The sequence below is a fragment of the Mycolicibacterium hippocampi genome (genome assembly GCF_010723735.1).
Taxonomy (GTDB): Bacteria; Actinomycetota; Actinomycetes; order Mycobacteriales; family Mycobacteriaceae; genus Mycobacterium; species Mycobacterium hippocampi.
Window position 1 is genome coordinate 1,477,393 of the sequence record NZ_BLLB01000002.1, and the last position, 110,626, is coordinate 1,588,018.

Annotated in this window: 127 protein-coding genes and 2 riboswitches (1 of these 129 cut by a window edge); of the genes, 82 read left to right on the forward strand and 45 right to left on the reverse strand. The window is 68.8% G+C overall.

Going from position 1 to position 110,626, the window contains the following annotated elements:
- The first annotated feature begins 1 nt into the window (after nt 1).
- Nucleotides 2–616, forward strand: a complete 615-nt coding sequence (locus G6N53_RS08170) for a TetR/AcrR family transcriptional regulator (protein WP_163888018.1) — start codon at nt 2–4, stop codon at nt 614–616.
- Nucleotides 613–1,461 (forward strand): enoyl-CoA hydratase/isomerase family protein, encoded by an 849-nt coding sequence (locus G6N53_RS08175; protein ID WP_163888019.1) that lies wholly within the window; start codon nt 613–615, stop codon nt 1,459–1,461. The genes G6N53_RS08170 and G6N53_RS08175 overlap by 4 nt, the downstream gene beginning before the upstream one ends.
- On the opposite strand, the gene G6N53_RS08180 is transcribed toward G6N53_RS08175, so the two are convergent.
- From G6N53_RS08180 to G6N53_RS08205, 6 genes are all read right to left on the reverse strand, one after another.
- The gene (locus G6N53_RS08180; RefSeq protein ID WP_163895637.1) at nt 1,445–1,669 is read right to left on the reverse strand and encodes an anti-sigma factor family protein; all 225 of its coding nucleotides are present in this window, start codon (nt 1,667–1,669) and stop codon (nt 1,445–1,447) included. The genes G6N53_RS08175 and G6N53_RS08180 overlap by 17 nt on opposite strands.
- An 11-nt stretch (nt 1,670–1,680) precedes the next feature.
- Nucleotides 1,681–2,313: an RNA polymerase sigma factor gene (locus tag G6N53_RS08185; RefSeq protein WP_163888020.1), complete on the reverse strand. Its 633-nt coding sequence runs from the start codon at nt 2,311–2,313 to the stop codon at nt 1,681–1,683.
- A gap of 22 nt (nt 2,314–2,335) precedes the next feature.
- On the reverse strand, nt 2,336–2,836 hold the full coding sequence (locus G6N53_RS08190) for a YkgB family protein (RefSeq protein WP_163888021.1): 501 nt from the start codon (nt 2,834–2,836) through the stop codon (nt 2,336–2,338).
- Nucleotides 2,837–2,914: 78 nt separating this feature from the next.
- Nucleotides 2,915–3,226 carry a hypothetical protein gene (locus G6N53_RS08195; protein ID WP_237166459.1) on the reverse strand — a complete coding sequence of 104 codons (312 nt, stop codon included), beginning with the start codon at nt 3,224–3,226 and terminating at the stop codon, nt 2,915–2,917.
- Between the two features lie 5 nt (nt 3,227–3,231).
- Nucleotides 3,232–3,921 carry an LpqN/LpqT family lipoprotein gene (locus G6N53_RS08200; protein ID WP_163888023.1) on the reverse strand — a complete coding sequence of 230 codons (690 nt, stop codon included), beginning with the start codon at nt 3,919–3,921 and terminating at the stop codon, nt 3,232–3,234.
- A complete protein-coding gene (locus tag G6N53_RS08205; RefSeq protein WP_163888024.1) occupies nt 3,921–5,966 on the reverse strand; it encodes a prolyl oligopeptidase family serine peptidase in 2,046 nt (681 codons plus the stop codon). Before G6N53_RS08205 ends, G6N53_RS08200 begins: the two co-directional genes overlap by 1 nt.
- A 163-nt stretch (nt 5,967–6,129) precedes the next feature.
- On the opposite strand from G6N53_RS08205, the gene G6N53_RS30135 reads away from it, so the two are divergent.
- On the forward strand, nt 6,130–6,228 hold the full coding sequence (locus G6N53_RS30135) for a ribosomal protein L7/L12 (RefSeq protein ID WP_237166460.1): 99 nt from the start codon (nt 6,130–6,132) through the stop codon (nt 6,226–6,228).
- Between the two features lie 93 nt (nt 6,229–6,321).
- On the opposite strand, the gene G6N53_RS08215 is transcribed toward G6N53_RS30135, so the two are convergent.
- Nucleotides 6,322–8,166: a flavin-containing monooxygenase gene (locus tag G6N53_RS08215; RefSeq protein WP_163888025.1), complete on the reverse strand. Its 1,845-nt coding sequence runs from the start codon at nt 8,164–8,166 to the stop codon at nt 6,322–6,324.
- A gap of 118 nt (nt 8,167–8,284) precedes the next feature.
- Here G6N53_RS08215 and G6N53_RS08220 point away from each other — a divergent pair, with 118 nt between their 5' ends.
- From G6N53_RS08220 to G6N53_RS08285, 14 genes are all read left to right on the forward strand, one after another.
- On the forward strand, nt 8,285–9,364 hold the full coding sequence (locus G6N53_RS08220) for a 2,3-butanediol dehydrogenase (RefSeq protein WP_163888026.1): 1,080 nt from the start codon (nt 8,285–8,287) through the stop codon (nt 9,362–9,364).
- Entirely contained in the window at nt 9,361–10,155 is a 795-nt protein-coding gene (locus G6N53_RS08225) for an acetoin reductase (RefSeq protein WP_163888027.1), read from the forward strand. Before G6N53_RS08220 ends, G6N53_RS08225 begins: the two co-directional genes overlap by 4 nt.
- Nucleotides 10,156–10,178: 23 nt before the next feature.
- Nucleotides 10,179–11,510: a GAF domain-containing protein gene (locus G6N53_RS08230; RefSeq protein WP_163888028.1), complete on the forward strand. Its 1,332-nt coding sequence runs from the start codon at nt 10,179–10,181 to the stop codon at nt 11,508–11,510.
- 1 nt (nt 11,511) lies between these two features.
- Complete coding sequence (locus G6N53_RS08235) at nt 11,512–11,991, forward strand: DUF779 domain-containing protein (protein ID WP_163888029.1); 480 nt, start codon at nt 11,512–11,514, stop codon at nt 11,989–11,991.
- 126 nt (nt 11,992–12,117) lie between these two features.
- Nucleotides 12,118–12,396 (forward strand): putative holin, encoded by a 279-nt coding sequence (locus tag G6N53_RS08240; RefSeq protein ID WP_205390329.1) that lies wholly within the window; start codon nt 12,118–12,120, stop codon nt 12,394–12,396.
- Entirely contained in the window at nt 12,389–12,853 is a 465-nt protein-coding gene (locus tag G6N53_RS08245) for a hypothetical protein (protein WP_163888030.1), read from the forward strand. The genes G6N53_RS08240 and G6N53_RS08245 overlap by 8 nt, the downstream gene beginning before the upstream one ends.
- 85 nt (nt 12,854–12,938) lie before the next feature.
- Nucleotides 12,939–14,537 (forward strand): ABC transporter substrate-binding protein, encoded by a 1,599-nt coding sequence (locus G6N53_RS08250; protein WP_163888031.1) that lies wholly within the window; start codon nt 12,939–12,941, stop codon nt 14,535–14,537.
- Nucleotides 14,525–15,568: an ABC transporter permease gene (locus G6N53_RS08255; protein ID WP_163888032.1), complete on the forward strand. Its 1,044-nt coding sequence runs from the start codon at nt 14,525–14,527 to the stop codon at nt 15,566–15,568. The genes G6N53_RS08250 and G6N53_RS08255 overlap by 13 nt, the downstream gene beginning before the upstream one ends.
- Nucleotides 15,565–16,404, forward strand: a complete 840-nt coding sequence (locus tag G6N53_RS08260; protein ID WP_163888033.1) for an ABC transporter permease — start codon at nt 15,565–15,567, stop codon at nt 16,402–16,404. The genes G6N53_RS08255 and G6N53_RS08260 overlap by 4 nt, the downstream gene beginning before the upstream one ends.
- Nucleotides 16,398–17,171 (forward strand): ATP-binding cassette domain-containing protein, encoded by a 774-nt coding sequence (locus G6N53_RS08265; RefSeq protein ID WP_163888034.1) that lies wholly within the window; start codon nt 16,398–16,400, stop codon nt 17,169–17,171. The genes G6N53_RS08260 and G6N53_RS08265 overlap by 7 nt, the downstream gene beginning before the upstream one ends.
- Nucleotides 17,168–17,791: an ABC transporter ATP-binding protein gene (locus tag G6N53_RS08270; protein ID WP_163888035.1), complete on the forward strand. Its 624-nt coding sequence runs from the start codon at nt 17,168–17,170 to the stop codon at nt 17,789–17,791. Before G6N53_RS08265 ends, G6N53_RS08270 begins: the two co-directional genes overlap by 4 nt.
- 6 nt (nt 17,792–17,797) lie before the next feature.
- Nucleotides 17,798–19,192, forward strand: coding sequence for a dihydrolipoyl dehydrogenase (lpdA, locus tag G6N53_RS08275; protein WP_163888036.1), 1,395 nt, complete (start codon nt 17,798–17,800; stop codon nt 19,190–19,192).
- The gene (locus tag G6N53_RS08280) at nt 19,193–19,471 is read left to right on the forward strand and encodes a hypothetical protein (RefSeq protein WP_205390330.1); all 279 of its coding nucleotides are present in this window, start codon (nt 19,193–19,195) and stop codon (nt 19,469–19,471) included. It begins immediately after the preceding gene.
- Nucleotides 19,472–19,546: 75 nt separating this feature from the next.
- Entirely contained in the window at nt 19,547–20,641 is a 1,095-nt protein-coding gene (locus G6N53_RS08285; RefSeq protein WP_163888037.1) for a GGDEF domain-containing protein, read from the forward strand.
- On the opposite strand, the gene G6N53_RS08290 is transcribed toward G6N53_RS08285, so the two are convergent.
- The 3 genes from G6N53_RS08290 to ramB form a co-directional block, all read right to left on the reverse strand.
- Entirely contained in the window at nt 20,543–21,580 is a 1,038-nt protein-coding gene (locus G6N53_RS08290) for an alpha/beta fold hydrolase (protein ID WP_163895645.1), read from the reverse strand. The genes G6N53_RS08285 and G6N53_RS08290 overlap by 99 nt on opposite strands.
- 74 nt (nt 21,581–21,654) lie before the next feature.
- Nucleotides 21,655–22,197: a carboxymuconolactone decarboxylase family protein gene (locus tag G6N53_RS08295; protein ID WP_163888038.1), complete on the reverse strand. Its 543-nt coding sequence runs from the start codon at nt 22,195–22,197 to the stop codon at nt 21,655–21,657.
- Nucleotides 22,194–23,636 carry an acetate metabolism transcriptional regulator RamB gene (ramB, locus tag G6N53_RS08300; protein WP_163888039.1) on the reverse strand — a complete coding sequence of 481 codons (1,443 nt, stop codon included), beginning with the start codon at nt 23,634–23,636 and terminating at the stop codon, nt 22,194–22,196. Before ramB ends, G6N53_RS08295 begins: the two co-directional genes overlap by 4 nt.
- A 133-nt stretch (nt 23,637–23,769) precedes the next feature.
- Here ramB and G6N53_RS08305 point away from each other — a divergent pair, with 133 nt between their 5' ends.
- From G6N53_RS08305 to G6N53_RS08320, 4 genes are all read left to right on the forward strand, one after another.
- Nucleotides 23,770–24,546: an acyl-[acyl-carrier-protein] thioesterase gene (locus G6N53_RS08305; protein ID WP_205390531.1), complete on the forward strand. Its 777-nt coding sequence runs from the start codon at nt 23,770–23,772 to the stop codon at nt 24,544–24,546.
- Nucleotides 24,547–24,810: 264 nt separating this feature from the next.
- Entirely contained in the window at nt 24,811–26,097 is a 1,287-nt protein-coding gene (gene aceA / locus G6N53_RS08310; protein WP_159230135.1) for an isocitrate lyase, read from the forward strand.
- A 76-nt stretch (nt 26,098–26,173) separates the two neighbouring features.
- Nucleotides 26,174–27,028, forward strand: coding sequence for a 3-hydroxybutyryl-CoA dehydrogenase (locus G6N53_RS08315; protein ID WP_163888041.1), 855 nt, complete (start codon nt 26,174–26,176; stop codon nt 27,026–27,028).
- Nucleotides 27,029–27,128: 100 nt separating this feature from the next.
- Complete coding sequence (locus tag G6N53_RS08320; protein ID WP_163888042.1) at nt 27,129–28,019, forward strand: endonuclease domain-containing protein; 891 nt, start codon at nt 27,129–27,131, stop codon at nt 28,017–28,019.
- Between the two features lie 51 nt (nt 28,020–28,070).
- Here the strand turns inward: G6N53_RS08320 and G6N53_RS08325 are convergent, their stop codons facing one another.
- The gene (locus tag G6N53_RS08325) at nt 28,071–28,880 is read right to left on the reverse strand and encodes a polyphosphate kinase 2 family protein (RefSeq protein WP_276000155.1); all 810 of its coding nucleotides are present in this window, start codon (nt 28,878–28,880) and stop codon (nt 28,071–28,073) included.
- Nucleotides 28,881–28,941: 61 nt separating this feature from the next.
- Entirely contained in the window at nt 28,942–29,646 is a 705-nt protein-coding gene (locus G6N53_RS08330) for a TetR/AcrR family transcriptional regulator (RefSeq protein WP_163888044.1), read from the reverse strand.
- Nucleotides 29,647–29,774: 128 nt separating this feature from the next.
- Here G6N53_RS08330 and G6N53_RS08335 point away from each other — a divergent pair, with 128 nt between their 5' ends.
- The 6 genes from G6N53_RS08335 to deoC all read left to right on the forward strand — a co-directional run bounded on the left by G6N53_RS08335 (nt 29,775) and on the right by deoC (nt 33,783).
- On the forward strand, nt 29,775–31,085 hold the full coding sequence (locus tag G6N53_RS08335; RefSeq protein WP_237166461.1) for a DUF445 domain-containing protein: 1,311 nt from the start codon (nt 29,775–29,777) through the stop codon (nt 31,083–31,085).
- 90 nt (nt 31,086–31,175) lie between these two features.
- Nucleotides 31,176–31,688 (forward strand): helix-turn-helix domain-containing protein, encoded by a 513-nt coding sequence (locus G6N53_RS08340; RefSeq protein ID WP_163888046.1) that lies wholly within the window; start codon nt 31,176–31,178, stop codon nt 31,686–31,688.
- Between the two features lie 17 nt (nt 31,689–31,705).
- Complete coding sequence (locus tag G6N53_RS08345; protein ID WP_163888047.1) at nt 31,706–32,329, forward strand: heparin-binding hemagglutinin; 624 nt, start codon at nt 31,706–31,708, stop codon at nt 32,327–32,329.
- A gap of 82 nt (nt 32,330–32,411) precedes the next feature.
- Nucleotides 32,412–32,693 (forward strand): DUF2516 family protein, encoded by a 282-nt coding sequence (locus G6N53_RS08350; RefSeq protein WP_159230143.1) that lies wholly within the window; start codon nt 32,412–32,414, stop codon nt 32,691–32,693.
- A complete protein-coding gene (locus G6N53_RS08355; RefSeq protein ID WP_163888048.1) occupies nt 32,693–33,103 on the forward strand; it encodes a DUF2599 domain-containing protein in 411 nt (136 codons plus the stop codon). Before G6N53_RS08350 ends, G6N53_RS08355 begins: the two co-directional genes overlap by 1 nt.
- Nucleotides 33,100–33,783, forward strand: coding sequence for a deoxyribose-phosphate aldolase (gene deoC / locus G6N53_RS08360; RefSeq protein WP_237166714.1), 684 nt, complete (start codon nt 33,100–33,102; stop codon nt 33,781–33,783). Before G6N53_RS08355 ends, deoC begins: the two co-directional genes overlap by 4 nt.
- 3 nt (nt 33,784–33,786) lie before the next feature.
- Here deoC and G6N53_RS08365 read toward each other — a convergent pair whose 3' ends face one another.
- Genes G6N53_RS08365 through G6N53_RS08375 form a run of 3 tightly spaced genes read right to left on the reverse strand, consistent with a single transcriptional unit; the run spans nt 33,787 to nt 36,718 of the window.
- Nucleotides 33,787–34,692, reverse strand: coding sequence for an LmeA family phospholipid-binding protein (locus tag G6N53_RS08365; protein WP_163888050.1), 906 nt, complete (start codon nt 34,690–34,692; stop codon nt 33,787–33,789).
- The gene (locus G6N53_RS08370) at nt 34,689–35,537 is read right to left on the reverse strand and encodes a carbon-nitrogen hydrolase family protein (protein WP_205390532.1); all 849 of its coding nucleotides are present in this window, start codon (nt 35,535–35,537) and stop codon (nt 34,689–34,691) included. The genes G6N53_RS08365 and G6N53_RS08370 overlap by 4 nt, the downstream gene beginning before the upstream one ends.
- A gap of 26 nt (nt 35,538–35,563) precedes the next feature.
- The gene (locus G6N53_RS08375; RefSeq protein WP_163888052.1) at nt 35,564–36,718 is read right to left on the reverse strand and encodes an agmatinase family protein; all 1,155 of its coding nucleotides are present in this window, start codon (nt 36,716–36,718) and stop codon (nt 35,564–35,566) included.
- Nucleotides 36,719–36,729: 11 nt separating this feature from the next.
- Nucleotides 36,730–36,797, reverse strand: a riboswitch (guanidine-III (ykkC-III) riboswitch).
- Nucleotides 36,798–36,926: 129 nt separating this feature from the next.
- Nucleotides 36,927–37,033: riboswitch (guanidine-I (ykkC/yxkD leader) on the forward strand.
- Nucleotides 37,034–37,087: 54 nt separating this feature from the next.
- Here G6N53_RS08375 and G6N53_RS08380 point away from each other — a divergent pair.
- Nucleotides 37,088–38,629 (forward strand): high affinity choline transporter 1, encoded by a 1,542-nt coding sequence (locus tag G6N53_RS08380; RefSeq protein WP_163888053.1) that lies wholly within the window; start codon nt 37,088–37,090, stop codon nt 38,627–38,629.
- Between the two features lie 91 nt (nt 38,630–38,720).
- Here the strand turns inward: G6N53_RS08380 and G6N53_RS08385 are convergent, their stop codons facing one another.
- Together G6N53_RS08385 and G6N53_RS08390 are read right to left on the reverse strand one after the other, a co-directional pair.
- Nucleotides 38,721–39,518 carry a class I SAM-dependent methyltransferase gene (locus G6N53_RS08385; protein WP_163888054.1) on the reverse strand — a complete coding sequence of 266 codons (798 nt, stop codon included), beginning with the start codon at nt 39,516–39,518 and terminating at the stop codon, nt 38,721–38,723.
- A 21-nt stretch (nt 39,519–39,539) separates the two neighbouring features.
- Nucleotides 39,540–40,052 carry a DUF2505 domain-containing protein gene (locus G6N53_RS08390; protein WP_163888055.1) on the reverse strand — a complete coding sequence of 171 codons (513 nt, stop codon included), beginning with the start codon at nt 40,050–40,052 and terminating at the stop codon, nt 39,540–39,542.
- A gap of 26 nt (nt 40,053–40,078) precedes the next feature.
- Here G6N53_RS08390 and G6N53_RS08395 point away from each other — a divergent pair, with 26 nt between their 5' ends.
- Together G6N53_RS08395 and G6N53_RS08400 are read left to right on the forward strand one after the other, a co-directional pair.
- A complete protein-coding gene (locus G6N53_RS08395) occupies nt 40,079–41,128 on the forward strand; it encodes a UDP-N-acetylmuramate dehydrogenase (protein ID WP_163888056.1) in 1,050 nt (349 codons plus the stop codon).
- A gap of 15 nt (nt 41,129–41,143) precedes the next feature.
- Nucleotides 41,144–42,436 carry a L,D-transpeptidase gene (locus G6N53_RS08400; protein WP_163888057.1) on the forward strand — a complete coding sequence of 431 codons (1,293 nt, stop codon included), beginning with the start codon at nt 41,144–41,146 and terminating at the stop codon, nt 42,434–42,436.
- Nucleotides 42,437–42,508: 72 nt separating this feature from the next.
- Here G6N53_RS08400 and G6N53_RS08405 read toward each other — a convergent pair whose 3' ends face one another.
- A complete protein-coding gene (locus tag G6N53_RS08405; RefSeq protein ID WP_163888058.1) occupies nt 42,509–43,270 on the reverse strand; it encodes an SDR family oxidoreductase in 762 nt (253 codons plus the stop codon).
- Nucleotides 43,271–43,347: 77 nt separating this feature from the next.
- Between G6N53_RS08405 and mshA the strand changes: the two genes are divergently transcribed.
- The 5 genes from mshA to regX all read left to right on the forward strand — a co-directional run bounded on the left by mshA (nt 43,348) and on the right by regX (nt 48,045).
- The gene (mshA, locus tag G6N53_RS08410) at nt 43,348–44,685 is read left to right on the forward strand and encodes a D-inositol-3-phosphate glycosyltransferase (RefSeq protein WP_163888059.1); all 1,338 of its coding nucleotides are present in this window, start codon (nt 43,348–43,350) and stop codon (nt 44,683–44,685) included.
- Nucleotides 44,682–45,203 (forward strand): type III secretion system chaperone family protein, encoded by a 522-nt coding sequence (locus tag G6N53_RS08415; protein WP_163888060.1) that lies wholly within the window; start codon nt 44,682–44,684, stop codon nt 45,201–45,203. Before mshA ends, G6N53_RS08415 begins: the two co-directional genes overlap by 4 nt.
- Before the next feature lie 37 nt (nt 45,204–45,240).
- Complete coding sequence (locus G6N53_RS08420) at nt 45,241–45,990, forward strand: phosphoglyceromutase (protein WP_163888061.1); 750 nt, start codon at nt 45,241–45,243, stop codon at nt 45,988–45,990.
- A gap of 149 nt (nt 45,991–46,139) precedes the next feature.
- On the forward strand, nt 46,140–47,351 hold the full coding sequence (locus G6N53_RS08425; RefSeq protein ID WP_163888062.1) for a sensor histidine kinase: 1,212 nt from the start codon (nt 46,140–46,142) through the stop codon (nt 47,349–47,351).
- Between the two features lie 7 nt (nt 47,352–47,358).
- Nucleotides 47,359–48,045 (forward strand): two-component sensory transduction protein RegX, encoded by a 687-nt coding sequence (gene regX, locus G6N53_RS08430; protein WP_163888063.1) that lies wholly within the window; start codon nt 47,359–47,361, stop codon nt 48,043–48,045.
- A 12-nt stretch (nt 48,046–48,057) separates the two neighbouring features.
- Here the strand turns inward: regX and G6N53_RS08435 are convergent, their stop codons facing one another.
- A complete protein-coding gene (locus tag G6N53_RS08435) occupies nt 48,058–48,855 on the reverse strand; it encodes a DUF3109 family protein (RefSeq protein ID WP_205390331.1) in 798 nt (265 codons plus the stop codon).
- A 12-nt stretch (nt 48,856–48,867) separates the two neighbouring features.
- Between G6N53_RS08435 and G6N53_RS08440 the strand changes: the two genes are divergently transcribed.
- From G6N53_RS08440 to G6N53_RS08480, 9 genes are all read left to right on the forward strand, one after another.
- Nucleotides 48,868–49,866, forward strand: a complete 999-nt coding sequence (locus G6N53_RS08440; protein ID WP_163888065.1) for a Ppx/GppA family phosphatase — start codon at nt 48,868–48,870, stop codon at nt 49,864–49,866.
- 27 nt (nt 49,867–49,893) lie between these two features.
- Nucleotides 49,894–51,024: an Rv0497 family membrane protein gene (locus G6N53_RS08445; protein ID WP_163888066.1), complete on the forward strand. Its 1,131-nt coding sequence runs from the start codon at nt 49,894–49,896 to the stop codon at nt 51,022–51,024.
- 39 nt (nt 51,025–51,063) lie between these two features.
- Nucleotides 51,064–51,909 (forward strand): sugar phosphate isomerase/epimerase family protein, encoded by an 846-nt coding sequence (locus G6N53_RS08450; RefSeq protein WP_163888067.1) that lies wholly within the window; start codon nt 51,064–51,066, stop codon nt 51,907–51,909.
- A gap of 17 nt (nt 51,910–51,926) precedes the next feature.
- Complete coding sequence (locus tag G6N53_RS08455) at nt 51,927–52,748, forward strand: thioesterase family protein (protein ID WP_163888068.1); 822 nt, start codon at nt 51,927–51,929, stop codon at nt 52,746–52,748.
- Between the two features lie 43 nt (nt 52,749–52,791).
- Nucleotides 52,792–53,664 carry a pyrroline-5-carboxylate reductase gene (proC, locus tag G6N53_RS08460; RefSeq protein ID WP_205390332.1) on the forward strand — a complete coding sequence of 291 codons (873 nt, stop codon included), beginning with the start codon at nt 52,792–52,794 and terminating at the stop codon, nt 53,662–53,664.
- A gap of 139 nt (nt 53,665–53,803) precedes the next feature.
- The gene (locus tag G6N53_RS08465; RefSeq protein ID WP_159230163.1) at nt 53,804–54,067 is read left to right on the forward strand and encodes a helix-turn-helix domain-containing protein; all 264 of its coding nucleotides are present in this window, start codon (nt 53,804–53,806) and stop codon (nt 54,065–54,067) included.
- Nucleotides 54,068–54,245: 178 nt separating this feature from the next.
- Nucleotides 54,246–54,347, forward strand: a complete 102-nt coding sequence (locus G6N53_RS08470; protein ID WP_003402602.1) for a 30S ribosomal protein bS22 — start codon at nt 54,246–54,248, stop codon at nt 54,345–54,347.
- Between the two features lie 29 nt (nt 54,348–54,376).
- On the forward strand, nt 54,377–55,477 hold the full coding sequence (locus G6N53_RS08475) for an SDR family oxidoreductase (protein WP_163888070.1): 1,101 nt from the start codon (nt 54,377–54,379) through the stop codon (nt 55,475–55,477).
- 39 nt (nt 55,478–55,516) lie between these two features.
- Nucleotides 55,517–56,587: a lysophospholipid acyltransferase family protein gene (locus G6N53_RS08480; RefSeq protein WP_163888071.1), complete on the forward strand. Its 1,071-nt coding sequence runs from the start codon at nt 55,517–55,519 to the stop codon at nt 56,585–56,587.
- 6 nt (nt 56,588–56,593) lie between these two features.
- On the opposite strand, the gene G6N53_RS08485 is transcribed toward G6N53_RS08480, so the two are convergent.
- Together G6N53_RS08485 and G6N53_RS08490 are read right to left on the reverse strand one after the other, a co-directional pair.
- Nucleotides 56,594–57,121: an FAS1-like dehydratase domain-containing protein gene (locus G6N53_RS08485; RefSeq protein ID WP_163888072.1), complete on the reverse strand. Its 528-nt coding sequence runs from the start codon at nt 57,119–57,121 to the stop codon at nt 56,594–56,596.
- 103 nt (nt 57,122–57,224) lie between these two features.
- Entirely contained in the window at nt 57,225–58,127 is a 903-nt protein-coding gene (locus tag G6N53_RS08490; RefSeq protein ID WP_163888073.1) for an HAD family hydrolase, read from the reverse strand.
- Nucleotides 58,128–58,166: 39 nt separating this feature from the next.
- On the opposite strand from G6N53_RS08490, the gene G6N53_RS08495 reads away from it, so the two are divergent.
- The 14 genes from G6N53_RS08495 to G6N53_RS08560 all read left to right on the forward strand — a co-directional run bounded on the left by G6N53_RS08495 (nt 58,167) and on the right by G6N53_RS08560 (nt 68,982).
- Entirely contained in the window at nt 58,167–58,421 is a 255-nt protein-coding gene (locus G6N53_RS08495) for a glutaredoxin family protein (RefSeq protein ID WP_163888074.1), read from the forward strand.
- A gap of 80 nt (nt 58,422–58,501) precedes the next feature.
- Nucleotides 58,502–59,899 (forward strand): glutamyl-tRNA reductase, encoded by a 1,398-nt coding sequence (locus tag G6N53_RS08500; RefSeq protein ID WP_163888075.1) that lies wholly within the window; start codon nt 58,502–58,504, stop codon nt 59,897–59,899.
- A 26-nt stretch (nt 59,900–59,925) separates the two neighbouring features.
- Nucleotides 59,926–60,861, forward strand: a complete 936-nt coding sequence (gene hemC / locus G6N53_RS08505; protein ID WP_163888076.1) for a hydroxymethylbilane synthase — start codon at nt 59,926–59,928, stop codon at nt 60,859–60,861.
- Nucleotides 60,858–62,576: a bifunctional uroporphyrinogen-III C-methyltransferase/uroporphyrinogen-III synthase gene (locus G6N53_RS08510; protein ID WP_163888077.1), complete on the forward strand. Its 1,719-nt coding sequence runs from the start codon at nt 60,858–60,860 to the stop codon at nt 62,574–62,576. Before hemC ends, G6N53_RS08510 begins: the two co-directional genes overlap by 4 nt.
- A 20-nt stretch (nt 62,577–62,596) precedes the next feature.
- Nucleotides 62,597–63,577 (forward strand): porphobilinogen synthase, encoded by a 981-nt coding sequence (gene hemB / locus G6N53_RS08515; protein WP_163888078.1) that lies wholly within the window; start codon nt 62,597–62,599, stop codon nt 63,575–63,577.
- A complete protein-coding gene (locus tag G6N53_RS08520) occupies nt 63,574–63,981 on the forward strand; it encodes a hypothetical protein (RefSeq protein ID WP_163888079.1) in 408 nt (135 codons plus the stop codon). The genes hemB and G6N53_RS08520 overlap by 4 nt, the downstream gene beginning before the upstream one ends.
- Before the next feature lie 20 nt (nt 63,982–64,001).
- Entirely contained in the window at nt 64,002–64,454 is a 453-nt protein-coding gene (locus G6N53_RS08525) for a hypothetical protein (protein ID WP_163888080.1), read from the forward strand.
- Nucleotides 64,451–64,954: a transport-regulating membrane protein Mce1N gene (gene mce1N / locus G6N53_RS08530; protein WP_163888081.1), complete on the forward strand. Its 504-nt coding sequence runs from the start codon at nt 64,451–64,453 to the stop codon at nt 64,952–64,954. The genes G6N53_RS08525 and mce1N overlap by 4 nt, the downstream gene beginning before the upstream one ends.
- Entirely contained in the window at nt 64,951–65,238 is a 288-nt protein-coding gene (locus G6N53_RS08535; RefSeq protein ID WP_163888082.1) for a hypothetical protein, read from the forward strand. The genes mce1N and G6N53_RS08535 overlap by 4 nt, the downstream gene beginning before the upstream one ends.
- 80 nt (nt 65,239–65,318) lie before the next feature.
- Entirely contained in the window at nt 65,319–66,203 is an 885-nt protein-coding gene (locus G6N53_RS08540; RefSeq protein ID WP_163888083.1) for an oxygenase MpaB family protein, read from the forward strand.
- A complete protein-coding gene (locus tag G6N53_RS08545) occupies nt 66,190–66,783 on the forward strand; it encodes a TetR/AcrR family transcriptional regulator (protein WP_163888084.1) in 594 nt (197 codons plus the stop codon). The genes G6N53_RS08540 and G6N53_RS08545 overlap by 14 nt, the downstream gene beginning before the upstream one ends.
- Before the next feature lie 40 nt (nt 66,784–66,823).
- On the forward strand, nt 66,824–67,093 hold the full coding sequence (locus G6N53_RS08550; protein WP_163888085.1) for a hypothetical protein: 270 nt from the start codon (nt 66,824–66,826) through the stop codon (nt 67,091–67,093).
- 84 nt (nt 67,094–67,177) lie between these two features.
- A complete protein-coding gene (locus tag G6N53_RS08555; protein WP_276000178.1) occupies nt 67,178–67,624 on the forward strand; it encodes a pyridoxamine 5'-phosphate oxidase family protein in 447 nt (148 codons plus the stop codon).
- Nucleotides 67,621–68,982 (forward strand): cytochrome P450, encoded by a 1,362-nt coding sequence (locus tag G6N53_RS08560; RefSeq protein WP_163888087.1) that lies wholly within the window; start codon nt 67,621–67,623, stop codon nt 68,980–68,982. Before G6N53_RS08555 ends, G6N53_RS08560 begins: the two co-directional genes overlap by 4 nt.
- A gap of 8 nt (nt 68,983–68,990) precedes the next feature.
- Here the strand turns inward: G6N53_RS08560 and G6N53_RS08565 are convergent, their stop codons facing one another.
- Nucleotides 68,991–70,946, reverse strand: coding sequence for a DUF1254 domain-containing protein (locus G6N53_RS08565; RefSeq protein ID WP_205390333.1), 1,956 nt, complete (start codon nt 70,944–70,946; stop codon nt 68,991–68,993).
- A gap of 141 nt (nt 70,947–71,087) precedes the next feature.
- On the opposite strand from G6N53_RS08565, the gene G6N53_RS29850 reads away from it, so the two are divergent.
- Nucleotides 71,088–71,267, forward strand: a complete 180-nt coding sequence (locus G6N53_RS29850) for a hypothetical protein (protein ID WP_205390334.1) — start codon at nt 71,088–71,090, stop codon at nt 71,265–71,267.
- A gap of 461 nt (nt 71,268–71,728) precedes the next feature.
- On the forward strand, nt 71,729–72,397 hold the full coding sequence (locus G6N53_RS08575; protein WP_163888090.1) for a TetR/AcrR family transcriptional regulator: 669 nt from the start codon (nt 71,729–71,731) through the stop codon (nt 72,395–72,397).
- A 49-nt stretch (nt 72,398–72,446) separates the two neighbouring features.
- Here G6N53_RS08575 and G6N53_RS08580 read toward each other — a convergent pair whose 3' ends face one another.
- Nucleotides 72,447–72,584, reverse strand: coding sequence for a hypothetical protein (locus G6N53_RS08580; RefSeq protein WP_163888091.1), 138 nt, complete (start codon nt 72,582–72,584; stop codon nt 72,447–72,449).
- Complete coding sequence (locus G6N53_RS08585) at nt 72,581–72,964, reverse strand: nitroreductase family deazaflavin-dependent oxidoreductase (RefSeq protein WP_163888092.1); 384 nt, start codon at nt 72,962–72,964, stop codon at nt 72,581–72,583. The genes G6N53_RS08580 and G6N53_RS08585 overlap by 4 nt, the downstream gene beginning before the upstream one ends.
- A gap of 23 nt (nt 72,965–72,987) precedes the next feature.
- On the opposite strand from G6N53_RS08585, the gene G6N53_RS08590 reads away from it, so the two are divergent.
- Genes G6N53_RS08590 through G6N53_RS08625 form a run of 8 tightly spaced genes read left to right on the forward strand, consistent with a single transcriptional unit; the run spans nt 72,988 to nt 80,575 of the window.
- Complete coding sequence (locus tag G6N53_RS08590; RefSeq protein ID WP_163888093.1) at nt 72,988–73,374, forward strand: nitroreductase/quinone reductase family protein; 387 nt, start codon at nt 72,988–72,990, stop codon at nt 73,372–73,374.
- Nucleotides 73,375–73,426: 52 nt separating this feature from the next.
- Nucleotides 73,427–74,731 (forward strand): glutamate-1-semialdehyde 2,1-aminomutase, encoded by a 1,305-nt coding sequence (hemL, locus tag G6N53_RS08595; RefSeq protein ID WP_163888094.1) that lies wholly within the window; start codon nt 73,427–73,429, stop codon nt 74,729–74,731.
- The gene (locus tag G6N53_RS08600; RefSeq protein WP_163888095.1) at nt 74,728–75,339 is read left to right on the forward strand and encodes a histidine phosphatase family protein; all 612 of its coding nucleotides are present in this window, start codon (nt 74,728–74,730) and stop codon (nt 75,337–75,339) included. The genes hemL and G6N53_RS08600 overlap by 4 nt, the downstream gene beginning before the upstream one ends.
- 38 nt (nt 75,340–75,377) lie before the next feature.
- Nucleotides 75,378–75,953, forward strand: a complete 576-nt coding sequence (locus G6N53_RS08605; RefSeq protein WP_163895647.1) for a TlpA disulfide reductase family protein — start codon at nt 75,378–75,380, stop codon at nt 75,951–75,953.
- Complete coding sequence (locus G6N53_RS08610) at nt 75,950–76,747, forward strand: cytochrome c biogenesis CcdA family protein (protein WP_163888096.1); 798 nt, start codon at nt 75,950–75,952, stop codon at nt 76,745–76,747. The genes G6N53_RS08605 and G6N53_RS08610 overlap by 4 nt, the downstream gene beginning before the upstream one ends.
- Nucleotides 76,747–78,426, forward strand: a complete 1,680-nt coding sequence (locus G6N53_RS08615) for a cytochrome c biogenesis protein ResB (RefSeq protein ID WP_163888097.1) — start codon at nt 76,747–76,749, stop codon at nt 78,424–78,426. The genes G6N53_RS08610 and G6N53_RS08615 overlap by 1 nt, the downstream gene beginning before the upstream one ends.
- Nucleotides 78,423–79,409, forward strand: a complete 987-nt coding sequence (gene ccsB, locus G6N53_RS08620) for a c-type cytochrome biogenesis protein CcsB (protein ID WP_163888098.1) — start codon at nt 78,423–78,425, stop codon at nt 79,407–79,409. Before G6N53_RS08615 ends, ccsB begins: the two co-directional genes overlap by 4 nt.
- On the forward strand, nt 79,313–80,575 hold the full coding sequence (locus G6N53_RS08625) for a MinD/ParA family ATP-binding protein (protein WP_371870809.1): 1,263 nt from the start codon (nt 79,313–79,315) through the stop codon (nt 80,573–80,575). Before ccsB ends, G6N53_RS08625 begins: the two co-directional genes overlap by 97 nt.
- Before the next feature lie 15 nt (nt 80,576–80,590).
- Here the strand turns inward: G6N53_RS08625 and G6N53_RS29855 are convergent, their stop codons facing one another.
- Nucleotides 80,591–80,755 carry a hypothetical protein gene (locus G6N53_RS29855; RefSeq protein WP_159230191.1) on the reverse strand — a complete coding sequence of 55 codons (165 nt, stop codon included), beginning with the start codon at nt 80,753–80,755 and terminating at the stop codon, nt 80,591–80,593.
- 48 nt (nt 80,756–80,803) lie between these two features.
- On the opposite strand from G6N53_RS29855, the gene G6N53_RS08630 reads away from it, so the two are divergent.
- Together G6N53_RS08630 and G6N53_RS08635 are read left to right on the forward strand one after the other, a co-directional pair.
- Nucleotides 80,804–81,136 (forward strand): DUF4229 domain-containing protein, encoded by a 333-nt coding sequence (locus tag G6N53_RS08630; RefSeq protein WP_163888100.1) that lies wholly within the window; start codon nt 80,804–80,806, stop codon nt 81,134–81,136.
- A gap of 96 nt (nt 81,137–81,232) precedes the next feature.
- Nucleotides 81,233–81,649 (forward strand): ester cyclase, encoded by a 417-nt coding sequence (locus tag G6N53_RS08635; RefSeq protein WP_163888101.1) that lies wholly within the window; start codon nt 81,233–81,235, stop codon nt 81,647–81,649.
- Here the strand turns inward: G6N53_RS08635 and G6N53_RS08640 are convergent.
- The 7 genes from G6N53_RS08640 to G6N53_RS08670 all read right to left on the reverse strand — a co-directional run bounded on the left by G6N53_RS08640 (nt 81,646) and on the right by G6N53_RS08670 (nt 87,613).
- The gene (locus tag G6N53_RS08640) at nt 81,646–82,398 is read right to left on the reverse strand and encodes a hypothetical protein (protein WP_163888102.1); all 753 of its coding nucleotides are present in this window, start codon (nt 82,396–82,398) and stop codon (nt 81,646–81,648) included. The genes G6N53_RS08635 and G6N53_RS08640 overlap by 4 nt on opposite strands.
- Nucleotides 82,395–83,315: a vWA domain-containing protein gene (locus tag G6N53_RS08645; protein WP_163888103.1), complete on the reverse strand. Its 921-nt coding sequence runs from the start codon at nt 83,313–83,315 to the stop codon at nt 82,395–82,397. The genes G6N53_RS08640 and G6N53_RS08645 overlap by 4 nt, the downstream gene beginning before the upstream one ends.
- Entirely contained in the window at nt 83,312–84,319 is a 1,008-nt protein-coding gene (locus G6N53_RS08650; protein WP_237166716.1) for a hypothetical protein, read from the reverse strand. Before G6N53_RS08650 ends, G6N53_RS08645 begins: the two co-directional genes overlap by 4 nt.
- A complete protein-coding gene (locus G6N53_RS08655) occupies nt 84,319–84,792 on the reverse strand; it encodes a hypothetical protein (RefSeq protein WP_163888105.1) in 474 nt (157 codons plus the stop codon). The genes G6N53_RS08650 and G6N53_RS08655 overlap by 1 nt, the downstream gene beginning before the upstream one ends.
- Nucleotides 84,782–85,654 (reverse strand): DUF58 domain-containing protein, encoded by an 873-nt coding sequence (locus tag G6N53_RS08660; RefSeq protein WP_163888106.1) that lies wholly within the window; start codon nt 85,652–85,654, stop codon nt 84,782–84,784. The genes G6N53_RS08655 and G6N53_RS08660 overlap by 11 nt, the downstream gene beginning before the upstream one ends.
- A 12-nt stretch (nt 85,655–85,666) precedes the next feature.
- Entirely contained in the window at nt 85,667–86,665 is a 999-nt protein-coding gene (locus G6N53_RS08665; protein WP_163888107.1) for an AAA family ATPase, read from the reverse strand.
- 78 nt (nt 86,666–86,743) lie between these two features.
- Nucleotides 86,744–87,613: a 1,4-dihydroxy-2-naphthoate polyprenyltransferase gene (locus tag G6N53_RS08670; RefSeq protein WP_163888108.1), complete on the reverse strand. Its 870-nt coding sequence runs from the start codon at nt 87,611–87,613 to the stop codon at nt 86,744–86,746.
- A gap of 71 nt (nt 87,614–87,684) precedes the next feature.
- Between G6N53_RS08670 and G6N53_RS08675 the strand changes: the two genes are divergently transcribed.
- Nucleotides 87,685–87,903, forward strand: coding sequence for a hypothetical protein (locus G6N53_RS08675; protein ID WP_159230201.1), 219 nt, complete (start codon nt 87,685–87,687; stop codon nt 87,901–87,903).
- 8 nt (nt 87,904–87,911) lie between these two features.
- On the opposite strand, the gene G6N53_RS08680 is transcribed toward G6N53_RS08675, so the two are convergent.
- Entirely contained in the window at nt 87,912–90,899 is a 2,988-nt protein-coding gene (locus G6N53_RS08680) for an arabinosyltransferase domain-containing protein (RefSeq protein ID WP_163888109.1), read from the reverse strand.
- A 110-nt stretch (nt 90,900–91,009) separates the two neighbouring features.
- Between G6N53_RS08680 and G6N53_RS08685 the strand changes: the two genes are divergently transcribed.
- From G6N53_RS08685 to G6N53_RS08700, 4 genes are read left to right on the forward strand one after another with little or no spacing between them, the layout of a single operon-like run.
- Nucleotides 91,010–91,786 (forward strand): S-methyl-5'-thioadenosine phosphorylase, encoded by a 777-nt coding sequence (locus G6N53_RS08685; RefSeq protein WP_163888110.1) that lies wholly within the window; start codon nt 91,010–91,012, stop codon nt 91,784–91,786.
- Nucleotides 91,783–92,814 carry an NAD-dependent epimerase/dehydratase family protein gene (locus tag G6N53_RS08690; protein WP_163888111.1) on the forward strand — a complete coding sequence of 344 codons (1,032 nt, stop codon included), beginning with the start codon at nt 91,783–91,785 and terminating at the stop codon, nt 92,812–92,814. The genes G6N53_RS08685 and G6N53_RS08690 overlap by 4 nt, the downstream gene beginning before the upstream one ends.
- Nucleotides 92,815–92,820: 6 nt before the next feature.
- Nucleotides 92,821–93,660, forward strand: a complete 840-nt coding sequence (locus tag G6N53_RS08695) for an alpha/beta hydrolase (protein WP_163888112.1) — start codon at nt 92,821–92,823, stop codon at nt 93,658–93,660.
- Between the two features lie 14 nt (nt 93,661–93,674).
- Complete coding sequence (locus tag G6N53_RS08700) at nt 93,675–94,802, forward strand: NAD(P)H-dependent flavin oxidoreductase (protein ID WP_163888113.1); 1,128 nt, start codon at nt 93,675–93,677, stop codon at nt 94,800–94,802.
- 78 nt (nt 94,803–94,880) lie between these two features.
- On the opposite strand, the gene G6N53_RS08705 is transcribed toward G6N53_RS08700, so the two are convergent.
- Together G6N53_RS08705 and G6N53_RS08710 are read right to left on the reverse strand one after the other, a co-directional pair.
- The gene (locus tag G6N53_RS08705; protein WP_163888114.1) at nt 94,881–95,906 is read right to left on the reverse strand and encodes a sensor histidine kinase; all 1,026 of its coding nucleotides are present in this window, start codon (nt 95,904–95,906) and stop codon (nt 94,881–94,883) included.
- Complete coding sequence (locus G6N53_RS08710; protein WP_163888115.1) at nt 95,893–96,600, reverse strand: response regulator transcription factor; 708 nt, start codon at nt 96,598–96,600, stop codon at nt 95,893–95,895. The genes G6N53_RS08705 and G6N53_RS08710 overlap by 14 nt, the downstream gene beginning before the upstream one ends.
- A 103-nt stretch (nt 96,601–96,703) precedes the next feature.
- Between G6N53_RS08710 and G6N53_RS08715 the strand changes: the two genes are divergently transcribed.
- The 5 genes from G6N53_RS08715 to G6N53_RS08735 are packed head-to-tail and all read left to right on the forward strand — an operon-like array spanning nt 96,704 to nt 100,215.
- Nucleotides 96,704–97,360 (forward strand): glycosyltransferase family 2 protein, encoded by a 657-nt coding sequence (locus G6N53_RS08715; RefSeq protein ID WP_163888116.1) that lies wholly within the window; start codon nt 96,704–96,706, stop codon nt 97,358–97,360.
- Nucleotides 97,357–98,022: a TIGR04282 family arsenosugar biosynthesis glycosyltransferase gene (locus G6N53_RS08720; RefSeq protein ID WP_163888117.1), complete on the forward strand. Its 666-nt coding sequence runs from the start codon at nt 97,357–97,359 to the stop codon at nt 98,020–98,022. The genes G6N53_RS08715 and G6N53_RS08720 overlap by 4 nt, the downstream gene beginning before the upstream one ends.
- The gene (locus G6N53_RS08725) at nt 98,022–98,651 is read left to right on the forward strand and encodes a methyltransferase domain-containing protein (protein WP_163888118.1); all 630 of its coding nucleotides are present in this window, start codon (nt 98,022–98,024) and stop codon (nt 98,649–98,651) included. Before G6N53_RS08720 ends, G6N53_RS08725 begins: the two co-directional genes overlap by 1 nt.
- Entirely contained in the window at nt 98,648–99,748 is a 1,101-nt protein-coding gene (locus G6N53_RS08730) for a molybdopterin-dependent oxidoreductase (protein ID WP_163888119.1), read from the forward strand. Before G6N53_RS08725 ends, G6N53_RS08730 begins: the two co-directional genes overlap by 4 nt.
- Complete coding sequence (locus G6N53_RS08735; protein WP_237166463.1) at nt 99,721–100,215, forward strand: hypothetical protein; 495 nt, start codon at nt 99,721–99,723, stop codon at nt 100,213–100,215. Before G6N53_RS08730 ends, G6N53_RS08735 begins: the two co-directional genes overlap by 28 nt.
- Here the strand turns inward: G6N53_RS08735 and G6N53_RS08740 are convergent.
- From G6N53_RS08740 to menE, 3 genes are all read right to left on the reverse strand, one after another.
- A complete protein-coding gene (locus tag G6N53_RS08740; protein WP_163888120.1) occupies nt 100,141–101,496 on the reverse strand; it encodes a hypothetical protein in 1,356 nt (451 codons plus the stop codon). The genes G6N53_RS08735 and G6N53_RS08740 overlap by 75 nt on opposite strands.
- Before the next feature lie 69 nt (nt 101,497–101,565).
- Nucleotides 101,566–102,180: a pyridoxamine 5'-phosphate oxidase family protein gene (locus G6N53_RS08745; protein ID WP_163888121.1), complete on the reverse strand. Its 615-nt coding sequence runs from the start codon at nt 102,178–102,180 to the stop codon at nt 101,566–101,568.
- 37 nt (nt 102,181–102,217) lie between these two features.
- Nucleotides 102,218–103,327 (reverse strand): o-succinylbenzoate--CoA ligase, encoded by a 1,110-nt coding sequence (gene menE / locus G6N53_RS08750; RefSeq protein WP_264063919.1) that lies wholly within the window; start codon nt 103,325–103,327, stop codon nt 102,218–102,220.
- Nucleotides 103,328–103,536: 209 nt separating this feature from the next.
- Between menE and G6N53_RS08755 the strand changes: the two genes are divergently transcribed.
- Nucleotides 103,537–103,836 carry a DUF3349 domain-containing protein gene (locus G6N53_RS08755; protein ID WP_163888122.1) on the forward strand — a complete coding sequence of 100 codons (300 nt, stop codon included), beginning with the start codon at nt 103,537–103,539 and terminating at the stop codon, nt 103,834–103,836.
- 16 nt (nt 103,837–103,852) lie between these two features.
- On the opposite strand, the gene G6N53_RS08760 is transcribed toward G6N53_RS08755, so the two are convergent.
- From G6N53_RS08760 to G6N53_RS08775, 4 genes are read right to left on the reverse strand one after another with little or no spacing between them, the layout of a single operon-like run.
- Nucleotides 103,853–104,239 carry a VOC family protein gene (locus G6N53_RS08760; protein ID WP_163888123.1) on the reverse strand — a complete coding sequence of 129 codons (387 nt, stop codon included), beginning with the start codon at nt 104,237–104,239 and terminating at the stop codon, nt 103,853–103,855.
- Nucleotides 104,240–104,269: 30 nt separating this feature from the next.
- Nucleotides 104,270–105,817 carry a long-chain-fatty-acid--CoA ligase gene (locus G6N53_RS08765; RefSeq protein ID WP_163888124.1) on the reverse strand — a complete coding sequence of 516 codons (1,548 nt, stop codon included), beginning with the start codon at nt 105,815–105,817 and terminating at the stop codon, nt 104,270–104,272.
- Complete coding sequence (locus G6N53_RS08770; RefSeq protein ID WP_163888125.1) at nt 105,814–106,704, reverse strand: SDR family oxidoreductase; 891 nt, start codon at nt 106,702–106,704, stop codon at nt 105,814–105,816. Before G6N53_RS08770 ends, G6N53_RS08765 begins: the two co-directional genes overlap by 4 nt.
- A gap of 29 nt (nt 106,705–106,733) precedes the next feature.
- Nucleotides 106,734–107,726: an SDR family NAD(P)-dependent oxidoreductase gene (locus G6N53_RS08775; protein ID WP_163888126.1), complete on the reverse strand. Its 993-nt coding sequence runs from the start codon at nt 107,724–107,726 to the stop codon at nt 106,734–106,736.
- 73 nt (nt 107,727–107,799) lie between these two features.
- On the opposite strand from G6N53_RS08775, the gene G6N53_RS08780 reads away from it, so the two are divergent.
- The gene (locus G6N53_RS08780; protein ID WP_163888127.1) at nt 107,800–108,723 is read left to right on the forward strand and encodes an AraC family transcriptional regulator; all 924 of its coding nucleotides are present in this window, start codon (nt 107,800–107,802) and stop codon (nt 108,721–108,723) included.
- Between the two features lie 49 nt (nt 108,724–108,772).
- On the opposite strand, the gene G6N53_RS08785 is transcribed toward G6N53_RS08780, so the two are convergent.
- The 3 genes in view from G6N53_RS08785 to G6N53_RS08795 are tightly spaced (at most 15 nt apart) and all read right to left on the reverse strand, a layout consistent with a single transcriptional unit that may run on beyond the window.
- Nucleotides 108,773–109,696, reverse strand: a complete 924-nt coding sequence (locus G6N53_RS08785; protein WP_163888128.1) for a 1,4-dihydroxy-2-naphthoyl-CoA synthase — start codon at nt 109,694–109,696, stop codon at nt 108,773–108,775.
- A 4-nt stretch (nt 109,697–109,700) separates the two neighbouring features.
- A complete protein-coding gene (locus tag G6N53_RS08790) occupies nt 109,701–110,141 on the reverse strand; it encodes a nitroreductase family deazaflavin-dependent oxidoreductase (RefSeq protein ID WP_163888129.1) in 441 nt (146 codons plus the stop codon).
- A 15-nt stretch (nt 110,142–110,156) separates the two neighbouring features.
- Nucleotides 110,157–110,626: the 3' portion of an HAD family hydrolase gene (locus tag G6N53_RS08795; RefSeq protein ID WP_163888130.1), read on the reverse strand. Its footprint extends 220 nt past the window's final position; the window shows 470 of its 690 coding nt (coding positions 221–690); the start codon falls outside the window, past its right edge; it ends in the stop codon at nt 110,157–110,159.

Sequence of the window (110,626 nt, forward strand, 5' to 3'; positions counted from 1 at the left end):
CATGGGGCGAACGGCGAGGCCCGACGACGCACGGCGGCGCGAGATCCTCGACGCCGCGCTGCAGGTGTTCCTCGAGGCGGGTGTCGAGGGCGCATCGGTCGAGGACGTCCGCCGCCGCTCGGGTGCGAGCGTGGGATCCCTGTACCACCGGTTCGGCAGCAAGGAAGGCCTCGCCGCCGCGGTGTACGTGGACGCCCTCGGCGACTATCAGCGCGAGTTCACCGCCGCGCTGGACCGGGCGCGTGCCCCGGCAGAGGGGGTACGGTCCGCGGTCCGCACCCACCTGCGCTGGGTTCGGGATCACCCCGACCGCGCCGAGTTCCTGTTCAACGTGGCCGGCTCCGGTGTGCGTCGGGCCGCTGGCTCGGACCTGCGCGAGCTCAACGCCGGGTTCTTCGGCCACGTCCAGGAATGGTTCCGCCGGGGGGCGGCGGCGGGACAGTTGCGGGCGCTGTCCATCGACGTGGTCTACGCGCTGTGGCTCGGTCCCAGCCAGGAACTGGCGCGGCTCTGGCTGGCGCGCGGCCGACGCGGGGCGTTGCGCACCGAATCGGCCGTGCTGGCCGACGCTGCGTGGCGGGCGTTGCGCCACGATCCGAACGAGGAGGACACATGAGCATCTACCAGGAGCTGCTCCGGCAGGGAAACGAGGCGACGGACAGCTTCGTCCGAGTCGTGCGCCGCGACCGATCCGCGGTCGTGACCCTCGACGAACCGGCACGGCTCAACGTGCTCAGCGCGCCGCTGGTCATCCAGACCAAGGCTGCGCTGGCCGAACTCGTCGCCGATCCCGAGATCCGCACGATCGTGCTCACCGGAGCCGGAAGGGGGTTCAGCGCGGGTGGCGACCTCGAAATGATGCGTCTCGCCGAGGAACGCCTCGGTGACGCGGAGGGCTCCACCGACATCTGGCGGTGGATCCGGTACGAGTTCGGTGGCGTGGCAAGGCTGATCGCCCGCAGCGACACCGCATTCGTGGCGGCGATGAACGGGCCTGCGGCCGGAGTCGGACTCGCGTGGGCGTTGACGTGCGACGTCGTGATCGCGTCCGAGGACGCCCAGATCGTCCCGGCCTTCGGTCGGTTGGGACTCATACCCGAGGTCGGCACCTCGTGGGCGCTGACCCGGCGTCTCGGCTACCAGGGTGCGTTCGCGTTCTTCGCCGGCGGCCTTCCGCTCGACGCACACCGCGCGCGAGAGCTGGGACTGGTGCAGGAGGTCGTCGCCCCGGATGATCTGATGGCAGCGGCCGACCGGTGGTGCGACCGGATCGCCGCGCTGCCGCCGCACGCACTGGCGATGGCCAAACCCCTGTTGCGGCAGGCCGCGGACGCGACCTGGGACTCCACGATCACGATGGAGGAGTTCGCGGAGCCGAACTGCTTCACCACCGAGGCGTTCCAGCAGACGGTCCGGACGATGGTCGCGGCCAGGCCCGGTTCGACTAGTGCCAGTTCTTGAAAGCGTCGAGCAGCTTCCGGCGGAACCCCGGCTCGATCTCTTCGTCGCCGACCGCGCCGAGCGTCGCCACGGTCGACCGGAACTGCTGCAGGTAGCTCGCGCAGCCGTCACATTCGAGAAGGTGCTCGTCGAACCGGACCCGGGTGTCCGGATCCAGAGACCCGTCGAGATAGGCGGTGACCAGCTCGACGAGTTCGTCGCAGGCCATGTCTTCGTGGCTCACATCGCGTCCTTCAGATAGTCCTCGAGAACTTGTCTCACCGCAGCCCGACCGCGGTGCAGCAGCACGCGTTGGTTGGCGACGCTGATGTCGAGCAGCTTGCGCACGTCATCGGAGTCCATGTCGAGGACGTCGCGCAGGGTCACCACGACGCGCTGACGGTCGGGCAGTCCGTCCAGCGCGCGGCGGGTGACCTCCATCAACTCACCGCCAAGCGCTGAACCCTCGGGTGTTTCGGGGAACGGTGAGGGCATCTCCTCGGACTTCCAGTGGCCCGGCCACTGGTCGCCGGAGTCGCGGAAGCGGGACGGGTCGACGGTGCCGCCGGTGAACGCGGCGACCTGGGCGTCGAATTCCCTGCGGTCCCGCATGCCACGCTTCTTCGCGATGTTGATCATCACGGTGAACAACCAGGTGCGCAGCGACGACCGACCCTCGAAGGTGTCGATGCCCTTCAGCAGCGCGATCCAGGCCTCCTGCACCACTTCCTCGGCGATCTCGCGGCTGGCTACGTACCCGCGTGCCACCCGCAACATCGCGGGGGTGTGCAGGTCGACGAGCTTCGCGAAGGCCGACTCGTCGCGCGCCCGCAGCGCGGCGATCAGGTCGACCTCGTCAACAGATGTGGTCATCTACGCGAGAGGGTAGTGCCGGTCAGCGCCGGGAACTGCGCAATGCGTCGGTCAGCGTCCATACCGCGACGCCCAGCAGTGCGACGTCCTTGATCAGGAACTGGCCCGTCGACGACAGAACGGGGAAGCCGCCCGCTGATGCCTCGAACACCCCGGGTGTGGTGAACAGGAAACTCAGCGTCGCGACGAACAGGCCGACGGCGACGACGCTGCCCGCCGTCGAGACCCTCGGCCACCACGGTTTGACGGCGATCAGCGCTGCGGCGCCCAGTTCCAGCACACCGAGCAACATCGAGAAGGTGCCGACGGAGAACACGTCGTACACCCAACTCATGAACGGGCTGTTGGAGACGAGCGGTGCGATGCCGTTGGCCTCGAACTCGGTGAACTTCAGCGCACCGATCCACGCGATGACGACGACGAGCCCGTAGCGGGCCAGCCCCCCACCGAGACGCTCCAGGGCTGGAGGACTGACTCGGTCGGTGGTGGGGTGGTGGGTGACATCTTTCGTGACGCCGGCCATGACACTCCTCTCGGACGCGGGCCCCGCTCTCAGACAGCGCGACCATCACCGGCGTAGTGTCCGCATTGACGGCGGGCGTTACATGCCCGGTGGTGGGTCGGGCTCCCGGTAGGGGGCGTAGGCCGACCGGATCTGCCCGCCGATCTTGATGTGCGGTGTGCGGAAGTACGCCCAGCCCGTCATCAGGATCACCGTCGCGGCGACGAACGCGACGGAACTCTGGATGTCGGGCAGGCCGCCGAGGAACAGCAGCAGTCCGCCGACGGCCGAGCCCGTCCAGTAGATCCGTCGTTTCACGGCGCGCTTGGGCAGCTGCGGTGTGGCCCGTCCCGGGACAACGGCGGCGAGCAGCAACGCCAGCGCGCCGGCGATCAACAACACCTCAGACATCAGGGTCACTCATCACGCAGCAGCAGCTGGAACCCGTCGACGATCTCCTGCGCGTCGTCGCGGTACTCCGGGTTGTCGTCGGTGGCGGCCTGGATCGTCAGTGTCGCCAGGTACGTCGTGGTCCCGTTGCTGGCGACGACGGCATGCATGATGATCGGGCGTTCCGGGGCCGGGCCCATCGCCGGGGCGATGTAATCGGTGGTCTCCGAGGGGAATCCGCAGGTGGTGTTGCTCTCGGTGTTGAGGTTGGACGCGCCCATCAGCTGGACCAGGTTGGACCGGTTCTCTTCGAACACGATCTCGGCGGGCTGGATGCCGCGCACCGATTCGAGGGTGACGACGGCGTTGGGGGCGAATCTGCCGGACGCCAGCCCCTTCGCGACGATGGCGTAGCGGATGACCTGGCTGTCCATCAGGTCGTTGCGCTCCCAGCCGGACGGGATGGGGATGCGCAGTCGCGGTTCCCGGGTTCCCTTGGTCGGGATGTCGGCAAGGGGGGCGGAGACCTCCGCGCACTCACCGCCGTCGCCCGTCGCCGCCCGTCCGGAGCCGGCGGTCGTCACCGCGGTGCCCTGGATCTGCTGGGTGCAGCCGGTCAGCAGCAGCACCGCGGCCACGATCAGAGCGCATGCGCCGGAACGGTATTCCAGCAGGCCCCATCTCGGCGACTTGCTGCGTGGCTGCAATCTCGGCATCATGACGGCTCCTCACACAGCGTCCGAAGCAGGAATTCGTAGACGAGCGCCGCCCGGAACGCGGTCTGTGCGTTGTCCGCCGCGCCCGCGTGGCCGCCCTCGATGTTCTCGTAGTAGCGAACCGGCTGGCCCGCCGCCTCCAGCGCCGCTGTCATCTTCCGTGCGTGCCCGGGGTGGACCCGGTCGTCGCGGGTCGAGGTGGTGATCAGCACCGGAGGGTACCGGCGGCTTCCCGAGACATGTTGGTAGGGAGAGTATTTCGAGATGAACTCCCAGTCGTCTGGGTCGTCGGGATTTCCGTACTCGGCGACCCACGAGGCCCCGGCGAGAAGCAGATGGAAGCGGCGCATGTCCAGAAGCGGGACACTGCACACCAGTGCGCCGAACAACTCCGGGTACTGCGTGAGCATGATGCCCATCAACAGACCGCCGTTGCTGCCGCCCTGCGCCCCCAGCTGCCCCACCGTCGTGATGTCACGGGTCACCAGATCCTTTGCCACCGAGGCGAAGTCCTCGGCGACCAGATGGCGGCCCGCGCGCATGGCCTGGGTGTGCCAGCCGGGCCCGTACTCGCCACCCCCGCGGATGTTGGCAAGCACGTAGGTTCCTCCGCGGGACAACCACAGCCTTCCCAGCACTCCGTCGTAACCGGGGGTGCGGGCCACCTCGAAACCGCCGTACCCGCCGAGCAGTGTCGGACCCGGGCTCCGGCGGTGGCGGTGACCGACGACGAAGTACGGGATCGCGGTGCCGTCGTCGGACGTGGCGAAATGCTGGCTCACCTCCAGGTCGGCGGCATCGAAGAACGACGGGGCGCGTTTGATCACCGGGAGCGCCCCGGAACCGAGAGCGTCGCTGACGGCGCCGTGGCGAAGGCGCGACGGGGTGTCGAAACCCGAAGAGTCGAGGAACATCTCGTCACCCAGATCGTCTGTGGCGACGATGACGGTGTTGGTGTTGTCCGGTAGTCCCGCCACCGGCTCACTGGTCCAGGGCCCCGGGGTGAACACCTCGACGCGGCTGGCCACGTCGGCCAACATGACGACGACCAGGTAGTCGCGGGTCCAAGCATAGTGGTGCAGGCACGTGTGCTCGTCGGGTGTGAACACCACCTGCAGTTCGGCTGTGCCGGCGAGGAATTCGTCGTAGTGGGCCGCCAGCAGTGATCCCGCTACGTACTGGTCGACACCGTGGTACCAGTCGGTGCGCAGCTCGATCAGCAGCCAGTCGCGATGCACCGAGATGCTCGAATCGGTCGGGACGTCGATCCGGATCAGCTCGCCGGCACGTAACTCGTAGACCTCTTCGTTGAAGAAGTCCAGCGCCCGGCTCACCATCGTCCGCTCGAAGCCGACGGTGCGATCGACGGACGCCGCGACGACCACATCCGTCGGCGCCCCACTGAACACGGTCTCGGCGTCGGCGAGCGGCTGGCCCCGCCGCCACCGCTTGACCACCCGCGGATAACCGGACTCGGTCAGCGAGCCCTCCCCGAAATCGGTACCGACCAGGACGGTGTCCTCGTCCTCCCAGCTGATCTGCGACTTGGCCTCGGGCAGCGCGAAGCCCCCGTCGACGAACTCGCGGGTGCGCATGTCGAACTCGCGCACCACCGCGGCGTCCGAGCCGCCGGGCGACAGGCTGATCAGTGCCAGCGTGTGGTCGGGGTCGATGACGTCGGCGCCGGCCCACACCCACTTGACGTCGTCTTCGGCGGCCAGCTGATCCACGTCGATGACGACGTCCCAGTCGGTCTTCTCGCTGCGGTAGCTCTCCAGCGTGGTGCGCCGCCACAACCCGCGCGGGTTGGTCGCGTCCCGCCAGAAGTTGTAGAGGAACTCGCCGCGGCGACGCACGTAGGGGATCCGGGTGTCGGTGTCGAGCACCTCCAACGCCTCGGACCGCATCTGCTCGAAGCGGTCACCACCCAACTCGGCGACCGTGGGTTCGTTGTGCTTGCGGACCCACGCCAGCGCGTCGTCGCCGGTGACCTCCTCGAGCCAGAGGTACGGGTCGCTGTCGGTCTGCGCGGGAGCGTCGGTCACCCCCCCATTCTGCGCAATGCGACATACTGCCCGGCATGGGCATCTTCGGTAGCTCCGACGACGGCGTCGACGACGGTGGTTTGCGACGCCGGGTTGAAGAGCTGGAACGCCGGCCTACGACGGCCCCGGGGGCACAGTCAGCGCCGAGGTCCGGCAGCTGGCCTTGAACGGTCAGAAGATCCAGGCCATCAAGATGCTGCGTGAACAGTCCGGACTGGGACTCAAGGAGTCCAAGGACATCGTCGACCAATTGGCGCCCTAGGGGCGAGATCGACCCCAGGGCTGTGATGCGTGCGGGGTTCCCGCGGTATCACGACCCTGGGGTCGATCTCGCCCCTAGGGACGCGGACCTGGATCAGCTCAGGTGGTGCACGTCCTGCAGCCCGTAGACCGGGGTGGCCATGCCGGCGTGACGGGCCTTGAGCTGCAACGCCAGATACAGCGAGTAGTGCCTCGACTGGTGCAGATTGCCGCCGTGGAACCACAGATTGGGCTGCTGGGTGGGCTTCCACATGTTGCGTTGCTCGCCTTCCCACGGCCCCGGATCCTTGGGGGTGTCGCTGCCCAGGCCCCACACCTTGCCCACCTTGTCGGCAACGTCCTGGCCGATCAGGTCGGCGGCCCAGCCGTTCATCGAGCCGTACCCGGTGGCGTAGACGACGACGTCGGCGGGCAGTTCGGTGCCGTCGGTGAGTACCACCGAGTCCTCGGTCAGGTGCTCGACCTGGCCGTGGGCCAGCTTGATCCTGCCGTCGGCAACCATCTCGCATGCGCCGACGTCGATGTAGTAACCCGACCCGCGGCGCAGGTACTTCATGAACAGCCCGGAACCGTCGGCGCCCCAGTCCAGCTCGAATCCGGCTGCCTCGAGCCGGTCGTAGAAGTCCTTGTCGCGTTCGCGCATCTGGTCATACAGCGGGATCTGGAACTCGTGCATGATCCGGTACGGCAGCGACGCGAACGTCAGGTCCGCCTTCTCGGTGGTCATGCCGGACTCGACCGCCTGCTCCGAGTACAGCGCGCCGAGGCCGATCTCCATCAGGCTGTCGGAGCGGACGATGTGGGTCGAGGACCGCTGCACCATCGTCACGTCGACGCCGTTCTCGTAGAGCGCCTTGCAGATGTCGTGGGCGGAGTTGTTCGAGCCGATCACCACCGCCTTCTTGCCGACGTAGGCGTCGGGCCCGGGATGTGCGCTGGAGTGGTGCTGGTCGCCACGGAACAACTCCTGGCCCGGCAACGTCGGGACGTTCGGCTTGCCGGACATCCCGGTGGCCAGCACCAGCTGCGTGGGATACAGCGTGAGCCGCTCCCCGTCGCGGTCCACCTCGACCGTCCACCGCTGCTCGGCCTCGTCGTAGGTCGCCGACAGACACGTCGTCTTCGACCAGTACGGCACCTCCATCACCCGGGTGTAGAACTCCAGCCAGTCGCCGATCTTGTCCTTCGGCGCGAACACCGGCCAGTTCGCCGGGAACGGCATGTACGGCAGGTGGTCGTACCAGACCGGGTCGTGCAGGCACAGCGACTTGTACCGCTTTCGCCACTGGTCACCGGGGCGCTCGTGACGGTCGACGACGATGGCAGGCACGTCGAGCTGACGCAGCCGGGCACCGAGGGCGATACCACCCTGTCCGCCGCCGATCACCAACACGTACGGCTGGATGGCGCGGCCCAGCTCGGCGTCCTCGGCCTCGCGCTTCTCGGCCCACGACCGCGGATCCGGGTCGTCGCCGTGCACCGCACCCAGGACGCGCTTGGGGCCTTTGGGCTCCTCGTGGCCCTTGAGTTCCTGAAGCGCGGTCAACAGCGTCCAGGCTTTGTCCGTTCCGGCATCACTGCGGAGCCGCAGGTGGCCGACGCCCCGGCCGGCACCGGTCTCGAACTCGATGAACGCCGAGATGACGGCGTCCTCCCCGGAGCCGTCCTGCGTCGGTTCCTCCCGTGTGCGGAAGCCCGACGGGTCGGTGCCGACCAACCGCGCGCCGAGCATGTCGGCGATCTGGTCGCGGCCCTCCAGGGTCTTGAGGTTCCAGGTGAACGACACCAGGTCGCGCCAGAAGCTGTCGACGGCGAACATCGCGGTGACCCGCTCGATGTCGCGGACGGCCAGTGCGGCCTCGAAGTCGGCCAGCCAGGCGTCGACACGTTGTTGCGGGGTCAGATCGGGAGTCGTCCGGGATTCGAGAGTGGAAGTCATGTGAGCCAGGACACACCCCACTGGGCCCGGGTGACAAGAGTTGCGAAAGGTTGCAACTGGCCCTGCAACCCTCTGCAACTCTTTCGCGCTGTGGTCGCCGTCACATAGAACTGCCGGTATGAGAGCAGCTGTGTACTACGGACCGAACAAGGTCGAGATCGACGACGTCGCCGAACCGGGCGTCACGCCGGGCACCGTCAAGCTCAAGGTCGGGTTCAACGGGATCTGCGGCACCGACCTGCACGAGTACTACGCCGGCCCGATCTTCGTCCCGACCCAGCCGCACCCGCTGACCGGGCAGGAGCTGCCGCTGACCCTCGGCCACGAGTTCTCCGGCACCATCACCGCCGTCGGGGACGGCGTCAGCGGCTGGAACGAGGGCGACCGGGTCGCCGTCGAGCCGATCTACAAATGCGGTCACTGCGGCCCGTGCCGGGCCGGCAACTACAACGTCTGCCGGCAGATCGGCTTCCACGGTCTGATGTCCGACGGCGGCATGGCCGAATACACCGTCGTCCCGACGAGCATGCTGCACAAGCTGCCCGACAATGTGTCGCTGGAACTCGGCGCGCTGGTCGAGCCGATGTCGGTGGCCTATCACGCCGCGACGCTCGGTGAGGTACACCCTGGTGACACCGCGATGGTCTTCGGCGCCGGCCCGATCGGCATCGGCCTGTGGTTCGCACTGCGGGGCAAAGGACTCGAGAACGTGTTCGTCGTCGAACCCTCGGCCACCCGTCGGGCCGCCATCGAGGCGCTCGGCGCCACCACCCTGGACCCGGCGAGCGTCGATGTGCCTGCGTTCGTCGCCGACCACACCGCAGGCGTCGGGGCCGACGCGGTGTTCGACGCGGCCGGTGTGGCGCCGGCCGTCGCCACCGCGTTGGCCTGTGTGGGTTCACGCAAACCGATGGTCAGCGTTGCGATCTACGAAAAGCCCTTGGAGACACCGCTTCTGAACCTCGTGATGAACGAGTCCCGGATCCAGGGATCGCTGTGCTACACCGGCGCCGACTTCGAGGCGGTGATCGGATTGATGGCCGAGGGCGCCTACGACACCACCGGATGGGTGACCCGGATCCCGATCGACGACGTGATCGACGAGGGGTTCGAGGCGCTGCACGCCGGCAAGAAGATGAAGGTGCTGGTCGCCCCGACCGATTCAGCCGTAGTCGATCCGAACGGAGAACGGGCATGACGCTGAAGGGCAAGGTCGCGCTCGTCACCGGAGCCGGGCGCGGGATCGGTCGTGGGATAGCGCTGCGGCTGGCCCGCGACGGCGCCGACGTCGCTCTGCTCGACGTGCATCCGGACGGCATCGGGAGCGTCGCCGCTGAGATGGCCGAGATAGGCTGCAAGGCAACGACAGTCGTTGCCGATGTGAGTGATCGTGACCAGATCTTCGCGGCCGTCGACTTCGCCGCGTCCGCACTGGGCGGTCTGGACATCATGGTCAACAACGCTGGCATCGCACTGGTCGGCCCGATCGCCGACGTCACCGCCGAGGAAGCGGGCCGGGTGTGGGCGATCAACGTCAACGGGGTGCTGTGGGGCACCCAGGCCGCCGTCGCGAAGTTCAAGGAGCTGGGTAACCGGGACGCGGGAAAGATCAGCAAGATCATCAATGCCTCGTCGATCGCCGGTCACGACGGCTTCGCGATGCTGGGGGTGTACAGCGCCTCGAAGTTCGCGGTTCGGGCGCTCACCCAGGCCGCCGCAAAGGAGCACGCCGCCGACGGCATCACCGTCAACGCCTACTGCCCCGGGGTGGTCGGCACCGACATGTGGGTGGAGATCGACAAGCGCTTCGCCGAACTGACCGGTGCCGCCGAGGGGGAGACGTACGACAAGTTCGTCGGCGGCATCGCGTTGGGCCGCGCCGAGACCCCCGACGACGTCGCCGGCTTCGTGTCCTATCTGGCAGGCCCGGACGCCGATTACATGACCGGCCAGTCCGGCCTGATCGACGGCGGTCTGGTCTACCGCTGAGATGGGGAGCACACTGGGGTTCGATGCCCAGCAATATCGGCAGTTCGCCGGTGCCTGAACCGGCAGTGGCCGTCGGCGAGGACCCGCGCAGGTATGCGCGGTTGATGTCGGCTGTGTACGACGCGACGATGGCCGGCAACCGGGCCCCCGCCCGGCCCCGCGAGGTCATCGGCGACTCGTGGCGGCGGATGCTGGCCCGCGGGATCGATCCCGGTGTCGGGACCGACCCGGTGGTGGACACCGGCGCCCTGGAGATGTTGCGGCGCTCGTCGGGACTGATCGACGTGCTCGACGAGATCTCCCATGGTCTGGAGTCGCTGGTGGCAGAGGGGGCGAACATCCTCGTCGTCGCCGACGCACGCGGCCGGGTGCTGTGGCGCTCGGGTTCGCCGCAGGTGCTGGTCAACGCCGACCGACTCGGCTTCGTCGAGGGCGCGAACTGGGGTGAGGGCGCCGTCGGCACCAACGCGATCGGCACGGCGCTGGTGTCCCAGCGCGCCGTCCAGGTGTTCTCGGCCGAGCACTTCCTGCGCAGTCACCACCCGTGGACGTGCGCCGGGGCCCCGATCCGGGATCCGCGAACCGGACACGTCATCGGTGTCGTCGACGTCTCAGGCCCGGCGCCGACCGTGCACCCTACGACCATCGCGCTGGTGGATGCGGTGGCGCGGCTGGCCGAGTCGCAACTGCGCCAGGAGCACGACCACACCCTCAACCGGCTGCGGGCGTTCGCCGCCCCGATCCTCGCGCGGATGGGCAGCCCGGCCCTGGCCGTCGACACCGAAGGCTGGGTCGCGGCGGTCGACGCGATGCCGATGCACAACCGGATCCTGCTTCCCGACCAGCTGGCCCCCGGTCGGGTGTGGCTGGCGACGCTGGGGTGGTGCGCTGTTGAGCCCCTTCCCGGTGGCTGGCTGGTGCGGCCCGCGGCCGGGGACGACCAGGGGGAGGTGCAGCAGCCGACACGGGTGACGCTGGACCTCGGCAACCCGGACCGGCCGTCGCTGCGGATGGCGGGCGAATTCGGTTGCTGGGCCCATGATCTCTCGCTCCGACACGCGGAGATCCTTTTTGCCCTGACTCTTTCACCGCAGGGGCGGACGGCGCCGCAGCTCGCCGAGGATCTGTACGGCGACCGGTCACGGGTGGTCACGGTGCGTGCGGAGATGTCCCGGCTGCGCAAACAGTTCGCCGGACTGCTCGCCGCCCAGCCGTACCGCTTCGCCGGTTCGGTCGATCTGGACATCCGCTACCCCGACGATCGGCGCCTGCTGTTGCCGCCGTCGACGGCGCCAGCGATCCGGGCCGCCCGCACGGTCGGTGCGCCGGCAGAACCGCGAGAGCACAATGGTTGATGTGGACACACCGAACCGAGCCCTGGTCACCGAGGCGGCCGCCGAGCTGTTGCGAAGCCTGCAGCAGCGACACGGTGCGTTGATGTTCCACCAGTCGGGTGGCTGCTGCGACGGGTCGTCGCCGATGTGTTACCCCGACGGCGACTTCATCGTCGGTGACCGCGACATCCTGCTGGCGGTGCTCGACGTCGGCGACGGAGGTGTTCCGGTCTGGATCTCCGGTCCCCAGTTCGACGCGTGGAAGCACACCCAGCTGGTCATCGACGTGGTGCCAGGCCGCGGTGGCGGGTTCAGCCTGGAGGCTCCCGAGGGCATGCGTTTCCTGTCCCGGGGCCGGGCGTTCACCGAGGACGAGAACCGCGCGCTGAGCGTGGCGCCCCCGGTCACAGGCGCTGACTTCGAGCGTGGGGTGCGGCCTCCGTCGAACGGAACCCACATCGTGGCAGAGGGTGTCGACGCCTGCGCGATGCCTCTGAAGTAAGCGCGGGTCCGCGCACGAAATATCATTCCGGGCTGCGAAATTGGGCTGAGTAACGACCCGGAATGATATTTCGCGGAGCGGCGCGCCGACCGGGTTTTCGGGCAGCGCGGCGTTATCGTCGAAAGCGTGATTCCGCTGCCGCGTGCGTCGGTGTTGGCCGGCGTGATGATCGTCGGCGTCGCCGTCGGCATGATGGCAGCCCTCGCCGCAGCCATCGAGGTCACCGCGACCGTCCGACCGGACGTCGTGATCGCGCTCGTCGTCGGAGTCCCCGGCGTGATCGGCCTGCTCACGATCCTGATGTCGGGCCGACGGTGGGTCACCGCGGTGGGTGCCATGATCCTGGCCATCGGGCCGGGCTGGTTCGGCGCGCTGGCCGCGATCCAGGTGGCCTCCGGTGCCTGACAACGACCGGGACGCACTCCCCGGCGACCACACCGAGCCGTTCCGGCCCGAGTTCACCGGATCCTTCACCGCACAGGGACTCATCGACGCTCCCACCCCGGCCGAACCCGTGGAGATCACCTCGCATCCGGCGCAGCCCGCCGTCGTTCCCGGCGTCGCCCAGTACCTCAGCCGCTGGACGTTCGTGTTCGTTGTTGCCGGCGTCTGGCTCATCGCGGCGGCTGCCGGTCTCGGCCTGTACTACTGGTGGTTCCATTCACCGGACAAGACCCTGCCGGTGTTCGTGGTGCTGGTCTACCTGGTGGCGTGCATCGTCGGTAGCCTGCTCACCGCGATGATCCAGGGCAAGCCGGTGTTCTCGGCTGTGGCCATCGCGCTGATGGCGTCCCCGCTGGCGTCGACGTCGGCGGCGGCGGTTCTGTACGGCGGTTACGTGTTCGGGTGGATCAGCCGCTAGTTCGCGCTGTCTGGCAGTCGAACCACGTACGAGTGGTGGGGAACCCGGGGTCGCCTCCACAGTGTTCATATGTTCAGATAGACACATGGAGTTCCCCGCCCGCCCCCTCCGCTGCCTGCGCGCGGTCGCCGCCGGCGTCACGACGACCGCGCTGCTGGTGGGTTGCACCGCTCCCGCCGGGAACGCGGAGTCCGACCAGATCGTGTTGGGTGAGGGCTACGAGTTGGGTGGCTACAACCCGGTCTCCGGCTACGCCGAGACGGGGGTGTCACCGCTCTACGACGGGCTCTACCGGCCCAACGCGACCACAGACTCGGTGGTGCCCGACATGGTCCCGGCGCTGGCGCAGGATGAGCCACAGCCCGCGGGGCCGAACCGCTGGCGGGTGCCGTTGCGCGACGGCGTGGTGTTCTCCGATGGCAGTGCGCTGGATTCCGCGGACGTCGTCGCGACGTACACCGCGGTGCGGGATCCGGCTGTGGCATCGGAGATCTCGACCTCGATCGCGCCGATCGTCTCGGTGACCGCTGACGGCCCCGATGCCATCGTCGTCGAGTTGAACACCGGGGCGGACCCGAAACCCCTTCTGCTGCTGGGGATCCTGCCTTCCGAACTGATCGAGTCGGCACCCGCCGCCGACTGGGCCGTCAACACCGAGCCCGTCGGCACCGGTCCGTACCGGCTCGAGAGCCTGCGCCCCGACCAGGCGGTCATGGTCGCCCGCGACGACTACTGGGGCGAGCCGGTACAGGTCAGGCGACTGGTGTACACCTACGCGCCGGAGGACAACACCCGCGCCCAGAGCATGGTCTCCGGCACGGTCGACGGGGTGAACCTGCCTCCCCGGCTGATGGACTCCGTCGACAGCGACGACATCCGCACCGTGGCTGTGCGATCCGCGGACTGGCGCGCGATCGCGTTGCCTGCGGGCAATGCGTTCACCGCGGATCCGCAGGCGCGCCTCGCGATGAACCTCGCGGTGGACCGCGAAGCGTTGGTGCGCGATGTGCTGGTCGGATACGGACGCCAAGCCAGCACCCCGGTAGCGGCGGTCTACGCCGACGCCTACAACGCCGACGCACAGTTCGCGTTCGACGCCGGGCGGGCCGGCGACCTTCTCGACGAGGCGGGCTGGCTCCGGGGCGCCGACCAGGTTCGGGAGAAGGATGGTGTCCGCGCCTCGTTCGAGCTCCTGTACAACGCCCAGGACACCGTGCGGCGGGATCTGGCGGTGGCGTTCTCCGCCGCGATGGCACCCCTCGGGGTTGACGTGCGGCCCCGCGGCACCAGTTGGGACGAGATCGACACGCGGTTCGGGGACTCCGCCGTGGTGCTCGCCGGCGGCTCCACGCCCTACAGCATCGACTCGCAGGTCTACGACACCCTGCACACCCGGCAGCCGGACTCGTCGCCGTACTCCAACCCCGGCAACTTCACCGCTCCGGGCCTCGACGAATTGCTCGAGCAGGCCGGCCAGTTGGCATCCGGTCCGGAAAAAGACGACCTCTACCGCCAGATCCAGGCCACCTATGCCGCCGAGCCGTCGCACGTCTTCCTGGCGTTCCTGGATCACACCTACGCCTACCGCGACCGCGGCTGGAAGCAGAGCGCGCCGATCCTGGAACCGCACTCGCACGGGGTGTCCTGGGGTCCGTGGTGGGATCTCGGCGCATGGCGACGCTGACTGAACCGGGCGTCGCCGAGTCCACCGAGCAGGCCCCGGTGCGGCGCCCGGTTCCGCGTTGGCGGGCCGCAGGCCGACTGCTGGCCGTGCGGGCCGCGATCGCGGTACCGCTGACCGCGGCGATTTCGGCGGCGATGTTCTTCGTGGCGTCGCTGTCGCCGTTCGACCCGCTGGCTGCCTACCTGGGCGGCAGCTACCAGTTCGCCACCGAGTCTCAGCGCGAGGCGATGCGCGCGGCCTACGACACCGAGCAGCCCTGGTGGCAGGCGTGGTGGCACTGGGCCGGCGGTCTGGTGCAAGGCGATCTGGGGTTCTCCTCGACGCAGTCCCAACCGGTCACGACCGTGCTGGCCGAGCGGATGCCGTTCACGCTGATGCTCTCGGGTGCGGCACTGCTGACCGCGGCCGTGGTGGCGATTCTGCTGGGCTGCGTGGCGGGGATGCGGCGTGGCGGGGCGCTGGACCGGTGCTGCACGGTGTTCTCGGTGACCTTCGCCGCGGTACCGCCGTTTGTGGTGTCGCTCGCACTGGTGATGGTGGTAGCGGTCAGCCTGCGGTGGCTTCCGGCGTCCGGCGCGGTCGCCCCCGGCGCCGACTACACGGTGTCCGGGGTGTTGCGGCACGCGATCCTGCCGTGGATCGCGCTGACGGTCTCCCAGATTCCGTGGCTGCTGTTGACCACCCGCACCGCCGTCGCAGCGGCCTGCGATTCGGACGCGGTGCGCGGCGCACGGTCGCGCGGGGTGCACGGCTGGACGCTGCTGCGCGGTCACGTCGCACCGGTGTCGGTGCTGCCCACCCTGGCGTTGCTGGGCACCCGGCTACCGGAATTGATCGCCGGCGCCGCAATCGTCGAAACTGTCTTCGGCTGGCCCGGAATGGCAGCGGTTTTGGTGGATTCTGCTGCAGCGCTGGACTTTCCGTTGCTCGCCGCCTTGACCGTCGGGGCTGCGGTCGCGGTGTTGGCGGGCTCGGCGCTCTCGGATTCCGCCGCTGTGGCGATCGACCCCCGGATCAGGATGACCGCATGAGCGTCGAACCGGAGACCGCTCGGGTCATCGGATTCCACCGGCCGGCCCTGCCGTGGCTGGTGCTCGCGTTCATCGCCGCCGCGGCCATCGGGGTCCCGCTGCTGGCCGGTCAGCAGGTCGCCGACTTCTCCGCCGCGCTGCACCCGCCCGGCCCCGAACACCTTGCGGGCACTGACCATTCGGGGTACGACCTGCTGGTACGCACGGCCGAAGGCCTGCGGGTGTCGTTGCTGATCGCGGTGGTCTGTGCGGTGGCGACGGCGGTGCTGGGGGTGGCGATCGGCGTCGGCGCGGCGCTGGTCGGTGGCTGGGTCGACGCGGTGGTGATGCGGTTGGTCGACGGGTTCAACGCGCTGCCGCACCTGGTGGTGGGCATCGTGATCGCAGCGATGTGGCGTGGTGCACCGCTGGCGATCATCGCCTCGATCGCTCTGACCCACTGGCCGGCGGTCGCCCGGGTGGTGCGCGCGGAACTTCTCGCGGTGGCCGAAGCAGGCTGGGTGCACACCTCCCGACTCGCCGGTGCCTCGCGGTGGTTCGTCGCGCGCCGACATCTACTACCGGCGGTGACCGGCCAGGCGCTGATCGCGATGATCATGCTGTTGCCGCACGCCGTGTGGCATGAATCCACGTTGTCGTTCCTCGGCGTGGGGCTCTCACCCGACCAGGCCAGCCTCGGCACGCTACTCAGTCAGGCTCGTGGTGATGTGCTCACCGGCGCCTGGTGGACGTTGGTGTTCCCGGCCGCGGCCCTCATCGCGACCGCTCTGGCGTTCTCGGCGGCAGGCGCAGCGGTCAGGCGTCGTCATCAACCTCCGACGGGACGGGTGTGGTGAGCGTGGCCGCAGCCGAGATCGGTGACCTCTCGGTGCGGATCGCGGTACACCACGGGCGCAGGTCGGCCGCCGTCGATGTCCTCGACAGCGTCGTCCTGCACGTGCCGCCCGGGCAGGTCACCGCGTTGGTGGGTGAATCCGGTTGCGGGAAGTCGCTTGTCGCAGCTGCTCTTTCCGGTTTGATGCCGCCGGGGTCGCAGGTGCGGGGCCAGGTGCTGATCGGCGGCACCGAGATGCGCCACGACGATGAACCGGGCTGGCGCGCACTGCGCGGCCGCCATATCGGTCTGGTCCCCCAGTCGGCGGCGACATCGTTCACACCGGTGCGCACCGTCGGGTCACAACTGGCCGAGGTCTGTGCCCGGCTGGGCGCCGACCGGACACCGGAGCAGCTGTGCGCCGCGGTCGGGCTGCCCGCCGATGCGACGGCCCGCTATCCACACGAGCTGTCCGGAGGCATGGCGCAGCGGGTGGCGATCGCCGCTGCACTGGCGGGACGCCCCGGGCTGCTGCTGGCCGACGAACCGACCTCGGCGCTGGACCCGGACAACGCCGGCCTGGTCTGGCAACTGTTGGGCGACGCGGCTGCCGCCGGCGCCGGCGTCCTGGTGATCACCCATGACATGAGGTCGCTGCGGCAGGCCGGGGTGTGTGCCGACGTGGCACTGATGGCCGCAGGCACGGTACTGCAGCAGCTACCGCTGACCGAGGCCACCGCCAGCAGTGACCCATACACGCGGGCGATGCTGGGTGCGGTGCCGGTGTGACCGTCTACAGCCTGCAGGCCAGCGGGGTCACCGTCAGGTTCGGCGGGCGGACCGTACTGAACAGCGTCGACCTGACTGCCGCGGCCGGGACGATCACCGGGGTCACCGGCAGATCGGGCAGCGGGAAGTCCACCCTGCTGCGGGTGTTGGCCGGTCTGCACATCCCGGACGCCGGATCGGTCCGATACGGCGGCGCGGCGGTCGCGCCCAGAGCATCCATCGCGCTGCTCGCCCAGCATCCCCGGCTGGTGTGCAATCCCCGGTGGACGCTGCGCCAGGTGATCGCCGAACCTGCCCTCATCGGAGGACGAGAGTCGGAGGTCGACGCGGTCGTCGGCCGGGTCGGGCTCGACCCTGAACTGCTGGACCGCTACCCGGGTCAGGTCAGCGACGGCCAGCTACAGCGGGCTTGCCTGGGCCGGGTGCTGGCGCAGGACGCTGCGACCGTGCTGTGTGACGAGCCGACCGCGATGCTCGACCCGATCGCCACCGCGTCGGTGGTGACACTGCTGCGGGAGATCGCCGACCAGGGTGCCGTCGTCGTCCTGGTCAGTCATGACCCGGCACTCATCGAGGCGCTGACCGACAACGCGTTGGCCTTGCCGCGACCATTAGGGTAGGTAAGCGTGACCCACTATGACGTCGTCGTTCTCGGAGCAGGCCCCGGCGGATACGTTGCAGCTATCCGCGCTGCCCAACTCGGGCTGAATACCGCCATCATCGAGCCCAAGTACTGGGGAGGGGTGTGCCTCAACGTCGGGTGCATACCGTCGAAGGCATTGCTGCGCAACGCCGAACTGGCCCACATCTTCACCAAGGAAGCCAAGCAGTTCGGCATCAACGGTGAGGCGAGCTTCGACTTCGGCGCCGCGTTCGACCGCAGCCGCAAGGTCGCCGACGGCCGCGTCGCCGGGGTGCACTTCCTGATGAAGAAGAACAAGATCACCGAGATCCACGGGTACGGGAAGTTCACCGGGCCGAACAGCATCGAGGTGGACCTCAACGAGGGTGACACCGAGAAGGTGGAGTTCGACAACGCGATCATCGCGACCGGCTCCAGCACCCGGCTCGTCCCCGGGACGTCGCTCTCGGAGAACGTCGTCACCTACGAGAAGCAGATCCTGACCCGCGAGCTGCCCGGCTCGATCATCATCGCCGGGGCCGGCGCGATCGGCATGGAGTTCGGGTACGTCCTGAAGAACTATGGCGTAGACGTGACCATCGTCGAGTTCCTGCCGCGCGCGCTGCCCAACGAGGACGCCGAGGTCTCCAAGGAGATCGAGAAGCAGTTCAAGAAGCTGGGCGTGAAGATCCGCACCGGCACCAAGGTCGAGTCGATCGAAGATGGTGGCGAGCAGGTCACCGTCACCGTCAGCAAGGACGGCAAGTCCGAGGAGCTCAAGGCCGACAAGGTGATGCAGGCGATCGGCTTCGCGCCGAACGTCGAGGGCTTCGGGCTGGACAAGGCCGGCGTGGAGCTGACCGAGCGCAAGGCCATCGGCATCGACGACTACATGCGCACCAACGTGAGCCACATCTACGCGATCGGCGACGTCACCGCCAAGCTCCAGCTGGCGCACGTCGCCGAGGCGATGGGCGTGGTGGCCGCCGAGACCATCGCCGGTGCCGAGACGCTTGCCCTCGGCGACTACCGGATGTTGCCGCGCGCCACCTTCTGCCAGCCACAGGTCGCCAGCTTCGGGCTGACCGAGGAACAGGCGCGCGACGAGGGCTACGACGTCAAGGTCGCGAAGTTCCCGTTCACGGCCAACGGCAAGGCCCACGGTCTGGGCGATCCGACGGGATTCGTCAAGCTCGTCGCCGACGCCAAGTACGGCGAACTGCTCGGCGGGCACCTGATCGGCCACGACGTCTCCGAACTGCTGCCCGAGCTGACGCTGGCGCAGAAGTGGGACCTGACGGTCAACGAGCTGTCCCGCAACGTGCACACCCACCCGACCATGTCCGAGGCGATGCAGGAGTGCTTCCACGGGCTGGCCGGCCACATGATCAACTTCTAGTTGAGGGGGATCTGGGTCGCCGGTATCGGCGGGTTGGTGGTCGGCCACATCCTGTGGCTGGCCGGTATCTCTGCGGCCATCGCCTCGACCGACGTGTCGACATGGGTGCTCATCGTCGCCGCGGTGTCGTTCGTCATCGGCATCAGCGCCGGGATGATCGGCTGGCGGCAGTGGCAGCGCACGTCGCACAAGGGTGAGATCTGGGCGGTGTTCCTGTGGGCTTTGCCGGTGTCACCGGTTTTGCTGTCGCTGACGGTGCTGGGCGTGACCTACCTTTAGCCGGCGCCCCCGGAATCGGGTGGCGACATCTTGTTTTGCCCCTTGGTGACGTTCCCCGGCTCCTAGGATGGGCCCGTGGGCGACGGGGGTGTCGGCGGTTTGCTGCTCCAGTGGTGGCGTCAGCGTGACGACTACCGATGGCGCATCGAGTTCTTGCGCAGCCGCGGGCTGCTGTCGGTGCTGCGCTACCTCATCGCCGGCATCGGCGCGACGATGGGTGCGCTCGCGGCGCTGAACGCCTGGATGCCGCCGGCGGCCGACGGTCCGTTGATTCGGATCGGCTGGGCCGTCGTGGCCGTGGGCTCGCTGGGTTGGGCGGCGCGCTGGGCGTTCCGCCCGTGGCCGACTGTTCGGGCGTCGGCGGCGCTGGTCGTGTTCGTCGACGTCATCATGACGCTGTCGGCGCTGCTGTTCGGTGACCCGAACCTGGCCATGTCGGGGATTCCCATCCTGCTGTGCGCCGGCGGGTACGTGGTGTTCTTCCACGGTCCGCGGTTGCACCTGGCCCACATCGCCTGGTGCACGGTCGCTGTCGTGGGTATCGCGGTGTGGTTGGCGATGTCGACACCCGAGTACGGGCTGCAGGTGGCGGTGTCGCGTGCCGTCATCGCGTTGCTGGTGACGGTGTGCATCCTGCCGGCGCTGCAGTTCGGCTTCTGGCTGCTCCAGGGCAGTTCGAAGCAGTCGCTGACCGACCCGCTCACCGAGCTGACCAATCGCCGCGGGCTGACGGTGTCGATGCAACGGCTCGACGAGGTGGCGCCCACCGACGCCGACCTGTGCGCGCTGCTGATCGACGTCGACGGGTTCAAGGCGGTCAATGACACGCTCGGGCACGCGGCCGGTGACGAGGTGTTGATCCGCACGGCGCGGCGGATCCGTGCCAGCGTGCGGAGCGAGGCCGTGGTGGTGCGGTGGGGCGGCGAGGAGTTCCTCGTGGTGGACCGGATCCCGGCCGATCAGGCCGGCGCGGTCGCCGAGCGGATCCGCTCGGCGGTCTCGGCGGCCCCGGCGCCCACGCAGCCGGCCGTCACGGTGAGCATCGGCCTGGCCGCCGGCAGACGGTCCGGGTCAGACCTCGGTGAGGTGATCACCGCCGCCGACGCGGCGATGTACGAGGCCAAGGCCCGTGGCGGCGACCGGGTCGCCATCGCCGCCGAGGTCTACTGATCCGGTCAGGTTCTGGTGCATGAACGAGAGCACGTCGTCGGCCTTGGCGAACCCGCCGAGGTGGCTCTCGTCCGGCATCAGCAGCAGCTCCACATTCGGCAGGTGCTCCGCGGCGGCCTGCGCGTCGGCCAGCCCGATGATCGAGTCGGCGTCGCCGTGCCACCACCGGACGGGCGCCGTGACGTCGGCCAGCCGGAATCCCCAGTCGCGCCCGAACATCCGGGCATCGTCGAGCAGCGCCTGGAACCCGCCGTTGGCGGCGTGGACGATATCGTCGATGAACATCGCCTCGATTTCCGGGTTCGCGAACACCTCCTTGTCGCCGTCGGGCATGGCGGCGCTCAGCCCCTGGTAAGCCAGGTGTGCGAGCGGGATGACCGGCACCAGCATGCCCGCGGTGACCGCAGCGAGCGGCTTGCGCAACGCCGCCATCACCGGCGCGAACCGACGTGCCAGTTCGATCGCGCCGCTGCAGGTGGCGTCGGGACCGACCGACGGCGTCACACCGCCGAGGATCGCGACGGCGGCCACCCGCTCAGCCAGCTCCGGCCTACCGGCGCAGGCCAGCGCGAACGGACCGCCGCCGGACAATCCCACGATGCCCAGCTGTCCGGCGCCGAGTAGATCGGCGACGTGTGCCATGTCTGCGGCCCAGTCGCCGATCCGGTCGTAACAGTGCGGGTCGCTGAGGCCGGAACCGGAGCGTTCGACGAGGACCACCCGCAGGCCGAGCCGCTCGGCGGCGCGGCGGCCCACGATCGGCAACTGCCTGCGGCCCCCGGGGGTTCCGTGGAACCACAGCACGACGGGGCCGTTCGGGTCACCGAACTCGGCGTATCCCAGCCGGCGCCCCCCGGGCAGGAAGAAGCGGCCCTCCGCGCGGGGCGGTTCGCAGCGGGGAACACCGGGCGGGTACCGCCACGGGTTGGTGAGGCTCACCACTTCGTCGACGCTGACGTGATCCAGATCATGGACGAATGGTAGACGGGTGCTCGCTCGTCGCAGGTACTACCTCAGTCCGGGAAGTCCAATGGCACGCCGAGGGTGGTGATGGTCGCGGCCAATCCGTCGTACTGCGCTGCCAGCAAACAGAATTCGATCAGCTGCGGTTTCGTGAGATGTCCGGCCAGGGCCTGCCACGTCTGGGGTGACACCCCGCGGGTGACGACGAATTCGTCGGTCGCGGTGATCAGCACCCGCTCGCGGTCAGTCAGCCCTTCGGCATCGGGGCCTTCGAAGATCTTCGACTGGAACTGCGCGTCCAGCCCACGGGAGCGGGCCAATCTGCGGTGCTGCTGCAGTTCGTACTCGCATTCGCGAAGATGGCCGACCCGCAGGATGACCGTCTCGGCGTCCCGTCGGGACAGCTTGCCGGCGTAGAGCAGGTAACCGGACAACGGCAACCACACCGGGAACAGCAGCCGATGCCGGCCGAGCACGTTGAACAGGCTGAACCGCGGGGCGCGGATTCCGCGGGCGCCCAGCTTGGCGATGACCCAGTTGAGCGGGCCCAGGTCACGGAATCCGCCGGGCGGGATACGGGCAGGTGCACTCACGTTTGCCTCACCAGGTAGGGGGACACCGTCGAGCGGTGTTCGTCGATGTCCAGCGCGCGGCCCAGTGCCGGAAATGCGCGCTGCGGACAGTTGTCTCGTTCGCACACCCGGCAGCCGGCACCGATCGGGGTGGCCCGGACACCGGGGTCACCGGACAAATCGAGCCCTTCCGAGTAGACCAGCCGCTGCGCGTGACGCAGTTCGCAGCCGAGGCCGATCGCGAACGTCTTACCCGGCTGACCATAACGCGACGCGCGGCGCTCCACGGTCCGGGCCACCCAGAGGTAGCTGCGGCCGTCGGGCATCTCCGCGAGCTGCACCAGGATCTTCCCGGGGTTGGCGAACGTCTCGTAGACGTTCCACAACGGGCACGTCCCGCCGCTGGACGAGAAGTGAAAACCGGTGGCGGACTGGCGTTTCGACATGTTTCCGGCGCGATCGACCCGAACGAACGAGAACGGCACGCCGCGCATCGACGGCCGCTGAAGCGTCGAAAGCCGGTGGCAGACGGTCTCGTAGCTGATCGAGTAGTACGCCGAAAGCCGCTCGACGTCGTAGCGGAACTTCTCCGCCACCTCGTGGAAGTGGCCGTACGGAAGCACGGTCGCGGCGGCGAAGTAGTTCGCCAGGCCCAGCCGCGCCAGCCGCCGGGACTCCTCGCTGGTGAAGTGGCCTTCGTCGACGAGCCTGTCGACCAGATCGCCGCACTCCAGGTAGGCCAGTTCGGCGGCCATCCGGAACACCGTCTGGCCGGTGGACAGATGGGCGTTGAGCTCGAGGGTCTTCGTGGCCGGGTCGTAGCGGTGCAGTACTCCCTCGCCGAGGTCGATACGACGGATGATTCTGACGCCGTGCACGATTCGTAATCGGTCGGTCAGGTCGCCGGCAAGGTCGCCCCGCTGTATCCGCATGCCTGCGGTGAGTTCCTCGGCGGAGGTGTCGAGTTCGTGCAGGTAGTTCTGCCGCTGGTAGAAGTAGTCGCGCACCTCCTCGTGCGGCATCGTGATGGATCCGGTTCCGCTGCCTCCCGGATTGACACTGCCCACGTTGAACCGGTCCTCCGTCGCCGCGGCCAGCTGGGTCGTCGTGAGCTGATAGCGACGGTGCAGGTTGACCATGGCCCGGGCGAGCGCCGGATGGGCGCCGACCATCTCGGCGATCTCGGCCGGTTCGACGTCGACGTCGAGATCGCGGTCCATCATCACCTCGCGCAGCTCGGCGATGAGCCTGGTGTCGTCCTGGGAGGCGAAGAACGTGGCGTCCACCCCGAACACCTCGGTGATGCGCAACAGCACCGCCACCGTCAGAGGGCGCACGTCGTGTTCGATCTGGTTGAGGTAGCTGGGGGAGATCTCGAGCGTCTGAGCCAGTGCGGCCTGGCTGAAACCGCGTTCGCTCCGGAGCTGACGGACCCGGGCACCGACGAACGTTCTGGCCACGATCACCCAGCGTAGCCGGGGCTGGCAACGTTGCGAAGGCACGGTTTGCATTCTTGGCAACCGCGACCTTGTGGCAGTATCAAAATCCGTGAAGAAGACCACCGGGGGGTCCGCCCAGGGGCTGGCCAAAGCGATGATGCCGGTACCTGATCCGCACCCCGACGTGTTCGACGTGCACTGGCCGTTGCGGGTGGCCGACGTCGACCGCACGGGCAGGCTGAAGTTCGACGCCGCGACCCGCCACATCCAGGACATCGGGTCGGACCAGTTGCGCGAGATGGGGTTCGAAGAAACCCACCCCCTGTGGATCGTGCGCCGCACGATGATCGACCTGATCGAGCCCATCGTGTTCAAGGACACCCTGCGGTTGCGGCGGTGGTGTTCGGGAACCTCCAACAGGTGGTGTGAGATGCGGGTCCGCATCGACGGCCGCCGCGGTGGGCTGATGGAATCCGAGGCGTTCTGGATCAACATCAACCGGGAGACCCAGGGGCCGGCGCGCATCGCGGACGATTTCATCGAGGGTCTGCAGCGCACCACCGACGTGGACCGGTTGAGGTGGAAGGCCTATCTGAAGGCCGGCAGCCGCGAGGACGCCGAACATGTCCGCGAGTATCCGGTCCGGGTCAGCGACATCGACATCTTCGACCACATGAACAACGCGGTGTACTGGAGCGTGATCGAGGACTATCTGTTCAGCCAGCCGGAGTTGTTGGCCGCGCCGCTGCGGGTCACCATCGAGCACGATCTGCCGGTGGCACTGGGCGACAAGCTGGAGATCATCCAGCACACATATCCGGCCGGCTCGACCGACCGGTTCGGTCCGGATCTGGTCGATCGCGCTGTTACAACGCTCACATACGCCGTCGGCGAGGAGACCAAAGCGGTCGCGTCGATCTTCGCGCTCTGAAACGCATTCGTAAACAGTACGAGCGTACTGACCTGCGAATATTCGCTACTGGCGAGTAGATACTGAACCGTTTCAGTCGTTTGCGGCCTTCGCAAGATTTGCAAATTGCCGGCGAAGGTTGGCGAAAGTTGGCAACCGAAACAGGTGGACCTGCGGTTATGCCATGAGGCATCCTCGGCTTAGCACACCAGTGAACGAGCTGGCGCGTTAACAAACACGGAGGCTCTGTGGGTCTCCAGCGATTTGCAAACGAAGGAGCAGTCAATGTCGACCGTTGGCACGCCGAAGAGCCCGGAACAGATCCAGCACGACTGGGACCACAACCCCCGCTGGAAGGGCATCACCCGCAGCTACACCCCCAAGGACGTCGTCGCCCTGCAGGGCACCGTCGTCGAGGAGGCCACACTGGCCCGCCGCGGCGCGGAGGTGCTGTGGGAGCAGCTGCACGACATGGAGTTCGTCAACGCGCTGGGCGCGCTGACCGGCAACATGGCCGTTCAGCAGGTGCGTGCCGGCCTCAAGGCCATCTACCTGTCGGGTTGGCAGGTCGCCGGCGATGCGAACCTGTCCGGACACACCTACCCCGACCAGAGCCTCTACCCGGCCAACTCGGTGCCGCAGGTGGTGCGCCGGATCAACAACGCGCTGCTGCGCGCCGACGAGATCGCCAAGGTCGAGGGCGACCGCTCGGTGGAGAACTGGCTGGCCCCGATCGTCGCCGACGGTGAGGCCGGCTTCGGTGGCGCCCTGAACGTCTACGAGCTGCAGAAGGCGATGATCGCCGCCGGTGTCGCCGGCTCGCACTGGGAGGACCAGCTGGCCTCGGAGAAGAAGTGCGGCCACCTCGGTGGCAAGGTGCTGATCCCGACCCAGCAGCACATCCGCACCCTGACCTCCGCACGTCTGGCGTCCGACGTGGCCGATGTGCCGACCGTGGTCATCGCGCGCACCGACGCCGAGGCGGCGACGCTGATCACCTCCGACGTCGACGAGCGCGATCAGCCGTTCATCACCGGTGAGCGCACCGCCGAGGGCTTCTACCGGATCAAGAACGGCCTCGAGCCCTGCATCGCCCGCGCCAAGGCCTACGCGCCATACTCCGACCTGATCTGGATGGAGACCGGCACCCCGGATCTCGAGCTGGCCAAGAAGTTCGCCGAGGGCGTCAAGAGCGAGTTCCCGGATCAGATGCTGGCCTACAACTGCTCGCCGTCATTCAACTGGCGCAAGCACCTCGACGACGCGACGATCGCGAAGTTCCAGAAGGAGCTCGGCGCGATGGGCTTCAAGTTCCAGTTCATCACGCTCGCCGGATTCCACGCGCTCAACTACTCGATGTTCGACCTGGCCTACGGTTACGCCCGCAACCAGATGAGCGCCTACGTCGAGCTGCAGGAGCGCGAGTTCGCCGCCGAGGAGCGCGGTTACACCGCGACCAAGCATCAGCGCGAGGTCGGTGCCGGCTACTTCGACCGCATCGCCACCACGGTGGACCCGACGTCGTCGACCACCGCGCTGGCGGGCTCGACCGAAGAGGGCCAGTTCCACTGAGTCATTGACTGCGTGACAGCATGAGCCCCGCCTGGAGTTCCGGGCGGGGCTCATCGCTGCGATTGAAGGGGTACCTGTGAGCATCGAACGAGTAGGCGTCGTGGGCGCCGGGCAGATGGGCGGCGGGATCGCCGAGGTGTGCGCCAAGGCCGGCGCCGACGTGCTGGTCTTCGAGCCGACCGAAGAGCTGGCCGCCGCGGGCCGCGCGCGCATCACCGCCTCGCTGGAACGCGCCAAGTCGAAGGGAAAGCTGGCCGCCGACGAATTCGAGATCGCCCTGGCCCGGCTGACCTTCACGACCAACATGGCCGACATGGCCGACCGGCAGCTCGTCATCGAGGCGATCGTCGAAGACGAGGCCGTCAAGGCCAAGGTCTTCGCCGAACTCGATGCCGTCGTGACCGACCCGGATGCGGTGCTGGCGTCGAACACCTCGAGCATCCCGATCATGAAAATCGCTGCGGCGACGAAGAATCCGGGCCGCGTGTTGGGTCTGCACTTCTTCAACCCGGTGCCCGTGCTGCCACTCGTCGAGCTGATCAGCACGCTCGTCACCACAGACGAGGCGGCGGCTAGGGTCGAAAAGTTCGCCGGCGAGGTACTCGGCAAGCAGGTGGTGCGGTGCGGCGACCGCTCCGGCTTCATCGTCAACGCCCTGCTGGTGCCCTACCTGTTGTCGGCCATCCGGATGGCCGAGTCCGGCGTGGCCACCGTCGAGGACATCGACACCGCCGTGGTCGCGGGCCTGTCGCATCCGATGGGGCCGCTGCGGCTGTCCGACCTCATCGGGCTGGACACCATGAAGCTGATCGCAGACTCCATGTACGACGAGTACAAGGACGCGCACTACGCGCCGCCGCCGCTGCTGCAGCGGATGGTGGAGGCCGGACAACTCGGAAAGAAGTCAGGTATGGGCTTCTACACGTACTAGGAATTCCGCTGAACGTACGGTTTGTGATGGAAACTGCGCAGGATCCGTCACAATTCGTGCACTCGGGAACCGTTTGGCGCCTTGGTGCGCCTAATCCGATGTGCAACAAATCGTCGTGGCTTCCGAGGCGCTCGCCGCAGGTGAGTTGACCCGTCAGACGCTCCGCCGCCGGTTCGTCAAGCTGCACCACAACGTCTACGTCCCGCAGGGCATGTCGTTGACGGCGCGGGATCGCGCATACGCGGCATGGTTGTGGTCGCAGCGCACAGCCACTCTGGCCGGGGCGTCTGCGGCGGCGATGCACGGCACCCGCTGGCTACCCGAAGGCGGTCCCGCAGAGCTGACCCGGGTCCGCTCCGGGACGCCGCCCGGCATCGTGATCCATCGCGACACCCTCCTCGACGACGAGGTATGTCTGATTCAGAGCATCGACTGCACGACCCCCGCCCGGACCGCCTACGACATCGGCCGACGAACCACGGGTGACGACGCCATTGTCCGTATCGACGCGCTCCTGTGCGCCACTCGCTGTCCGGTGGCTGACGTGGCGGACATCGCCGCCCGTCACCCCGGCGCCAGAGGGGCACGCCGGTTGCGCGGGGTGCTCGACCTCGTCGACGGTGGTGCCGAGTCCCCGCAGGAAACCCGAGTGCGCCTGCTGCTGATCCGCGCGGGACTGCCGAGGCCGACTACCCAGATCCCGATCAGAAACGCGCAGGGGAAGGTGATACGCAGGATCGACATGGGGTGGAACGAGTTTCGCGTCGGCGTCGAGTACGACGGGGAGCAACACTGGACCGACCCTGCCGTGCATGCCGAGGACATCACCAGGCTGGAGTTCCTGGCAGCCCGCGGCTGGATCATCGTCCGGGTGAGTGCGAGGCATCTCCGCAACACACCCGACGACATCGTCCGACGAGCCGCAAAGGCGCTCTGCGACCGCGGTTGGCGCCCCAGCGGCCGGCTCGGCGCCCGAACGTACGAATTGTGACGGGTTCTGCGCGGTTTCCATCAGAAACCGTACGCCCGGCGCTCCCGGCACCTACGCCGAGGCCAGCCGCTTCTTCTCGGCCTCGACGTCGAAATCGGGTGGCGGCCAGGACATGTTCAGTCGCTTGAGCGCCTCGATGAGCAACTCGGTGATCGCCAGCCGGCTGTACCACTTCCGGTTGCACGGCACGATGTGCCACGGCGCGTGCTCGGTGGACGTCCGGTCCAGCATCGCCTGGTAGGCCTCTTGGTAGAGCGGCCATTTCAGCCGCTCGTCGATGTCGCCGGGGTTGTACTTCCAGTATTTGTCCGGCCGCTCGAGACGCTCACTGAGTCTCTTCTTCTGCTCGTCGAGCGAGACGAACATCGCCACCTTCACGAGCGTGGTGCCGCGGTCGACGAGTTCACGCTCGAAGGCGTTGATCTCGTCGTAGCGGGGCTCCCACACGTCAGGTGGCACCAGATCGTGCACTCGCACGATGAGCACGTCCTCGTAGTGTGAACGGTCGAAGACGCCGATGTGGCCGGCTGTCGGCAGTGCCTTGCGGATCCGCCACAGGTAGTGATGGGACAGTTCCTCGGGCGTCGGCCTGCCGAAGCTGGTGTACTTGATGCCCTGTGGATTCGCATCACCCACAACGTGTTTGACGATCCCGCCTTTGCCCGCAGTGTCCATCCCCTGTAGCACCAGCAGAACCGACCTGGTGTCGCCGGCGCGGCTGTTGGCGTAGAGCTTCTCCTGGAGTTCGGCGAAGCGCACATTGCGCTCCTCCTGCAAGGTGGGCGCATCGGCCTTCTTGCCGCGAAACCCCGGTGTGGCCTCGGTGTCGATGTCATGGACCTTGTCACCGGGACGGAACATCAACTCGACGTGCGGTTCGTGCGTCCACAACGAGGGCAGATCCGAGAGCTCGCTCACGTCTCTAGTCAACCAGTCGTGGCGGCAGCACAGGTGACGGATGGGGCATCTGCCGGAACTTCTCCAGAGAACCACCCACCTCGACGATTCCGCACAGCGCGCTCCACGACAGCATCGTCAGGTAGTCGATCAGTTCGTCGGACGTCATCCGCGGGTTGGACATCCAGGAGTGCGTGGCGAGTTGGACGCCGCCGACGATCTGGAACGCCCAGGGTCCGATCCCGCCGGTGTCCATCCCGACCTCGACCATCCGCCGCCGGAACATCACGGCCAGCATCCGGGCGATGATCTGTTCCGAATCGGCGACGGCCTTGCTCTTGCTCGCCGAGTTGTTGGCCATCACGAACCGGTACGGCTCGGGCTCGTTGGCGACGGTGTCGACGTAGACCCGGATGATCTCGCGGGTGAGGTCGTAGCCGTCCAGGTTCGACGACAGTGCGGCAGCCATGTTCGGGATCAGGGTGGTCTGCGCGAACCGCATCATCACCGCGGTGGTGAGGTCGTTCTTGTCGACGAAGTAGCGGTACAGCACCGTCTTGGACACGCCGATCTCGGCCGCGATCTCGTCCATACTGACGTTGCTGCCGCGGCTGCGGATAGCTTCGAGTGTGCCGTCGACGAGCTCGTTGCGTCGCTCGACCTTGTGCTTGTGCCAGCGTCGTTTGCGGCCATCGGTCTTGACCGCCACCGGCGGGGATTGCTGTGCCACGTTCGCGGTAATCCATTCCCTAGTCCCCGTCGATGATACGGCGGTCGGCGGCGTGCGCAGGTTGGCGGGACATCGCGGCCGCCGACGTCACCACCGGGGCGGTTGCTGGCGTAGCGGATGATGTAGAGGTGGCACACAGAACCGACGTCGGAGCGCGGCCCAGCTTCGCCGAAACCCTTGCCGGGGCCGACTCAGCCTCGGACGCCGAACGCAGGCGCGGTCTGCGCCGGATGAAGGTCGTCGCCCTGAGCTTCCTGCTCGGCGCCACCGTCATCTTCCTGGTGTGCACCTGGGCCCAGGCCCAGGGTGCGGCGCCGTGGGTGGGCTACGTGCGGGCCGCCGCCGAAGCCGGCATGATCGGCGCGCTGGCCGACTGGTTCGCCGTCACCGCGCTGTTCAAGCACCCACTCGGCATCCCGATCCCGCACACCGCGATCATCAAGCGCAAGAAGGATCAGCTCGGCGAGGGGTTGGGTGACTTCGTCCGGGAGAACTTCATGTCGCCGGAGGTCATCGCCACCAAGCTGCGGGGCGCCGAGGTCGCGGGCCGGATGGGGAAGTGGCTGGCCGAACCGGCGCACGCCGAGCGCGTGGCCGCCGAGGCGTCGACGGTATTGCGGGTACTGGTGGAGATGCTGCGGGACGAGGACGTCCAACAGGTACTGGACCGGATGATCGTCAAGCGCATCGCCGAGCCGCAGTGGGGCCCGCCGATCGGCCGGGTGCTGGCCTCGCTGCTGGAGGCGGGACGCCAGGAGGCGCTGATCCAGTTGCTCGCGGACCGCGCCTTCGAGTGGTCGCTGAACGCGGGCGAGGTCATCGAGCGGGTCATCGAGCGCGACTCGCCGTCGTGGTCGCCGCGGTGGGTCGACACCCTGATCGGCGACCGGATCCACCGTGAACTGATGGATTTCACCGACAAGGTGCGCCGCAACCCGGACCACGAGCTCCGCCGCTCGGCCACCAAGTTCCTGTTCGAGTTCGCCGCCGACCTGCAGAACGACGAGGCGACGATCCAGCGCGCGGAGAACGTGAAGAACCAGATCATGGCCCGCGACGAGGTGACCAGGGCCGCCGAGACGGCCTGGACCACGGCCAAGCGCATCCTGATGGAAGCCGTCGACGACCCGAGCTCGACGCTGCGGGCCCGCATCGCCGACGCGGTGGTGCACATCGGGGAGTCCCTATGCGACGACTCCGACCTGCGGGACAAGGTCGACAACTGGATCGTGCGGGCGGCTCAGCATCTGGTCGGCCAGTATGGGACGGAGATCACAGCGATCATCACCGAAACCATCGAACGCTGGGACGCCGAAGAGGCGAGTCGCCGGATCGAACTTCATGTCGGCCGCGACCTGCAGTTCATTCGGATCAACGGCACCGTGGTCGGGGCGCTGGCGGGGCTTGTCATCTACACCGTGGCGCACTTATTGTTCTGACCTGCGCTAACTAGTGCTTGCAAAAGTTAGCACCCCGTCGTACGGTTGGGATGTAGCTGATCGGTTACCCCACGCAACGAGAGGGCAATCATGTCGCAGGATGAAAATCTTGCCGCTGTCGTGTCCAACGCTGCGCAGGACATCGGGAGCTTCATCCGGAGCCAGCGCGAAGCCGCACAGGTCTCCGTGCGACAACTCGCCGAGAAGGCAGGTGTCAGCAATCCGTACCTCAGCCAGATCGAGCGCGGGCTGCGCAAACCCTCGGCTGATGTGCTCAATCAGATCGCCAAGGCATTGCGCGTCTCAGCCGAGGTGCTCTACATCCGGGCCGGGATTCTCGAACCCACGGCGTCGGGCGAGGTTCGCGACGCCATCGTCACCGACATGGCGATCAACGAGCGGCAGAAGCAGGTGCTGCTCGACATCTACACGTCGTTCTGCCAGCAGAACGAGGCCGCCCTTCTCGAAGCCGCACAGGCGGTAGCTGCGCAGGACGACCAACCCAGCGAAGCAGATGAGGAGCCGACGACTGAACAAGACCCAAGCCCCGTCCAACGTCCTCTGCAACTCACTCAAACTCCGAACACCGACCACCAAGCGTGAAACGAAAGGTAAAGACCATGGCTGACAAGAACCAGATCGAGATCGACGACCTGAAGGCCCCGCTGCTCGCCGCCGTCGGCGCTGCCGACCTGGCCCTGGAGCGTGTCAACGAGATCGTCGCGACGCTGCGTGAGCGTGCCGGCGATGCCCGCACCGACGCCGAGGCTCGCGCCGAGGCGAGCCGCGCCCGCATCAACAAGCTGCAGGAAGAACTGCCGACGCAGGTCGACGACATTCGCGGCCGGCTCACCTCTGAAGAGCTGCGCAGGTTCGCCGAGGGCTACGCCGAGGCCGCGCAGACCACCTACAACAAGCTCATCGAGCGTGGCGAGGCTGCGTTGGAGCGGCTGCGTAGCCAGCCCGCGCTGGAGGATGCCGCGAGCCGGGTCGAGGGATACACCGACCAGGCCGTCGAGCTCACCCAGGAGGCGCTGGGCAACGTGGCGACCCAGACCCGCGCGGTCGGCGAGCGCGCCGCCAAGCTGGTCGGCGTCGAGCTGCCGAAGAAGGCCGAGTCGGCCGCCGAGCCGGTGAAGAAGGCCGCCAACAAGGCTCCGGCCAAGAAGGCCCCCGCGAAGAAGACCCCGGCCAAGAAGGCCCCCGCCAAGAAGGCGCCGGCCAAGAAGGTCACCCAGAAGTAGTCGCACCAGGGCGATCGACGGTCGACACCACCACGAGCGGTGGAGTTCGACCGGAGGGCGTAACCCGCATAGGCTGTCGAGCGTGGAGCTCCAAGGCTTGGTGGGTTACGTCCTCTTCGCTTTACAGGTCGCGGTCCTGGTGGCGGCGGTCTATGCATTCGTGCACGCGGCCATGCAACGGCCTGACGCCTACACCGCGGTCGACAAGCTGACCAAACCGGTGTGGCTGGTCATCCTCGGCGTCGGGGTGTTGCTTGCGCTGGTCCTCGGCATCTTCGGGGTGGCGATCGCCGCGGCGGCCTCCGGCGTGTACCTCGTCGACGTCCGCCCGAAGATCCTTGAAGTCCAGGGGAAGTCACGCTAGTGCGCCGTCTCCTGGCTGCTGTGGCGGTGGCCTGCGCACTCCCGCTCGCCGCGCCCACCGCGTCGGCCACGCCATCCGTCGCCGCGCCCCCGTACGTCGACCACGTCGAGTGGGCCAAGTGGGGGGACCTGTCCAGCCTGAGGGTGTACCCGACGCCCTCCGGACGCGGGCTGTCCGGCATGCCGGGTAGCCGTGCACAGGCCGACGCAGCGTGGGCCGAAGTACTGACGCTGTCCCCCGACGCGGCGATCCCCGGGATGTGGGAGCAGTTCATCTGTCACTGGCAGTTCGCCGAGCTGGTCGAGCCCGGCAAGGTCAGCTGGAACCTCGAACCGTGGCGACCCGAGGTCAGTGAAGACCAGATGATCTCCGCCGGCTGCAATCCGGGCGGCACCGAAGAGCCCTTCTGATGGGCTCGCGCACCCGCGCCGAGGTTGTGGCGCTGGTCGATCACACGCTGCTCAAACCGGAGGCCACCGCCGACGACGTGGCGGCGCTGGTGGCCGAGGCCGCCGAACTCGGGGTGTTCGCGGTGTGTGTGTCTCCGTCGATGGTGGCGGTGGCCCGACGCAGACTTACGGAGGGGCCGAAGCTGGCCGCCGTCGTGGGATTCCCGTCGGGCAAGCACCTTTCGTCGGTGAAGGCCGGCGAGGCGCGCGCCGCCGTGGCCGACGGCGCCGACGAGATCGACATGGTGATCGACGTCGGCGCCGCGCTGAGCGGGGACTTCGAAGCCGTCCGCGACGATGTCGCGGCGGTCCGCGACGCCATCGGTGACGACATCGTGCTGAAGGTCATCGTCGAATCCGCGGCTCTGCTGAGCCTCGGGGATGAGCGCAGCCTGGTCGAGGCGTGCCGCGCCGCCGAAGCCGGCCGGGCGGATTTCGTCAAGACCTCTACCGGGTTTCACCCGAGTGGGGGAGCGTCGGTACGTGCGGTGGAACTGATGGCCGAGACCGTCGGGACCCGCCTCGGCATCAAGGCCAGTGGCGGCATTCGGACCGCCGCGGACGCCTCGGTGCTGCTCGACGCCGGTGCCACCCGGCTGGGGCTCTCCGGTACCCGCGCGGTGCTCGACGGGCTCGGCTGAGACCTACAGTCCGGCGAAGCAGGGGTCCTCTGTCTGCTTCGGGATCGATGCGTTGCTGGTCGAGAACTGGCTCACCACACCGGTATCGGTGACCTGGATGGAATCCGCGCGGATGTCCATCGGGTAGTCCTGGGTCAGCTCCGCGGTGAACGCGTCCAGCGCCGGTTGCACGATCTCCCGGGGCAGGGTGAAACCGAGCCCGGTCAAGTTCTCCACCTGCAGCGAGATGCCGCCGTTGACGACCTCGGGTCGGGTGGTGATGCTGCCCAGCGCGCCCTCGAGCTCGATGGTCCCGTCGGCCGGGTTGGTCGTCACGCCGGTCACGAAGCTGCCGACCAGAGGGATGGCGCCCTGGATGGTCTCTTTGATGCCCTCGGCGGACCAGCTGATGTTGGCCAGCAGGGAGCCCACCGAGCCGCCCGAGGTGGGGGTGTCCTCCAGGCGCACGTCGTTGATGTCGAGGTTCAGCTTCATGCCCCGGGCGTCGCGCAGCTGGTTGCCCGCGGTCTCGATCCTGATGTTCGTGTAGTGGCCTGACACATGCTGGAACAGGAACGGCGGGAACACCCCGAACGACGCGGTGACGTCGTCCCTGACCACACACTCGACCACCGAGGCGACGACGGTGTCGGCGCGGTTGCGGGCGTACAGCTCGCCACCGAGCAGCCCGGCGAACACCAGCGCCACGACGATCACGACCGCCAGGACGATGGAAAGCGGATCGCTGAAGACTTTCTTGAACTTCGCCGGCAACGAGGAACCTTCCTCCTCCGGGGGTCCGGGAGGCATCTGCCCGGGCGGACCGCCCTGGGGTGGACCGGGGGGGAAACCTTGCGACGGGTTCTGCGCAAACGGTGGCTGCGGTGGGCCGGGCGGCTGCTGTGGCTGACGGGCCCAGGGATCGGTCACCTCAGCGATTCTGCCTTACCGCCCTGAGCGGCTGGCGATGAGCGCTCGCGCGAAGAGCAGACGGCCCCTGAGCGGTTACGCATCACCGCGACCGTCTCGCGGGCCTTGCGTGCGGCTTCGAGGTCGATGTCGCAGACCAGCAACTCCGGCTCGCTGCCCGCCGACGCCACCACCTCACCGAGCGCGGAGGCCACGACGCTGCCCCCCACGCCCGTCGGCCCCTGCTTGGCTATCTCGTCACCGGGGTAGGCCTGTCCGACCGCGGCGAGCACGCTGTTCGTGTCGATCGCGCGGGCCCGCGCCAGCAGCGTCCACTGGTCGAGCTTGCCCGGACCGGCGCCCCAGGAAGCGTGCGCGGTGATGAGCTCGGCGCCGCGGCGGGCCAACTCGACGTACAGCTCCGGAAAGCGGATGTCGTAACACAGCGTCAGGCCGACCGTCACCCCGTCGACGTCGATGACGACCGGCTCCCGGCCCGGCGCGACGGTCTTGGATTCGGCGAAGCCGAACGCGTCGTAGAGATGGATCTTGTCGTAGCGCGCGTCGACCCCCGGGCCGGCCGCGAGCAGCGTGTTGGTGACCCGGCCGTCATCGGCGGGGGTGAACATGCCGGCGACGACGACGACACCTGCGCGTCGGGCGATGCCGCGGACGGCGTCGGCCCACGGCCCGTCCAACGGCTCGGCGACCGGCGCGAGCGGCACCCCGAAGCGACACATGGTCGCTTCGGGGAACAGCACCAGCGACGCGCCCGCTTCGACCGCTCGCGAGGTGTAGTCCTCCACGAGGGCGAGGTTGGCGTTCGGGTCGGTACCGCTGCTGATCTGGGCCAACGCCACACGCAGTTCGGAGCGCATGTCGAACAGCCTAGTTACGGCCCCCAGGCAGGCCGGTCCAGCGAGGCGGGCTTGTGGCCGAGCTTGCCGGAGCGGACCTGCGCGGCAAGGCTGTCGAGGATCACCCGCGAGCTCATCAGCGCGGTCTGCTCGGCCCAGTCGTACGGCGGCGAGCATTCAACGACCTCGATACCGGCCAGTCCCGGCTCGGAGACCATCTTGACCAGGTTGAGCGCCTCGCGCGGCAGCAGGCCGCCCGGTTCCGGCCAGCCCGTTCCCGGCACGAACCCGGCGTCGATGACGTCGATGTCGAATGACAGGTACACCGCCTTGGCGCCCTTCCAGGCGATCTCGAGTGCCATCTCCGCGATTTTCTCGACGCCGACCCTTTCCACGTCGCCGACGGTGATCACCGTCGACTTGCGGTCGCGGCCCACCTTGACCCCTTCACGCGGGCTCTGCCAGCCACCGATGCCGATCTGCACCAGGTTGGTCGCCGGTGCGTTCTTGATGTTGGTGGCGTGGAACCACGGGGTGGTGTGCATCCGCTCGTCGAGGTCGGTCTCCTGGGTGTCGACGTGGCGGTCGAAATGGATGATGCCGATGTTGCCGTCCATGTACGGGGCCAGCCCGCGGATGGTGGGGAAGCCGATGGAGTGGTCGCCACCGAGGACGATCGGCATGACGCCCTTCTGCGCGACGAAGGCCATCGCCTGGCTGATCTGGTCGAAGGACTTCTCCAGGTTGCCCGGGATGGTGAACACATCGCCGATGTCGACCATGTTGAGTTGCTCGCGCAGGTCGACGCCGGATTCGTAGTTGTAGGTGCCGAACAGGTTGGTCGAGCGGCGGATGCCCTGCGGGCCGAACCGTGTTCCCGGCCGATAGGTGGCGCCGGCATCCAGCGGCACCCCGAAGATGGCGACCTCGGCGTCGTCGACCTGGTGGACGTCCTCGATGAACGGGCATTTCAGGAACGTGCCGCGTTCACCGGCGAAGTGCGGCTTCTCCCCGCGCACGAACGTCGAGATGGTGCGGTCGTTGATCGTCGGGGCGGCCTCCAGGCCGAAGCTCAGACCACGCTCGATCTCCTCGCGGAGTCGGCGGTCACCGAGGTCGGCCTCGGCCTGTTGGGCCCAGGCGCCCTCGGCATTCGGCAGGGACGGGTCGGGATGTCCAGAATCGGGCACGAGCGCTCCTCTACGCGCCGTCTTGTCGCTGACCGGGTACGACGCACCTCGTCCGGGGAACCGGTTCACCCGGCCCCTGCGGTTCATTGTTGGCACAGTCGCGAATTGCTGTCCAGCGCTGAAGGAAACGCATCGTTAACACCTGACGCGACGTGACGTAACGAAGCGGGTTTTTCCTGGAGCACGACCCACAGAGAAATTCATGCATGTGGGGCGCGTCTAGGGTTCCGCCGATTCGGGTCTGGTCCGAGAGACGCAGGCGACTCCGGCGGCGATGCCGGATTCGCTCCACGGCGGGAGAAAAGCCCGGGAGGCTCCACAGCCGGATGCGGAGGTGCCGCGTCCGGCGACATATCGGGAGGCTCCACCATGATTCTTCTCGGCGTCGGATTCAGCATCGTCGTTGTCACCCTGATCGGCCTCGCGGTCGCGCGCCGCGTCGGCGGCGACAGCACCAACTTCCTGGTCGGTGGTCGCAACCTGGCCCTGCCGCTGGTCGGTGCCGCCCTGATGGGGCAGGCCGTCGACACCAACGCGACCCTCGGCAACACCGACCTGTCGTCGCAGTTCGGCTTCTGGGCGGGTGCGGCCCTGCCGCTGGGCCTGGGGCTGTGCCTGCTGCTCACCGGCATCTTCTTCGCCAAGCCGATGAACCGGATGGGCCTGACGACGCTGCCTGACTACTACCGACTGCGGTTCGGCAGGCCGGTCGAGGTGGCGTCGTCGGTGCTGATGATCATGGCGTTCGCGATCCTGGTGGCCGGCAACCTGGTGGCGGGCGGTTTCCTGTTCGAGTACTTCGTCGGTTTCCCGTACTGGCTGGGGGTGGTGCTGATCGCAGGGATCGTGCTGCTCTACACCGGGGCCGGCGGCATGCTCGCCGACGCCTACACCGCGATCGTGCAGATGAGCCTGATCCTGGTGGCCGCGGTGGCGACGTTGATCTGGGTGACCGTGACGTACGGCCTGACCGTGCCGGACGGAATGGGCCCGTTCGACCTCGGGCAACTCAGCGATCCCGCGCAGGGTGCCGCCATCAACTGGGCGACGCTGATCGCACTCGGCATCGGTGACATCGTGGCCATCGACTTCATGCAGCGGATCTTCTCGGCGCGTTCGCCGGAGATCGCGCGCCGGGCGTGCTTCATCGGTGCGGCCGGCGCGGCCGCCATCGGGATCCCGTTCGCGTTGGTGGCGCTGGCGTCGACGGCGATCGTGCCCGAAGGCTCCGACGGACCGGTCCTTTTCGTGTTGCTCAACGACTTCGCGCCGATCGGCCTGACGGTGCTGGTGCTGGCCGGCATCGTCGGCGCGTCGATGAGCACCGCCAACGGCGCCATCCTGGGCACCGCGGCGGTCGCGGTGCGCAACGTCGGCAACGTCAAGCGGATTCATGTCGAGGGCAAAGTCGATCCGCTGTTGCGGGCCACCCGGTGGGCGATGATCCCGGTCGCCGCGGTGTCGGTGCTGTTCGCACTCAAGGTGCCGCAGACCGGGATCCTGCTGACGCTGGCGTTCGATCTGTTGTTGGGCTGTCTGATCGTGCCCTTCGTGCTCGGCCTCTACTGGCGCCGCGGGACGGCAACAGCGGCGATGGCGGCGATCGTGGTCGGCCTGGTGGTCCGGCTCGGTCTGTTCGCCATGACCCCGACGGTGTACGGGGTGGACAACACGATCTTCTACGTCGACAACGGATTCTTCGACGCGACGTTCGACGGTTACCCGACCTTCATCGCGTTCGCGGCGTCGCTGCTGGCGTACGTCGTCGTCGCCCTTCTCACCAAGCCGGCGACGTTGCGCGGGTTGGACATCCAGGTGGCCGAGGACATCGACGAGGCGCTGGCGGGGGTGGACCAGACCGCCGACGAGTCCGCGGAGCCGGTCGCGGCCAAGGCCGCCAACTCGCCCTAGTCGATCTCCGTCCAACGTACGGTTTCTGATGGATTCCGCGCGATCTTCGTCAGAAACCGTACGTTCGCCGGTGCGGCGGGCCGGCGGGCGGTCAGTCGACGGGGGCGACGGCCGCCCACGGCACCGTCAACACCCCGTCGCGTAGGCTGCGTCGGGGAGCGGTGACCGGGAAACCTTCGGCGGCAAGCATTTCCACCATGGCGCGCCAGCGCATCCGCGGCCCGAACACCCCGTGCCCGGCGACGCTGGCCCATGCGCGGTCGGCGGCCTGTAGCAGCGTGTGGATCGGCTGCCCCGAAACATTGTGGTGGATGAGCACTTTGGGCAGCCGCTCGGCCAGGTCCGAGGGTCGCTCGACGCTGAACGGGTCACACGCCAGCGTCAGGCTCACCACCGAGACCGCGTCCAGGAGCACCCAGCAGCACCGCCGACCCAGCTCGTCACAGGTGCCGTCGACGATCAGTCCTCCCGGGGCCAAGCCGGTGCGCATCGCCGCCCACGCGTCGGACACCGCGTTCTCCGGGTACTGGCGCAGCACATTGAACGCGCGCACCAGAACCGGTCGGTGTCCTGCCAATTCGAAACCGCCGAGCGCGAATTCCACCCCCGGCGCCACCGCGGCGCGGCCGATGCGCACCCGGTCGGGGTCGATCTCGAGGCCGACGACGCGGATGTCGGAGCGCAGCGACCGCAGCCGGATCGCCAGCTCCAGAGTGGTCACCGGCAGCGCGCCGTAGCCGAGGTCGACGATCAGCGGATCGGTGGCGGCCTGTACGGCGTGGCGAACCCGGGGTTCGTGGACCAGCCAGCGGTCGCTACGGCGCAGCCGGTTGTGACCGGTGGTGCCCCGCGTGATCGCGCCGAGAGGCGCACCTGCACGCTGGGCCATGGCGCAGATCTTAGTTCGTGATCAGCCGTTTTCTGTGATCCACACCGTGGTGAAGCGTTGCTCGGCGATCAGCAGGTCGACCAATTGGCTGCCGATGAAGTTCTCGATCTTGCCGCCCACGAGCGGAACCCGGACCTCGACGGTGGCCGTCAGCGCCATCCGGGCGCCCGGTTGCGAGGTCGCCGGCGCCAGGACCGCCTCGCCGGTCAGCCCGGCCGGTGCACCGGGAATGGTGCCGGACACGACGGCCGAGGCGCGCCCGTTGAACATCGGCGTCCACAGCTCCTCACGCACGAAACACAGATCGCCGCGATGGAACTGCGTCACCACTGCGGGCAACCGGTCCGATCGCAGCGTCTGCGTGGTGCGGATGCGGATCCCGCCGTCGTCTCCGATCACCAACTCGTCGAGCGTGGCGTGATCGGCGCCGGAGTCGCCCAACCGGACCAGCCAGTACTGCTCGTCGCTGAACGCCCTGTGGACCTGTTCGACCGTGCCGCCGTATTCAGCGGCCATGTCGAATGAACGCGGCATGAAAGACCACGCTACCGTTACCGCCCGTGGTCTCTTCGTCGATCGACGGTGTGGCGGTCGCCGAGAACGTCCCGCTGGCGCCGCTGACCACGCTGCGCGTCGGGCCGGTCGCGCGGCGACTGCTCACCTGCACCACCACTGAACAGGTTGTTGCTGCCCTGCGCGACGTCGGCCCGGATGCGTTGGTGCTGGCCGGCGGATCCAACGTGGTGCTGGCCGACGACCTCGACGGGCTCACCGTGGTCCGGCTGGCGAACAGCGGCATCACCGTCGACGGCGACACCGTGCGCGCGGAGGCCGGTGCGGTGTGGGACGACGTCGTCGCCGCCTCGCTGGCGCACGGCTTGAGCGGGCTGGAATGCCTGTCCGGGATACCGGGGTCGGCGGGGGCCACCCCGGTGCAGAACGTCGGGGCTTACGGCGCAGAGGTGGCCGACACCATCCGCCGGGTCCGGCTGCTGGACCGGCGCACCGGCGAGGACCGGTGGGTGACCCCCGATGTCCTGCAGTTCGGTTACCGCACAAGCATTCTGAAGAACTCGTCAGATGCGGTGGTGCTGGAGGTGGAGTTCGCGCTGGAAGCCGCAGACCGCAGCGGCCCGGTGCGCTACGGCGAGCTCGCCGCGGCGCTCGGTGTCGGGCAGGGCGACCGCGCGGACCCGGCGCAGGTGCGTGCAGCGGTGTTGTCGCTGCGGGCCGGCAAGGGCATGGTGCTCGACGAGGACGACCACGACACCTGGAGCGTCGGCTCGTTCTTCACCAACCCGGTGGTGACGCGCGCGGAGTTCGACCGCCTCGCCGGTGCGGTCGACGGACCTGTTCCGCACTATCCCGCTGCCGACGGGGTGAAACTGGCCGCTGGCTGGCTCGTCGAACGGGCCGGCTTCGGCAAAGGATTTCCGGATGCGCAGGCACCCGCGCGGTTGTCCACCAAGCACGCGCTGGCGCTCACCAACCGCGGCCACGCGAGCAGCGACGACGTCATCGCGCTCGCCAGGACGATCCGCGACGGGGTCGCCGCGGCATTCGGGATCGAACTCACACCCGAGCCTGTGCTGATCGGGTGCGATTTCTAGGTACCCTCGGTTCACGTGAGCCCTCGAGACCCGTTGCCGTCGATCACCAGACGGCGTGCCCTGGCCGCCGTCGCGTTCGGCCTCGCCGCACCGGGTGCGCTCGCCGCTTGCATGAACCAGCGTGACCAGTCCTCCGGCGCGGCTGCGGAGACCCCCGCCGCGCCATCGCTGACCTTCGAGCCCGCCGACGCCGCGGTCGACGTCGGGCCCACCTCACGCGTCGCAGTCGACGTCACCGACGGCTGGTTCCAGAAGGTCAGCCTGACCAACCCCGACGGCAAGGTCGTCGCCGGCACGCTGAACCGGGACCGCACCGCGTTCACCGTCACCGAACCACTGGGCTACGGAGTCGCCTACACCTGGGGCGGCACCGTTGTCGGCCACGACGGCAAGGCCGTGCCGGTGTCCGGATCGTTCACCACGATCTCCCCGGCCAACCAGGTCAACGGCCGGTTCCAGCTCGCCGACGGCCAGACCGTGGGTGTGGCGGCGCCGATCATTCTGCAGTTCGACGCCGCGATCGCCGAAGACGACCGGGCCGCGGTGGAGAAGGCACTGTCGGTGACCACCACGCCGGAGGTCGAGGGCAGCTGGGCCTGGCTGCCCGACGAGGTAGGCGGTTCGCGGGTGCACTGGCGCACCCGCGAGTACTACCCGGCGGGCACCACCGTGCACGTCGACGCGAACTTCTACGGGGTGCCGTTCGGCGCAGGCGCGTACGGAGCGGCCGATTCGACGCTGGACTTCACAATCGGACGCTTCCAGCTCGTCAAGGCCGAGGCGTCGTCGCATCAGATCGAGGTGATCACCGACGAGGGCGTGATCATGACGCTGCCGTGCAGCTACGGCGAAGGTGACCTGGACCGCAACGTCACCCGCAGCGGCATCCACGTGGTCACGGAGAAGTACGAGGACTTCTACATGACCAACCCGGCGGCCGGCTACGCCAACGTCCGCGAGCGGTTCGCGGTGCGGATCTCCAACAACGGCGAATTCATCCACGCCAACCCGGCCAGCTCCGGCGCCCAGGGCAACAGCAACGTCACCAACGGCTGCATCAACCTGTCCACCGAAGATGCCCAGCGCTACTTCAACACCGCGATGTACGGCGACCCTGTCGAGGTCACCGGCACCCGTATCCAGCTGTCCTACGCCGACGGCGACATCTGGGACTGGGCGGTGCCCTGGGACGAGTGGACCTCGATGTCGGCGTTGTCCGACAGGCAGGCCTCGGGCGGCATCCCCGACAGCGCCCCGGCCACACCGTCGGATGCGCCGCAGCCGGTCCGCGGCCAACCCGGCGGCTAGAAAAGCCCGTTGAGACTGCGCTGCGGGCGCAGAACGCCGAGCGGACCGCGCCGCTGTCGCAGTGTCAACGACTCAGGCCTGGCGGCGGTGGAAGCGCGACCCGCTGGCCCCGCTGACCTGGTCACGCGGTCGGACCACGATCAGGTCCAGGTCGACGTGGGAGGGCCGGCTGGCGACGAACCCGATCACGTCGGCGATGTCTTCGGCCACCAGCGGCGTCACGCCCTGGTAGACCTTCTCGGCGCGCTCGGCGTCCCCGCCGAAGCGCCGTAGCGAAAAGTCGGTCTTGACCATCCCGGGGGCCACCTCGGTGAGGCGGACGGGTTGTCCGAGCAACTCGCTGCGCAACGTGCGGTGCAACACGCCCTGGGCGTGCTTGGCCGACGTGTAGCCGCCCCCGTTGTCGTAGATCTCGACGGCGGCGATCGAGGTGACCGTGACGATCAACCCGTCGCCGGACTCGATCAGTTTCGGCAACAGCGCGCGGGTCACGTGCAGCGTGCCCAACACGTTGGATTCCCACATCCAGCGCCAGTGCTCCACGTCGGCGTCGGCCACCGACTCCAGCCCGCGCGCCCCGCCGGCGTTGTTGACCAGCACGTCCACCCGGTCCAGCCGTCCGGCCATCGCCGCCACAGCGGCGCTGTCGGTGACATCCGCCACAATCGCGGTGCCGTCGATCTCGGCGGCCAGTGCCACGATCGGGGCCTCCCGGCGCGCCACGCAGATCACATGGAATCCCAGTGCAGCAAGAGTTCTCGCGGTCGCCTCACCTATTCCGGCGCTGGCTCCGGTGACCACTGCGACCCGGCGGGCATCTGATGGAGTCGTCATTTGCTCAAGACTAGGCGGCACCCCTGCGTGCACGCCTGAGCGGGGATGCGCCGACCTGGCGGTGTAGACATGACGGTGTGCGTCCAGCGACCGATCGGCACGGCCTGGCTTCCGGTCTGCCCCAGCCACGCCGGGTGGCGGTGTTGTCCGTGCACACCTCCCCGCTCGCCCAGCCGGGCACGGGTGACGCCGGTGGCATGAACGTCTACGTCCAGCAGACCGCGCTGGAGCTGGCGCGTCGCGGCGTCGAGGTGGAGATCTTCACCAGGGCCACCGCGTCCACCGACCCCGCCGTCGTCCGGGTGGCGCCCGGGGTGCTGGTGCGCAATGTGGTGGCGGGTCCGTTCGAAGGACTGGACAAGAACGACCTGCCCACCCAGTTGTGTGCTTTCACCGCAGGCGTGCTGCGCGCCGAGGCCACCCATGAACCCGGCTACTACGACATCGTGCACTCGCACTACTGGCTCTCCGGACAGGTCGGCTGGCTGGCCGCGGACCGCTGGGCGGTGCCGCTGGTGCACACCGCCCACACGCTCGCCGCGGTCAAGAACGCCGCCCTGGCCGCCGGGGACTCGCCCGAGCCGCCGATGCGCTCCATCGGCGAACAGCAGGTGGTCGACGAGGCCGACCGGCTCATCGTCAACACCGATCATGAAGCGCAGCAGTTGGTTTCGTTGCATCAGGCCGATCCGGCCCGCATCGACGTGGTGCACCCGGGCGTCGACCTGCAGGTTTTCACCCCCGGTGACCGGCGGGCCGCGCGCGCGGAGCTGGGACTGGACGCCCTCGATGCCGACGTCCCGATCGTCGCGTTCGTCGGGCGCATCCAACCGCTCAAGGCGCCCGACGTGCTGTTGCGCGCGGCCGCGCTGTTGCCCGGCATCCACGTGCTCATCGCCGGCGGGCCGTCCGGCAACGGGATGTCGACGCCCGACGATCTGGTTGAGCTGGCCGCCCAGTTGGGTATCACCGACCGCGTGACGTTCCTTCCGCCGCAGTCCCGTGACGATCTCGTCCGCGTCTACCGGGCCGCCGATGTCGTCGCCGTGCCGAGCTACTCGGAGTCTTTCGGTCTGGTCGCGTTGGAGGCGCAGGCATGTGGCACCCCGGTGGTCGCCGCCGCGGTCGGCGGGCTGCCGGTGGCAGTCCGCGACGGTGTCAGCGGCGCGCTGGTCGACGGGCACGACCCCGCCGACTGGGCGACGGCGATCGGTGACATCGTCGGCCGCGACCGGGCGCCGATGCGGGAGGCAGCCCTCGCGCACGCCGCCGCGTTCTCGTGGGGCCACACCGTCGATGCGCTGCTGGGCAGCTACGGGCACGCGATCGGCAACCACCGGACCGGACAGCAGAGCCAGCCCGCCGGCCGGCGCAGCGGACGCCGGTTCTCGATGCGGCGGGGGGTGCGCGCGTGAGCGGCAGCAGCGGCGATGTGCAGGACCTGATCGAGCGCAGCCTCGAAGAACACGAGCTGACCTACACCCACCACAAGGGTGCACGCGGAGGTCTGCCCGGCCTGGTCGTCGAGCTCCCCGGGGAGCGCAGGCTCAAGACCAACACCATCCTGACCATCGGCGAGCATTCGGTGCGAGTCGAGGCGTTCGTCTGCCGCAAGCCCGACGAGAACCACGAGGGTGTCTACAAGTTTCTGCTCAAGCGCAACCGCAGGCTCTACGGCGTCGCCTACACGCTGGACAACACCGGAGACATCTACCTCGTCGGCCGGATGGCGCTGGCGGCCGTCACCGACGACGAGATCGACCGGGTGCTCGGGCAGGTGCTCGAGGCGGTCGACTCGGACTTCAACACGTTGCTGGAGTTGGGGTTTCGCACTTCCATCCAGAAGGAGTGGGAGTGGCGGGTGTCACGCGGCGAGTCGCTGAACAATCTGCGCGCCTTTGAACATCTCATCGACGATGAGGGCGACGACTGATCTCCGCCGCCACCACGATCGTGAGAGGATCGAGAGCATGGCAGACAACGCGACGCTGATCCTGCTGCGCCACGGTGAGAGCGAGTGGAACGCGCTGAACCAGTTCACCGGGTGGGTGGACGTCGACCTGACCGAGAAGGGGATGGCCGAGGCGGTCCGCGCCGGGCAGCTCCTCGCCGAACAGGACCGCCAACCCGACGTGCTGTACACCTCGCTGCTCAGGCGTGCGATCACCACCGCCAACGTGGCGCTGGACAAGGCCGATCGGCACTGGATCCCGGTGCACCGGGACTGGCGGCTCAACGAGCGTCACTACGGTGCGCTGCAGGGCCTGAACAAGGCCGAGACCAAAGCCAAGTACGGCGACGAGCAGTTCATGGCCTGGCGGCGCAGCTACGACACCCCGCCGCCGGCGATCGAGCCGGGCAGCGAGTTCAGCCAGGACAGCGACCCGCGCTACGCGGCGATCTCGGGTGGCCCGCTCACCGAATGCCTCAAAGACGTCGTCGAACGGTTCGTGCCGTACTACACCGAGGTGATCGTCCCCGACCTGCAGGCAGGCAAGACCGTGCTGATCGCCGCGCACGGCAATTCACTTCGTGCCCTGGTCAAGTACCTGGACGGGATGTCCGACGACGACGTCGTGGGCCTGAACATCCCCACCGGGATCCCGCTGCGCTACGACCTGGACGGCGATCTCAGGCCGACCACGCCCGGCGGGCTGTACCTGGATCCTGACGCCGCGGCGGCCGGTGCGGCGGCGGTCGCCGCCCAGGGTGCCAAGTAGCCGGCCGACCGGCCACGCGTTCTCACCCGGCGAACAGAAGGTGAACAACGAGGGACGCACACCCGAACTTCGGTGTTTGAGTCTGTGACTTGTCCCGAATTGGCCGCACGCTGCTGGGATGATGTTCACCGAATGCGTACGCTTTTCGCGTGAGCGTCGTATCGGCGCTGCTTCTCGCAGCGATCGTGGCACTGCTCGCATTGTCGATCGGTGTGGTGATCGGGATGGGAGTGGTTACCCGCCGCCGCGAACGTCGGCAACGGCGCATCGCGGAACAGGCGGGCATCACCGTCCTGCAGATGCTCGAGCACGTGGTGGCGCAGGCTCCGGTGGGTCTCGTGGTCGTCGACACCTACCGTGACGTCGTCTACACCAACGAACGCGCCCGCGAGCTCGGCCTGGTGCGCGATCGGATGCTCGACGACCGCGCCTGGCTGGCCGCACAGCGCACGCTGACCACCGGCGAGGACGGAGAGGTCGACCTGTCACCGCGCAAACGCAGCCGGCCGGGACGCTCAGGGCTCTCGGTGCGTGGCCATGTGCGGTTGCTCACCGAGGACGATCGCCGCTTCGCGGTGATCTACGTCGACGACCAGTCCGAGCACGCCCGGATGGAAGCGACGCGCCGGGATTTCGTGGCCAACGTCAGCCACGAGCTCAAGACGCCGGTCGGCGCGATGGGCGTGCTGGCGGAAGCCATCCTGGCCTCCGGCGACGACGGCGAGACGGTCCGGCACTTCGCCGCCAAGATGGTCACCGAGTCCAACCGGTTGGCGGACATGGTGGGCGAGTTGATCGAGCTGTCCCGGTTGCAGGGCGCCGAACGTTTGCCCGACCTGGAGGCCGTCGACGTGGACACTGTGGTCTCCGAGGCGCTTTCGCGTCACAAGGTCTCCGCCGACAACGCCGACATCACGATCACCACCGATCCGCCGACGGGTTTTCGGGTGCTCGGCGACCAGACCCTGCTGGTGACGGCGATCGCGAACCTGGTCTCCAACGCGATTGCATACTCGCCCAATGGATCCTCGGTGTCGGTCAGCCGGCGCCGGCGTGGCGACAACATCGAGATCGCGGTCACCGACCGCGGCATCGGCATCGCCCGCGCCGACCAGGAGCGGGTGTTCGAGCGATTCTTCCGCGTCGACAAGGCGCGGTCCCGGGCCACCGGCGGCACGGGGCTGGGGCTGGCCATCGTCAAGCACGTCGCGGCCAACCACAACGGCTCCATTCGGCTGTGGAGCCAGCCGGGCACCGGCTCGACGTTCACGTTGTCGATCCCGGCTTACTTCAACGATTCGGACGATGCAGATGATTCAGATGATCAAGCCTCAGATGACCACGACGAACGAGAGGACTAGTACATCGATGACCAGCGTGCTGATCGTGGAGGACGAGGAGTCCCTGGCCGATCCACTGGCGTTTCTGCTCCGTAAGGAGGGGTTCGAGGCCACCGTGGTGGTCGACGGGCCGTCAGCTCTGGCCGAGTTCGACCGCGCGGGTGCCGACATCGTGCTGCTGGATCTGATGCTGCCTGGGATGAGTGGCACCGACGTCTGCAAGCAACTGCGGTCGCGCTCGAGCGTCCCGGTCATCATGGTGACCGCCCGCGACAGTGAGATCGACAAGGTCGTCGGCCTCGAGCTCGGCGCCGACGACTACGTCACCAAGCCGTACTCCGCGCGCGAGCTGATCGCGCGCATCCGCGCAGTGCTGCGCCGCGGCGCCGACGCCGACGAGATCGGGATCGCCGACGGAGTGCTGGAGGCCGGACCGGTGCGCATGGATGTGGAACGCCACGTGGTCAGTGTCAACGGTTCCGCGATCACGTTGCCGCTCAAGGAATTCGACCTGCTGGAGTACCTGATGCGCAACAGCGGCCGGGTGCTCACCCGCGGCCAGCTCATCGACCGGGTGTGGGGCGCCGACTACGTCGGCGACACCAAGACGCTCGACGTCCACGTCAAGCGGTTGCGCAGCAAGATCGAAGCGGACCCTGCCAATCCGGTGCATCTGGTCACGGTGCGTGGCCTGGGCTACAAGCTGGAGGGCTGAGAGCCGCTGCCCTCATTCCGCCGCGCGGGTTGCGGGGTGGATGGCGATGAGGCCTAAACTGCTGCGGCGCTTGCACATTGCTGCCAGCTCCGCGTAGGTCTTCTCGCCGAGCAGTTCGGTGAGCTCGGGGGCGTAGGACTGCCAGACCGGCTTGGCGCCGACATGCGCGGCCGGGTCGCCGGTGCAGTACCAGTGCAGATCGGCGCCGCCCTCGCCCCACCCACGTCGGTCGTACTCGGTGATCCAGGTCTTGAGGATCTCGCTGCCGTCCGGGCGGGTGACCCATTCCTGGGTGCGCCGGATCGGCAGCTGCCAACAGACTTCTGGCTTGAGAGTCAGCGGTTCCACGCCGATCTTGAGGGCCTTGGTGTGCAGCGCACAGCCGATACCCCCGGGCCAGCCGGGACGATTGAGGAAAATGCAGGCACCTTTGTACTTTCGGGTGCGCAGGTTCGGCTTGTCGTCGTAGGAGTCCATCTCGAGATAGCCCTTCTTGCCCAGGCCTTTCTCGCGGTACTGCCAGTCCTCGTCGGTGAGCAGTTTGACTGCGTCGTCGAGCTGGGCGCGGTCGTCGTCGTCGGACAGAAACGCACCGTGTGAACAGCATCCGTCATCGGGTCTGCCCTCGACGGTTCCCTGGCAGGCCGGGGTGCCGAACACGCAGGTCCAGCGGGACAGCAGCCAGGTCATGTCGGCGGCAATCAGATGTTCGGGGTTGTCGGGGTCGTAGAACTCCACCCACTCGCGGGCGAAATCCTGCTCGACCTCTCCGGGATGCGAACCGCTCACGGTTTTCCACGGTAGACCCATTAGGTTGGGTGAGTGCGATTAGGCGTGCTCGACGTGGGCAGCAATACCGTCCATCTGTTGGTCGTGGATGCACGCCGCGGCGGCCACCCGACCCCGATGAGTTCGACGAAGGCCTCGCTGCGGCTGGCGGAGGCCACCGACAGCTCGGGCAAGATCACCCGCCGGGGCGCCGACAAGCTGATCGGCACCATCGACGAATTCGCCAAGATCGCTGCCAGCTCGGGATGTTCGGAGTTGATGGCGTTCGCCACCTCCGCGGTGCGTGATGCGAAGAACTCCGAGGACGTGCTGGCCCGGGTGAGGTCCGAGACCGGGGTGGCGTTGCGCGTTCTCAGCGGCGTCGACGAGTCCCGGCTGACGTTCCTCGCGGTGCGCCGCTGGTACGGCTGGAGCGCGGGGCGCATCACCAACATCGACATCGGCGGGGGCTCGCTGGAACTGTCCAGCGGTGTCGACGAAGAGCCCGACGTCGCGCTGTCGCTGCCCCTCGGCGCCGGCCGGCTGACGCGGGAGTGGCTGCCCGAGGACCCGCCGGGCCGCCGGAGGGTCGCCATGCTGCGCGACTGGCTGGCCAACGAGCTGTCGGAGGCCGGGGTGACGATCGCCGAGGCGGGAAGTCCCGATCTGGCCGTGGCGACCTCGAAGACGTTCCGTTCGCTGGCCCGGCTGACCGGCGCGGCCCCGTCGGGCGCCGGTCCGCGGGTCAAACGCACGCTGACCGCGCCGGGTCTTCGGCAACTCATAAATTTCATCTCTAGGATGACCGCGTCCGACCGTGCGGAACTGGAAGGGGTGAGTGCCGATCGGGCGCCGCAGATCGTCGCAGGCGCACTGGTGGCGGAGGCGAGCATGAAGGCCCTCGGGATCGAGAGCGTCGACATCTGCCCCTGGGCGTTGCGGGAGGGACTGATTCTGCGGAAACTCGACAGCGAAGCTGACGGAACCGCTCTGGTCGGCGGCGCAGGAGAATCGGCCTCACGGGGAATGTCCTTACGTAATGCTGGACGGTGAAGCAACGAGGCTCGAAGGCGACAGGCGATGACTGGATCAGATGACAGCAACAGCGCTACCCGGCCGATCTCGGTCGCCGAGCTGCTGGCCAAGAACGGCTCCATCGGCGCACCGCCGGTCGGCGGACGACGCCGCCGCCGGCGTGGCAACGCCGACGCCGTCACCGTTGCCGAGCTCACCGGCGAGATCCCCGTCATCCGGACCACCGACGACGAACCCGTCACCACCTCCACCGCGGTGGAAGAGCAGGTCGAGGACCGCACCAGATCTCCGGAGTCTCCTGCGGCTCCTGAAGCGCCGTCGGGCAACGGCGCCGTCGACCACGTCGACCACGTCGACCACGTCGACCACGTCGACCCCCTCGACCACGTGGAGCCCGAAGCCCTCGAACCGGAACCCGACGTCGTCGAGGACGAGGACGTCGACCAAACCGAAGATGCCGAGGCCGTAGCGGCCGACGACGACGTCGACGACGACGATGACGATGACTATGCCGAGGTGGTCGCCGAGTACTCGGCACATCTCGAGCATCGCGAAGCAGACCCCGAACCGGTCGACGCCGAGCAGATGAATCCGGACCCGCTCGACGACGGTGTACAGACCGATCTACTCGACTCCCCGGCGGACCTCGAGTCCGGTACCGCCGAGCTCGACGACACCGATCTCGACGACGCCACGCTCGATGACGCCGCCCTGGACACAGACTCCACCCTCGACACAGATGACGAGCTGCCGTCCTACCTGCGTTCCACCCAGGAGCCGCTGTTCGGCGGGCAGACCGTCGCCGACGACATCGCCCGCCGCGGAACTCGTCCGATCGCCGGCGACACCGACCTCGACGAGATGGCGGACCTCGACGACGACCAGGACGAGGAGTACGGCGAGCCGCGCCGGATGTCGCCGTTCGTGCACGGTCTGTGGATCGTCGGGCAGAGCGTGGTCGCGGTCGTGTTCGGGGCGGGCCTGTTCGTCGCCTTCGATCAGCTCTGGAAGTGGAACAACATCGTCGCCCTGGTGCTGTCCGTGCTGGTGATCCTCGGGCTGGTGGTGGGAGTGCGGGTGGTGCGCAAGACCGAGGACATCGGCAGCACGCTGATCGCGGTGGCGGTCGGCGCACTGGTCACGCTCGGGCCGTTGGCGTTGCTGCAGTCGGGCTGACGGCCGGGCCATAGGCAGAAGATCCCGGATACAGCGACTGTGCGCCCTGCCATCAAGGTCGGCCTCTCGACGGCCTCGGTCTACCCGTTGCGGACCGAGGCCGCGTTCGAGTACGCCGCCAGGCTTGGCTACGACGGTGTCGAGCTGATGGTCTGGGCGGAATCGGTGAGCCAGGACATTGCGGCCATCGAGGCCATGTCGCAGCGCTACGAGGTGCCGGTGCTGTCGGTGCACGCCCCCTGTCTGCTGATCTCGCAGCGGGTGTGGGGCGCCAACCCGATCACGAAGCTGGATCGCAGCGTGCGGGCCGCAGAGCAGCTCGGCGCACAAACCGTGGTGGTCCACCCACCGTTCCGCTGGCAGCGCCGCTATGCCGAGGGCTTCGCCGACCAGGTCGCCGAGCTCGAGGCCGGAAGCGACGTGATGGTCGCGGTGGAGAACATGTTCCCGTTCCGCGCCGACCGGTTCTTCGGCGCGGGGCAGACATCCATCGAGCGGATGCGCAAACGGGGCGGCAACCCGGGCCCGGGCATCTCGGCGTTCGCCCCGTCCTACGACCCCCTCGACGGCGGGCACGCCCACTACACGCTGGATCTTTCGCATACCGCGACGGCCGGCACCGACGCCGTGGACATGGCCCGCCGGATGGGCGAGGGGCTGGTGCATCTGCATCTGTGCGACGGCAGCGGCGCATCGACCGACGAGCATCTGGTGCCCGGGCGCGGTACCCAGCCGACCGTGGAGATCTGCGAGACGCTGGCTGCAAGTGACTTCGCCGGCCATGTCATCCTCGAGGTGACGACCTCGGGCGCGCGTACCGCCGCCGAACGTGAGGCGTTGCTTGCCGAGTCGCTGCAGTTCGCCAGGGCGCATCTGCTGCGCTGACCCCCTTAGGACGCCACATGACCGGTTCCACCCTGTTCACCGACGCGATGGCGCTGAGCTCCTCGGGCGACGGCGTGTACGAGGGTGTGCTGAACGAGCACTGGACGATCGGGCCGAAGGTCCACGGCGGGGCGATGCTGGCGCTGTGCGCCAATGCGGCCCGCGCCGAGGTCACCGGAGCCGACGTGGAGCCGATCGCGGTGTCGGGGAGTTTCCTGTGGGCGCCGGATCCGGGTCCCATGCAGGTGGTCACCACGGTGCGCAAGCGCGGGCGTCGGGTCAGCCTGGTCGACGTCGAGCTGAACCAGGGCGACCGTACCGCGCTGCGCGCCGCGATCACGATGGGTGCCCCCGAGAACAATGACGGTCAGCCGTTGCTGTCGGTGAACCCGGTGCTGCCGCTGATGACGCCGGACCCGCCCCCCGGTCTGGAACCCATCGGCCCGGGCCACCCGATGGCCGACATCGTCCACCTGGCGCACGGCTGCGACATCAGGCCGTCGCTGACCACGTTCACCCCTCGGTCGGACGGTGGCCCGCCGCTCATCGAGTACTGGGTGCGGCCCAAGGGGGTGGCCCCCGACGTTTTGTTCGCGCTGCTGTGCGGGGACGTGTCGGCACCTGTGACGTTCGGGGTCAACAGATTCGGCTGGGCGCCGACCGTCCAGCTGACGGCCTATCTGCGGGCGCGGCCGGCCGACGGCTGGCTGCGGGTGATGTGCACGACCACCCAGATCGGTCAGGACTGGTTCGACGAGGACCACATCGTCGTCGACTGCGAAGGGCGCATCGTCGTGCAGAGCCGCCAGCTGGCGCTGGTGCCCACTCCCGAGGGCTGAGCCGAAGGGCGCACGAACCTGCCGTCGTGCGATGCTTTGCGGCATGCCCAGAATCGCGATCATCGGCGGTGGCAGTATCGGCGAGGCGCTCCTGGCGGGGCTGCTGCGGGCCGGCAAGCAGGTCAAGGACCTGGTTGTGGCAGAGCGGGACCCCGGCCGCGCGAAATTCCTGTCGGAGAAGTACACCGTGCTGGTGACGACCGTCGCCGACGCAGTCGACACCGCCACCTACGTCGTCGTCGCGGTCAAGCCCACCGACGTGGAGAACGTCATCGGCGACATCGCCGAGACCGCCGCCAAAGCCGAAACCGAGGCCGCGGAACAGGTGTTCGTCACCGTCGCCGCGGGCGTCACCACCTCCTACTACGAGAACAAGCTGCCGGCCGGCTCACCGGTGGTCAGGGTCATGCCCAATGCGCCGATGCTCGTCGGCGGCGGGGTCAGCGCGCTCGCACCGGGCCGGTTCGCGACCGCCGAGCACCTCAAGGAGGTCTCGTCGCTGTTCGACGCCGTCGGCGGGGTGCTCACGGTGGCCGAGTCGCAGCTCGACGCCGTCACCGCGGTGTCCGGTTCCGGGCCGGCGTACTTCTTCCTGATGGTCGAGGCGCTCGTCGACGCGGCGGTGGACGCGGGCCTGCCGCGGTCGGTGGCCACCGAGCTGGCGGTGCAGACGATGGCCGGCTCGGCCGCGATGCTCCTGGAACGGCTCGACGACGCCGCACCGAACCAGGATTCGGCGACCGGGGCGACGGTGAACACCTCGGCCGCTCAGCTGCGGGCCACGGTCACCTCTCCGGGCGGCACCACCGCCGCTGGGCTGCGCGAACTCGAGCGTGGTGGGTTGCGGGCGGCGGTCGCCAACGCGGTGGAAGCAGCGAAAACCCGCTCTGAACAGCTCGGAATTACACCACAGTAGTTAACCAATTTCGAATTGATTAGCCCACACCCGTCGCAGTAACCCCACCTGCCACGCTATTCTCCCAGTGGTAAGCACGGGTCGGTGCCAGCGGTGGGGAAGCCGCTGGAACTGCCTGTGCCTGATGGATTGGGTTGCGATGACGTCTATGAACGGGCCGTCGGCGCGGGATTCCGCCAGCGGGAAGGCGGCGCGCGACGCCGGGCAGACCGAAGGCCAACCGCCTCGAGCTCAGTTTCTCACCGTTGCCGAGGTGGCAAGCCTGATGCGGGTCAGCAAGATGACCGTGTACCGCCTGGTGCACAACGGCGAGCTACCTGCGGTCCGCGTGGGTCGCTCCTTCCGTGTGCATGCCAAGGCAGTGCACGACATGCTGGAGAGCTCCTACTTCGACGCCGGCTGAGAAGTTCGCCGCCCGTCAGGGATGCACACGTCCACGTTCAGCAGGCCGGCCTCCGCGCTGTCGGCAAAAGGTGGATTTCACCCGCGCTGAGCGCCCGGGTAAGGTGGCCGTTCGAGACTGACATCGACCGCGTTCGATGTCGCAAGGTTTTTCAAGACAACTTTAGGTAGCGGAGTTCATGGGTTCTGTCATCAAGAAGCGGCGCAAGCGCATGTCGAAGAAGAAGCACCGCAAGCTGCTTCGTCGCACCCGGGTGCAGCGAAGAAAACTGGGCAAGTAGGTCCCCCGGTCGGTCGCTAGGCTGTCCCGATGGACTCTGCGGGTCGTTCCGGGGGCAACTCCGACGGATCGGACGCCCGGGACGCACTGAACTATCCCAAGGTCGTGCTGGTCACCGGCGCCTGCCGGTTCCTCGGCGGCTACCTGATCGCCCGGCTTGCGCAGAACCCGCTGATCAATCATGTGATCGCGGTCGATGCGATCGCTCCGAGCAAAGATCTGCTCCGTCGGATGGGCCGGGCCGAGTTCGTCCGGGCCGACATCCGCAACCCGTTCATCGCCAAAGTCATCCGCAATGGTGACGTCGACACCGTGGTGCATGCCGCCGCCGCGTCCTACTCGCCGCGTTCGGGCGGTAGGGCCACGCTCAAGGAACTGAACGTGATGGGCGCGATCCAGCTGTTCGCGGCCTGCCAGAAGGCGCCCTCGGTGCGCCGCGTCATCCTCAAGTCGACGTCGGAGGTGTACGGCTCCAGCGCCCGGGATCCGGTGTTCTTCACCGAGAGCAGCAGCCGGCGCAGGCCGCCGGGTGAAGGCTTCGCCCGCGACAGCATCGACATCGAGGGCTACGCACGCGGGTTGGGACGGCGCAGACCCGACATCGCGGTGAGCATCCTGCGGCTGGCCAACATGATCGGTCCGGCCATGGACACGGCGCTGTCGCGGTATCTCGCGGGTCCGGTGGTGCCCACCGTCATCGGCCACGACTCCCGGTTGCAACTGCTGCACGAACAGGACGCGCTCGGCGCCCTCGAGCGGGCAACCGTGGCCGGCAAAGCGGGCACCTTCAACATCGGCGCATCGGGCATCATCATGATGAGCCAGGCCATCCGCAGGTCGGGGCGGCTGGCGCTGCCCGTCCCGCGTCCGGCTCTGGTGGCCGTGGATTCGCTATGGCGCGCTGCCCGCAACACGGAATTGGATCGCGAGCAACTCGATTACCTGAGCTACGGCCGGGTCATGGACACCACCAGGATGCGTAGCGAGCTCGGTTACTCCACCAAGTGGACGACGGCCGAGGCGTTCGACGACTATGTGCGGGGGCGGGGGCTGACACCCATCGTCGATCCCCGCTGGGTGCGGTCGGCCGAGGATCGCGCGGTGGCGGCGGCGCAGCGCTGGGGGCGCTAGACTTCACTACTTAGAGCAGGGTGGGGAGAGGATATGCCGGTGGCGGGCGAGTCAAAAGCGAAAGTGATTCCGCTGCATTCGAGTTCGGGACGCAGTGCGGCCGCGCGCCGTGCTGCCGCCGAGCGGGTCGACAGTTCGCGGCGCCATCCCTCGCTGATGTCCGAACCGGGCAACCGCGCTTCGGCCGAACAGATCGCGGCCGTGGTGCGCGAGATCGACCAGCGGCGAGGCGCCGCGGCGGGGTCGGCAGCGGACGACGGGACGCCCAACGAGCTCGCCAAGCGCATCGCCGCCGTCGGGGACTTTGTCCGCAGGCGGATGACGGGTGACTACGACGTCGACGAGTTCGGCTTCGATCCCCACCTCAACGACGCTATCGTCCTGCCTTTGCTGAGGGTGTTCTTCAACTCGTGGTTCCGGGTCGAGGTCAGCGGTATCGAGAACCTGCCGGAGTCTGGGGCGGCGCTGGTGGTGGCCAACCACGCCGGCGTGCTGCCGTTCGACGGGCTGATGACGTCGGTCGCGGTGCGCGACCAGCACCCCGCGCACCGGGACCTGCGCCTGCTGGCCGCCGACATGGTCTTCGACATGCCGATGGTCGGTCAGGCCGCCCGCAAGGCCGGCCACACGATGGCCTGCACGGACGACGCACACCGGCTGCTGGCGGCCGGAGAGCTCACGGCGGTCTTCCCCGAGGGCTACAAGGGCCTGGGCAAGCACTTCAAAGACCGCTACAAGCTGCAGCGGTTCGGCCGTGGCGGTTTCGTCTCGGCGGCGCTGCGGACGAAGGCGCCGATCATTCCCTGCTCGATCGTCGGCTCCGAGGAGATCTACCCGATGGTCGCCGACGTCAAGCTGTTGGCGCGGCTGCTGGGCATGCCGTACTTCCCGATTACCCCGCTGTTCCCGCTGGCCGGGCCGCTGGGCGTGGTGCCGTTGCCGTCGAAGTGGTACATCCAGTTCGGCGAGCCCATCGACACCGCGGACTACGACGAGTCGGCCGCCGACGATCCGATGGTCACCTTCGAGCTGACCGACCAGGTACGCGAGACCATCCAGCAGACGCTGTATCAGCTGCTGGCGAATCGCCGCAACATGTTCCTGGGGTAGCCGGCGCTACTTTTGCCCAGCAACGAATTTCGACAGGGCGGCCTCACGCCCGGCGGTGACCTTCGCGGTGATCTCGTCGGCCTCGTCGTCGTGGGCGGCCTCGCCCATGACCGTGACGATGCTGGTGACCACGGGGTTCCCGTCGTCGTCGGTCACCTCTCCGCGGATCTCGGTGAGCACCGCGCCGTGCGATTCGGTGACCGAGTCCAGGTAGGAGTCGAACCACAGCTTGTCGCCGGCCAGGATGGGCCGGTGGAAGATCAACTTCTGATCGCGGTGTAGCACCCGCTGCATGTTGATCGGCAGGTCGAACTGGTTGAAGATCTCCTGCTGGACACGCCTGCCCGCGACCGCCATGAACGTCAGCGACGCGACCAGCGCGTCGTAGCCGCACTCCTTGGCCGCCTCCTCCTCGAAGTGCGCCGGATGGTCGTCCTTCACCGCGCGGGCGAACTCACGGACCTTCTCGCGGTTGACCTCGAAATAGTCCGGATACCGGTAGTGGGTTCCGATGATGCTCTCAGCGATACTCATGCGCGATCCGCTTCGCTCCTCGCTTGGACTCATGCGCCATCCGCTTCGCTCCTCGCGTTGCTCGGGTGGCGGCGCGAGCCTATCAGCGCGCGCTTCGCGGCCCTCATACCTTGTCGCGGCGCGACACGGCCGCCGCCAGCGCACCCCCGACGGCGCCCAGCGCCAGCGCCGAGGGCACCCCGATCCGCGCCGCCTTTCGGGCGGTGCGGAAATCGCGGATCTCCCAACCCCGCTGGCGGGCCAGGTCCCGCAGGTCGGCGTCCGGGTTGATCGCCACCGCGGTCCCGACCAGCGACAGCATCGGCACGTCGTTGAAGCTGTCCGAGTACGCGGTGCAGCGCCGCAGGTTGAGACCTTCGCGAATGGCCAGCGACCGCACCGCGTGCGCCTTGCCGGTCCCGTGCAGGATGTCGCCGACCAGCCGTCCGGTGAACACGCCGTCGACGGATTCGGCGACGGTTCCCAGCGCGCCGGTCAGGCCGAGCCGTCGGGCGATGGTCGTCGCCAGCTCGTACGGCGTCGCGGTGACCAGCCACACCTGCTGGCCCGCGTCGAGGTGCATCTGTGCCAGCGCCCGGGTTCCCGGCCAGATCTTGTCGGCGATGATCTCGTCATAGATGTCCTCGCCGAGGGCGACCAGCTCGGCAGTGGAGCGGCCCTCGATGAAGGCCAGCGCCTTGCGCCGGCCGGCGGCGACATCTTCGCTGCTCTCCCGACCGGTGAGCTGGAACTTTGCCTGCGCCAGCGCGAACCGCGCCAGGTCGGAGTAGGTGAAGTACTCCCGAGCGGCCAGCCCACGGGCGAAGTGCACCAGCGACGAGCCGTGCACCAGCGTGTTGTCGACGTCGAAGAACGCCGCGGCGGTCAGGTCGGGCGGCGGCGGGGGAGGGCTCGGCGTGACGTCCGGCTCGAGCAGCCCGTCCGCGGCGACCGCGGCGCTGGCCTGGCCCGCGAGTTGCTGTTCGGGGCTGTCGAACCCGAAATCAGATCCCCCGGTACCGGACACGGTTACCAGATTAGGACACCCGGCGGCGATACTGGCGTGGTGGACCGGCAGGTGGAGTTGCTGACCCGTCAGGGTTGCCCGATGTGCGCGGCCGCGGCGACGCAGCTGGCGCAGCTGGCCGGCGAATTGGGCTTCGTGCTCGCCGTGACCGATGTCGATGTGGCCGCGGCCGCCGGGGACACCGCGTTGCGGGCCGAGTTCGGCGACCGGCTGCCGGTGGTGCTGCTCGACGGGACCGAACACAGCTACTGGGAAGTCGACGAGACCAGGCTGCGCGCCGACTTGGTGCGGTGAGTCGGGCGCCCGGCGACGGATCGGGCAAATTTGGTAGGCCAGCTGGTTAACGACTACCGTGGAGACGTGGTGAAGAGGCCATGAGCGTATTGCTTTTCGGGGTTTCGCACCGCAGCGCGCCGGTGTCGGTCCTCGAGCAACTGAGCACCGACGAGTCCGATCAGGCCAAGATCGTCGACCAGGTGCTCCAATCCTCGCTGGTCACCGAAGCCATGGTGCTCTCCACCTGCAACCGCGTCGAGGTCTATGCCGTGGTCGACGCCTTCCACGGCGGGCTTTCCGCGATCGGGCAGGTGCTCTCCGACCACTCCGGGATGTCCCTTCAGGATCTGACGAAGTACGCCTACGTCCGCTACGCCGAAGCCGCCGTCGAGCACCTGTTCGCCGTGGCCAGCGGACTGGACTCCGCGGTCATCGGCGAGCAGCAGGTCCTCGGTCAGGTCCGGCGGGCCTATGCCTCCGCCGAGGCCAACCACACCGTCGGCCGCACGCTGCACGAGCTGTCGCAGCGGGCACTGTCGGTGGGCAAACGGGTGCACTCCGAGACCGGTATCGACGCGGCGGGGGCGTCGGTGGTCTCCGTGGCGCTCGACCTGGCAGCGACCAAACTCCCCGGTGGGCTGGTCGGGCGGTCCGCGACCGTGATCGGCGCCGGGTCCATGGGCGCGTTGTCCGCAGCGCACCTGGTCCGGGCCGGCATCGGCCGGATTCACGTGGTGAACCGCACGCTGCCGCGGGCGGAGCGGCTGGTGCTGAACCTGCGAGATCAGGGCATCGATGCCCACGCGTTCCCGTTCGACCATCTGCCGCCGCTGCTCGCGGACGCCGACGTCGTCGTGTCCTGCACCGGCGCTGTGCGACCCGTGGTCTCGCTGGCCGACGTGCACCGCGGCCTGGCCCACGGCCAGGAACGCAAGCAACTGGTGGTGTGTGACCTCGGGATGCCCCGTGACGTCGACCCGGCGGTCGCCGGGTTGCCGGGCGTCTCGCTGGTCGACATGGACCGGATCCAGCGGGAGCCGTCGGCCCGCGCCGCCGCCTCCGACGCCGAGGCGGCTCGCACCATCGTCGCCGCCGAGGTAGCCAACTATCTGGCCGGACAGCGGATGGCCGAGGTGACTCCCACCGTCACGGCACTGCGGCAGCGGGCCGCCGACGTGGTCGAGGCGGAGCTGCTGAGGCTGGACAACCGGTTGCCAGGGTTGGACTCGGCCCACCGCGACGAGGTCGCCAGGACGGTTCGCCGCGTCGTCGACAAGCTCCTGCACGCGCCGACGGTGCGGGTCAAGCAGCTGGCCAGTGCCCCCGGCGGGGACAGTTACGCCGAGGCGCTGCGCGAACTGTTCGAACTCGACCAGCAGGCCGTCGACGCGGTCGCCGCCGGAGAACTGCCACTGGTGGGCGGCGGAACCGATTTCGCGCCGCTCGCCAGTAGCGATTTCGACACTGCAACAACCGATCTCGACCAGACCGAGTAACATTCCTGCACCCCGAAAGCCACTAAGTGATCCGTATAGGGACCCGGGGGAGCCTTCTGGCGACTACCCAGGCCGGTGTCGTCCGAGACGCGCTGATCGACCGCGGCCATTCCGCCGAGTTGGTCATCGTGTCCACCGCAGGCGACCGATCCGCAGCACCGATCGCCGACATCGGCGTCGGGGTGTTCACCGCAGCGCTGCGTGAAGCCATCGCCGACTGCACCGTGGACATCGCGGTGCACTCCTACAAAGATTTGCCCACGGCCACCGATCCGCGCTTCGTGATCCCGGCGATTCCGGTGCGCGCGGACGCCCGTGACGCCCTGGTGGCGCGCGACGGGATGGTGCTCGGAGAGTTGCCGGCCGGGTCGGTGATCGGCACGTCGGCCCCACGGCGGGCCGCGCAGCTTAGAGCACTGGGTCTCGGTTTGGAAATCCGCCCCCTACGAGGCAACCTAGATACCAGGTTGAACAGGGTAAGCAGCGGTGATCTCGACGCCGTCGTCGTGGCCCGGGCGGGATTGGCTCGCATCGGTCGCCTCGACGCTGTCACCGAGACGCTGGAACCGGTACAGATGTTGCCGGCGCCGGCTCAGGGTGCATTGGCAGTCGAGTGCCGTGCCGGTGACACGGCGCTTGCGGAACTGTTGGCGGAGTTGGACGACGCCGACACCCGGGCATCGGTCACCGCAGAGCGAGCCCTGCTGGCCGAACTGGAGGCGGGGTGCTCCGCACCGGTGGGCGCGATCGCAGAGGTGGTCGAGTCGATCGATGAGGACGGCCGAGTCTTCGAAGAGCTGTCGCTGCGCGGCTGCGTGGCGACGCTGAACGGATCCGATGTGATCCGTGCGTCCGGTATCGGGACACCCGGTCGGGCACGAGAGCTTGGGCTCTCGGTGGCCGCGGAGCTGTTCGAGCTGGGAGCACGCGATCTGTTGGACGAACGCGGGAGAGAAGGATGACTCGCCAGATGAGCCTGCGAGGGCGCAAGGGCAAGCCCGGCCGCATCACGTTCGTCGGCTCTGGACCCGGGGACCCGGGTCTGCTGACGGCACGTGCCCGCACCGTGTTGGCCAACGCCGCCTTGGTGTTCACCGACCCTGACGTGCCCGAGGCGGTGCTCGCCCTCGTCGGGTGCGAGCTGCCGCCGCCGTCGGGACCGCTGCCGGCCGCGACGGAGCAGCCTGCCAAGGCATCAGGGGCGTCCGGCACCGCCGACACGTCCGGTGTCGCCGACAAACCGCCCGCCGAGCCGGACCCGTCTCCGGTGATCCCGGGGGGCCCCGACGTCCGGCCCGCACTCGGTGACCCGGCCGAGGTCGCCAAGACCCTGGCCACCGAGGCCCGCACCGGCGTGGACGTAGTGCGGTTGGTGGCCGGCGATCCGCTGTCGATCGACGCGGTGATCACCGAGGTGAACGCGCTCGCGCGCGCCCAGCTGACCTTCGAGATCGTCCCCGGACTGCCCGACACCACGGCGGTGCCCACTTACGCGGGGCTGCCGCTGGGCTCGGCGCACACGGTTGCCGACGTGCGCGGTGACGTCGACTGGGCGGCGCTGGCCGCCGCGCCGGGGCCGCTGATCCTGCACGCGACGGCTTCTCATCTGCCCGAGGCGGCGCGCACGCTGATCGAGTACGGCCTCGCCGACAACACCCCGACCGTGGTGACCGCCAACGGCACCACCTGCCAGCAGCGTTCGGTCGAGACCACGCTGGCCGGCCTGATGGACAAGGCCGTGCTGGCCGGCGCCGGTCCCGACGGGCTCCCTGCGGCCACCGCGGGCGCCCTGGTCGTGACGATCGGGCGCACGGTCGCCAACCGCGCCAAGCTGAACTGGTGGGAGAGCCGGGCCCTCTACGGGTGGACCGTGCTGGTGCCCCGCACCAAGGACCAGGCCGGTGAGATGAGCGACCGGCTCGTCGGACACGGCGCGCTGCCCATCGAGGTGCCGACGATCGCGGTCGAGCCGCCGCGCAGTCCGGCCCAGATGGAAAGGGCGGTCAAGGGTCTGGTGGACGGCCGCTTCCAGTGGGTGGTGTTCACCTCCACCAACGCGGTGCGCGCGGTGTGGGAGAAGTTCAACGAGTTCGGTCTGGATGCCCGCGCGTTCTCCGGGGTGAAGATCGCCTGTGTCGGGCAGGCCACTGCCGACCGGGTGCGCGCCTTCGGCATCAACCCCGAGTTGGTTCCGACCGGGGAACAATCGTCGCTCGGCCTGCTCGACGAGTTCCCGCCCTACGACGACATCTTCGACCCGGTCAACCGGGTGTTGCTGCCGCGGGCCGACATCGCCACCGAGACGCTGGCCGAGGGGCTGCGCGAACGCGGCTGGGAGATCGAGGATGTCACCGCATACCGCACGGTGCGAGCCGCACCGCCGCCGGCGCACACCCGCGAGATGATCAAGACCGGCGGATTCGACGCGGTGTGCTTCACGTCGAGTTCGACGGTACGCAACCTGGTCGGTATTGCCGGAAAGCCGCACGCCCGCACCATCGTTGCCTGCATCGGACCCAAGACCGCGGAAACGGCAGCGGAATTCGGACTGCGTGTCGATGTGCAACCTGAGGTTGCCGCGGTGGGGCCGCTGGTGGAGGCGCTCGCCGAGCATGCCGCCCGGTTGCGCGCCGAGGGTGCGTTGCCGCCGCCGCGGAAGAAGAGCCGACGCCGGTAGTTCGGGAGGGACGGCTTCACATGGCTTTTCCGCGCCACCGCCCCCGGAGGCTGCGGTCCACCCCGGCGATGCGCCGGCTGGTCGCGCAGACATCGCTGGAGCCACGGCATCTGGTGCTGCCGATGTTCGTCGCCGACGGCATCACCGAGCCCCGGCCGATATCGTCCATGCCCGGCGTCGTCCAGCACACCCGCGAGTCGCTGCGCCGTGCCGCCGCCGACGCGGTGGCCGCAGGAGTGGGCGGGCTGATGTTGTTCGGCGTGCCGCGCGACGAGGACAAAGATCCCGACGGCACCGCCGGCACCGACCGTGACGGCGTCCTCAACGTCGCGCTGCGGGATCTGGCCGCCGACCTGGGCGATGACACTGTGCTGATGGCCGACACCTGCCTCGACGAGTTCACCGACCACGGCCACTGCGGCGTGGTCGACGAGCGCGGCCGGGTGGATAATGACGCCACCACCCGGCGGTACGTCGAACTTGCTGTGGCACAGGCTGATTCGGGTGCGCACGTGGTGGGCCCCAGCGGCATGATGGACGGTCAGGTGGCCGCCATCCGCGACGGTCTCGACGCCGCCGGCCACTCGGACACCGCGGTCCTGGCCTACGCCGCGAAGTTCGCATCGGGTTTCTACGGTCCGTTCCGGGAGGCGGTGGCCTCCAGCCTGGAGGGCGACCGCCGCACCTACCAGCAGGAACCGGGCAACGCGCGCGAGGCGATCCACGAGGTGCAACTCGACCTCGACGAGGGTGCCGACATCGTCATGGTCAAGCCCGCGATGGCCTACCTGGACGTGGTGCGCGCCGCGGCCGACATCTCGCCGGTCCCCGTCGCCGCCTACCAGGTGAGCGGCGAGTACTCGATGATCAGTGCTGCGGCGGCCAACGGCTGGATCGATCTGCGCACCGTGGCGCTGGAGACGCTGACCGGAATCCGCCGCGCCGGCGCCGACATCGTGCTCACGTACTGGGCCGTCGACGCCGCCGGTTGGCTGTCGTGACCGAACCGCCGGCGACCCGACCACCTGATGTCGACACCGGGTTCTGGCTGTGGGTGGTCGCACTGCCGCTGATGGTGACCGGCTACGTCGTCGACATGTTCACCGGCCCCGAACGCCTGCCCGGACCGGTGTTGGCGTTCTCCCTGGTGATCGTGTTCGTCATCACCGTCGTCGTCGCGACCTTCCTCGTCCTGATGAGACAGGGGTACCGGTGGGTGCGCACGGTGCTGACCGGCGGCGCGATCGCCGCGGTGGTGTTCTCGGCCGCCGGCCTGTTCACCGCCGAACGCCACGCGGTCGCGGCGATCGGCTACGCCGGCCCGGTGATCGTGGGCTCGGTGCTCATCGCAGGCGGGGTGTTCCTGCTGCATCGCAAGGACGCCCACGAGTTCTTCACCCGCTGATTCGCTAGGCTGGCCCGACCATGACCGACCCATCACCCGTGCCGCCGACGCGGCCGCGTCTGGTCGACATCGCGTTCTGGAGCTTCATCGCCGGCGCCGTGATCATGATCGTCGGAGGGTTGATGGCGTCCACCGCGACCTTCGAAGCCGCCCGCGAGGCGATCAGCCCGTCGGTCGGCGACGACCAGGTGCGCAACTACCTCACCGTGTACCGGGTCAGTGGCGTGGGCTCGGTGGTGGCTGCGGCCGGGTTGGCCTTCCTGGCCGGCCGGACCCGTCGCGGCGACGCCCGGTTCCGCCTGGCGACGCTGGGTCTGGCGGTCGCGATCGTGGTGGTGGTGGCCGTGCTGGCGGTCGGGGTTGGGGTGGCGCAGCCGCTGGTCCTGCTGGCGTTGCTGCCGGTCATTCTCGGGGCCGTCCTGCTGACCAGGCCGGCGGCGCGCACCTGGTGTGAGTCCGAGGGGCGCCGGTGACGCAGGACGACGGAGCCGACCGCGGCTCGGAGCCCGTGCTGTTCTCCGAGCCCGGCGCCAGCTGGCTGTGGTTGCTGGCCGGTCCCGCGGCGGGGATCGCGATGATGCTGATCCAGTTGTCGGCCGGCTACGGCATCCAGTGGTTCGTGCCCGGCCTGTTCTTCGTGCTGGTCTCCGGTTTCCTGGCGATCCAGGTGAAGGCGGCCCGGATCCACACCTCGGTGGAACTGACGGCGCACAAGCTGCGGCAGGGCGCCGAGACCACGCTGACCGACGAGATCGTGCGGATCTACCCGGAAGCCACCGGTGCCGAGACGCCGAAGTGGCAGTACGCGCGGGCGCTCGGCGAGCTGACCGGAGTGCCGCGGGGGCGCACCGGCATCGGGGTGCGGCTGACCAACGACCGCACCGCCCAGGCGTGGGCACGCAAGCACCACCAGCTGCGGGAAGCGCTGACCAATCTGCTCGAGGAACGCATCCCCCCGGAGCCGGGGTCGTGACGTCCCGGCGCGCGGTGCTCGAACTGCTGCTGGCGATCGGCGCGGCGGTGGGCTGCGTCGTCAGCTGGCAGGCGGCGAGCTCGGAGGTGGTGGTCGCGCCCGTCCTCGAGGGTGAGCCGGCGACGGTCTCGCAGGTGTACTACCCGCCGCTGCTGACGCTGTCGCTGCTGCTTGCGACCGTCGCGGGGGTGCTGGTCATCCTGGCCGTCAGCCGCCTCCGCCGCCGCGTCGCCCCCGCGAAATATCATTCCGGGTCGCTATCGGCACCCGATCAACAGCCGTAGCTTCACTCTCGCGGGCACGGCTTTGTGGGCCTCACCACACGCTCTTGGTACAAAGTGCAGATTCTGTAACACTGTTGCTCATGACCGAGTTGGCGGACAAGAGCGGACACCTCGACAACCGGCCTCCCGAGGCGCTGCCGTTGGGTCCGCAGTCGCTGGTCTGGCGGTACTTCGGCGACAACCGGATGTATTTGATCGGCCCGCGGCCCGCCGTGTTGCAGAACATGCTGGCCGAGCTCGGACAGGGCGTCTACGACCACTCCACGTTCTTCGCCGACACCGCAGAGCGACTGCGACGCACCATCCCGCCGATCTTCAACACCGTTTACGGCTCCGAAGACGAGAACGCCGGACTGCAGGTCCGCGACTTCCACCACCACGTCAAGGGTGACCTGCCCGGCCCAGACGGCGAGATGGTCGGCCGCTACCACGCGCTGGACCCCGACACGTACTTCTGGGCGCACGCCACGTTCGTCGAGCAGGTCCTCTACTTCGCCGACACCTTTGTCACCAGGCTGACTCGGGAGGACAAAGAGCAGATCTATCTCGAGTCCAAGACGTGGTACCGCCGCTACGGCGTCAGCGACCGGCCGATGCCCGCCACCTACGCCGAATTCGAGCGGTACTGGGACCACATGATGAATACCGTGCTCGTCGCGCACCCCACCGCGAAGTACGGCGTCGGTTACGTCACCAAGGGTTTCCCGAAGCCCAAGGCGGTCCATCCGGTGGTGTGGCGGCTGGTCGAACCCGTCTTCAACCCGCTGGCGGCGTTCCTGACCACGGGCGGACTGCCGCCGCGGGCCCGTGAACTTCTCGCGCTGCCGTGGACCGACCGTCAGGAGCGCCGCTACCAGCGATTCGCCGCGCTGTGGCGGTCGCGCCCGGTGAACTGGATCTGGGACCGCCTGCCGATGCGGGTGCGCTACAGCGGCTACGCCGTCAAGGGATATGCCCGGTCCTGACGGGGCGACCCGCGAGATCCTCGACGCCGCCGTCGTCGAGTTCGAACGCCACGGCTTCCGTCGGGTCGCGCTCGACGACGTCGCACGCCGCGCCGGCGTCAGCCGCACCACCATCTACCGTCGCTTCGCCAACAAGGACGAGCTCGTCGGTGCGGTCATCGAACGGGAAAACGTCCGGCTGTTCGTCGATATCGCCGCCGAACTCAAACAGTCCGGGCCACAGTCGAATTATTACGTCGAAGCATTCACGCTGTCGATCCTCAAGTTCCGTAGGCACCGGGTGCTGCACCAGATGATCACCGACGAGCCCGGCCTGGTGTTGGAGTTGGCCGGTCGCTATCACCGGGCGGCGATCGAGCGGATGGCCGAAGCGCTGCGGGTGATCTTTCCGCCGGGATTCGCCGAGCGGATCGGCGCCGAGGCGGTCGACGAACTCGCGGACTGCATCCTGCGCTACGCCGCGATGGTGCTGCTGCTGCCCAGCAGGCAGCCGTTGGACACCGCCGACGACATCCGGGAGTTCGCGCGTCGGCATTTCCTGCCCAGCCTTCCCGCCGCACTGCGCAGCGTGCCGGCCTGAAGTTGTTTTGCAGATCACACTTTTGGGCAGCCCGCACCGCATGGAACAAGAATCTGAAGGCAACGGCCAGCAACTCACCGAGAAACCCGAGGTCACCGACGAGCACAAGGAAAAAGCCCGCAAGGTCGCCGAGAACAACCCCGACGACCAGCCGACCACGACCTTGCCCGGCACCGGCGGAACCGTCGCAGGCACCGCCGTCACCGACTGGGTCGACGACGCAGACAAGGGCAAGATCGAGACCAGCGCCGACGAAGGCAACGTGCAGTACCGCAACACCGACGAGTTCCGCGAGAAACTCGACGAGTGAGGCGGTGGTCGCGGGCAGCCGTCGACCTCCCTAAGCTGACTTCTCGTGACCGCCCTTGACCAGATCGCGCCGGCTTTTGTCAGGATGGCCCATTCGATCGTCTGGGCGTCCGTGGCCACCGTCGACGCCGACAGCAAACCGCGAACCCGCATTCTGCACCCGATCTGGGAATGGGACGGCACCGATCTGTTCGGGTGGATCGCGACGGTGCCGACACCGGTGAAGCGGGCGCACCTCGCGGTGCATCCGGAGGTGTCGGTGAGCTACTGGACCACCAACCACGACACCTGCGCAGCCGACTGTCTGGTCGAGTGGTACACCGACGACGAGACCCGCACCGGGGTGTGGGAGAAGTTCGCCACCGGGCCCGAACCGGTGGGCTACGACCCGGCCATCATCCCGATGTGGAAGGACGGGCCCACCTCCGATCAGTTCGCCGTTCTGCGGCTGGCGCCCTATCGACTGCGGGTGATGCCGGGCTCGGTGATGACCGCGGGCGCGGGCGAGGTGCTGAGCTGGCACGCGTCATGACCGTGGGCCCCACCGAGGCCGGACTGCTGCCGCTGGCCCCGAAGAACCCGTTGCCGTACCGGCAGTTGGTGAAGCTGGTCAGGACCCTCGACACCGGCCAGGAAGTGATCCGGGACGCCGGTGGACCTGTCACCCGCGTGCAGCTCGGACCGAAGCGGCTCTTCCCCCCTCTGGTCGCGGTGTTCTCGGCCGACGCGATCCGCGACGTGCTCGGCCGTAACGACGCCTTCGCCGAACGCTGCATCGTCCACGAGGAAGTTCGGCAGATGGCCGGCGACAGCCTCTTCGTACTGCCCAACGTGCCCTGGCGGCCACGCAAACGGGCCCTGCAGCCGGTGTTCACCCGGCAGAACGTCCGGCTGTTCGGCGGTCACATGTCGCGCGCGGCCGAGGTGTTCGTCGAATCCCGGCCTCGCGGTGGTGATGTCGACCTGGACCTCGAATGCCGGCGGATCACCATGCAGTCGCTGGGACGATCGGTGCTCGGCGTCGACCTCAACGAGCGCGCCGACGTGATCGCCGAGCACATGCACGTCGCGTCGTCCTACACCGCGGACCGCGCGTTGCGGCCGATCCGCGCGCCACGGTGGCTGCCGACGCCGGCACGGCGGCGGGCCCGGGCTGCGGTCGCGGCGATGCACCAGGTCACCAGCGACATCCTGCAGGCCTGCCGCGCCGACCCCAGCCGCGACGCACCGCTGGTGCACGCGCTGATCGGGGCCACCGACCCGGAGACCGGCCAACCGCTCTCCGACGACGACATCTGCAACGACCTGCTGATCTTCATGCTGGCCGGCCATGACACCACCGCCACGGCGCTGACCTACGCGCTGTGGGCCCTCGGACACCACCCCGACGTCCAGGACCGGGTGGCCGCCGAGGTCGCCGCGATCGGTGACCGCGTGCTCGACCCGGCGGACGTGTCGCAGCTGGGCTACACCGTCCAGGTGCTCAACGAGGCGCTGCGGCTGTGCCCACCGGCCGCCGGTGTCGGCAGGCTGGCCGTGCGGGACATCACCGTCGGCGGTTACCGCGTCGAGGCCGGAACCCTGCTGGCTGTCGGCATCTATGCGCTGCACCGGGACCCGGCGATCTGGGACGACCCGGCGACTTTCGACCCCGACCGGTTCAGCCCGGAGAGATCCGCCGCCCGGGATCGCTGGAACTTCGTCCCGTTCGCCGGCGGCGCCCGCTCCTGCATCGGCGAACACTTCGCCCGGCTGGAGACCACGCTCGCGCTGGCGACCATCGTGCGCAGCTTCGTGATCGACTCGACCGACGACGTCTTTCCGGTCGACGTGCCGTTCACCACGGTCGCGAAGGGGCCGATCAGGGCCCACGTCACCCCGCGCGACTGAGCCGCCGGCTACAGGCGCTCGATGCCTGGCACCACCCAGCTGCCGTCGAGGACCTCATCCTGCGGGTCGTAGACACGCAGATAGACCCGGAAAGCTCCGTCTGGCACCGGAATCCAATTCACGTTCGGGTCCTGGGGATCTTCCTGGGAGAAGACGATGTCGATCGAACCGTCCTGCTGGTAGACCAGGTTGCCCGACCCTGTGCTGCTGACGGCGTAGATCTCCTGCTCGTTGGGCACCAGGAAGCCGTCGGCGTCATAGACCGTGATCGACCAGAACGCGTCCGCGGGCGGTTCCTGGCCGGGCTCGAAGTGCAGCTGATAGGAGTTCTTCCCGTTGAGCCGTCGCAGGCTCTCGTCCAGGAACGCCGTGGCGTAGTAAGCCTCCTCCGGTGTGTTGGCGCCCAGTCCGATCTTGGCCACCCCGGCTCGGAGCAGGTAGTCGGTGCCGTAATCGCCGATCGCGGGATCGGGTGAGGCCCAGCCCTCGTTACGCACCGCCATGCTGTACTGCGCCATGCTCACCAACGGGTCCAGTAGCGCCGAGACCGTGCGCACGGCCGCCTCGGCCGCCCAGGTGGCGGCCGGGCTCAGGTTGGCGTCGGACACCTCGAGCCCCGGACCCACCCCGATGCGGATGAGTTCGGCGAGCTTGTCGGCGTCGCTGGCGGGGGGCGGGCTGGAGACCATCGCAGCGCTGATCGCGTCGAGGGCGTCGACCCCGGTCGGCAGCGGCTCCGAGGTGCTGGTGTCGAAGTCCTCGATCGGATAGGTCGTGGGACCGCCCGGTGCCGTGAGCGAGTATTGCCGCATCAGCGCTACGGCCTCCTGCTGGTCGGCCTCGTCGCCGGCGAGGGTGCGGCCCAACAGCCAGATGTCGGAGTAGGGGACGACGATGACCTCCGCGCCGGGCGGAATCTCCCCTTCCGGGCCGTCTTCCCAGACGATCGCGTAACTCGCGGCCTCAGATCCCGTTGTCCGCGAGCCGATGTAGCCGACCACGTTGGTGTATGGGTCCATCAACTGGAAGACGAAGTACCGATCCTCCATGTCGGGATGCGACAGCACCACCGGGCCCTCGCTGAGATCGAGGTAGGCCAGTGTGTAGAGGGTATCGACGTTGGGCGCGACCACCAGGTGCTGGTCGGGGTCGATATAGCTGGTCAACGCGATCAGGGTGTTGGTTGCCGGCGCCTCGGCCTGAAGGCGCTCGGTTTCGAGCAACGGGTATCCGTAGAGGTACGCCTGAGCGGCCCGCAGTGCCGCCTCGAGCGGCCTGGGCGGCGGTGCGATGCTGACGTCACCGGCCGAGGTGACCGCTACGTGCACCGTCACGGTGGGCGCCTTGAGTATCCCGGTCAGACCGAGCAACCCGTAGTGGTGCGGCGGATTGCCGACGGTGTCGTCGATGGTGACGGTGAACTGATCGATGACAGCGGAACCGGCCGGTGCGTTGGGGACGTAGGTGAAGTGGCCTTGGTCGTCGACGACTACGGTGCCGTGCGTGGGGGCGCCGGTCACGGAATAGGTCAGCGCGTCACCTTCGTAGTCCACGGCGTTGAAGTTTCCGACCACCGCGCCGTCGACGTTCAGCTCGGTGGAAGCGGTGGGGTCGGCGGCTGGACGCTGGTTGTTCCACTTGTACTGGGACTGGCGCACCAGCAGCCACATCGACTCCAGGACGCGCGGGACCGGCAAGCCCGGCCCGGGCAGGTTCGTCGCGAATCGGCCCAGGCCGATCCAGGTCATGACGTCGGCGACGATGCTCTTGTAGGTCACCGGAGCCGGTTCGGCCGCGGCAGGGGAGCTCAGCGCTGCCGTGACGGCCGATTCCGAGGCGGCACGGGGCGGCGTCTGTTGGGCTTCAGCGGAGGTATCGGCGACGGATACCGCCGCAGTGCGGGGTGCCGGTCGAATGATCTCGGTCTCGGTATCCCGGAGGCGTGCCGGCCGCCGCTCGTTCACGTCGGTTGCCGCAACGGCTGGTTGCCGGGGTTGCGCAGTTGGCCGGCCTGCCGTGTCAGCGTCATCGCGGGAACCGGTCGTGGCCGGGACCGCAGGTTCGTCCGGAGTCGCTGTTCCGACCTGTTCATCCTTCGCGGGCTGGTGCTCGGAATCGCCGTCATCGGCGCCGGACGTCGGGGTTTCAGGGGATTCCTCGGCCGCTGCGGAATGCGGGCCCTGCCCGGGGCGATTCGTGGGTTGTCCAGCGGCCGGCTCCTCGTCGGCATCGGAGTCTGCAACTGGCGCCGCCTCGTCATCGGTGTCGGAATCGTCGACCGCTGACTGGCGCGACCGGGCACCGGATACGGGCCCGGTTCTGCCGGGTGAGGAGGGCCCCGCGGCCTCAGCGTCGCTGTCTGCAGATCTGCGTGGTCGCTCCGTCGCGGTATTACTGGTGGATGGCCGAGAAACAGCGCCCCTGCGCGCATCGGAATCATCGCCCGGCGAGGCGCTCGCAATCCCCGAGCCGCCGATCATCGCCATCGCGACACCCGCAGCCGCCGCAGCAGCAGCTGCCGGCAACCAACGTGGGGCTTCAGACGAAGGTGACATGGCCGTGCTTACCGGTGTGCGTCCGTGGGTTTCGGCGTTCATCTGGCTTTTCTTCCTTTGTTGCGGCGGGCACATCTTGCGGCGCTTGGCTCAACGGAAAGTATTAGACATGCGTGCGTGTCCAAAGGCAAGGCCTGCGATCGGGATCGTGTACGCCGCGCAGGGTGCTGGTTCGCCGAACGGGGATATCGATGGCCGGATCTGAATCCGCGGCGCAGCCGCTACCGCGCGGTCGGCACAAGCTCAGCAAACAGGCGGTTCTCGAATCGCAACGTGAGCGCCTGCTGATCGCCATGGAGGAACTGGTGAACGAGAACGGCTACGTGGCGACGAGCGTGCCCAAGGTGGTTCGCCGGGCACGGGTCACCGACCGCACGTTCTATGCGCTGTTCGAGGACAAAGCGGAGTGCTTCATCGCCACCTGCGAACGACACGGTGACCAGCTGCGGGACCTACTGGCTGCCTACGTGCGCGAGATCGAAACGGCCGAGGACCCCATCGCCGCGTTCGATGCCGGCCTGCACATGTACCTGCAGTGGTGGATGGATCGACCGGGCGGCGCGCGCGCATTCTTCGTCGACATCCTCGTCGTGGGCGACCGAGCCTTCGCGTCGCGGGATCGGCGCGCGAGCATGTTCGCCGACGCTCTGCGCAGAATCGCGGTGGTCCTCCGAAGCCGACTGGGCGTCCGGGGCGAGCCCTGCGAGGTGGATGCGGTGGCGGCGGCAGCGTTGGCCAGCGAACTCGTCGCCCGCAAGGTGCGGGCCGGGCAAATGGCCGAACTACCCCAACTACATTCCGACCTGCGCCGTGTACTCCTCCTGTTGCTGATGGCCGAGGAGCCGCGGACCGAGAGCTGAAGATTCGAACTACCGCGCACCGTTCGGCGGCAGCAGGCGGCTCCAGACGTCAGCGGTTGCTGCGGCCTATCCACCACGCGACCCCGGCGAGCAGCACCAGCACTGCCGCGGCGACGATCCAGGCGGTCACGCCACCGAAGCCCGCGCCGACCCCGGCCACCCCGCCGGGTTCCGCCAGCACGATCATGTGCCCCGCCGCAGCAGCACCGCCGACTCGAACGGCAGCCGGGCGAACACCGGTCGCATCATCCCGGTGACGTGGGCCGACGCCTCGTTGCGGGTCATCACCTGCGGCTCGATTACCCGAAAGGTTCTGCCGTAGCGGCGCATGGTGCCGCCACCGGCCGAGGTGACGTTCTTCAGCCAGTCGCGGTCGGGACCGTAGGTGAGCAGCACCGCCACCCCGTCGCGGGTGCTGAACACCGTCAACGGTGTCCGGTAGTGCTTGCCCGACCGGCGTCCGACGTGCTCGAGGATTCCCATCGTGGGCGCCCAGCCGGCCCACATGCGTTGGATCGGGTTGGTGACGTGGCGGTTGAACCGGGCCAGCCATTGCGGGAGTTGCATGAGGTCCATCACACTCTTAGTCCATGGCGTATCTCAAGCCTCCCTGGTTCGTGGCCACCGTGTTCAACAAGTTCGCGATGGCCACCGGGGTGGGCAACAGCGAGACCCTGACCGTCACGAAGCGGACCAGCGGACAACCGCAGCAGATCCCGGTGGTGGTCCCAGAGGTCGACGGCGTCAAATACCTGGTGTCCACCCGCGGTGAATCCCAGTGGGTCAAGAACGTCCGTGCCGACCCGCACGTCACGGTGGGCTCGGTGAAGTACCTGGCAGCCGAGGTGCCGGTGGAGAAGAGAGGACCTGTCCTGGCCGCGTACAAGCCCAAGGCCGGCAGGGTGGTCGAAGGCTACTGGCGCAAGCTGCCCGAAGACGCCGATCACCCGGTCTTCGCTCTGACGCCCCTCGACTGAAACCACTACACCCTGTAGTTGACCCAGGGCGCCCGGCTGGGACACTGGTGCCATGAGCAGTACCGACCTGTCCGCGAAGCTGTTCGCCGACGCGTGTTCCGTGATACCCGGTGGGGTGAACTCCCCGGTGCGGGCGTTCTCCTCGGTAGGTGGCACGCCGCGGTTCATCACCTCCGCCGCGGGCTGCTGGCTGACCGACGCCGACGGCAACCGCTACGTCGACCTGGTGTGCTCGTGGGGGCCGATGATCCTCGGCCACGCCCACCCCGCCGTGGTCGAGGCGGTACAGCGGGTGGCCGCCGACGGGTTGTCGTTCGGCGCCCCGACCCCGTCGGAGTCCGAGCTGGCCCGCGAGATCATCGGCCGGGTGGCCCCTGTGGAGATGCTGCGGCTGGTGAACTCGGGCACCGAGGCCACCATGAGCGCCATCCGGCTGGCCCGCGGCTACACCGGTCGCGCGAAGATCGTGAAGTTCTCCGGCTGCTACCACGGTCACAGCGACGCGTTGCTGGCCGACGCCGGATCCGGCGTCGCGACGCTGGGACTGCCGTCGTCGCCGGGCGTGACGGGCGCCGCCGCGGCCGACACGATCGTGCTGCCGTACAACAACATCCCTGCGCTGGAGGAGGTCTTCGACCGCATGGGCGACGAGATCGCCTGCGTCATCACCGAAGCCAGCCCCGGGAACATGGGTGTGGTGCCGCCCCAGCACGGGTTCAACGCCGAGCTGCGCCGCATCACCGCAGAGCATGGCGCGCTGCTCATCGTCGATGAGGTGATGACGGGCTTCCGGGTCAGCCGATCCGGTTGGTACGGGCTGGATCCGGTCGACGCCGACCTGTTCACGTTCGGCAAGGTGATGAGCGGCGGGCTGCCCGCCGCGGCGTTCGGCGGCAAGGCCGACGTGATGGCCAGGCTCGCCCCGCTCGGCCCGGTGTACCAGGCGGGCACGCTGTCGGGGAACCCGGTCGCGATGGCTGCCGGGCTGGCCACGCTGCACGCCGCGGACGACGCCGTCTACGCCACCCTCGACACCAACGCCGACCGACTGGCCGCACTGATCAGCGGTGCCCTCACCGAGGCCGGCGTCGCGCACCAGATCCCCCGGGCCGGCAACATGTTCAGCTTGTTCTTCGGCGAAGAGCCGGTCACGGATTTCGCCACGGCCAAAGCCACCCAGACGTGGCGTTTCCCGGCGTTCTTCCACGGCCTGCTCGATGCGGGCGTCTACCCCCCGCCCAGCGCTTACGAGGCCTGGTTCGTCTCGACCGCGCTGGACGACGACGCCTTCGACCGGATCGCGGCGGCCCTGCCCGATGCGGCACGTGCCGCGGCCCGCGCTTCGGAGCCGGCATGACCCAGACGAAGACCGTGGTGCACGTCATGCGCCACGGCGAGGTGCACAACCCCGAACAGATCCTCTACGGCCGGTTGCCCGACTATCACCTCTCCGAACGGGGCCGGGCACAGGCCCAGGCGGTAGCCGAGTGGCTGGCCCACCGCGACATCACCCACGTGGTCGCCTCGCCGCTGGAACGTGCCCAGGAGACCGCGGCGCCGATCGCCGCCCGGCACGGGTTGTCGATCAACACCGACGACGAGCTCATCGAGTCGGCGAACGTCTTTCAGGGCGAGCGGGTCTCGCCCGGCGACGGGGCGTTGCGCAACCCGCGCAACTGGTGGCACCTACGCGACCCGCGCACCCCGTCGTGGGGGGAGCCCTACACCGAGATCGCAGAGCGGATGATGCGGGCGCTGCATCGCGCCCGCGCCGATGCCGCCGGCCATGAAGGCGTGTGCGTCAGCCACCAGCTGCCGGTCGAGACGCTGCGCCGCGCGATGACCGACAAAGCGCTGCATCACTTTCCAACCAGGCGGATGTGCAACCTGGCCTCGGTCACGTCGTTCTACTTCCACGACGACGAGTGCGTGGGCTGGGGATACGCGGAGTTGGCCGGGAAGTGAGGCCGTCGGTGCACCGGGTCGGGCGGGTGGTCACGCTCATGCTGAGCGTGGCCGTGCTCGGGCTCACCGGATGCTCCACCGGCAGTGACGCCGTCGCCCAGGGCGGCACGTTCGAGTTCGTCGCCCCGGGTGGCAAGACCGACATCGTCTACGACCCGCCGGTGAGCCGAGGCCGACCCGGGCCGCTGGCCGGCCCGGACCTGATGGACACCGACAAGACCCTGTCGTTGTCCGACTTCGCCGGCAAGGTGGTCGTGATCAACGTCTGGGGGCAGTGGTGCGGGCCGTGCCGCACCGAGATCACCGAGCTGCAACAGGTCTACGAGGCGACCCGCGACCAGGGGGTGGCGTTCCTGGGGATCGACGTGCGGGACAACAACATCGACGCTCCCCGCGACTTCATCATCGACCGGGGCGTGACGTTCCCGTCGATCTACGACCCGGCGATGCGCACCATGATCGCATTCGGCGGCCGCTACCCGACGACGGTCATCCCGTCGACGATCGTCCTGGACCGCGAGCACCGGGTGGCCGCGGTGTTCCTACGGGAACTGCTCGCCGAGGACCTGCAGCCGGTGGTCGAGCGGCTGGCGGCAGAGACCCCCCAGCCATGAACCTCGATCAGATCGGTGAGCTGACGGCCAGTGGTCCGCTGTTGCTGGCGCTGTCGGTCAGCGTGCTGGCGGGCCTGGTGTCGTTCGCCTCGCCGTGTGTGATCCCGCTGGTTCCCGGATACCTGTCGTATCTGGCCGCGGTGGTGGGCGTCGACCCGGAACCGGCGACGGGTGCCGGCGCGCCCGGGACGCTGGCGCTGCGCGGCGCGAAGCTGCGCGTGGCCGGGGCGGCGGCGCTTTTTGTCGGCGGTTTCACGGTGGTCTTCGTGCTCGGCACTGTCGCGGTGCTGGGGATGACGACCACGCTGATCACCAACCAGCTTCTGCTGCAACGCATCGGCGGGGTGATCACGATCCTGATGGGCCTGGTGTTCATCGGTCTGGTGCCGGTGCTGCAGCGAGACACCCGGTTCACCCCGAGGCGGATCTCCACGCTCGGCGGAGCCCCGCTGCTCGGTGCGGTGTTCGCGCTGGGGTGGACTCCGTGCCTGGGGCCGACGCTGACCGGGGTGATCGCAGTGGCCTCGGCGACCGAGGGCAGCAATGTGGCGCGTGGTGTGGTGCTCGTCGTCGCCTACTGCCTCGGCCTGGGAATCCCGTTCGTGCTGCTGGCGTTCGGCTCGGCGCGTGCCGTCGCCGGGCTCGGCTGGCTGCGCCGCCACACCCGCACCATCCAGATCTTCGGGGGCGTGCTGCTGATCGCAGTGGGCATCGCTCTGACGACCGGCTTGTGGAACGAGTTCGTGTCGTGGGTGCGCGACGCGTTCGTCAGCGACGTCAGGCTCCCGATCTGATGGCCGCTCCGCCCCCCACTGCGCGAGCAGACACAAAGTCGCGCGATGTTCGCCCAAATCGCGCGAGTTCGCGTCTGCTCGCGTTGATCCGCAACACCTGGCGCACCCTGACCTCGATGGGCACCGCGCTGGTGCTGCTGTTCCTGCTGGCGCTCGCGGCGATCCCCGGAGCGCTGCTGCCGCAGCGCAACCTCAACGCGACCAAGGTCGCCGAGTACATCGCCGCGAACCCGACCATCGGGCCCTGGCTGGACCGCGTCCAGGCGTTCGACGTGTTCTCCAGCTTCTGGTTCACCGCGATCTACGTGCTGCTGTTCATCTCGCTGGTGGGTTGTCTGACCCCGCGCCTGTTCGAGCATTTCCGCAGCATGCGTGCCAACCCGGTGCCGGCGCCGCGCAATCTGGGTCGGCTGCCCAAGTATCACAGCGCCGCGGTCCCGGGAGACGTGACCGCGGTGGCGACGGCGGTCGACGAACGGCTGCGTGGGTGGCGTCGCATCACCCGTCGTACCGGGGACGGCGAGACCACCGAAATCGCGGAAATTTCAGCGGAGAAGGGATACCTGCGCGAGTTCGGCAACATCGTCTTCCACTTCTCGCTGCTCGGTCTGCTCGTCGCGATCGCCGCGGGCAAGTTGTTCAGTTACGAGGGCAACGTCATCGTCATCGCCGACGGCGGGCCAGGATTCTGCACGGCATCACCCGCCGCGTTCGACTCGTTCCGGGCGGGAAATACCGTCGACGGGACCTCGCTGTATCCGATGTGTGTGCGGGTCAACGACTTCGAAGCGACCTATCTGCCGAACGGGCAGGCGGTGTCGTTCCAGGCAGACATCGACTACCAGGCCGGCGACAACCTCGACACCGGCACCTGGCAGTCGTACCTGCTGAAGGTCAACGAGCCGTTGCGCGTCGGTGGCGACCGGGTCTACCTGCAGGGCCACGGCTACGCCCCCACGTTCACCGTGACGTTCCCCGACGGTCAGACCCGCACCCAGACGCTGCAGTGGCGGCCCGACGACCAGATCACGTTCCTGTCTTCGGGAGCGATGCGCTTCGATCCGCCCGGCGGCACCTACGACGACGAACGTGAGCGACGCAGCAACCAGCTCGCGATCCAGGGGCTGTTCGCGCCGACCGGAGAGCTCGACGGCACCCTGCTGTCGTCCAGCTTTCCCGCGCTGAACGACCCCGCGGTGGCGATCGACGTCTACAAGGGTGACACCGGGCTGGACACCGGCCGCCCGCAGTCGCTGTTCTCGCTGGACCCGCGGATGATCGGCCAGGGCCGGCTGGACAAGGTCGCGCGGGTCAACCTGCGCGCCGGCGAGGACACCCGCCTCGACGACGGCACCGTGGTGCGGTTCGACGGCGCGACCCCGTTCGTCAACCTGCAGGTGTCCCACGATCCGGCCCAGATCTGGGTGTTGGTGTTCGCGATGACGATGATGGCCGGGCTGCTGGTGTCGTTGATCGTGCGGCGACGACGCGTCTGGGTGCGGTTGTCGCCGGGGGCTGGGTCCGACCGCGAGGGTACCGTGAACGTCGAGCTGGGCGGCCTGGCCCGCACCGACAACTCCGGCTGGGGTGACGAGTTCGAGCGGCTGACGGCGCGGCTGCTCGCCGGAAGCGAGACCGGCGCGCCGGTTGGTGAAGACAAGAAGGCGGATCGTCCATGAATTCCACAGATATCGACCTCGGGCTGGCCCGTTACTCGGACTGGGCGTTCACGTCGTCGGTACTGGTGCTGGTCGTCGCCCTGCTGTTGCTGGCTGTCGAGTTGGCCTACAGCGGTAGCCGCAAGGTCGAGACCCGGGAACTGGTCGGTGCCGGTGTCTCGGAGACGGTCGCGGTCAACAGCGCCACTCCCGGGGTGGTGGCCGACACGCCGCGGCGGTCGCTGGACGAACGTGTCGGCTCGGCCGGGCTGGCGCTGATCTACGTCGGGACCGCGCTGCTGCTGGCGTGCATCGTGTTGCGGGGTCTGTCCACCGCGCGGGTGCCGTGGGGCAACATGTACGAGTTCATCAACCTCACCAGTTTCTGTGGCCTGGTGGCCGCGGCGGTGGTGTTGCGCCGGCCGCAGTACCGGTCGCTGTGGGTGTTCGTCCTGGTCCCGGTGCTGATCCTGCTCACCGTGTCGGGTCGCTGGCTGTACTCACACGCCGCTCCGGTGATGCCCGCTCTGCAGTCCTATTGGCTGCCGATCCACGTGTCGGTGGTCAGCCTGGGATCCGGGGTGTTCCTGGTCGCCGGCGTGGCCAGTGTGTTGTTCCTGCTCAAGATGTCGCGGCTGGGCGAGCCGGATCGGCCCGGCGTGGTCGCCCGCGTCGTGCAGCGACTCCCGGACGCCCAGATCCTGGACAGGATTGCTTACCGCACAACGATCTTCGCGTTCCCGGTGTTCGGCTTCGGGGTGATCTTCGGCGCGATCTGGGCCGAGGAGGCGTGGGGTCGGTACTGGGGCTGGGATCCCAAGGAGACGGTCTCGTTCATCGCGTGGGTGATCTATGCGGCCTATCTGCACGCCCGCTCGACAGCGGGCTGGCGGGACCGTAAAGCCGCGTGGATCAACGTCGCCGGCTTCGTGGCGATGGTCTTCAACCTGTTCTTCATCAACTTGGTGACTGTCGGGCTGCATTCGTACGCTGGCGTCGGCTGAGCCGACAAGAGAGCTGTTCGTCAGGAGAGGGAGGAGAGGGATCGTTGTCTGACCTGCCGGGTGGTTTTCGGGCACAGCAACGGTTCATCGACCCGGCGGCTGCCGTGCCCGCGGAGTGGACGGCCCCGACCCCGCCCCACGGAACGCCGCCGGTCGTCGCTGCCAGCCAGCCCGAGCAGGCAACGCCCGACCCGGCAGCGCCCGATCCGCCGCCGTATCTCGACCTGTCGACGGTCGCGCTGCTCGGCAAGCCGAGGCGCGCGCCGTCGGCGGGCTGGCGCAGGTGGGTGTACTGGGCTTCGGCCCGGCTGATCAACCTGGGTGAGAGCCCGAAGGTGCTTCGCCACGACACCCTGGTCGCGCAGGTGCAGCGTCCGCTGCGCGGGTGCTACCGGATCGCGCTGCTCTCCCAGAAGGGCGGCGTCGGCAAGACGACCATCACCGCGACGCTGGGCGCCACGTTCGCCACCAACCGCGGGGACCGGGTGATCGCGGTGGACGCCAACCCCGACCGGGGCACGCTGAGCCAGAAGGTGCCGCTCGAGACCCCGGCCACCGTGCGTCACCTGCTGCGCGATGCGGAGGGGATCGTCGCCTACAGCGACGTCCGCCGCTACACCTCCCAGGGCCCGAGCAGGCTGGAGGTCCTCGCGTCCGAAACCGATCCCGCGGTGTCCGAGGCGTTCAGCTCGGACGACTATCACCGCACGCTGTCGGTGCTGGAGCGCTTCTACAGCCTGGTGCTCACCGACTGCGGTACCGGCATGCTGCATTCGGCGATGTCGGCGGTGATCGACAAAGCCGACGTGCTGGTGGTGATCAGCTCCGGCTCGGTGGACGGCGCGCGCAGCGCATCGGCGACACTGGACTGGCTGGACGCCCACGGCTACGAGGACATGGTCAGCAACTCGATCGCCGTCATCAACGGAGTGCGGCCGCGCTCGGGCAGGGGCACGAAGGTTGACCTCGCCAAGGTCGTGGATCACTTCGCGCGGCGCTGCCGGTCGGTATGTCAGGTGCCGTTCGACCCGCACCTGGAAGAGGGGGCCGAGATCAGCCTGGACCGGCTGCGGCCGCAGACCAGGGAGTCCCTGATCGAACTGGCCGCGTCGGTGGCACAAGGCTTTCCGGGTGCGCGCCGACAGGGCGACCCAGCCGTCGACTAGGTCTGCAGTGCGCGGTCAGGACCGCGGTTGGTCGTCTCGCGGATTGATCCGCCGCAGGAAATCCGGATCGTCGTCCGGTCCGATCACCCGGGTGCGCGGTCGATTCGCAGCCATCCGGGTAACCCGCCATCCGACGTAGACCAGTGCGGCCAAGACGATCAACAGGAGCAAATAAGCCACCTAAAACCTCCTTCCTGTCAATATACGCGTCATGGGTAGGCTCGGTCCGTGTCTGACGGACCCCGGAGATCCCGCCTGCTGCTCGACGTGCTCGCCTACGTCGCGGCCCGCCTCGTCCTCGTCGTCGTCACGACGCTGGTGATCATCGGGGTCGGACGTCTGTTCGGGGTGCAGGATTTCCCGGTGGTGGTGGCGTTGCTTTTTGCCATCGTGATCGCGCTGCCGCTGGGCATCTGGCTGTTCACCCCGCTGCGGCGGCGCGCCACCGAAAGCATCGCGACATGGGACGAGCGACGCCGCCGCGACCGCGAACAGCTGCAGGCCCGGCTGCGCGGTGACGTCGCACCCGAAGACCCGACCCTCGATTCTCGAGAGGGCTGAAGGCCCGCCGGCCAGAATTCTTTCGAACCTATTACGGATTCTCCGCGGCAGGCGTGTGCTGCTTAGCTGAGACCGCAACGGGGTAACCGCTGTCACATGACGGAACAGCAGGTGATGACCCGTCACCGGGGCATCAGCAACCACAGGAACATCGGTAGCCACAGAGCTTCGAGTAGCCACAAAGCCCTCTACGGTCGGTGGATCGACGAGTTGTGGGCAGGGCACCGCATCGCCGAGGAGCTCGTGGCCCCGGACTTCGTCGGGCACTGGCCCACTCGAGATGTCCACGGTCCCGCCGAACTGCAGAAAATCATCGACACCACCCGGGGTGCCCTGCGGGAACTGATGTTCGTCGTAGAGGTCGGTCCGTTCGTCGACGACGACATGGTGGCCGCCCGGTGGATCGCCACCGGCTCGGGCCCCAACGGTCCCACCCGGTTGACCGGAAACGACATTCTGCGGGTCGCCAACGGAAAGGTCGTCGAGTACTGGGCCGGCATCTCGCCCGGCTAGTTGGCCGCGGCGTCCCGCAGCAACCGCCGCAACACCTCGAGGGGATCCCCGTCAGCGGGATCGAGTCGGCGTCCATCCGGCGCCTGGGTGGGTTCGGGTGCAGTGATCACCGGGGCCGCCGGCGCGGGGACGTCCGCAGGTGGCGGCGGCGGGGTGACCCCGGGCGGGACCCGGGTGCCCAGGGCGTCGATCTTGGCGGTCACACGCGCCTGGGCATCCTGTCGCACCGCGCGCCGCTCCGGGTCAGGGTCGTTGTTGCCGTCGAAGCACCCGGCAGGCGCGTCGGCGATCACCGCGAGGGCGCTCTCGTAGCGGTCCCGTGCGGTCTCCAGCCGGGCTTCCCACGCGTCGATGTCGCCCTGACGTTCCCGCACCAACTCGAGGTTGACGCGCACCGGGCATGAGCGCGCCGGGTCCGTGCCGGCCAGCACCGCCGAGAACTCCGCCTCGGCGACGTCGAGACTCACTGCCTGTTGCTCCTCGCGTGCGCGGCCTTCCAGCACCGCGAGTCCGCCTGCGGCGAACGCAGTCGTGGCGGGCTCGACAACGTCGGCGATCCGCAACACCGCCACATCGCTGCGCAGCGACCCGATCTCACCCGAGGCGAAGTGTTCCTGCGCCGCACCACCCACGACGACCACCGAGATCAGTTTCGCCGACAGCGCCAGCGCGATCACGGTCACGGGCGCCGACGCGACCAGCAGTCGTCGTCGCAACCGCAGCCGGGCGGGTCCCGACGCGCGCGTCACGACAGCACCTGTCGATGGGTCGACCTGGCGCGGCGCAGTTCTCGTGCGGTCAAGTAGATCTCGGCGAGCAACAACAGCGACGCCAGCATCGTGAACACCCAATACAACTCGGTCCGCTCGGGTGTGGCCTGCGGTCCCGCGCTGACCGGAGTGGTCGATGTCCCGCCCTGCGGCACGGGTTGCCCGGGCTCTCGCTGGATATAGGGCACCCCGAGTTGCTCGGCGACCCCGCGTAGCGCCGGCTCGTCGAGACCGGGCCCGCCGCCGTAACCGAACACCGCACCGCCGTCCACATCGCCGGTGTCGAACTCCCCCTGGGGGGCGCTGGACTGTGCGGCCCCGGAACCGAAGTAGTACACCAGGTTCTCCGCCCGGGGGTACTGCTGTCCGGCCGCGATCAGCTGGTAGCGCAGCACATTGGCGGCGGCGCCGGCGTTGACCTGGTCGCCGGCGGCGGTGGCGTCGGCGTAGGGGTTCAGGGCGTCCACCACCGGCTCCAGGCTCCAGGTGTCGCTCGACAGCGGCCAGTCGATCGCGGGCCGAGACGCGAACGCGATGACGGCGAACCGGGAGCCGGGGTGGGCATCGATCAGCGCCGCCATGTCCTGGCGGATACCCGCCATCCGGGTACCGCCGTCGTAGTCGGTGATCGCGGAGTCAGCGGAGCGGTCCACGACGAAGTACACATTCGCTCCTCGGGCCACCGGCGTCACCTCTTCGGAGGCCGTGCCGGTTCCCGGCCGCGCGGCGGCAACCAGCACCAGCAGTACGGCCAGTGTCGTTCCGCACCAACGCAGTATCGCGTTCCTGCCGGTGTGTGACCCGGCGGACAGTGCCAGGGACACCAACCTCAGCGCGAGCAGGGCCACCGCGATGGCGACCAGCGCGGGCAGGGGCAGCACCGGGTCGAACGTCATCGCCGCACCGCCATCAGGGACACGCCCAGCAGTGCCGCAAGCGCCAGTGCGGCGACGAGCACGACCACCGGGGTGTCCTCCCGCCCGCCGGCCCGGTCACCGTCCTGCCCCGCCGCAGCGGCGCGGATCGAGTCGAGGTCGCCGTCGAGGCTCGCGGCGTCGAACCGGTAGAACTGCCCGCCGGTCACCTCGGTGAGGGTGGCCAGCGCTCGGGTGTCGCGCCCGGGGGTGGTGACGGCGTTGACCTGTACGCCCGCCTGTTGCGCCATCTCGGTCACCTGGGCGTCGGTGAACAGCGACGGCGCGGCGTCCCCGGGGGAGCGCAGCGCACCGGGGCCGAGGTAGATCAGCGACCGACGGGTGTCGCCTTCGGTCTCGAACCCGGGAAAACCGGTCAAACACAACGCCAGCACGTCGGCGACCGTCGGCGAGTAGTCGTCATAACCCAGCGGCGCGGCGAACGACTCGGTTCTGGCCCGCAGGCCGATGGCTTCCGCCGGACTCAACGTCGCGGAGTCGGCCTGCTCCTGTATCCGGGCCGCTTGGGCGTAGTCACCGAAGCGGCCGGCGGCGAACTGGTAGTCCCGCGTCAACGGCACCACCCGGCGGTTCGGCGACGTCAGCCCGATCCGCTCGGTGCCGTATGTGGTTGCCTGGCGGGCGAAGTAGTTGAGAAACTGGCCGGTCGCAGGGTCGGTGATGGGCTGGCCCACACACAGCATGATGTCCTCACGCGGCGCGGAATCATCGTTTTCCCAGAGTGTTCCGACAGGCCGGGCGCTCGCGAGCACCGTCGTCCCGAACAGCAGCGTCAGCAGGGCCAACGCCACCGCGGTGGCCCTGGTCCGGCGGCGGATCACGGCCCGGTACTCGGGCAGCTGGGTCAGACGGTCGGTGTTGGCCAGCGGGCGACGGCCACGGACCCGTTCGGTGGGCAGCAGCATCGCCAGCGCACCCGTCAGCACCAGCGCGCCGATTCCGGCGAGCACCACCGCCCACCACATCAACTCCACGAGCGGATCAACTCTTCTGTCTGCTCGCCCAACCGGCCCACGTCGACGGTCGTCGACAGGTCGAACTGGGCGTCACCCAACGCCGAGAGCACCGGCGCGGCGGGCGCGAGTTCGCTTGCGGCGACGGCCCGCAGCTGCATGTACTGGGCCCGAAGGCCGGTGGCCTGGTGCAGGAAGCTGCGCAGGGTGCGGCTCAGTGCCGCACCGGCCTGCGCCGCGGAGAGCTCGCCGTCGCGGTGGCTACGGGTGATCGACTGGACCGTGCGGGTGAAGCGGTACCGCAACACCCGCGCGTGGGCCACCCTGACGACCGGTATCCGGCGAAGTCGTTCGGCGGGCATGGTGGCGACGAAAACGCCTGCATACCAGCCGATGACGACGATGAGCAGCGCCAGCCCGAGCCACAGCCACCCGGAGGCGTAGGAGGGGGGTCCGCTGACGAACTCCAACAGGTCATCCGGCACGTGACCACACCCCGGTCATCTCGACGATCTTCCGGCGGATCTGGTCGCTACCGGAGATCGTGGCGTGCGGAATCGCTCGTGAGGTCATCAGTTCCGCGAGTTCGCGGGTGCGCCGCTGCTCGGCGCGTTGGTAGGCGGCGACGACGCGCGGTTCGGCCGTCACAGATCCGAGCACCACCCGCCCGGTGGCGACGTCGTACGCGCCGTCATCACCGGCGGCGGTGGCCGGCATGTCGGGGATCATCGCCCACATCACATCGTGTTGCGCGGTCAGCCGACCGAGCACCTCCTCGAGGCGCTCGTCGACGTCCGGTTCGTCGGACACCACGACGATCAGCATCGAGTGACGGTAATGTGTTGCCACATAGGTCAACTGGCAGACGATGTCGCTCGACCCGGGTGACGTGTGGCCGGCCGCGTGCAGGTGGTAGCCGGTGAGCAGGCTCTCGATGTGGTTCTCGCCGCGGCGCTGGCGGACGTTCACGCTTCCCCGCGCGTCCCCGTACACCATGCCGACCTCGTCGGTGCGGCCGAGAGTTATCAGCCCGATCGCGCCCAGGATGTTCAGTGCCACATCCCGCTTGAGTTCACCACCCGGTGCGAGCGCGGACATGTTGCGCCCGGTGTCGGCGACCAGCAGGGCCTTGTGGTGCTTCTCGGAGACGAACCGCTTGATCAGCACACTGCCCGAGCGCGCCGAGGCCTTCCAGTCGATATCGCGCACGTCGTCACCCGGCACGTAGGGCCGTAGTTCGTCGAATTCCAGGCTGCGGGTGTGCAACAGCGCGTAGCGGCCACCCTCGAGCATGCCGCGGGTGTCGCTGCCGAAGTGGGACCTGGCCCGGTGTAGGTGCTTACCCACTGCCCGCCCCGATCAGGGCACCCGCACCGACTGCAGTGCGGCGTCGATCACCACGTTGGCGGTGACGCCCGCGCTGGCCGCCTCGAACCCGAGGATCAGCCGGTGCTGCAGTACCCGGTGCGCCAGGTCGGCGATGTCGCCGGGGATCACGTGGTTGCGTCCGGACAGCACCGCCAGGGCGCGGGCCGAAGTGCACAACGCGATGGTGGCCCGTGGGCTGGCGCCGTATTCGACCAGCCTGGCGATCTGCCGAGGCAGGTGGTTGCCCGGGTCGCGGGTCACGCCGACGAGGCGGCTGGCGTACAGCATCAGGTCCCTACTCATGTGCACCTGCCGGGCGGCCCGCTGCAGGTGGCGGATGTCCTCGAGGCCGACCACCGGTGGGGTGCGGTGGTCACGGTCGTAGAGCCCGGCGTCGCGGCGGCTGAGGACCTCCACCTCCTGCTCGGGCGAGGGGTAGCGGACGATCTCCTTGAGCAGGAACCGGTCGGTCTGGGCCTCGGAGAGCGCGTAGGTGCCCTCCTGGTCGACCGGGTTCTGCGTCGCGATCACCAGGAACGGCTCCGGGATGGGGTACACGGTGCCGGCGATGGTCGTCTGACGTTCCTCCATCGCCTCCAGCATCGCGCTCTGCGTCTTGGCGCTCGAGCGGTTGATCTCGTCGAGCAGCACGACGTTGGCGTGCACGGGTCCGAGCTGGGTGACGAACGACGTGGTGGCCGAGTCGTAGACCTGGGTGCCGATGATGTCGCTGGGCAGCAGGTCAGGGGTGCACTGGATGCGCCGGAACACCCCGTCGATGGACTCGGCGATGACGCGCGCGGCCGTGGTCTTGGCCAGCCCCGGCACGCTCTCCAACAGGATGTGGCCGCCGGTGAGCAACCCGATCAGCAACGACTCCCGCAGGTGTTCCTGGCCGACGACCTTCGCCGAGAACGCCTCGGAGAGCGCCCGGACGATGCGTTGTGCCTCGTCAGGGTTGTGGTCGGTCGGTATCCGGGCTGCGGTCATCCTGCGCTATGTACCACGCGATTCGGGCGTGCAAACCGCCGCTGGGCGACGACGATCACGCCCAAATCGCGCGGCGGGTCAGCCGAATGCCAGCGCGCCGGCGACTGCCAGCGCCCACACCAGCATCGTCATCCCGGTGTCGCGCAGCACCGGGATCAGGTCCTTGCCGCCCAGCCCGCCCCGGACCGGCTTGGCCGCACGTACCGCCAGCGGCAGTGCCACCAGCCCGACCGCAGCCCACGGCGTCGCCAGCATCAGCACCAGCGGCACCGCGAACGCCACCACCAGCAATCCGTAGAACAGCAGCCGGGTCCTGGCGTCGCCGAGTCGGACCGCCAGGGTGATCTTCCCGGCCTGGGTGTCGGTGGGGATGTCCCGCAGATTGTTGGCCACCAGCACGGCCGAGGACAGGCAGCCCATCGCCACGGCGAGAACACCGCCCACCCAGTCGATGCGCAGCGCCTGCGTGAACTGGGTGCCGAGCACCGCGACCAAGCCGAAGAACACGAACACCGCGATCTCGCCGAAGCCCAGATAGCCGTAGGGCTTGGAGCCGCCGGTGTAGAGCCACGCCCCGGCGATGCAGACCGCACCGACCGCGATCAGCCACGGTGCGCTCCACCAGGCCAGCACCAGGCCGGCGACCGCGGCGACGAGCAGGCTCGCGATCGCGGCCGTCAGCACCGACCGGGGCGCCGCGAGCTTGGAGCCGACCAACCGCAGCGGCCCGGCCCGCACATCGTCGGTGCCGCGGATGCCGTCGGAGTAGTCGTTGGCGTAGTTCACCCCGATTATCAGGGCGATCGCCACCACCAGCGCCAGCAGGGCCTTCCACCACGATGCGGCGTCCAGCCACGCTGCGGCGCCGGTCCCGGCGATCACCGGTGCGACGGCGTTGGGCAACGTCCGGGGACGCGCTCCCTCGATCCACTGGGCGAAACTGGCCACGGGCGCCAGTCTTGCAGGTGCCCGATCTGCTCCCCGCGTGCGCAGGGTGCCAACCGTGGCACACTGAGCGCATGGACGACCGACTGAGCAAGAACGAGATCCGGAAGGACGCCGTACAGGAGATCGTCGGTGCCGGTGCGTCGACCGTCGGTGAGGTCACCTCGATCATCACGACCGCGGTCAAGGACGTCGCGAACGCCATCGGCGGGCTGGCCACCGATGTGTTCGAGATCCGTGACGGCGCCCGGCGCGCCGCACAGCGCAACGCCGACGAGACCGACGCCGAGTAGTTCGCCGGTCAGCCCTCGGGTCGCTGACCGCGGGTGGCACCGGCGCCCCACACCGCCGCGCGATCCGTGGTGCGCACATAGTTGTCCGCGTTGTCAGGTACCGCCGGGTCGCCGGAGACCAGCACCGACCCCCAGTCGACGTCGGGATGTCCCACCAGCCTGCTCGGCACCTCGTTGAGCTGACCGAACCTCGCGAGTCCGGCGAACGTCCCGCCCAGGTCGGGGTCGCGGTCCTCGGTGAACCACGGCCGCGGCGACTCGATGACGGTGCGCGGTGTGGTCGCCACGCCCCCCGACACCGTGGCGATGTCGCGCACGCAGGGGAACAGGAACGACTGCGGCCAGCTGATCAGCACGGGCCCGTGGCCGGCCAGAAAATCGGTCAGCGGGACCACCGTCCGCAACCGGGGGCCGGTGAACGCCAACCAGCCGTTCTGGTCGGTGCGGTCGTCGACGGCGTGGATGCGGACTCGGTCGGCCCCGGCGGTAACCTCGGCCGAATCGACGCCCACCGAGCGCCACAACGGATGCGCGGGAGCCTCATCGGATGCGGGCCGGTCGACCGGCCCGGCGGCACCCAGGACGGTGACGGACGGTCCGTCGGCCCGGCCGAACTCCAGCACCAGCGAGTTGCCGTCCGCCAAACGTCCCGAGACCGACAGCGCCACACCGGAATCCGGTGCCAGCTGAGGTAGCACAAACCATCCGGTGACGATCTCGCCGGTGGCCTGCGCGCCGGGGGTCCGGCTGCCCCACAGGTACTCCGAGGCGCCGATTCCGGGCGGATCCGGAGGAGGCGCCCCCGGGTAGAAGCCCGTCGACTCGGCGAAGCCGGAAACCCGCCCGCCCGGTTCCGCCGCCCTGAGCACCTCGCCGTCGGGCAGCACCTCGACGTCGTCTGCCAGCCCGCACACCTGCCCGCCGGCGATCCGGTCGAGGTTCGCCATCGCCAGCGACCCGGAGGATCGGCGCAACGGCGCCGCGACGAAGGAGCCGACGAGCACGGCCAGCGCCGTGCCGAAGGTGACCAGGGTGAGCACCGCAGGCCCGAGCGCCGGCCACTGCGCCGACGGCCTGCGCCGCAGCACAGCCAGCGCCGTCAACGTGCCCGCGGCGAGCACCCCGACCCACAACAGCGGGTCGTCCAGCGGTACGCCGAGCGGTCGGACCGGGCCCGACGACCACGGGACGTCGTACACCGCGGGCAACCACCACGCGTTCGGGCCGGCGAAGACCACCGCGGCGGCCACCGCCAGCAGCACAGATCCGGCCACACCGACGGCGGCGACGACGCGGTCCGCGTCGCGCGCCCGGCGCACGACCAGCATCACCGCCACGGTCAGGAACGCCGCGAACACCCCGGCGGTCGCCCCGAAGTGGTACGACCACTTCGACGGTCCCAGTGCCAGCAGCAGCAGCGCGGCCACCACGACGGCGGCGAGCCGCGCCGGCGACGCACCGAGCACGTCGGATCCGCGACGGCGTGCGGCCAGCACACCGACGACCGGCAGCAGCGCGACCGTGAACAGCACCGGCAGCCGCTTGGCGAAGCTGCCCTGCTGGTCGGCCTGCAGCAGGTACCCGTACCGGGTCGGCTCCTCGTACCAGGGCAGTGACGGGCCGAAGAAGCTGTGCCAATCGGTGGCGGTGACGAGCGCGTCCCACGTCTGGTCGGCGAAGATCACCGTGAGTCCGACGGCGCCCACACAACACAGCAACGCCACGGTCGCCGACAGTTCCGCGCGTGAGGGAGCTCCCGCCCGAGCCGCCGCCACCAGCCGGGGGGCGAACACCAGGATCGGTGCGGCCACCAGCACGGCGGTCGGGCTGATCGGGACGGTGAGCGCGGCTACGAGCACCAGCCAGGCCAATCCGGCCGGGTCCCGCGCCCGCCATGCCAGCGCCAGCGCCGCGGTGACGCCGAGCGCGACGTAGGACTCCGGTCGGGTCCCGAGGTTGAACGGCAGCCAGGCGACCAGCAGGCACACCGCGGCGAGCACCCGCACTCGGGCGTTCGCCGCGGTCACCGGCAGCGCCGCGCCGAGCACGCCGCGGCTGAGCACGAACCACGTGGCCACCCCCAGCAGCGTGCTGGGCAACCTCAGCCACAGCGGGGCGAGGCTGATCTCGGTCAGCGGTGCCAGCAACTGCTGGCTGAGCGCAAAGGGCACCTCGGCGGCGTTCCACCACCGGTAGTAGTTGCCGGGGTCGCCGGTCGCGGCGAAGTTGCGGGCGATCATCGTCGCCCAGCCGTCGTCGACCGCGAGCGGACCGATGACGGCCCACCCGAAGAACGTCGCGATCACCGCGCCGTCGATCCACCACAGCCGGTTCCCCCGCAGAGGGGCACGCCGCCGGACGGGCGGGCCGCGACCCCGACGCAGCAGCACTAGCGCGGTCACCACGCAGAGCAGCTGCACCCCGACCACCACGGTCTTGAGCAGCGTCGGCGTCGTCGCGAACGGTCCGGTGAGCACCGCGGACACCGACAGCCCCGCGGCCTGCGCCGGATCGAGGTCGGTGCGGAACCCGAAAACCCGGGGCACCGGCTCGCCGGCGAGATGGTTGGTGCGCCCATCGGCCTGCAGGACCGCCAACCCGCCGGGGACCGATTCGACGGTGACCCGACAGTCCGCCGGGGCAGCCGGCACGACCAGGGGGCGGCTGCGGTCACCGAGCCGGAGCGCCGCGCGGCCCGCCGAACCGGTCACCACTAGGCCGTCACCGTCGGAGCCGGTGGCCAGCACGGTGACCGGCGCAGTCTGCGCGGTCGCGGCGCGCAGCGCCGAACACGGGATCGTCGCGGTGAGCTCGCCCGGCCGGTAGGGCACCACCAGCGCGCTGGTGGAGGTCACAGGCTCGTCGGCGACCGGCCAGGTGATGGTCGTGCGCTCGGCGACGACCGGAGCGAAGGGCAGGAACAGCGCTGCCGCCACACCGATCAGGCCGATGAGAAGGGCGAGCCAGGTCCGCTGTGTGGAGGTGTGTGGCCGCATAGAGTTCCCCGTCAGCCTGCCGACTGTTCGGCGACGCGGCACGGCCATCCGGGACGTCGTCACCGCAACGTCATGCTTGGTGCGACGGTTCGATGATCCACAATGGTCGGATGTTGGGTGTCATCGGTGGCAGTGGTTTCTACTCCTTCTTCGGTGCTGATGCCCGGGCGATCAGCCTGGACACCCCGTACGGGTCACCGAGTGCGCCGATCACCGTCGGCACCATCGGGGACCACGAGGTGGCGTTCCTGCCCAGGCACGGTGCCAACCACGAGTTCTCCCCGCACACCGTGCCCTACCGCGCCAACATGTGGGCATTGCGGGCGCTCGGGGTGCGACGCATCTTCGGCCCCTGCGCTGTCGGCAGCCTGGACCCGCAGCTCGGTCCGGGGGCAATGGTGGTGCCCGATCAACTGGTCGACCGGACCTCGGGCCGGTCCGACACGTACTTCGACTCCGGCGGTATCCACGTCGACTTCGCCGACCCGTACTGCCCGTCGCTGCGGGCCGCGGTGACCGGGTTGCCCAGCGTCGTCGACGGCGGCACGATGGTGGTGATCCAGGGTCCGCGGTTCTCGACGCGCGCGGAGAGCCAATGGTTCGCAGGCCAGGGTTTCCGGCTGGTCAACATGACCGGCTACCCCGAGACCGTGCTGGCCCGTGAGCTCGAGATGTGTTATGCGGCAATTGCTCTGGTCACCGACCTGGATGCGGGCATCGAGAGCGGCCAAGGGGTGCGGGCGGTGGACGTGTTCGCCGAGTTCCAGCGGAACCTGGTGCCGTTCAAGCAGCTGGTGCACGAGGCCATAGAAAGCACCGCCCAAGTCAATGAATGCACGCACTGCCTGCCGCACGAGGGTGTCACGCTGCCGATCGAGCTTCCGTGAGGGTGCTGCTGACCGGTGCCGCCGGGTTCATCGGCGCGCGCATCGCGGCGCTGCTGGCCGACGCCGGCCATGAGGTCGTCGCCGCGGATGTGATGCTGCCCGCGGCGCACGGCGAGGGCGCGGAGCTGCCCGCAGGTGTGCACCACGTCGACGTCCGGGACGCAGCGGCCGTCGCCGAGCTGCTCGGCGGGGTGGATGTGGTGTGCCATCAGGCGGCGGTGGTGGGCGCCGGCGTCAACGCCGCCGACAGCCCCTCCTACGCGTCGCACAACGACTACGGCACCGCGGTGCTGCTGGCGCAGATGTTCGCCGCGGGCTGCCGCCGGCTGGTGCTCGCCTCGTCGATGGTGGTCTACGGCCAGGGCGGCTACGTCTGCCCGCAACACGGCGCCGTCGACCCGGCCCCACGCACTCGGACCGACCTGGACGGCGGTGTGTTCGACCACCGCTGCCCGGTCTGCGGCGCACCGGTGAGCTGGGAGCTCGTCGGGGAGCAGGCGCCGCTTCGGCCGCGCAGCCTCTACGCGGCCAGCAAGGTCGCCCAGGAGCATTACGCGCTGGCCTGGAGCGAGTCGACGGGCGGCTCGGTGGTCGCGCTGCGCTATCACAACGTCTACGGACCGGGCATGCCCCGCGACACCCCTTATTCGGGCGTCGCCGCGATCTTCCGCTCCGCACTCGAAGCAGGGGATCCGCCAAGGGTTTTCGAGGACGGCGGGCAGATGCGCGACTTCGTCCACGTCGACGACATCGCCGCCGCGAACGTCGCCGCGATCGAGGCCGGATCCGACGGTTTCGACACGTTCAACGTCTGCTCGGGCAAGCCGGTGTCGATCCTGGACGTCGCCACGGCGCTGTGTGACGCGCGCGGCGACGTGACGCCGGTGGTGACCGGCCAGTACCGCAGCGGCGACGTCCGCCACATCGTCGCCGACCCGGCGAAAGCCGAACGGGTGCTGGGTTTTCGGGCCGCCATCGATCCGGCCGACGGGTTGCGCGCGTTCGCGAGTGCGCCGCTTCGCGCGTAGCAGCAGATGCGGGGTCGCCGAGCGGTTCTCATCGCCGTTATCGTCACGTTGGTGACGTCGGGACTGCTCGGACTGCTGTGGTCGCAGCAGCGTCGGTTGATCTACTTCCCGTCGACCGCTGCGGTGCCGCCGGCGTCGACGGTGCTGCCGGGGGCCCGCGACGTGGTCATCCCCACCACCGACGGGCTGGAACTGGGCGCCTGGTATCTGCCCGGCGGCCCGGGTCCGGCGATGCTGGTGCTCAGCGGCAACGGTGGTGACCGCACGATGCGGGCCCCGCTGGCCGCCGCCCTGCACGGCATGGGGCTGTCCGTGCTGTTGCCGGACTACCGCGGTTACGGCGGAAACCCCGGACGGCCCACCGAGGACGGACTGGCCGACGACGCACGCGCCGCCTACGACTGGCTGGCCCGCCAGCCTGGAGTCGATCCCGGTCGGATGGCCGTCTTCGGCGAATCGCTGGGCGCCGCGGTGGCGGTCGGCCTGGCCGTCGAGCAACCCCCTGCGGCGTTGGTGCTGCGCTCACCGTTCACGTCGCTGGCCGACGTCGCCGGTGTGCACTACCCGTGGCTTCCGGCGCGGCGGTTGCTGCTGGATCGCTACCCGTCCATCGACCGCATCGGCGCGCTGCACGTGCCACTGCTTGTGATCGCGGGGGACAGCGACGACATCGTGCCCGCAGCGCAGTCGCGTCGCCTCTATGAGGCCGCCTCCGAACCCAAGCAGTTCGTGTCCGTCGAAGGCGCCGGTCACAACGACCCTGCACTGCTCGACGGGCAGCGGTTGCTGACCGCGGTCGAGCAGTTCCTGCAGCGCACCCCGGTGCTGGGGGTTCCGCAGGGCTGAACATACTGGCTGACGTGACTTCGGAGATCTGCGAACAGTTCGGCATCGACTTCCCGCTCTTCGCGTTCAGCCACTGCCGCGACGTCGTCGCCGCCGTGACGAACGCCGGCGGCTTCGGCGTGCTCGGGGCCACCGCCTACAGCCCCGAGCAGCTGGACCAGGAGTTGGCCTGGATCGACGACGCCGTCGGCGGCAAACCGTACGGCGTGGACCTGATCGTGCCGGCGAAGTTCGAGGGCAAGGGCGAGAAGCTCTCCGGTGCCGAGTTGGGCGAGCGCATCCCGCAGAGCTACCGCGACCTCGTCGACGAGCTGCTGGTCGCCCACGACATCGAACCGGAGCCCAACCGGCGGCTCGGCGGTGCGATCCTGTCCGGCAACACCGGCCGCGAGCTGCTTGATGTCGCGCTGACGCACCCGGTCAAGTTGATCGCCAACGCGCTGGGTGTCCCGCCGGACTACATGATCGAGGCGGGCAAGGAGCGCGGTATTCCGGTCGCGGCGCTGGTCGGCGCCAAGGAGCACGCCGTCAAGCAGGTCGCCGCGGGGGTGGACCTGATCGTCGCGCAGGGCACCGAGGCCGGTGGGCACTGCGGAGAGGTCAGCACGCTGGTGGTGGTCCCCGAGGTGATCGAAGCTGTGGCGGCCGTCGGTAGTGCCGTCCCGGTGCTGGCCGCGGGCGGGATCGTCACCGGACGCCAGATGGCCGGCATGGTCGCCATGGGCGCGGCCGGCGCGTGGACCGGTTCGGTGTGGCTGACCACCGAGGAGGCCGAGACGGCACCGCACACGGTGGCCAAGATGCTGGCCGCCACATCCCGCGACACCGTGCGCTCGGCGGGCCGCACCGGCAAGCCGTCACGTCAGCTGGTGTCGGAGTGGACGGATGCGTGGACGCCGCACGCCGGCGGACATCAGCCGTTGCCGTTGCCGCTGCAGTCGATGCTGTGCGAGCCGGTGATCCGCCGCATCGACGTGCTGGCTTCTCAGGGCCACGAAGGTGCCCAGGCCCTGGCGACCTACTTCGTCGGACAGGGCGTCGGGCTGATGAACAAGGTGAAGCCGGCGCGCGAGGTGGTGCGGGAGTTCATCGAGGACTACCTGGCCGCCGCCGAGCGCCTCAACAACTCACTACCCGGCTGACGTCGTCCCCGCGAAATATCATTCCCGGCTGTGGAAACCGCGGTTGCAACGACCCGGAATGATATTTCGCGAGCAGGGTCAGTCGCCGGCCAGCGGCAGGCGCACCTCGAAGCGGGCGCCGGTCGGCAGGTTGTGCGCCGACAGCGTGCCGCGATGCGCCTGCACCAGCCCCGCGGCGATCGCCAACCCGAGGCCCGACCCGCTCGGCAGCGACGAATCAGTGCGCGGCACCCGGCTGTTGGATCCGCGATACGCGACGTCGAACACCCTCGGCAGGTCCGCCTCGTCGATGCCGACGCCGGTGTCGTCGACGCGGGCCCACGCGCTGTTCTCGTCGGAGCCCAGCGCCAGCTCGACGCTGCCGCCCTCAGGGGTGTGCGCGATCGCGTTGGCCACCAGGTTCGACAACACCCGGACCAGTGCGCGGTCACTGCCCACCACGCGCACCGGCTGTGCGGGCAGGTCGGCCTTGAGCTGCACCCCCGCGCGTTCGGCCGCGATCCGGTGCGCGGCGAGCACGTCGTCGACCACCTCGTCGAGCGCGACCTTCTCGAACGACGGGGTCAGCGCGCCGGCGTTGATCTTCGACATCTCGAACAGGTCGTCGACCATCTCGGACAGCCGCACCGACTCGTGCTCGATGTGCTTGGCGTGCACCTTCACCTCGTCGTCGGGGACCACGCCGTCGGCGATCGCCTCCGAGACGGCACGGATGCCCGCGAGCGGGGTGCGCAGGTCGTGGCTGACGAACGCCACCAGCCGCCGCCGCGACTGCTCGGCGGCCCGCTCGGAGTCCCGGATCTCGGCTTCCCAGACGGTGCGCCGGGCCTGGTAGCGGCCCAGCATCACGGCGGCCGGGATCGTCACGATCGAGACGATGACCAGCACCACGGCGGTCTGCTCGAACGTCGCCGTGACCATGAACCCGCTGGCACCCAGCACGCCGGTGAACGTCGCCAGCACCGGGATCAGCACCAGCGCCACCATGCTGACCGCCAACGACCAGGTGCGCGCCAGGCGGATGATCACCGCGCCCAGCAGCACGACCGGAACCGAGCAGGCGAGTGCCCATCCGACGATCTCCAGGAAGTCAGTCGTCGGCATCCGACCGCCCCGAGGTCACGCGGTCGGAGGTCCACATGTAGCCGCGCCCCCACACGGTCTGTACTCGATGCATGTCGCCGAGCTTGGAACGCAGTCGCTTGACGTGCACGGTCACCGTCGACAGGTCTCCGAAGTCCCAGTGCCACACCTGTCGGAGGAGATCCTCCCTGGTGAACACGGTGTCGGAATGGGTGAGGAAGAACAGCAGCAGGTCGAATTCCCGGTTGGTGAGGTTGACCGGCTTGTCGTTGATCGTGACGCTGCGGGATGCGGTCGACACCGTGAGGTCGCCTGCGGTGATGTCGAGCGGCACCACGCCGCCGGGGGAGGGCGCACGGCGCAACACCGATCGGACCCGCAGCGCCAGCTCGCGCGGGCTGAACGGCTTGGTCAGGTAGTCGTCGGCGCCCGCCTCCAGACCCGCGATGCGGTCCTCCTCCTCGCCGAGGGCGGTCAGAAGGATGACCGGCACCGTGTAGTCGCCGCCGCGGCGCAGGCTGCGGCACAGTGACAGCCCGTCCGGGCCGGGCATCATCACATCGAGGACGGCCACGTCGATGCGCTGAGAACCGAGCAGTCGCAGGGCCTCCGTGCCGTCGTTGGCGATCGACACGTCGAGTCCGTCGCGCTCCAGGTAACGGCGCACCACATCGCGGACGACGTCGTCGTCGTCGGCGATCAGAACCCGGGTCATCACACCGAGGTTAGCCCCACACCTTCACTACCAGCGCCTACGTCACTGAATTGTCAGCCTTGCACCTCGCATCACCAGGGGAGATCACATAACGTGGGTGGATATGCCCGACAGTCGCGTCACGGTGGTGCTCCCGTGTCTCGACGAGGCGGCGTCGCTTCCGGGGGTGCTTGCGAGTCTTCCCGCTGGGTATAGGGCTCTGGTGGTGGACAACAACAGCACAGACGGCACCGCGGAGGTGGCACGCCGGCACGGGGCCGACGTCGTCGCCGAACGCAGGCCGGGATACGGATCTGCGGTGCACGCCGGGCTGGTCGCGGCGACCACGCCGATCGTGGCGGTTCTCGACGCCGACGGATCGCTGGATCCTCAGGAGCTTCCCGGGTTGGTCGACGACGTCGAACGCGGCGCCGACATGGCGATCGGGCGTCGCCGCCCGGTGCCCGGCCTGAAGTGGCCGTGGCACGCCCGCCTGGGCACCGCGGCGGTGAGCTGGCGGCTGCGGACGCGACACGGCCTGCAGGTGCACGACATCGCGCCGATGAGGGTGGCGCGGCGGGAGGCGCTGTTGTCCCTGGGGGTGGCCGACCGGCGCTCCGGCTACCCGCTCGAGTTGCTGGTGCGCGCCGCGCAGGCGGGCTGGACGGTCACCGAACGTGACGTCGCGTACGGGCCGCGCACCGGGGGCACCTCCAAGGTCAGTGGCTCGGTCAAGGGCAGTGCCACTGCGGCGCTGGACTTCTGGCGGGTGATCTCGTGATACCGGTGAGCGTGCTGGTGGTCGCCAAGGCGCCGGTGCCCGGGCTGGCCAAGACCCGCCTGGCGGCCGACCTCGGTGACGACACGGCCGCCGACATCGCCGCAGCAGCGCTGCTCGACACTCTCGATGCGGTCGCCGACGCCCCCGTGGCCGCGAGGGTGGTCGCCCTGACCGGGAACCTCGACGACGCCAAGCGGTCGCACGAGATCCGGTCACGGCTCGCTGATTTCATCGTCGTCACCCAACGCGGTGAGGGCTTCGCCGACCGGCTCGCCAACGCACATCTGGACGCGGCCGCGGCTACCGGCGGGCTGCCCGTGCTGCAGATCGGTATGGACACCCCCCAGGTGAGCCCGGAGCTGATCGGTCGGTGCGCACAGTCACTCGCCGACCACCACACCGTTCTCGGCATGGCACACGACGGCGGCTGGTGGGTGCTGGGCGTCACCGACGCCGCGACTGCCGACTGCCTGCGCGATGTGCCGATGTCGGCGCCGGACACTGGCGCTGTAACGCTGGCGGCCCTGCAGCACACGGTCCAGTATGTGGATCTTCTCTGTGAGCTCGCCGACGTCGACACCCTCGACGACATCGTCGAGGTGCGCCGCGCCTGTCCGCCCGGATCCCGGTTCAGCCGGATCACCGCCGCTCAGAGGGTCTGATGTTCGGACAGCTCTACGACCGGGCGCTCGACGGCGAGCGATGTTGGATTCGCCACGACGACGGCCGGGTCAAGAAACTCCCGGTGCGCAGTTGGTTGGGTGGGCGCCACGCCGACGCCCGGTTCGACCATGCGGTGGTCGGCATGTGTGAGGGGCCGACGATCGATTTGGGTTGCGGCCCTGGACGACTGGTTGCGCACCTGGTGCAGCGCGGTGTCCCGGCATTGGGGGTGGATCTGTCGGCGACCGCGGTGAAGCTGGCCCGCAGCAGCGGTGCTCCGGCGTTGCGGCGGGACATGTTCGAGCCGCTTCCTGCCACGGGCCGCTGGCAGACGGTGCTGTTGGCCGATGGCAATGTGGGGGTCGGCGGCGACCCACGCCGGGTGCTGCGCCGGGCCGCCGAACTGTTGCGCTCCGGGGGCCACTGCGTCGCCGAATTCGACTCGACCACTACGGGTATCGACGTCGGGTGGGTGCGGCTGGAATCGTCGCGCACGATCGGCCCGTGGTTCCCCTGGGCCTCGGTGGGCATCGACTGCGTCCCGTCGTTGGCCGTGGAGGTCGGGTTGGCGGTGGCCGACGTCCACCGCATCGGCAGCAGGGTGGTCGCCACCCTCGCCGCGACGTGACCACGTCACTACGTGGGACGGCGATCACCGCACGCGTCGGGACGGCGCTGGGCATCACGGTTGCGGTGTGCTTCCTCACGGGACTGATGAGCCACTTCATCCAGCACCCGCAGCCCTGGTTCTGGTGGCCCACGCGGCCGGTCGGGCTGTACCGGTTCACCCAGGGGTTGCACGTCGCCACGGGCATCGCCGCCATCCCACTGCTCATCGTCAAGCTGTGGTCGGTGTGGCCGAAGCTGTTCGAGCGTCCGCTTGTCGGTGGTGGGGTACGCCAGATCGAGCGGCTGTCGATCCTGGTGCTGGTCGGGTCGATGCTCTTCCAGCTCAGCACCGGCCTGCTCAACATCGCCCAGTGGTACGCCTTCGAGTTCTTCTTCACCACAGCCCATTACGCGATGTCCTATGTGGCGGTAGGTGCCATCATCGTGCACATCGGCATCAAGCTCCCGGTGATCCGACAGGCGCTCAGCGAGCCGCTATCCGATGTAGCCCAGGGCGGAGCGGTGGGTCCCTCACGGCGTACCGTGCTGCGCGGCACCTGGGTGGCCGTGGGGTTGGCGACGTTGGCCACTGTCGGCCAGACGGTACCGCTGCTGCGCCGTGTGTCGGTGCTCGCGCCGCGCACCGGCGAAGGACCCCAGGGCGTTCCGATCAACCGATCCGCGATCGCCGCCGGGGTGACGCGCGCGGCGAGCTCGCCGGACTACCGGTTGACGGTCACCCACGGCGACCGCAGCCAGAGCTTCACCGTCGCCGACCTGCAGGCGATGCCGCAGACCACACATCGGCTGCCGATCGCCTGCGTGGAGGGGTGGAGCGCCTCCGCGGACTGGACCGGTGTGGTGCTGGCGGACCTGGTCGCCACAGTGGGGGCATCGGCCGACTCGGACGTGCGGATGATCTCGCTGGAACCACCGGGTCCGTACTCCCGCACGGTGCTACCGGCCCGCCATGCCCGTGACGACATGACGCTGATCGCGTTGAAGATCAACGGTGAGACCCTCAACCTCGACCACGGGTATCCCTGCCGTTTGATCGCACCGACGAGACCCGGTGTGTTGCAGACGAAATGGCTGACCCGGATCGAGGTGGTGTGATGTCGGCGCTGCGGGTGATCCTGGTCGTTGCGGGTGTCGCGGTCGGTGCCTACGGCGCGGTGCTGCTGTGGGACTTCTCACCCACCGTGCTGGTGCGGATCGCGGTGTGGGTGGCGGTCGGCGTCGTAGTCCACGACTTCGTTTTCGCACCACTGTGCGCCGCGGTCGGGTTTACGGGTCGAGCCCTGATCCCGGTGCGCTGGCAGGCGCCCGCCGCGGTGGCCGCGCTGTGCAGTGTGGTTCTGGTGGTGCTGGCGATCCCGGTGTACAGCAAGCCGGGCGCACGCCCCGACAATCCGACGGTGCTCGACCGCGACTACGCGCTGGGGCTGTGGATCATGATCGCGGCGGTGTGGATCTGCGTCCCGCTCTACTACGCCGCTGCCCGGCGGCTACCAGTTCGTCAGAACCAGGTGGTTGATCGCCAGCGCGCCGGCGACGTTGACCGCCAGCCACCATCGGTGTGACGGCCGCGGAAGCAACGCGGCGGCGGCTACCAGCCACATCGTGAACGGCAACCAGATGCGTTCCGTCTCGGCCTTGCTCAGCCGGGACAGATCGGCGAACACGATGGCCAGCAGCGCGCTCAGCACCAGCAGGTACAGCCCGGACCGCTGTCTGATCGCGGCAATGTCGAACACCCGACCGATGCCCGCGACGCTGCCCAGCCCGATGGCGCACACCACCGACGCGAAATTGGCCCAGCCCCAGTACTGGAACGGCCGGTCGGCGGCGATGCCCTGCCAATAGCGTTCCTGCACCAGCAGGTACCCGTCGAACCACCAGAATCCGGCGGCGACGAACACCACCACCACCGCCAGCGCAGCGATCAACGCGGGCACGAGCGTGCCGAGGGCGGCGCGCCAAGTGGTCGCGGTGAGCAGCACGGCGACCGCCGGCAGCGCCATCAGCACCAGCCCATAGTTGAGGAAGATGCCCCAGCCCAGCAGCAGCCCGGCGCCGGCGGCGGCCGGCACCGGCAGGCGCACCGTCCTGCTGACCGCCAACGCCAGCAGGGTGATGCCCCACGCGGCGACGCCCGCGAAGTAGCCGTCGGCGGAGACCGCGACCCAGATGGCGGTGGGCGCCACCGCCACGAACGGTGCCGCCAGCCGGGCGGTGTCCTCGTCGGCGATCGCGCGCACCGTCACGACGATCGCGGCCGCCACACTCGAGCCGGCAAGCAGGCACAGCAGACCCGCCCACGCGCCGCCGGTCAACCCGATCCGGTCGAGCCACACGAACGTCAGCAGGGCGCCGGGCGGGTGCCCGGACACATGGGTGATCCACGAATCCGGCTGGTAGTCGAGGATTCTGTCGGCGAACGAACGCACCGCTTCGGGTATGTCGGTGACGGTCGGCACCTGGCGCAGGTATTCGTGGCGTGCGGTGAGCCGGCCGGCGAAGCCGCGCTGCCAGCCGTCGATCATGGCCAGGCTGAACGCCCACCCGCAGGAGACCGCCCAGACCGTCCAGGGCAGCCGGCGCCAGGACAGCCGCTGCGCCAGCGACGGCCCCCACAGCACCGCCGCGGCGGCGATCGCGACCGCAGGGATGGTGCCGGGGCCGACGTGGGCGTTGTACCAGCCGAAGATCGGTGCGGTGCCGGCGAACGTGCGGAATCGTTCCTCGGACGCGTTGATCAGCGGGGTGACGATGCCGAAATCGAGGTGCGGGATCACGAACGCCGCGACGACGAGCGCCACGGCGGCGCTGACCGCGATCACCTCCTTGCGACCGATGGGCACGACCGCCAGCTTATGGCGGTCCGCCGGGCCCGGGCCGCGTGCTGCCCGAACGATTCGGTGACAGCCCGCTCAGTAGAGCATCGAGCGCATGTTCTCCTCGCCGAAGTACTTCTCCAGCTCCTCGAGGCTCATGTCCGCATAGATCGACTTGGCCAGCTGCGCGACGCTGGGCACCGCGTCCGGCTTCCAGTTCTCCGGCTTCCACGCGTCGGAACGCAGGAATGCCTTGGCGCAGTGGAAGAACACCTCTTCGATGTCGATCTGCAACGCCAAGATGGGCCGCTTGCCCCGCACCGCCATCGCGTCGAAGTAATCGGCGTCGGCGAAGATCCGGGCGGTCCCGTTGATCCTCAGCGTGTCGCCGCGTCCGGGGATCACGAACAGCGTGCCGACGTGCGGGCGTTCCAGCACGTTGAGGTAGCCGTCCACGCGTTTGTTGCCGGGGCGCTCCGGGATGGCGATTGTCGTCGGATCGATGACGTGCACGAACCCGGCAGGGTCGCCTTTCGGGGAGACGTCGACGCGGCCGCGGGCGTCCGTCGTCGCCACGAAGCCCAGCGGCGAGTGGGCCAGCCAGTGCTGGTGCACCGCGGACAGCCGGTCGCCGACCTTGTTGGCCACGGCCTCGTTCGGATACCCGACGATCGCGCGGAGTTCGTCGACAGAGGTCACTTCGGTGCTCATCCCCCCATCATGCGCGTGCCCACCGGCGACGGGTGGGCTACGGTTCGTGCGGTTCGTGTGGTTCGTGCGCGCCGAACAGCCGGCCGAGCTCGCGGCGGTCGACCTTGCCGATTCCCCGGCGCGGCAGCGCGTCGACGACGTGCACCTGACGCGGCGCCGCGGTCGGGGGGAGCGATCCGCTGACGTGAGACCGCAGCTGCGCCAACGTGATCGTGCTGCCGGGCTCGACCACCACCGCGGCCGCCACCCGCTGCCCCAGCCGTTCGTCTGGCACGCCGAACACCGCGCACTCGGCCACCGCGGGATGTGTGGCCAGCGCGGCCTCGACCAGCCCGGGCAGCACCGTCAGCCCGCCGGTGCTGATCGCGTCGTCGACCCGGCCCAGCACGGTGAGCACGCCTGCACCGTCGAGGGTGCCGAGGTCGTCGGTGCGGAACCAGCCGCGTTCGGCGAACGGGTCCGGTTCCACGGGGTTGCGGTACCCGGAGGCGACGGTCGGGCCGCCGAGGGAGATCCTGCCGTCGTCGGCCACCTTCACCTCGACCCCGTCCAGCGGCACCCCGTCGTACACGCAACCGCCGGCGGTCTCGCTCATCCCGTAGGTTCGGACTACCGAAACACCTGCAGCCGAGGCCTTTTCGGCCACCGCGGCCGGCATCGGACCGCCGCCGACGAGCACCGCGTCCAGCTCGGCCAGCGCCCGGGTGGCCTGCGGGTCCCGCAGCGCCTTGTCCAGCTGTGCCGCCACCAGTGATGCATAGCGCCGGCCGGAGCCCAGCTCAGCGACGGCAGCGGACAGCTCGGCGGGTTCGAAGGCGGCTGCGATGGCGACCGGATGGGTGCCCGCCACCACGCTACGGACCAGCACCTGGAATCCGGCCACGTGGTACCCGGGTAAGGCCAGCAGCCAGCGGCCGGTGCCACCGAGCCGATTGTGGGTCGCTTCGGCGCTGGCCATCAGAGCGGCGGCGGAGAGCAGGGCGCCCTTCGGGGTGCCGGTGGTGCCCGAGGTGGACAGCACGACGGCCACGTCGTCGTCGATACTCTGCCCCGCCCGCAGCGCCGTCGTCAGCTGCGATGTCTCCTCGGCGCTGCCGGCGGGTACCGGCAGCACGCTGACCCGGCCGCGGAGCATGTCGCCGATCACGGTCAACGCAGTTGATGCCGCGGCGCCGGACCCGATGCCGACCGGACGAAGGATGGCTATGGGCTGACCTCCACATCAGGACGGGATCTCGGCGAGCCGATAGTAGCTCCCGGCCGCGGTTGAACAGCAGATGAAGACCTCACCGTGCAGGGTGAAATGCCGGTCCACCGGCTGGCCGGATCGGCCTCGGAGCCCGCAGAATTGACCGCATGCCCGCGCGTCGCGTCGACAACGTCGTCTCCTGGTTGCAGCAGGGTTATCCACACGGGATTCCGCGGCAGGACTACTTTCCGCTGCTCGCGCTGCTGGCCCGGTCGCTGTCCGACGACGACGTCGTGGCTGTCGCGCAGGCGGTGCTGCGCGGCGACGATTCGGGCACCGTGACGTCGCGCGAGGTGCGGGCGGCGCTGCATGTGGTCACCGCCGCCGAGCCCGACGCCGAGGAGATCGAGCAGGTGGCCGCGCGGCTGGCGTCCGTCGGCTGGTCGGTGGTGGCATCCGCGCGCTGAACTCGGCGCGCTGAACTCAGTCGCGAACGTCTCGGCGCAGCGGGTGGTCGTCGGGCACCTGCACGAAGATCAACGTCACGCCGTCGGGGTCGACGACGTGCATCTCGTGCAGACCCCACGGTTCGCGGCGGGCCTCGCGGGCGATCTCGATGCCACGTTCCCGCAGCTTGGTCTGCGCCGCCTGCACGTCCCGGACCTGCAGCCACAGCGCTCCGGGGAACGGTGGCGCACCGTGGTCGGGGGCGCCGTGGCCGGCGAGTTCGATCAACGACTGGCCGGCGTAGAACACGGTGCCTGCGCCGTACTCCCGGGCGACCGCCAGGCCGATGCCATCGCGGTAGAACGCCACTGACCGCTGATAGTCGGCCGGCCGAAACAGCATCCGACTGGCCAGGATCTCCATGCCACCGTGTTTATCACGCGGGCGGCGGGCTCAGCCGATGTGCCTGCCGGTGTGCGCCCAGTACGGGTCGCGCAGGTCGCGTTTGAGCACCTTGCCGCTCGGGGTGCGCGGCAGCGCCGCGACGAAGTCGACGGTCTTGGGCAGCTTGAAGCCGCCGAGGCGCGCCCTGGCGTATCCGATCAGCTCGGCGTCGTTCAGCGAGGCGCCCGGCGCGGGCACCACCACGGCCTTGACCGCTTCGCCCCATCTGTCGTCGGGCACGCCGATGACGGCGACGTCGGCCACCCCGGGGTGGGTCATCAGGACGTTCTCCACCTCGATCGGGTACACGTTCTCGCCGCCGGAGACGATCATGTCCTTGACCCGGTCCTGCAGGTACACGTAGCCGTCGGCGTCGATGTACCCGGCGTCCCCGGTCTTGAGCCATCCGTCGCCGGTCAGGGTGGCCGCGGTCGCCTCGGGGTTGTTCCAGTAGCCGAGCATGTTCTGCTCGGAACGGGTCCACAGCTCGCCGACCGTTCCGGGCGGGGCGTCGGCGCCGTCGGGGTCGACGACCCGCACCGCCACCCACGGATACGGCTTGCCGCACGAGCGCAGCCGGTCCGGCACGTGGTCGGCGCCGTCGAGCTGGGTGATCGATCCGGTGGTCTCGGTCATGCCGTACACCTGCGCGAACACCCCGCCGAAGCGTTCGATCCCGCGGATCAGCACGTCGTCGCTGATGGGGGAGGCGCCGTAGACGAGCACCCGCAGGTGGGAGAAGTCGCAGGTGGTGACGCCGGGGGTGTCGAGGAGGACCTGGATCACGGCGGGCACCAGCAGCAGGTTCGTGACGCCGTGGGTGGCGATCGCATCGTGGATGGCGGCCGGGTCGACGTCGCGCAGCACGACGGTGGGGGCGCCGTGCCACAGCCCGGCGAACGCCCATCCGGACCCGGCCATGTGGAACAGCGGCATGACGGCCAGGCTCACGGCGTCGCCGCTGAACCGCCACGGCCCGGCGACCCCCGCGGTCTTGGCGCGGTAGTTGGTGTTGCTGAGCATGACGCCCTTGGGCAGCCCGGTGGTCCCCGATGTGTACATCAGCGCCACCAGGTCATCGGGCCCGGTGGCGACGCCGGGGTCGACGGCGGGGTGGGCGGCCACCCAGTCGGCGAAGTCCGGCCAGCGGTCGTGGCTCCCGATCGCGACGACCTCGGCGCTGATCTGGGCCTCGATGGCCTCGACATGGCCGAAGAACTCCTCGCCCACGACGATCGCCGCGGCCCGGCAATCGGCGACGATGTGGCGGATCTCCGGCGCTGCCAGCCGCCAGTTGACCGGGACGGCGACGGCACCCAACTTGGCCAGCCCGAACACCACGTCGAAGAACTCCGCACCGTTGCGCTCGACGAACGCGACCCGGTCGCCGAACCCGATGCCCGCCGACGAGAACGCCTGGGCCGCACGGCTGGACCGCGCGTCGAGTTCGCCGAACGTGATGGTCCGGTCATCGACCACCAGCGCGGGCGCATCGGGGCGGTCCCGGCCGTGCACCCGGACGACATCGGCCAGGCCGGCGATCCCGGAAGCCGTCATCGGTCTTCGGGCTGCATCCGCTGGCGCTTCATCATCATGTCGACGGCGGCGGGGGCGATGCTGTTGATGGCGGCCGCGGTGACCGCGATCCGCGGCGCGATGCTGACCGGGCGATCGCGCGCGGCGGTGACGATCCAATCGGCGGCCTCGTCGGCGGACAACCCGGGCAGGCCGTCATAGGCGCGGGTGGGTGCGATCATCGGGGTCTTCACCAGCGGGTAGTACAGGGTCGTGGAGTGGACGCCCCGGTCGCTCCACTCGGTTTCGATGATCCGGCTGACCGACGACAGCGCCGCCTTGGAGGCGTTGTACACCCCGAACAGTGGCGGCGACTCGGTCTTGACGCCCCAGGTGGACACGTTGATCACGTGGCCGTCCCCGCGCGCGATCATCCCCGGGGCCAGGCCGCGGATCAGCCGCAGCGGTGCGTAGTAGTTCAGCGCGATCGTGCGTTCGACGTCGTGCCAGCGCTCCAGCGATTCGGTCAGCGGTCGCCGGATGGACCGGCCGGCGTTGTTGACCAGGATGTCGACACCGCCGAGGTCGGCCTCCACCGTGGCGACCAGAGCGTCGACCGCGTCGAGGTCGGACAGGTCGCAGGCGTGGGCGCGGGCGTCCCCGCCGGCGGCGGTGATCCGTGCGACGACTGCGTCGAGCAGCTCCGCGCGGCGGGCCACCACCACGACCGTGGCGCCGCGGCGTGCCAGCTTCCCGGCGGCGGCTTCGCCGATGCCCGAGGACGCGCCGGTCAGCAGGACCCGCTTGCCCGTCAGGTCGACCACCTCGCGGTTGGGCCGGTACTGCAGCAGCGTCGGGAGGATCGGGGGCCGCATGCTGGTCAGCACGACCTGTTCGGCCAGCCGGCGCAGCGGGTTTCTGCTAGTCACGTAGCGAGTCTAGGTATCCAGGCGACAACTCAGGCGAGCAGCTTCTCGCTCAGCTCCCACAGCCGCTCGGCCGACTCCGGATCCACGGCGTAGCCGGCGACCCCCGGCGTGGTCTGGAGCGGGTCGCTGCCCAGGTCGACCGTGACAGGCCGGGCGTCCGCCTCCAGCGGCGAGATGTCGTTGTCGGCCAGGTACACCCCGCCGATCTGGGCGAGCAGTGGGCTGGTCGCGGCGAACACCTGCGTCGAGGCGCCGTGCTGCGGCGTCTTCATGTCCCGCTCGGGGTCGATGATGGGCTGGTCGTTCTCGTCGAGGAGCCCCATTGCGCGCCAGTCGTCGAGGCTGAACGACGGCCCCAGGTTGGTCGAGACGATCCCGCCGGGGTGCAGTGAGTAGCCGCGGATGCCGTCACCGGACCACTGCCGGTCGAGTTCGACGGCGAACAGTACATTGGCGGTCTTCGACTGGCCGTAGGCGACCATGCCGTCGTATTCCCGCTCGAAATGTGGATCTTCCCAACGGATGTCGGACAGGTGATGACCCCAGGACGAGACCTCCACCACGCGTGCACCGCCTGCCTTGCGCAGCGCGGGGAGCAGGCCGTGTGTCAGCTGGAAATGACCGAGATGGTTGGTCGCGTATTGGGCTTCGTACCCGCGGGAATCACGGACGAGCTCGCCGCCCATGATTCCGGCGTTGTTGATCAGGATGTGCAGCGGACGTCCGGAGTCGCGGTACCGCGCGGCGAACGCCTCCACCGAGGCGGGATCGATGAGATCGAGCTGATCGATTTCCACGCCGGCGATGCCGTCCACCGCCTCGGCCGCCGTGGCGGGATTACGGCTGGCGACGACGACGTTGGCACCAGCATTGGCCAGTGCACGGGTGGTCTCGAGTCCGAGACCGACGTGGCCGGCGGTGACGACGACGTTGCGCCCGGAGAGGTCGATGCCGTTGACGACCTCCTCGGCCGTCGAGGCAGCGGTGAAACCGGATCCGATGGGGTGTTGTGTGTTGGTCATCAGTCCACAGTGCGCCCGAATGGTTGGACTTTGAATGGTTGTGCGTTCGGATTTCTTGCGCGATAGTACGGATATGGTTCGAGATCAGCTCTCCGACGTGTTCGACCTCATCGAGGTCCAGGGCCTCGTATCCGGTGGGTTCTCGGTGCGCGGGGACTGGATCTGCCACGTCGACATCCACGACCCGCTGAAGATGATCGCCGTGGTCTGCGGGCATCTGAGGCTGACGACCGACCGCATGTCCGAACCGATCGACCTGGCGCCCGGCGATGTCGCGATCCTCAATCGATGCTCGCGGATGGTGCTCCAGGGCGGTTCGGGACTCGACGCGCCCACCGAGCTCGTGATCGACGAATCGGACACCTTCGTCCGGGTCGACGGCGCCAACTGCAGCGACTCCGACGTGATCATCGGAGGTCACATCGACGTCAACCCGATCGGTCAGGCGCTGCTGATGCAGGCCCTACCACCCGTCGGGCATGTACGTGCCTCCGCGGCCGAGGCGACCAACCTGCACGCGATCCTCAACCGCCTGCTCGACGAAGTGACCGGCGACCGGGTCGGTGCGGCCTTTGCAATCAAGCAGCAGGGCCAGCTGCTGCTGCTCGAGGTGCTTCGCGCCTACATCGCCCAAACCGACGAACTCCCACCCGGGTGGCTGCGCCTGCTCACCGACGACAGGCTGCGCCCGGCGGTGTCGCTGATGCACGACCAACCCGGAAAGCCTTGGCGTCTCGATGAACTCGCTCGCACGTCGGCGATGTCGCGGACGTCGTTCGCGGAACGCTTCCGGGTGGTCGCGGGCGTACCTCCGCTGACGTATCTCAACAACTGGCGCATGCAGCTGGCGCGGCACGCGCTGCGCGACGGCGACGCCCGCGTGGGCCCGCTGGCGTTCCGGCTCGGCTACACGTCGGAAAGTGCCTTCAGCAACGCTTTCAAACGGGAGGTCGGGATGTCGCCGCTGCGCTACCGCGCCAGCGTCCAGATCGGGTGATCTCGGCGTGCCTATCGCCGCTCAGCGACGAAAACCACGCCGAAATCGCTCAGAAATACCGCGGGAACGGCGTCCAGTCCGGGGCGCGCTTCTCCAGGAACGCGTCACGGCCCTCGACGGCCTCGTCGGTCATGTACGCCAGCCGGGTGGCCTCGCCGGCGAACAACTGCTGGCCAACCAGGCCGTCCTCCGGCAGGTTGAAGGCGTACTTCAACATCCGGATGGCCTGGGGTGACTTCCCATTGATCTCCGAAGCCCATTGCAGCGCAACGGTTTCCAGATCGGCATGGTCAACGACCTCGTTGACCGCGCCCATCGCGTGCATCTGCTCGGCAGTGTAGGGGCGGCCCAGGAAGAAGATCTCGCGGGCGAACTTCTGCCCGGTCTGGCTCGCCAGATACGCCGACCCGTAGCCGGCGTCGAACGAACCCACGTCCGCGTCGGTCTGCTTGAAACGGGCGTGCTCACGCGAAGCGAGCGTCAGGTCGCACACCACGTGCAGCGAGTGCCCGCCACCGGCGGCCCACCCGTTGACCAGGCAGATCACCGGTTTGGGCATGAACCGGATCAGGCGCTGCACCTCGAGGATGTGCAGCCGGCCCGCCCGGGCCGGGTCCACCGTCTCGGCGGTGTCCCCGGAGGCGTACTGGTAACCGCTGCGGCCGCGGATGCGCTGGTCACCGCCGGAGCAGAAGGCCCACCCGCCGTCCTTGGGCGACGGCCCGTTGCCCGTCAGCAACACGACGCCGACGTCGGAGGACATCCGGGCGTGGTCGAGGACGCGGAAGAGCTCGTCGACGGTGTGCGGCCGGAATGCGTTACGGACCTCGGGCCGGTCGAAGGCCACCCGGACCGTCGGTGTTTGGGCGCCGTCGGCGACGTGGCGGTGGTAGGTGATGTCGGTCAGGTCGTCGAAGCCGGCCACCGGCTCCCAGAGGCTGGGGTCGAACGGGTTACTCACAGGATCGGTCACGGGGTCAAACGTTATCGAAGCGGAACACCGAGCAGCGGCCGGCCAACGCCTCGAACTCGTCGGGGTCGGGTCCGGTGACCAGCCCGGCGTTCTTCATGAAGCTGACGCCGGTGGGCACCAGCGTCGGGAACTGCCGCAGCAGCGGGCGGGCTTGCTCGGTGGTCAGCTCCACCATCCGCACCGGCTCGCGCACCCTGCCGCGCACCAGCACCGCATCGGGATTCGCCTGCGCGTTGCGCACCCAGTCCGCGCCGGGGAACCCGCCGACGACGTAGCGTTTCCCGTCGACCTCGAACGGGGTGATCGGCGTCGACCGTGGCCGGCCGGACTTGCGGCCGGTCACCGTCAGCACCAGCGGACCGTCCTTCATCAGGCCGGTCCTCATGGCGGCCATCAGCACCTTGTTCATCGGTTTGAGCCACCACGGCGGCTTCGGATCGGCCATCCGTCCAGTGTGCCGTCACAGGCCGTAGGGCCGCAGGGCGGTGATCAGCCCGTCGCTGCGCTGCGAGGTCGGCAGCGGATCGACGAGCGCGAAACCGCAGCCCAGCGCGCGGGCTCCGCCGTCGGCCTCGTCGCTGTCGCCGACCATCAACGCCCGCTCGGCGGGCACCCCGAGCCGGTCCAGGGCGGTCTGGAAGATCGCCGGGTCCGGCTTGACGGCGCCGACCTCGAACGACAGCACGAACTCGTCGACGACCCCGACCCCACCGACAGCCTCGAACGCCGGCCGCAGATCGAAGGCGATGTTGGACACCACCGCGGTCGTGACGCCGCGCCGACGCAGTCCGCCGAGCACCGCAGCGGTGTCCGGATACGGCATCCAGCTCGCGGGGTCGATCACCCGGGCATAGAGCGATTCGGCATGGTGGCGGGCCAGTCCGGATTCGCGCAGCACGTGCAGGTAGGCCTCGCGGTGCAGATGTGGCG

Bases quoted from the DNA above. Each gene is read 5' to 3' on its own strand.
- G6N53_RS08645 (WP_163888103.1), bottom strand. From the start codon at position 83,315: ATGACGTTCGACCCGGTGCTGCCCCTGCCCGCGCTGGTCGCCATCGCG.
- G6N53_RS08465 (WP_159230163.1), top strand. From the start codon at position 53,804: ATGACGTCTATGAACGGGCCGTCGGCGCGGGATTCCGCCAGCGGGAAG.
- G6N53_RS08600 (WP_163888095.1), top strand. From the start codon at position 74,728: ATGACCCAGACGAAGACCGTGGTGCACGTCATGCGCCACGGCGAGGTG.
- G6N53_RS08580 (WP_163888091.1), bottom strand. From the start codon at position 72,584: ATGATCGTGCTGGCGGAACCCGGCGGGGTGGCCGGGGTCGGCGCGGGC.
- G6N53_RS08680 (WP_163888109.1), bottom strand. From the start codon at position 90,899: ATGCGGCCACACACCTCCACACAGCGGACCTGGCTCGCCCTTCTCATC.
- G6N53_RS08695 (WP_163888112.1), top strand. From the start codon at position 92,821: ATGCGGGGTCGCCGAGCGGTTCTCATCGCCGTTATCGTCACGTTGGTG.
- G6N53_RS08390 (WP_163888055.1), bottom strand. From the start codon at position 40,052: ATGCCGCGTTCATTCGACATGGCCGCTGAATACGGCGGCACGGTCGAA.
- G6N53_RS08420 (WP_163888061.1), top strand. From the start codon at position 45,241: ATGGCAGACAACGCGACGCTGATCCTGCTGCGCCACGGTGAGAGCGAG.
- hemB (WP_163888078.1), top strand. From the start codon at position 62,597: ATGGCTTTTCCGCGCCACCGCCCCCGGAGGCTGCGGTCCACCCCGGCG.
- G6N53_RS08585 (WP_163888092.1), bottom strand. From the start codon at position 72,964: ATGCAACTCCCGCAATGGCTGGCCCGGTTCAACCGCCACGTCACCAAC.
- aceA (WP_159230135.1), top strand. From the start codon at position 24,811: ATGTCGACCGTTGGCACGCCGAAGAGCCCGGAACAGATCCAGCACGAC.
- G6N53_RS08195 (WP_237166459.1), bottom strand. From the start codon at position 3,226: ATGTCTGAGGTGTTGTTGATCGCCGGCGCGCTGGCGTTGCTGCTCGCC.
- G6N53_RS08650 (WP_237166716.1), bottom strand. From the start codon at position 84,319: ATGTGGTGGGCGGTGGTGCTCGCCGGAATCGGCGCGCTGGTGCTGACG.
- G6N53_RS08325 (WP_276000155.1), bottom strand. From the start codon at position 28,880: ATGTTCCGTCCCGGTGACAAGGTCCATGACATCGACACCGAGGCCACA.
- G6N53_RS08780 (WP_163888127.1), top strand. From the start codon at position 107,800: ATGGTTCGAGATCAGCTCTCCGACGTGTTCGACCTCATCGAGGTCCAG.
- G6N53_RS08760 (WP_163888123.1), bottom strand. From the start codon at position 104,239: ATGGAGATCCTGGCCAGTCGGATGCTGTTTCGGCCGGCCGACTATCAG.
- G6N53_RS08735 (WP_237166463.1), top strand. From the start codon at position 99,721: ATGGCTGACCCGGATCGAGGTGGTGTGATGTCGGCGCTGCGGGTGATC.
- G6N53_RS08605 (WP_163895647.1), top strand. From the start codon at position 75,378: ATGCTGAGCGTGGCCGTGCTCGGGCTCACCGGATGCTCCACCGGCAGT.
- G6N53_RS08445 (WP_163888066.1), top strand. From the start codon at position 49,894: ATGACTGGATCAGATGACAGCAACAGCGCTACCCGGCCGATCTCGGTC.
- G6N53_RS08775 (WP_163888126.1), bottom strand. From the start codon at position 107,726: ATGACCAACACACAACACCCCATCGGATCCGGTTTCACCGCTGCCTCG.
- proC (WP_205390332.1), top strand. From the start codon at position 52,792: ATGCCCAGAATCGCGATCATCGGCGGTGGCAGTATCGGCGAGGCGCTC.
- G6N53_RS08755 (WP_163888122.1), top strand. From the start codon at position 103,537: ATGCCCGCGCGTCGCGTCGACAACGTCGTCTCCTGGTTGCAGCAGGGT.
- G6N53_RS08710 (WP_163888115.1), bottom strand. From the start codon at position 96,600: ATGACCCGGGTTCTGATCGCCGACGACGACGACGTCGTCCGCGATGTG.
- G6N53_RS08170 (WP_163888018.1), top strand. From the start codon at position 2: ATGGGGCGAACGGCGAGGCCCGACGACGCACGGCGGCGCGAGATCCTC.
- G6N53_RS08475 (WP_163888070.1), top strand. From the start codon at position 54,377: ATGGACTCTGCGGGTCGTTCCGGGGGCAACTCCGACGGATCGGACGCC.
- G6N53_RS08455 (WP_163888068.1), top strand. From the start codon at position 51,927: ATGACCGGTTCCACCCTGTTCACCGACGCGATGGCGCTGAGCTCCTCG.
- G6N53_RS08340 (WP_163888046.1), top strand. From the start codon at position 31,176: ATGTCGCAGGATGAAAATCTTGCCGCTGTCGTGTCCAACGCTGCGCAG.
- G6N53_RS08230 (WP_163888028.1), top strand. From the start codon at position 10,179: ATGCCCAGCAATATCGGCAGTTCGCCGGTGCCTGAACCGGCAGTGGCC.
- G6N53_RS08575 (WP_163888090.1), top strand. From the start codon at position 71,729: ATGGCCGGATCTGAATCCGCGGCGCAGCCGCTACCGCGCGGTCGGCAC.
- G6N53_RS08745 (WP_163888121.1), bottom strand. From the start codon at position 102,180: ATGAGCACCGAAGTGACCTCTGTCGACGAACTCCGCGCGATCGTCGGG.
- G6N53_RS08790 (WP_163888129.1), bottom strand. From the start codon at position 110,141: ATGGCCGATCCGAAGCCGCCGTGGTGGCTCAAACCGATGAACAAGGTG.
- G6N53_RS08545 (WP_163888084.1), top strand. From the start codon at position 66,190: ATGCCCGGTCCTGACGGGGCGACCCGCGAGATCCTCGACGCCGCCGTC.
- G6N53_RS08500 (WP_163888075.1), top strand. From the start codon at position 58,502: ATGAGCGTATTGCTTTTCGGGGTTTCGCACCGCAGCGCGCCGGTGTCG.
- G6N53_RS08405 (WP_163888058.1), bottom strand. From the start codon at position 43,270: ATGACGACTCCATCAGATGCCCGCCGGGTCGCAGTGGTCACCGGAGCC.
- regX (WP_163888063.1), top strand. From the start codon at position 47,359: ATGACCAGCGTGCTGATCGTGGAGGACGAGGAGTCCCTGGCCGATCCA.
- G6N53_RS08260 (WP_163888033.1), top strand. From the start codon at position 15,565: ATGAGCGTCGAACCGGAGACCGCTCGGGTCATCGGATTCCACCGGCCG.
- G6N53_RS08215 (WP_163888025.1), bottom strand. From the start codon at position 8,166: ATGACTTCCACTCTCGAATCCCGGACGACTCCCGATCTGACCCCGCAA.
- G6N53_RS08255 (WP_163888032.1), top strand. From the start codon at position 14,525: ATGGCGACGCTGACTGAACCGGGCGTCGCCGAGTCCACCGAGCAGGCC.
- G6N53_RS08540 (WP_163888083.1), top strand. From the start codon at position 65,319: ATGACCGAGTTGGCGGACAAGAGCGGACACCTCGACAACCGGCCTCCC.
- G6N53_RS08590 (WP_163888093.1), top strand. From the start codon at position 72,988: ATGGCGTATCTCAAGCCTCCCTGGTTCGTGGCCACCGTGTTCAACAAG.
- G6N53_RS08715 (WP_163888116.1), top strand. From the start codon at position 96,704: ATGCCCGACAGTCGCGTCACGGTGGTGCTCCCGTGTCTCGACGAGGCG.
- G6N53_RS08510 (WP_163888077.1), top strand. From the start codon at position 60,858: ATGACTCGCCAGATGAGCCTGCGAGGGCGCAAGGGCAAGCCCGGCCGC.
- G6N53_RS08385 (WP_163888054.1), bottom strand. From the start codon at position 39,518: ATGGCCCAGCGTGCAGGTGCGCCTCTCGGCGCGATCACGCGGGGCACC.
- G6N53_RS08550 (WP_163888085.1), top strand. From the start codon at position 66,824: ATGGAACAAGAATCTGAAGGCAACGGCCAGCAACTCACCGAGAAACCC.
- G6N53_RS08345 (WP_163888047.1), top strand. From the start codon at position 31,706: ATGGCTGACAAGAACCAGATCGAGATCGACGACCTGAAGGCCCCGCTG.
- G6N53_RS08635 (WP_163888101.1), top strand. From the start codon at position 81,233: ATGACGGAACAGCAGGTGATGACCCGTCACCGGGGCATCAGCAACCAC.
- G6N53_RS08765 (WP_163888124.1), bottom strand. From the start codon at position 105,817: ATGACGGCTTCCGGGATCGCCGGCCTGGCCGATGTCGTCCGGGTGCAC.
- G6N53_RS08380 (WP_163888053.1), top strand. From the start codon at position 37,088: ATGATTCTTCTCGGCGTCGGATTCAGCATCGTCGTTGTCACCCTGATC.
- G6N53_RS08185 (WP_163888020.1), bottom strand. From the start codon at position 2,313: ATGACCACATCTGTTGACGAGGTCGACCTGATCGCCGCGCTGCGGGCG.
- G6N53_RS08220 (WP_163888026.1), top strand. From the start codon at position 8,285: ATGAGAGCAGCTGTGTACTACGGACCGAACAAGGTCGAGATCGACGAC.
- G6N53_RS08190 (WP_163888021.1), bottom strand. From the start codon at position 2,836: ATGGCCGGCGTCACGAAAGATGTCACCCACCACCCCACCACCGACCGA.
- G6N53_RS08675 (WP_159230201.1), top strand. From the start codon at position 87,685: ATGGACGACCGACTGAGCAAGAACGAGATCCGGAAGGACGCCGTACAG.
- G6N53_RS08685 (WP_163888110.1), top strand. From the start codon at position 91,010: ATGTTGGGTGTCATCGGTGGCAGTGGTTTCTACTCCTTCTTCGGTGCT.
- G6N53_RS08180 (WP_163895637.1), bottom strand. From the start codon at position 1,669: ATGGCCTGCGACGAACTCGTCGAGCTGGTCACCGCCTATCTCGACGGG.
- G6N53_RS08305 (WP_205390531.1), top strand. From the start codon at position 23,770: ATGATGCCGGTACCTGATCCGCACCCCGACGTGTTCGACGTGCACTGG.
- G6N53_RS08560 (WP_163888087.1), top strand. From the start codon at position 67,621: ATGACCGTGGGCCCCACCGAGGCCGGACTGCTGCCGCTGGCCCCGAAG.
- hemL (WP_163888094.1), top strand. From the start codon at position 73,427: ATGAGCAGTACCGACCTGTCCGCGAAGCTGTTCGCCGACGCGTGTTCC.
- ccsB (WP_163888098.1), top strand. From the start codon at position 78,423: ATGAATTCCACAGATATCGACCTCGGGCTGGCCCGTTACTCGGACTGG.
- G6N53_RS08470 (WP_003402602.1), top strand. From the start codon at position 54,246: ATGGGTTCTGTCATCAAGAAGCGGCGCAAGCGCATGTCGAAGAAGAAG.
- G6N53_RS08665 (WP_163888107.1), bottom strand. From the start codon at position 86,665: ATGACCGCAGCCCGGATACCGACCGACCACAACCCTGACGAGGCACAA.
- G6N53_RS08525 (WP_163888080.1), top strand. From the start codon at position 64,002: ATGACCGACCCATCACCCGTGCCGCCGACGCGGCCGCGTCTGGTCGAC.
- G6N53_RS08555 (WP_276000178.1), top strand. From the start codon at position 67,178: ATGGCCCATTCGATCGTCTGGGCGTCCGTGGCCACCGTCGACGCCGAC.
- G6N53_RS08175 (WP_163888019.1), top strand. From the start codon at position 613: ATGAGCATCTACCAGGAGCTGCTCCGGCAGGGAAACGAGGCGACGGAC.
- G6N53_RS08705 (WP_163888114.1), bottom strand. From the start codon at position 95,906: ATGCCGACGACTGACTTCCTGGAGATCGTCGGATGGGCACTCGCCTGC.
- G6N53_RS08610 (WP_163888096.1), top strand. From the start codon at position 75,950: ATGAACCTCGATCAGATCGGTGAGCTGACGGCCAGTGGTCCGCTGTTG.
- G6N53_RS08435 (WP_205390331.1), bottom strand. From the start codon at position 48,855: ATGGGTCTACCGTGGAAAACCGTGAGCGGTTCGCATCCCGGAGAGGTC.
- G6N53_RS08615 (WP_163888097.1), top strand. From the start codon at position 76,747: ATGGCCGCTCCGCCCCCCACTGCGCGAGCAGACACAAAGTCGCGCGAT.
- G6N53_RS08225 (WP_163888027.1), top strand. From the start codon at position 9,361: ATGACGCTGAAGGGCAAGGTCGCGCTCGTCACCGGAGCCGGGCGCGGG.
- G6N53_RS08250 (WP_163888031.1), top strand. From the start codon at position 12,939: ATGGAGTTCCCCGCCCGCCCCCTCCGCTGCCTGCGCGCGGTCGCCGCC.
- G6N53_RS08725 (WP_163888118.1), top strand. From the start codon at position 98,022: ATGTTCGGACAGCTCTACGACCGGGCGCTCGACGGCGAGCGATGTTGG.
- G6N53_RS08485 (WP_163888072.1), bottom strand. From the start codon at position 57,121: ATGAGTATCGCTGAGAGCATCATCGGAACCCACTACCGGTATCCGGAC.
- G6N53_RS08200 (WP_163888023.1), bottom strand. From the start codon at position 3,921: ATGCCGAGATTGCAGCCACGCAGCAAGTCGCCGAGATGGGGCCTGCTG.